We start from the raw sequence: 115,343 nt of genomic DNA, 5'->3' as shown, positions 1-115,343 counted from the left end.
TATCCGAATCAATTTTATTGGCATTTAACCCAGCCCGATGAATCACAGATTGTCGCTGATGGTAAAGATTTGTGGATCTACAATCCTTTCGCCGAAGAGGTGGTCATCATGGATTTTGCTGAAGCAATCAATGCATCACCCATCGCATTGCTCGTCCACCGCGACGATGCGACTTGGTCACAGTATTCAGTGTCCAAGAAACAAGATTGCTATGAGATCAAACCTAAGGCGATTGATTCGGGCATATTGTCCGTCAATGTGTGTTTCAAAAATGCCCAGTTAGTCAACTTTAATGTTGCCGATGATAAAGGTAATTTAAGCCTGTTTGATTTAAGCAATCAGCAAGCCATCACAAATAAAGACAAAGCCTTGTTCACCTTTGTGATCCCAGACAGCGTCGATGTTGATGATCAACGTCGTAAAGCAGCGCATTAGGCTATCGCGTGAGCAGTTTATCGTTTAATTTTGCGCCCGACTTTCGTCCCTTGGCCGCGCGCATGCGCCCAAGAACGATTGGCGAGTACATAGGTCAAGCCCATTTACTGGGTGATGGCCAACCACTACGCAAAGCATTGGAAGCAGGGCGCGCCCATTCCATGATGTTGTGGGGACCGCCGGGCACAGGTAAAACAACCTTAGCTGAATTAATCGCACATTATTCAAATGCTCACGTTGAACGCATTTCAGCGGTCACCTCTGGCGTTAAGGACATTCGCGCCGCGATTGAGCAAGCAAAAGCCGTTGCAGAATCCCGTGGCCAACGTACTCTATTGTTTGTCGATGAAGTCCACCGATTCAATAAGAGCCAGCAGGATGCCTTTCTGCCATTTATTGAAGATGGCACAGTGATCTTTATCGGCGCGACCACAGAAAATCCGTCTTTTGAAATCAACAATGCCTTACTCTCGCGGGCAAGAGTCTATCTTATCAAGCGCTTAAGCCATGATGAAATCGGCCATATAGTGACTCAAGCCTTAAACGATACCGAGCGCGGTTTAGGCCTACGACAATTTGTAATGCCAACCGATGTGCTCACCACATTGGCACAACTTTGTGATGGTGATGCCCGTAAAGCGTTAAATCTTATTGAGTTGATGAGTGATATGCTCATCGACGGTGGCACCTTTACCACTGAAATGTTAATTCAAGTGGCGGGGCACCAAGTTGCTGGTTTTGATAAGAACGGTGATCAGTTTTACGATTTAATCTCGGCTGTACATAAATCCATTCGCGGCTCAGCACCCGATGCCGCGTTGTATTGGTTTTGTCGAATATTAGAAGGCGGTGGCGATCCGCTTTACGTGGCAAGGCGCTTACTGGCGATTGCCTCTGAAGATGTGGGCAATGCCGATCCTGCGGCGATGACAATCGCACTGAATGCCTGGGATTGTTTTCACCGTGTTGGCCCCGCCGAAGGTGAGAGAGCAATAGCACAAGCCATTGTTTATCTTGCCAGTGCGCCGAAGAGCAACGCTGTGTATACCGCATTTAAGGCGGCGCGTGCGTTAGCTCGCGAAACAGGGCAAGTCGAAGTGCCGCACCATTTACGCAATGCACCGACTCAGTTAATGAAAGACATCGGCATGGGAGCTGGGTATCGATATGCCCACGATGAAGCCAATGCCTATGCCAGTGGTGAAAATTATTTCCCCGAATCCCTGCAAACAGCACAGTTTTATTTTCCGACTGAGCGAGGGTTCGAGAAACGGATCAAAGATAAATTGGCGCAATTAGTCCAGTTAGATCAAGCCAGTGAGAACAAAAGATATGACTAACATCTTATTAGTGGCTTTCGGCGGGTCAATTGGAGCAGTTTTACGCTATCTTATTTCAATATTCATGATCCAAGTATTTGGCAGCAGTTTTCCTTTTGGTACACTGTTGGTTAATGTTATAGGTTCATTTTTTATGGGCGTAATTTACGCTCTGGGGCAAATGAGTCATATCAGCCCTGAACTCAAAGCGCTTATAGGTATCGGTCTATTAGGTGCTTTGACAACGTTTTCGACTTTCTCTAATGAAACCTTGTTGCTGATGCAAGAAGGGGATTGGCTGAAGGCGATTTTGAATGTGGTGTTGAATCTAAGTCTATGTTTATTCATGGTGTACTTAGGTCAACAACTGGTTTTTTCTCGCATTTAACTATTAAGAATATATCACATGTTAGATCCTAAATTTTTGCGCAACGAATTAGAAGTTACCGCTGAGCGACTGGCTACCCGTGGCTTTATTTTAGACATAGCTCATCTCATTCAATTAGAAGAAAAGCGTAAGTCACTGCAAGTGGTTACCGAAGAATTACAAGCGTCGCGTAATGCCATCTCCAAATCCATTGGCCAAGCTAAAGCCCGTGGTGAAGATGTTGACGCGATTATGGCGCAAGTGGGCGATTTAGGTTCACAGTTGGATGCCAAAAAGATTGAACTGGCCGCCGTACTTGAAGAAGTCAATGCCATTGCCATGTCTATGCCTAACCTCCCTGATGAATCAGTACCAATGGGTGCCGATGAAACAGAGAACATTGAAGTGAGACGTTGGGGTACGCCACGCACTTTTGATTTCCCGATTAAAGATCATATCGATTTAGGCGAAGGCCTAAACGGCTTAGATTTTAAAAATGCCGTTAAAATTACTGGCTCACGTTTCATCGTGATGAAAGGCCAAGTCGCCCGCTTAAACCGCGCCATTGGTCAGTTCATGTTGGACTTACATACCACAGAGCACGGTTATACCGAAGCCTATGTGCCATTACTGGTAAACGAGGCAAGCTTACTCGGCACAGGCCAGCTACCTAAGTTTGGTGAAGACTTATTCCACACTAAACCTGCGACTGAAGAAGGCCAAGGCTTGAGCCTTATCCCAACCGCAGAAGTGCCATTAACTAACTTAGTTCGCGATAGCATTGTTGATGAAGACGAGCTGCCAATAAAGTTAACTGCGCATACTGCATGTTTCCGCAGCGAAGCGGGCTCATACGGCAAAGATACCCGTGGTCTGATCCGTCAGCACCAATTCGATAAAGTTGAAATGGTGCAAATTGTTAAGCCTGAAGATTCAATGGCGGCACTTGAAGCGCTGACAGGTCATGCTGAAACTGTATTGCAGCGCTTAGGTTTACCGTATCGAACAGTGATTTTATGTACTGGCGATATGGGCTTTGGCTCAAGCAAAACCTACGATATCGAAGTCTGGTTACCAGCACAAAATACCTATCGTGAGATTTCTTCTTGCTCAAACATGAAGGATTTCCAAGCCCGTCGTATGCAAGCGCGTTACCGTGTGAAAGCAGACAATAAGCCTGCGCTATTGCATACGTTAAACGGCTCAGGTTTAGCTGTAGGTCGTACTTTAGTGGCTATTTTAGAAAACTATCAAAATGCTGATGGCAGTATCACAGTCCCTGAAGTTCTGCGTCCTTACATGGGCGGTTTGACTCAAATAGGCTAATGGAACACAAAATAATACTATGGATAAAGGCCAGCGCTATCTCCGTTGGCTTTCCTATACCGCTGTGATTGCAGTATTTTTTGCTGTAATGCTCGCCACCGTAGGCAAAGCCATCTGGGTTGTGTTAGAAAACGTCAAATAACCCTATCAACTTTGTTCAAGTAAAAAGAAAGGCATGTTTCCCAAGGGAACATGCCTTTTTGTTTGTGTCATGTTTACGTGATGACTTAACCCTATGCCATTAAATACACTTAGCTGGTTTGGGCAGGCCCGCGATTTTCGTTGCTTGTTTCGCAGGTCCAATCGGGAATAGGGTATATAAGTATTTTGAATTGCCTTTGTCTGGTCCTAAGGCTTGGCCAATGGCTTTAACTAATACACGGATAGCAGGGCTCGTTTTATATTCGAGATAGAAATCTCGAACAAAGTTAATCACTTCCCAATGGGCTGGCGTAAGTACAATTTGCTCTTCTGCCGCTAACAACAGGGCCATATCGGGTTGCCAATCGTTAAGATTTTTTAAATAACCTTGATGGTCACGGGCGATTTCTGCGCCATTAAATTGCAATGGATTTACCACGTTATCACCTTGTCATGGAGTAATGATTGAGCCACAAACTCATTGTAATCGATAAGCATCACGTTCTTTAAACGTTCGGATAGGCCACGTGCGACAACATCGTCTTTTAAGACCATCAACTTGAAGGGCGATAATGCCATTGCCCACTGGCGCAGCAGTAACGCGTTAACGCCATCGCTCGATAATAAAATTGCATCTTCCTTACAGGCGTAACGTAAACAAAGTTTCAGCGCGCTATCTCGACTGGGAGATGTTTGAATATGATGTAAAATCATTAGAATACTAAGACCTCATCCACTTGGTTTAAATGGGCTGCGATGGCTTCATCGTTGACCACTGTCACTGGGATCGACAGTAAGCCATGGCTTAAGCCGTAATCGGCTAAGGATTGCTTACAGACAAATGCAGAGCCAATATCATACAGCGGCAGTGCTTTAAAGGTGGAGATGTAATCTTTAGCACCAATAAGCTCAGGCTGTTGATCTTTAATCAAATGCAACACACCTTCATCAACAAACACTAAACTCACTTCTTGTTCGAAGCTAGCGCTAAGCAGGGCAAGATCTAAACCTTCGCGGCCACGAACAGTACCATGTGGCGAGCAGCGAAATAGGATACACAATTTTTTCATAGTAGCCCTGAGAGTTAAAAACTGATCAAACGATCGGCCGATTCAATACCTGTGATTAGCTCACCTAAACCGCCCATGATAAATGACTCGCCCACATTCCAGTGGCTTAGGCCATTCTCGCTGGCATCTTGCTGACTCACAATGCCACGACGTAGCGCTGCAGAAACGCAATTGACTAACGGGACCTGATGGGATTGCGCCAGCTGTTTCCAGTCACTGATCACATCGTTTTCATCGGAGGCGGGTAAGCTTAAATCTGTGGAGTTATACACGCCATCTTGATAAAAAAACACACAGATAATCTGATGCCCAGCTAAAAGTGCAGCTTGGGAGAAGCGTAAGGCATTAACACTCGCCGACGTGCCATAAGCGGGCCCGTTCACTTGGATAATAAATTTGCTCATTTAAAATAAAAATGGCCCTAAAAGTAGGGCCATTCTAACGCAAGTTAAGCTAAAAATCGCTAACTAGGATTAGTCATCGTTGCCTATGCCCATCAGATGCAACAGCGCGATGAAGAGGTTTAAGAAGTCTAGGTATAACGAGATAGTCGCGCGAATGTAATTAGTTTCGCCGCCATTGACGATACGGCTAGTATCAAACAGGATAAAACCGGTCATCAGTAACGCCAAGCCCGCGTTAATTGCCATAAAGGCAACACTGTTACCCATAAAAATATTAATCACAGCGGCGGCGATCACCACAATCAAGCCGGCGAACAAGAATCCACGTAGGAAAGAGAAATCTTTCTTAGTGGTCACGGCATAGGCTGATAACGCAACGAAAATTACTGACGTTAACCCCAGTGCTTGCATGATCAGCTGTGGACCGTTTGCCATACCCGCGTAGTGATTGAGCATGTAGCCCAGTGAAGCACCTTCCATACCAGTAAAGGCAAACACCCAGAAGATACCCGCTGCAGACTCGGCTTTACGTAAAGTGACAAACAACAGTACTAGGCCACCAATCGATAAACCAATGGAGACTAACGGACTGATATTTAATGCCATTGCCAAACCCGCACACAGGGCAGAGAAGGCCAATGTCATCGATAACAGCATATAAGTGTTTTTAAGAAGTTTGTTCACTTCCAGTGTTGACGCACTCGTCGAATATAAGGTTTCTTGGGTCATGTTGATCTCCGTTGACACATTTCCAAACTGATCATTTTGATTTTTTACAGCACACTAAGTTCCCGTAAAATCCTAAAATGAACTTAACTGGTGCAATGATACCGTACATGAGATACGGGTGAAAGTCATAGAACCATGAATAACAAATTGTTAATCTTCAAAATTTTACTCAATTATTTATTTCAACTTTAACTGCAAAGCAAAAAAATAAGATTCTTGTATCTGCGTCTTCATCCACTATGAAGGTAAAAATTTAGTCTGTACATAAGCAGACGGTACACAATCACACTCAATGCTGATTTCAATGACTAGATCAGCATATTGAGTTTAAACCAAGCTTAAGCCAGCCACTCTTTGTGCAATTTTTCAGTATCGCCAAGATATTCCAGCACCCAAGCGAGTGCAGGCGACATCTTGTCAGCATTCCACGCCAAGCAACAAGGGCTTGTCTGCTTTGGATTTTCCAGTTGTTTTTCAACAAGCGCACCCGCCTTAATAAACACGCTCGCTAAATGCACTGGCATATAACCGACGCCTAAACCTTCGCGGAAACAGTTAATGGCACGGATCCAATCAGGTACGACTAACCTGCGTTGATTCTCTAGCAACCAAGTCATACGTTTTGGAATTTCCCGAGAAGTATCTTCTAAACAAATCGAGGGAAAAGGGCGCAGCTCATCGTCACTTAATGGGCGGTCAATACTGGCCAAGGGATGATTTTTACTAACAAGAAACGCCCACTCAATATCCCCCATGTCTTTATATTGGTAAACACCACCGACTGGAATTGCGGTTGTCGCACCAATAGCAATATCACTGCGACCCGTGGCGAGCGCTTCCCAAACCCCGTTAAAGACCTCAATGCGAATAATTAATTCAATATCATGGAAGTGTCGATAAAAGTCAGCAATTAATACGCTGATCCTGTCGGCACGGACGATATTATCAAGGGCTATGGACAAGGTGGGTTGCCAACCATTTGCCACGCGCTGAGTGCCACGTTTCATCTCGTCCATCTGCGTGAGCAAGGTTCTGGCTTGCTTCACAAAATGTTCACCCGCTGGTGTTAACGTTACGCTGCGATGATGCCGTTCAAAAAGAATGACGCCGAGTTCTTCTTCTATTTGCTTGACCGCGTAGCTCACGGCAGAGGGCACTTTATGTAGCCGATTCGCCGCCGCGGTGAAACTACCTACACGAGCCACAATATCAATGAGTTCTAGCGCTTGTTCTGAGAGCATAGCTGACGTCCGTTCCAATGAAAATAATTGATATCACAAGTCAAAAATAAACGTTTCCAATAAATTTAACAAGTCTTTAGACTGCACACTTTAGTCAATCCGACCCGATTATTTTATGAAAACGTCTAGTAACACCTTTGTAAACATAAAGTTCTTTATGTTTCTATTCTATTTAGCCATGTTGAGCATGCTTGGCTTTATTGCCACTGACATGTATTTGCCTGCTTTCAAAGCAATTGAAGGCTCATTTGACAGCACACCATCACAGGTGGCGATGTCACTGACCTGTTTCCTTGCGGGTCTTGCCTTAGGTCAGCTGCTTTACGGCCCGTTAGTCAATAAAATCGGCAAACGTTGGGCACTGATCTTTGGCCTTGTTTTATTTGCCATTGCTAGCGTGTTTATTGCCAACAGTGATTCTATATTAATGCTCAATACCGCGCGCTTCTTCCAAGCCATTGGCGCCTGTAGCGCAGGGGTTATTTGGCAAGCTATTGTGGTAGAACAATATGATGCCGATAAAGCCCAAGGTATTTTCAGCAACATTATGCCATTGGTTGCATTATCGCCTGCATTAGCACCGATCCTTGGCGCTTATATTCTGAACGAATTAGGCTGGCGTGCAATCTTTATCTCCTTGTGTGTTATCGCTTTTCTGCTGGTATTGATGACCTTGTACTTTGTTCCAGGCAAGAGTCAACATAAACACAGTGAACATGTTGCTGTATCTTATGGGCAAATTTTGAAAAACACCCGCTATTTAGGCAACGTCGTGATCTTCGGTGCCTGTTCCGGTGCTTTCTTTGCCTACTTAACTGTGTGGCCGATTGTGATGGAAATGCACGGTTATCAAGCGACTGAAATTGGGTTAAGTTTTATCCCGCAAACCATCATGTTTATTGTCGGTGGTTATGCGAGTAAGTTACTGATAAAACGCATTGGCGGGCATCAAACACTCAATATCTTGTTGTCAGTTTTCGCAGCCTGCGTTATTTCGATCATCATGTTCACGCTGATTTATCCCGCGAGCACGATTTTCCCACTGCTTATTTCGTTCTCGATTTTGGCCGCAGCTAATGGCGCTATTTACCCAATAGTCGTTAACAGTGCGCTACAGCAGTTTAGTCAGAATGCTGCTAAAGCCGCAGGATTACAGAACTTCTTACAGATCAGCATTGCCTTTGGTGCATCAAGTTTAGTCGCTATGTGGGCAAGTCTTGGTGAAGTGGCGATTGGTTGGGGTATCCTATGTTGCGCTATTTTAGTTGTGGTCGGCTATATACTTAAGAGTCAACAAGAGTGGGGCGACTTTGCCAAACATTTCACTAAGCCAGATCCCGCACGGGTAGGCATAATGTCCGATGTGAAGCAAAATCCAGCGGATTGAGTGTAATAGCAACAATCGGCGCATAATTGAGAGTTAGTGCTTTACAGTCAACAGACTTACTTATATTATGCGCCTCGTTCGGAGGGGTGGCAGAGTGGTTTAATGCACCGGTCTTGAAAACCGGCGTGGGTTTATAGCCCACCCAGGGTTCAAATCCCTGCTCCTCCGCCATATTTAGTCAAAAAGCCGCTAAGCAATTAGCGGCTTTTTGCATTTTAGCTATTTTAGCCTTGCGTTTCTGATCCGAAACGCAGTGTTTCAGCCATATTTCACAAGCAAAGCCATCAGCAATGATGACTTTGCTTGTATTATTAAACTCTAGATTTCCTTATTCAACATGATGCACTAACAATCTCAGCCATCATTACACTTTGGGGAGTTTGTGTTGGACCATGGCAAGAGCAAAGGAATGCCAATCTGCATTAGCATAGCTGCTCACCAGATCCTGGAGTGTTGTCGGTTCGCCAGTGTTATCCACTGGTTGCAAAATTATCTGCAAATTCAGCACATTGCAGTAATCCTGCCGCTCCACCACAAAAAACTGCTTCTTGTAGGGGAGTAGCAATGTGTCCTCAACTTGCGCATTAAAATCACGCGCGGCTAAATAGCCAGTAAACCAATGATTGAGTAATGTGTCGCATTGTTTAGTATGGAATAAACTTCCCCAATCATCCCCAAGTATGGCTTGACCCGACAGGACTCGCTGGCAATGATGAAAATCGATAAACCCTAGCTCACGTGTAATCACTTGTTGGCAATGCTTAAGCTGGAGATCTGAGTGTAAGATGCCCAACTTCGCCATTAAGGTCGCGACTCTTTGCTTGGCTGGCAGCTCATCCTGCTGACAAGCCTTGAGCAGCTTTTTAGCGCGTATTTTGGTTTCATTTAATGCGATGGCGCTTGAGTCTTTCATCTTGGCTAACTTCATTTTGCATTACCTCCATGACTGACTTGATTTGCTCGCGGCACGTGAATGAAAGGCCAAATACTGATGATCAATAAACTCAAGAGACAAGCTAAGATGTCCGCGATTGGAAAGGCCATCCACAACTCAATCAAAGCGTTTGACATGATATTAATGTTTAATGCGCCTGTGATAAATGAAATATCTGTAAAGGATAGTTGAGGTAACAGGACCAGCAGGGGCAGTAACAAACCATAGATTTTTATCCCAGATAATAGCAATGCAAGCTTAGGGCGATTTGTGCCTTGATACACAGCAATCGCAATAGCTGTGATCCCCGCCAAAGGTAAAGCGATAAATGTCACACTCGAAATCTTAATACAGGCGGCAATGAGTAAGGGATCATCGGTGAAAATACCAAAAACCGAGGTAGAAAACTCCATAAATATAATTGTCACTAAACTCAGATAACAGCAGGTCAAGACGATTCCCCATTTAGCACAAGCTAACACCCGAGAAGATGCCATCGCCCCATAGTTATACGCACTGATCGTTTGCGCTGCGCTGGTAAGTGCCATGAGCGGCAGGGCGATAAAGATATTAAAGCGTCCGATCAAACCATAAGCGCTGATCATGTACGCGACCTCATTCGCGGCTGGCGTATTGGGCGCTACATTGGCTAAATGACTGACTAAAATATGATTTACCGATGAGATCACACAGGCAATCCCAAGATATGATAATAATATTGGGCTACCCAAGCCAAGAATCGCTTTTATCTCAGTGAGGTTGAGCTTTATCTGCTCCATTCTAAAATAAATAGGCTGGGTAGCTTGCTTATGAAGCGCCTGTTTACTGGTAAAACGGTTATTGGGGACAAAATAGACGGCTGCAATAAATAGACTCACACATTGACCCGCCACCGTTGCCCACGCGGCTCCGCTAACGCCCATATCTAAAACGGCAATAAAGAGTGTATCGAACAAGATGTTCATGACCGCCGACAACAAGATAACCAGCAGCATAACCACGACTTTGCCTTGTGCTCTGAGTAAATCGCCGCTAAGAGATAACAAAAAAGTGAATAGACTAAAGCAGAGAATGGGTTGTAGATACTCTGTAGCAGCTAAGGCAAGTGTTGAGCTTATCCCAAGAAATGCCAATAAATTGTCAAGCTGGGCGAGCGACACGATAGTCACTATCAGGCCGCAAGCTAGGGCTAACGCAAAACCAGTGTTCGCGATTTGACTCGCCTTATCAAACTCGTTTGCCCCTAAAAATCGGCTTACTAAGGTCGCAGTACCATTTCCTATCATGCAGGCCAAAGCAAAAATCATCATTTGTAACGGGAAGGCAATCGTCACCCCAGCCAATGCATCGGCACCGATGTATTTCAAAATAAAATAAGAGTCAACTAAGTTGTAGCTGCCGCTGAGCATCATGGCCAATGCCATGGGTAACGCAAAGCGCAAATACAAAGTAGGGATAGCTAACGTACCTAAGGACTCAGTTGACTGAGATCCTGAGTGAGATTTCCCGTGGGAGGGCGTTTCGGTGGCTGCCAAGGGTACAATGTCAGAAGGTTCAACATTGATACCGGCGGGTTTGAAAGTGTTAGCGGTTGCATGTTTCACAAACAATTCTCCTAAGTTTATTGGCATTCCGCTAAGCCAAACTTATTTGATTGCTGTGGGTTCGATATGAAATCGATTCGCAACGCTGTTAATTTATCAGAGTGATATCATCTTTTGCGGACAGGCTTCTCTGCAGCCTGCCGCGTATTATTCTTACTCATCCGCCCGATGTCAATCATCAGCTTGTCGTATTTGACGGCGGCATTTAACCACTTCACATGTTAGTAGTAGATGAGCGATAAATGACGCCATCCAACAAGCCACTTAAACCACTTTCTGTACAGCAAGTTATCGAAGATTCATTGCCTAGCGATAATATAATAGTCCTTGTACAAACTTCCTTTTAGTTATGACACAAGCTGTCGCATCTCTGCGTATAATATTAAAAAATAACGAATTGAGGTGCACTATGGATGGTCTAGTTATTGAGTCAATCAGCCTACTTACCTTGCTTGAAGTGGGTTATGTTCCATATTCCGATCTGATGTTATGTTTCGCAAGCTGCCGTTTGCTGTAGTAAAAAACGTTATTGTTGATTTTACAGCTCGGGGCAGGGGGTTGGCTCGACCTTATTTAACCTGAGATCGGTTTAACTAGCCATAACTGCAATAGCATTAAACTCCCCGTTAGTGAGGTTCAGTTGTGGCTTATTGTCTTTTAATTGATAGGCGATGAGTCCCGTTATCATATTGAACATAAATCCATGCACGCTGCGGTGTCTGGAGTGCTCTACTTGGGATATATTTTTTGATGGTTTCTATGATGAAACGTCTCGACAGCATCGCTCTATCCCACAACGACATCGCTTTTGCTTTCATATTCTTACGCACGTTTGTCACCAGTGTGACGCCTTTCTCCAGCAAGTACTGAGTAGCTATCAGATTGCAGCACTGGCGATCCCTGCTCACATTGTGCCATTTGGGCACAACTGGTACTGGGTAACATCACAGAAAATAAGCCTTGACCTTCTCCCTGTAGCAAGGTGCAGAATTTTAGCTGCCCACTTAGTAAAGGAGATTTACGATGTTAACGTTAAAAATTACCGATATGACCTGCAACCACTGCTTTGGCTTGATCAACCGTGCAATAAAGGAACTGGACGCCGATGCAGTCGTAACAGCAGATCTTACCAGCCGTAGTATCAATGTACAAAGCAGCCAATCGCAAGACGAAATACTCGACGCTCTGGAGGAAATTGGATATCCGGCCAAACCTGAGTCAACCTGTTGCAGTGTAGATAGAAGCAGCAAGTCGCAAAATACCGCCAATTGACAGTGCACCTTAGTGGAGGCTTGAGCTGTGTGCAGTGAAAGTTGCATGTACGGTTCTTAGGAGAGCAGCACCTAGTAACAGAGGTGCTGCTTATCCGCCTATAACGAGTTATAAATGGATATAATTTAAGGACAGAGTAATTGAATTTGTTTCCAAAAATGTAATATCACCGCCAATATAATGGTCAGACTCTGTATACCACTGCACCTGCTCCGGTCTAATTTTATTTCAGCACTTAATTTTGAGACAGTATGGTCAATAAATTAATAGGTCTATATGAGTCTGAATAAATCACATAAGAGTTATCCGCAGGTGAAGCCGTTTAGATGGTGCTAGAGCAAGGTTATAGCGTTATTGATGCGGCAATGTCTCTAAGGGTTAGCACAAGTCTGCATTACAACTGGAAGGAAATATATTAAGCCTTGCAACAAGGTATCACCTTAGCAGAGTCTGAGCGTGACGAGTTGAAGTTATTGTGTAGATAAAACAAATAATTACGCATCATCAAACAGCAATCTAACCTATTACCTATAGCAGTGTTATGCCGAGTAATGAGTGTGAGTAGGTCAGGCTATTACTATGGGCATAAATGCCCAGCAAGCGTGATAAGTTTTGAAACACTGAAGAAATATCGCCTTGTTCGACAACTATTAAAGCAAAGTTGTGACAGCCTAGGAAATCGTGAAATGGTGAAAAAATTGCGTAAAGAAGGCTATCAGGTTGGTCGCTATCTCGTTCGTAAAATTATGCACCGCCTTCGACTCAAAGCAACCCAGCGACGAGATTACAAGATGATGACATAGCGAAAACACGCTGATGCTGTGGCTAATAACTTGTTAAATATTAACTTTAACACAAAATTCGCTAATTAGATTTGAGCAGGTGGCATGATCTATTTAAAGACAGATGAAGGCTGGATGTATTTGGCTGTGGTGATGGAATTTACATTCACGTCGGATTGTTGGGTAGCACATAGACAGACGCATTTCCACGGGTTTGATATCCAAGGCATTAATTGAAGCCTGCAACCTACGCTAACTGGCTAGAGGGCTGGTATTCCACCGTGACCGATGCTAACAAGTAATTCGGTAGGCTGCTATCGAGCTATGATATCCGAGCCAGTATGGGGGATGTAAATACGTGTTGAGGTAATGCCTTCGTTGAGCGTTTCTTTGGTAGCTTAAAACACGATTGGATTTTTAATATTACTCAATCAACAAGAGAGTTTTTGAAGCTAGATGTGACTGCTTAAATGAAATATTAGAACTTGGAGTGACGTCATTTTGCTAATGGTGAACTGTCACCTGTAGAGTTCGAAAATTCTCAATTAAAATTGTCTAGTATGGGTTGAACAGTACACTGAACGCTCACAAACAGAAGTAAATCTAATGCAATTAAGGCAATGGCACTCATGCGCTAGCCTTGATCAAACACCTGAGGGATCTCCACGAATTTAATCATAGTATCAGCTCTTCTTCATTTTGATTACTGCTCAGTCTGACACTTAAGGCCAGAACATCATTTCCTTATTTTAGCTTGTATCTGCTTAGTTCTAAGCTCTAAGTTTGCGAGCTTACATTCCTCATACCCAAGTAGTCGAACGGTAAAACTCGCCAGTGTTTAATGCTGTTGGCTTGGAACTGCAATCAGGCCATTTCTGCTGTCAGCCCTAACATGAATGCAACCAGTAGGCTAAAGCTGCCAGCAGTAACAAAACTTCCAATCGCTCTCATTTGTAAGTGCAGTGGTCGTAGCAGCCAAGGCCGTATGTCTGGCTTTTTTGTCGAGAAAGTTTTCTTCTATCTGCATGCCTTAACACTTGACGATTTTCGTCGCTGATAATGACTTTGAGCATGATTTTTTCGTCATCAGAGTAGAGTTCGCTGCGTCTCGCAAGGCCCCTTACTAATCAAAAAAACACTTGACCTTCTAAGCGTAGTAAGCCGGATAAATACAGTAGGAGCTACCTCGGCTCCGCAAAACTAACTGTCGACTGCTATCGAGAAAGGAAAAAATGATGAAGGTCAAACGCATAACCATAACCACTGTGGCGCTAAGCGTTGCACTCGCTATCGCAGGATGCAAGGAGGCTATTCCCTCTGTCAGTCCCGCAAAGCCACCAAGCGTCCCGGTGGCCGAAGTGATCGTTCGTCCGGTGACGCCATTTGTCGAACTCACAGGTTCGCTGACCGCGGTCAAGCGGGTTGAGCTGCGCCCGAGGGTTGCTGGCTATATTCAGAACGTAAGCCTGCCCGAGGGACGCTTCGTCGAAAAGGGCAGCGAGCTCTTTCTCATTGATCCTCGGGTGTTCCAAGCCGCGCTGAACGCCGCGACGGCGCACCTGCGCCAGGCTGAAGCGGCATCGATACTTGCCCAAACGGAATATGCACGAGCCGAACAGCTATTTGCCCAAAAGATCGTCGCTCGTGATCGCTTCGACATCGCAACCGCCTCTATGAATGCAAGCAAAGCACAGGTCGACGCCGCAAAGGCAGCGGTGGATACCGCACAATTGGATCTGAGTTTCGCACGTGTCACGGCGCCGATCAGTGGACGTGTCGGCCAAGCCCTCGTTACAGAAGGCAACTACGTCTTCAGCGGCGAGACGCCACTCACGACTATTGTTTCTATCGATCCCATCCACGTCTATTTCGATGTAGACGAACGCACTTATTTGCGATCGCTCGCCGCAGGCCGAGACCACACTACCATGCATGGTCCACAGGCGGAAAAGGTCATGGTGGCACTGCTCACCGACAAGACGTATTCGAGGCCAGGCCGTGTCGACTTTCTCTCCAACACCAGCGATCGTGGGACGGGAACAGTGCGTATCCGCGCTGTTGTCAACAACCCCGATGGGCATTTGACGCCCGGTCTTTTTGCCAAGGTTAAACTAGAGACCGGAGCGCCGCAAGCTAGGGTTCTGGTTTCCGATCATTCGATTGGTACCGATCAAGGTAGCCACTATGTGCTCGTTGTCGGCAAAGACGACAAGACGGAATACCGGCCCGTCGATCTGGGTCCTGTGGTCGAGGGGTTGCGCGTGATCGAACAAGGTCTACAGCCCGGCGAACACATCGTCGTCAAGGGGCTGGTAGGCCCTGGCATGCAGGTCACGCCACAGTCCGCTGCGATTGACGGTACACCTATTGCGGTGTCACAAACCTCGGGAGCCGTACAATGACATTCCCACGTTTTTTCATCGATCGCCCGATTTTTGCCATCGTCCTTTCAATTTTGATGGTGCTCGCTGGCATCGTTGCCTTCTTCCAATTGCCGCTCAGCGAGTATCCGACCGTGACGCCGCCGACGGTTCAGGTGACCGCTTCCTACCCGGGCGCCAATCCCAAGGTGATTGCAGAAACGGTAGCCGCGCCACTCGAGCAGGCGATCACTGGGGTCGAGGGCATGCTATACATGTCGTCGCAATCAGCCACTGACGGCCGAATGATCCTGACCGTCACGTTTGCGCAAGGGACGAATGCCGATATGGCACAGATCCAGGTACAAAACCGCGTCTCGCGCGCTCTGCCGCGTTTGCCGGAGGAGGTGCAGCGCCAAGGCGTCATCACGCAGAAGACCTCGCCGGACATCCTGATGGTGGTTCACCTGTTATCGCCAGACAAACGCTACGACCCTCTCTATATTTCGAACTACGCTTACCTCCAGGTGCGCGATGATCTGTCCCGTATCCCGGGAATCAGCGACGTTCTGGTTTGGGGAGCTGGTGAATATAGTATGCGGCTCTGGCTCGATCCGAGCCTGATCGCCGCACGAGGGCTGACAGCGGGCGATGTGATTGCCGCTGTGCGCGAGCAGAACGTACAGGTGGCGGCTGGCTCCGTCGGTCAGGCTCCCAATTCCAGTGCTGCGTTCCAAGTGACAGTGAACACGCTCGGGCGGTTAACCGATGAGGAGCAGTTCGGCGACATCATCATTCGTACGGGCGGCGACGGCCAGGTGACGCGCTTGCGCGATGTTGCCCGCATTGAGATGGGGGCCGATACCTACGCATTGCGCAGCCTGCTTGACGGTGAACCTGCCGTCGCGCTGCAAATCATCCAGAGTCCGGGCGCCAACGCACTCGACGTTGCGCAGGCGGTGCGTACAACCATGCAGCGGCTTGAAGGCAACTTTCCGGAAGGACTCAGCTCGCGCATCGCGTATGACCCGACGGTGTTTGTTCGTGCCTCGCTGGAGTCGGTGGTAACCACCTTGTTGGAGGCGATTCTTCTTGTCGTTATCGTGGTGGTGCTGTTCCTGCGCAACTGGCGTGCTTCGCTCATACCCCTTATAGCGGTGCCGGTGTCGCTGATCGGCACCTTTGCCGTCATGCATCTGATGGGCTTCTCACTGAACACGTTGTCGTTGTTTGGCCTGGTGCTTTCAATCGGGATCGTCGTCGATGACGCGATCGTAGTGGTCGAGAATGTCGAACGTCACATCGAAAATGGTGAGGAACCCATACAGGCCGCGCGGCTTGCCATGGACGAAGTCACCGGTCCTATTATCGCGATTACCTCGGTGCTCGCCGCCGTTTTCATTCCGACCGCTTTTCTAAGTGGCTTGCAGGGTGAGTTCTATCGACAGTTTGCGCTCACGATTGCGATTTCAACCATTCTGTCGGCAGTTAATTCACTCACGCTCAGCCCTGCGCTCGCAGGACTCTTGTTGCGCCCGCGCCAGGCGGCAATAGTGCGAGTTCCGCGCAGTTTGCGTGGCCGCGCCGATCAGTTGTTTCGGACACTAGGCCAGCCGTTCCAGCATGCACCTGACGCTTATGGCAACACGGTGCGCAAGGTCGTGCGGATTAGCGGCGTGGCGCTTCTGGTTTACGCCGGACTCCTTGCATTGACCTTCTTCGGATTCAAGGCCGTCCCGCCCGGCTTCGTGCCCATGCAGGACAAATATTATCTTGTCGCAATCGCCCAACTGCCAAACGCCTCGTCACTGGACCGCACCGACGCAGTCGTCAAACAGATGTCGAAGATCGCGCTGACCGAATCAGGTGTCGAAAGCGTCGTTGCGTTTCCCGGCCTTTCTATCAATGGTTTCGTCAACGTACCAAATGCCGCGGTCATATTCATCATGCTCGACCCGTTTAAAGATCGCACGACACCTGATCTCAGCGCGATGGCGATTGCGGGGCGCTTGCAAGCCCAATTTGCCAGCATCCCCGATGGTTTCCTCGGCGTGTTCCCGCCACCACCGGTGCCTGGCCTTGGTGCGACGGGCGGATTTAAGATGCAGGTCGAGGACCGCAGCGGTGCCGGGCTCGCAGCTCTGGTGCAGCAGACCCAGATCCTGATGACAAAAGCTACCGAGTCAGGTGAGGTGGCTGGGCTCATGACCAGTCTTGACATCAATGCGCCGCAGTTAGATGTCACCATCGATCGCACTCAGGTCATGAGCCAGGGGGTTCGTCTGGCGGATGTTTTCGAGTCGCTTCAGGTCTATCTCGGATCTCTATATATCAACGACTTCAACCGCTTCGGTCGAACCTATAAGGTGACGGCCCAAGCCGATGCAGACCACCGCATGCAAGCCGAATCTATCGGCCGACTGCAGGTGCGCAACGCGGCCGGAGATATGCTGCCGTTGTCCTCCTTTGTCACTGTGACGCCAAGTGCCGGCCCAGACCGCGTGATGCACTACAACGGTTACCCTACGGCCGACATCTCGGGCGGTGCGATGGCAGGCGTCAGCTCGGGGCAGGCTGTTGCGGTCATGGAACGATTAGCCAAGGAGGTTTTGCCTGAAGGCATGAGCTTCGAATGGACTGATCTTACCTACCAGCAAAAACTGGCTGGCGATTCTGCGCTGTTCATTTTCCCATTGTGCGTGCTGCTCGCTTATCTCATCCTCGCCGTGCAATACAACAGCTGGCTGCTGCCCCTTGCGGTTCTGCTGATCGTGCCGATGTGTCTTTTGAGCGCGATTACCGGTGTCTGGCTGGCTGGGGGCGACAACAACGTCTTTGTGCAGATTGGGCTTATCGTGCTCGTCGGTTTGGCGGCCAAAAACGCAATTTTGATCGTCGAGTTTGCACGCAGCCTCGAAGCTGCAGGAACAAGTGCACTGGAGGCGGTCGTTGAGGCTTGTCGATTGCGGTTGCGGCCTATTGTGATGACCTCATTGGCATTTATTGCTGGCGTCGTACCGTTGATATTGGCAAGCGGTGCTGGGGCCGAAATGCGTCAGGCTATGGGGATTGCGGTCTTCGCAGGTATGCTCGGCGTGACATTGTTCGGATTATTCCTGACGCCGGTTTTTTATGTAGTGATACGTGGCTTGGAGGCTCGCTTCGAGCGGCACAGTTCAAGTGCTAAGCCGCACATTGAGGAGAGCATGTCATGAGAAGTCCATACCAAGCAGTTCTGTTACCCCTGAGTGCGCTCATCTTGACTGGATGCGCGGCGGTGGGCCCAAACTACTCACTACCTTCATCGCAGTTTCCGGCCAGTTTCAGTGAGCCTCCCGCCGGTCTTGGAACAGGGGCCGTTGAGGTGAAGTGGTGGGGCACCTTCGACGATCCTGCTCTGAACATCATGATCCAGCGGGCGCTCGCGGCGAACCATGACATAGGTATCGCTGTCGTTCGGCTCGAAGAGGCAAAGGCCATGTTAGGTGAGAGCCGTCAGGGCTTCCTGCCGAGCGGTGGCGCTGAGCTTGGTTATGAGAACCGTCGCCGGAGTGAGGTCGAGACGCCCCATAGTCAGTCGCGTCAGATAGAAATCTATCGCGGCGCGGTCGACGCTTCCTGGGAAATCGATCTTTTTGGCCGTGTGCGGCGATCGGTGGAAGCCGCTCAGGCGCAAGCAGGCTCCCGCGAGGCTCTGCTGCGAGGTGTGCAGGCGGGGATCGCTGCTGCGGTGGCTGCCACTTGGTTCGAGCTACGCGGTATCGAGGCCGAACTAGCTGTAGCCGCCGACATCAGCCAAAGCCAGCGCGAAAGCCTGAGCTTGGTCGAACGTCTCGTGCACGCCGGTTCTGCCAGCGAATTCGACCAGCTCCGTGCCGAGGCCTTGTTGCACCATGTCGAGGTGGCCGTGCCCGAACTGGAGCGCCGCCGTGCGGCCTCCAGCAATGCACTGGCCATCCTTCTTGGCGAAACGCCCCAGACGTTTAGACCACCCGCTGTAACGCCTGCGCGTGAAGCGCTTGCTGTTCGAATAATCGCCGTGGGCGATCCCGCAGCACTCCTTTCACGGCGTGCTGATATTGCGGCGGCTGAACGGACTCTCGCTGCGGCGACCGCTCGGATTGGGGTCGAGACGGCTGGTTTCTACCCAGAGATCCAAGTGCATGGTTCAATCGGGCTTGTTGCTGGAAGTCTCGATGAAGTAAATGGCTCCGGAGTGCTGTCCAGCTTCCTCGGCCCGGTCATTCGCTGGTCTCTTTTCGATACTGGGCGCGTGCGTGCCCGCATCGCCGCCAGCGAGGCTCGTACCCAAGAGGCGTTGATCGTCTACGACCAGACCGTGTTGCGCGCACTGCAGGAAACCGAGGATGCCTTCAAAGCCTATGGTGCCGCGGGTAGCACGCTTGAGCTGCGTCTGCTTGAGTCAGTCGCAAATCGCGAGGCGGCTCGTCTTGCCCGTGTGCGGTTCTCAGCAGGTGAAGGCATCTACCTTGATGTGCTCGAAGCCGAACGGTCCGACTTTGCAAGCCGGCGTGCGCTGGCAATCGCTCGCACCCACCAACGGCTTGCCGTTGTCAGCATCTACAAGGCGCTGGGTGGCGGCTGGGAGATCTGCGCGCAGGCGGAGCAGGACTGCAGTGGCGCAGACGGCATTTCGAACGGACGCGTCGTGAAATAAATCACACATAGGACTTGACCTTCCCATAGCTGGAAGCATTAAGCTTTTTTTAACTCAACATTTAAGGAGTAGTTCAATGGCTTCTGTTTCCTTGCCACAAAACGCCAATCAATCCGTGTCCGCAGGCACTCGTCTGAGCCTGCCTGTCGAAGGCATGACGTGTGCATCATGTGTCGGCCGTGTCGAGCGAGCGTTGAAAGCGGTCCCCGGGGTGCAGACGGCCGTGGTCAATCTTGCCACCGAGCGCGCCGACATTACTTTCACCGGCGTAGCCAATCCGCAGGCGGCTGTCCACGCCATTCAGAGCGCTGGCTACACCATTCGCGAAGAGACCATCGAGTTGGCGATCGAGGACATGACCTGCGCATCGTGTGTGGGCCGGGTAGAGAAAGCGCTCGTAAAAATTCCGGGCGTGCTCGAAGCTACTGTAAATCTGGCGACCGAGCGCGCGAGGGTGCGCCATTTTGCAGGGAGCGTCTCCACGGCAGATCTTGAAGCCGCTGTCGAACAGGCGGGTTACAAGTCCCGTCGCTTGTCCGCCGAAACGGCGAATGCTGGCGATCAGGACACTGAGCGTCGTGAGAGCGAGGCGCGGGCACTGCGACGTTCTTTCATCACTGCAGCCATCCTCACCTTGCCCGTATTCATCCTTGAGATGGGCTCTCACCTTATTCCCGCCATGCATCATTGGGTGATGGGGGTTCTGGGGCAACAGACCAACTGGTATGTGCAGTTCGCGCTCGCCACCCTGGTCCTGTTCGGTCCGGGTCTGCGCTTCTTCCTAAAAGGGGTACCGGCGTTGCTGCGCGGTGCTCCTGACATGAACTCACTGGTCTCGGTCGGCACCGCGGCGGCTTATGGCTATTCGATCGTCGCAACCTTTGCCCCTGAAGCGCTGCCGCAAGGCACTGCCAACGTCTATTTTGAAGCTGCTGCGGTCATCGTTACCTTGATCCTGCTCGGACGCATGCTGGAGGCGCGCGCCAAGGGGCGAACCTCACAAGCGATCAAGCGGCTCGTCGGACTTCAGGCTAAGACCGCGCGCGTCCAGCGCAACGGCGAAACGTTTGAAATACCGCTCGATCAGGTGATGACTAGTGACATAGTGCTCGTTCGTCCGGGCGAGAAGATTCCGGTCGACGGCAAAGTCGTCGAAGGTGCCTCTTATGTTGACGAGAGCATGATCACCGGCGAGCCGGTGCCCGTATCTAAAGGGGTGGGAGCCGAAGTTGTCGGCGGCACTATCAACAAGACGGGCGCTTTCAGTTTTTGCGTCACCAAGGTCGGCGCGAATACGGTGCTCGCGCAGATCATTCGTCTGGTCGAGCAAGCGCAGGGGTCAAAGCTGCCGATCCAGGCGCTAGTCGACAAAGTGACCATGTGGTTCGTCCCAGCGGTGATGGCAGCTGCCACGCTGACCTTCCTAGTCTGGCTAATCTTCGGCCCGTCCCCAGCACTGACCTTTGCACTCGTTAATGCGGTCGCGGTTCTTATTATCGCTTGTCCGTGCGCTATGGGACTGGCAACGCCGACCTCAATCATGGTTGGCACCGGCCGTGCGGCCGAGCTCGGCGTACTCTTTCGTAAGGGCGAAGCCTTGCAGGCGTTGCGCGATGTGAGCGTTATCGCGCTCGACAAAACCGGCACGCTGACCAAAGGACGCCCCGAGCTGACCGATCTCGTGCCTGCCGAGGGATTTGAATACAACGAAGTTCTTGCTCTTGTTGCGGCCGTCGAGACCCGCTCCGAGCACCCGATTGCCGAATCGATCGTCACAACCGCAAAGCAGTTGAACCTCACCCTTGCACCTATCGAGAGCTTCGACGCAACACCGGGCTTCGGCGTGTCGGCCAAGGTCGCTGGTCGTAACGTCGCCGTCGGTGCGGATCGGTTTATGACGCAGCTCGGTCTGGATGTGTCGAGCTTGCAGTCCACCGCCCTGCGTCTTGGCGAGCAAGGCAAGAGCCCACTTTATGCCGCGATCGACGGCCGCTTGGCAGCGGTGATTGCAGTCGCAGATCCAATCAAAGAAACAACGCCCGAAGCAATCAAGGCGCTGCACGCGCTCGGACTGAAAGTAGCGATGATCACTGGCGACAATGCGGCGACCGCTGCGGCGATTGCCGAGCAGCTTGGCATCGATGAAGTCTTAGCCGAGGTTCTCCCTGATGGTAAAGTCGAGGCACTGAAGAAGTTCCGGAACAATGGCGCGCGAGTCGCCTTCGTGGGAGACGGTATCAACGACGCGCCAGCACTCGCCGAAGCTGATGTTGGGCTCGCTATCGGCACGGGAACCGATGTAGCGATAGAAGCTGCTGACGTGGTGCTAATGTCGGGCGACTTGCGTGGCGTGACGAATGCGATCGCGCTTAGTCAGGCCACGATCCGTAACATTAAGCAGAACCTTTTCTGGGCCTTCGCCTACAACGCCGTGTTGATCCCGGTTGCGGCGGGTGCGCTCTACCCGTTGAATGGCACCTTGCTTTCGCCAATTTTCGCAGCGGCCGCAATGGCACTTTCCAGTATATTTGTGCTCGGCAACGCGCTCCGACTCAAGCGCTTCAGGGCTCCGATGACGGTTTAAACCCACACCAAGCCACTGGCTTTTTTTGGGGGGGATCGCAAAAGTCACGCCTGGTAGACGAATATTGTTGAAGGAGTAACACAACATGTTTTCACCAAATACGCCCTTGGATCACCTCAAGGACGATTATAGCGACGCCCGAGAACATCTCTTTGCCATTGCAAGAGTCATCACACCTGAGGTGTTGCGGGACTACGACCATGATATCCATTTGACCACCACATTAGCTCTGAGCAATCTTCAGATGGAATATAGACAACATGAATGCAATCTGAATACCTGTATGCCGACGTGTTCTTTACGCCCAGAGAAATATCTGTGCGTAGGTAAACCTCAGTTTTTGGGCGTATTTGATTAATTTACTAGAAGGAGAGAATGATGAATATTGGTCAAGCAGCCAAGTTGTCCGGCATCTCGGCGAAGATGATTCGCTACTACGAACAGATTGGCTTGATACCCAAAGCTAATCGTTCTGATGCTGGCTACCGAAATTACAGCTCGGCAGACGCGCAAAGCTTTCGCTTCATCCGTCGCGCACGCGACCTTGGCTTTTCTGTCGAACAAATCTCGGAACTCCTGGTCTTGTGGTGCAACCGAGATCGCGCGAGCGCCGACGTTAAGGCGTTGGCGCTCTCCCATGCCGACGGACTGAAGGCGAAGATCGTTGAACTACAAGCTATGGTGCAAACGCTCGAGCAGCTAGCCGAAAATTGCCATGGCGATGGCCGCCCGGATTGCCCGATCCTTGCGGATTTGGCTGAGCCAACCGCCGCAGCGAAAGAACGTTCACAAGTTCCACATAGAACACCTCGATTTGGGAGTGACACACCCGCCTCGTCACGCCATCGTCCGCCACGGTGACTAACTCGTGAGCTTCTTCGATGGCGGCGTTTTCCAAGTTAGTTGTCACCATTGACTTACGCATCGAAGAAGCCCCAAAAGCACAATAATCAAGTTCTGTACAAGAACCAATACTAATCAAAACCAGCTCCAGAGGATGACCTATATGATGAATGTTCAATAAAATTACGCTAAGCACGATACTCATTTTTTGTTTTTCAGCCCAGGTATAAAGCCACCGCCAGCAATATAATTTGCATTAATTATGTGGCCTAATTGATATTCGCTTTTTAATCATAAAAAATATGAATAATCCGAACATCGCAGCCTTAGTAAATCGGAGAAAAGTGCACGCAAACGTAGGCACTATTTAGGCTTACTCCATTTCAGCGAAGGTCATTCTCGTACCGCTCTCGCAAGTATGCTGGTCAGTAGAATCAGTGTGAATCGATGGATATCAGTGTTATGGGAAACAGGTTAGATTGCTGTTTGATGAAACTAAATTTTACTTCATTTCTCTCGCAAAGAAGGCGCTGGCCTCGGTGTGCCCCTTGGGTATTTTTTAATTTATTTATCCATGCATAATCATTTGTTTTATATGAGAAATTACTTCAACTCATTACGTTCAGACTATTCTAAGGTAAGGCCTTGCTGCAAGGCTTCGTGTTTTTCCTTCCAGTTGTAAAGCAGACTAGTGCTAACTCCAAGAGGCTTTGTCGCATCGGCAACGCTATAACCTTGCTCCAGCACCATCAAGACGGCTTCATCCTTAAATGCCTGCGGATAACTCTTATGTGATTTGTTCTGACTCATATTGACCTCTTAATTTATTGACCATACTGTCTCAAAGTTAAGTGTCCGATGGGATTAGACCAGAACACGCTATCAGGGGCAGTGTTATGGACATCAATCCCATTTAAAGTCATTCGTATTAATAACTAACCGTAACTGTTCAACATTAAGCTACTCAGAAGTTATGGAGGTTAAGCCGCTTAAGCAGGCGTTATCCATAGAAATTTTAATTCTAAATTCACTAATTCGAGCTAAAAGTCTAACTTGAAAATGTCCAGAAATGAGCTGGGTGGGGTCGAGTTGAGATTGTCCGATTAATAGCTATTTAATCAACACTGTCAGTTCATATATGAGCTAGTACACATAATGATTTTTGTCCAAAAGTAGGTTAGGGCGCTTCACTCGATATCTATAAAAACTCCTGAAAATGCCATATTTATGTCCAGGTGGCTCAAAATCAGCAACATGTTAGTATTTTATTGTGACTTTTTGGACGAGCATAAGCGCGCTGCTAGGTGATTCTGGCTAGTTTGCGAGTCCAATATACCAAAGCATTCACGTAGCGACGATTAAATTGTTTAAGATACCGTCAGGTGAAACTGGTGATGTGTTCGAGCGACTCCGATGTTGATAAATCACGTCATCAACATTACAACAAATTAATAGGTAAGATTAAGCAGTGGAAATATAGCTACGAACCAATTTCAATTAAGCTTGGTAAACCGATGAATTATTGTAAGTAATCATTCTAATGGAGCGACATGATTTGATTGGGACATTGTTTCATAAAATTCATTTCTAACACGTCATCTATACTTCAAAAGAGTTCGCATAGCTGCGTGTGAGGTGCACTTTGTCAAAAAGCAGCAAACACAAAATTTAATGCGCTCTGGATGAACAGCTTTGCACCATAATAGAGCAAAGCTGTTGGCGGAGTGAATTATAGCCTTGATATATAATAACAAAATTCAGACTCACGAAATGACACAAAACTCATTTGGAATGACAAGCCACAAAAAAGAGCTGCGATGGGAACCGCATAGAGAGTATTTAACATAATATACATTGTGCGCAGCTTTGTATCTAATCACTCTATGCCTTTCAAATGGTCGATTGGTTTGTTGAATGCACTTTCATGACGTTCAATTTGGCTTGTGTGCAAATATTGCGATGTAGTGTCGATACTTTCGTGGCCAGCATCGGCTTGTACATGGGATAACGGTCTGCGGTTGATATTGATATCGTGCGTAATGCCAGTGTGGCGAATATTGTGGGCAGTTAGTTTGCGCATCTGCGCCGCATCTTGTGTAAAGCCATCGATTTCTATACGTTCTGCAGCCAAATTAATTATTTTTTGAATTTCGTCGCGAACATGACGAATGCCTAGATTGGCATTGAGGATACCAACATCTCGGCCGCGTCCAGCAGCTTTGTGCCGTACAAACAAAGGATGATTTTCGTTTGGTCCTGGATAATCCGTTAATCCTAAAAACTGACGATATTTGACTAACGCATCGAGCAAAGCTTTTGAAATCGCAACGCTGCGTCTTTTACCACCTTTACTCAACGGAATATGAAAACTCCAGATGCCCGTTTGCTGATTACGTTTAAACTGGTTCATCACCGGCGAATAACCCGCACGTGCAGACACATCTGAAATGCGTAAATAACAGCAATAAATCAATGTAACGAGGAATAAACTTCTTTGATGTAACTCAGGAAATTCTTCTGCAAGTTCAGTAATGGTCGTCATAATATATGACCACTGTAATTCAGTGAATGCGAGACTATTTTCATCTTCATGACTTTGACACTGATATTGCCTGTTTGCTGCAAATCGACTGTGATTAAGCCAGATTTGAGCAGGATTCCGCTCACAATATTCTTCACTTGTCAGATACGAATAAAACGAAGACAAAATGGCCATTTTTGTTTTTAACGCATTATCGCTTAACACATAAGGCTGGATTTGCCCGAGTTGTTTTTTGCCGACAAATGGTCGCCATTGCGAGTTTGGAACCCGTTCATCATGCAGTTTATCGTACTTAAACTGTGGCACATTAAAATAACCGATCAGTGCTATCGGCGGTGCTTGGCAATAATCAACGTAACGACTCATGTCTTTGCGCGTAACTTGAATGGGAGACATTGAAACCACATCAAAACACCAATGCAGAAACGTAGTGAGTTCACTGCGATAAGCTTTATAGTTGTTTTCGTTATGCTTTTGCTCAAATAGCCAATCACTGGCATGCTCGATGACTAAGCCCGCATCAACTACCTTTTTCATGCTAATTTGGGTGATATATTGGTTAACAATACTATTGCCAACTTGTATGAATTCAAATGAGTCAAATAACGGGATTACTGGAGGAAGTTGCATATTACATCTGAATTATAAGAGTTTCTTGTATGATAATACTTAAACGCAAATGCCGATAATGTTATTTATCGGCATCAAGATATGTCAGATTTTTAGTGCAACTTGAAAATGAACATTGCTGACAAGTAATACGCTTTTTGCAACAGATCAAGCATAGCTGCCACACTTGCTGTTTCGATTGGCTATCTAAGCACGTGAAGTCAGATGCGCAGATGTGTCCATCATGTATTAGCTGTGCCAATTTATGCGCTGAAATTGATAAGTTAATTCGATTAGTCATGCCCTTTCCCTCCCTATCATTGTTTGATAGTAACAGAATACACAAATGAGAATCGTTATCAACAATGTAATTTAAGGATTGCCACTCACCTCGCTATTTTATGCAAGATTTTGCACCGCTTTGAAATGTGTCTACTACACTGATTATGTGATCATTATTTTTACTTGAATGAGGTATCGGATGCTGATTGATCTTGCAAAGAAAAACCCTCTTTTTTCCGGTAAAAAGTCTACCGAGACAACAGAGTCTGGTATTCCTTGGAAGGTATTAGTGGTCGATGATGAACCTGATGTTCATACCGTCACTAAGCTTGCCCTCTCCCGCTTTAAACTTGATGGCCGTGCCCTCACCTTTATTAATGCTTATAGTGCCGAACAAGCAAAAGAATTACTCAATCAAGAACATGACATCGCCATTGCCTTTATTGATGTTGTCATGGAAAGTGACCATGCGGGGTTAGAACTAGTAAAGTGGATCCGTGAAGAATTATTGAATAAAACCACTCGATTGATCTTACGTACAGGCCAGCCAGGGCAAGCACCTGAAGAAGACGTTATCGTCAATTACGATATCAATGATTACAAAGCAAAAGCTGAACTGGATTCCCGTAAACTGATGACTAGCGTCTACTCAGCCCTTCGCTCTTATCGCGATATCATGGAAATCGAGCAAGCAAGGCGCACCCAAATAAATCATCGTAAGGGCTTAGAAAGAGTACTAGAAGCTACCTCAGGATTATTTGAACTGCGCACCCTGCATAAATTCGCCGATGGGCTACTGACTCAAGTGGCCACTCTACTTAATCTCGATTCAGAAACGCTACTGCTGACTTGTAATGCAATTGATGCGATTAGTGGTCATGTTGAACCTGTCAATATAGAAATCCTTGCAGGTACTGGTCAATTTGCTAATAAATCCCACATTACGCAACTACCTGAACATATTGATCGTCTACTGCGCAGTGCGCTCACCCAACAGCGGTGCCTTTATGAAGACAATTGTTTTATCGGTTACTTTCCCACCAAAGGCGGTTTAATCAATCTACTTTATATGGATGGTATTGATAGAATTGATGATCTTGATAAGAAACTCATTGATATTTTTGCCATCAACGTGGGCATAGCCTTTGAAAATTTGCTGCTCAATCAGGAGGTGGAAGATACACAATCAGAGCTTATTTTACGTTTAGGTGATGTTGTTGAAAGCCGCTCGAAAGAAGCTGCCAATCATGTGAAACGTATGGCGGAGTATTGTTCTCAATTAGCATTACTCGCCGGTTTAAGTGAATACGAAGCCGATTTACTGCGCCGTGCCTCACCAATGCATGACATAGGTAAAATTGCGATCCCCGATGCTGTCCTACTTAAACCCGGCAAATTAGATGACGAAGAATGGAAAGTTATGCGTCAACACCCTATGATTGGCCATCAAATTCTTGCAAATTCTGAGCGACCAATACTAAAGGCCGCATCAATTATTGCACTGCAACATCATGAAAAATATGATGGTTCTGGTTATCCTGCAAATCTAAAACAAGACGAAATTCACATTTTCTCGCGGATTGTGGCAATCGCAGATGTGTTTGATGCCCTTTCCCATGCCCGCTGCTATAAAACAGCTTGGCCTTTAGAAGAGGTTTTAGCTGAAATGCGTAAAGGGGCGGCAACACACTTTGATCCTCACTTATTACAGCTCTTTATTGAAAATGTAGATATTTTTGTCAAAGTAAAAGAAAACTGGAAGGATCACTAATCTGTATAGTTGATTGTCTTGATGTTTAGAAATCCATATCAAGCACTTTCAAAGATATATCTAACCATTGTCATCTGCGAGAAAATCAAAAACAGCCGTTTTAGTTTCACCATTAACGCTAAAACTCACAAAGCCACGCCAAACCATGTAGCCACTACTACAAGAACCGTAGACTAACTGACCGATATAAGTCATTTCATCAGTTTGCTTCACATTTACAGGAATAACGCCCATAAACATGTCTCTTCCTTCTAAGCGGATTTGCACATTAGAAATTGGCATGGAAGATAACAACTGTAATGTCAATGGCTTTTCGCTTGGTGCACTCCCTGGTGACAAGCGAAAAGTGAGCTCAACATCCCCAACTTTTTTAACACAATCCCCCTTAGAAAATTGGCAAAGTGAAGGATCAAGACTGCTTTTAAGTGTGACTTGCTTTGCATCTTCCTTACAAGCTGTGAGATTGAAGCTAAATAATGCAGTAAATAAATAGGGACTCAGACGAGTTAGCACAAAGATTAACCTTATGATGCAATATGTTAACATTCTATGGCGTAGGTTGATCTAGATCAACTTTCCACACCCCTTCTTTGGTATCTTTTTTGATATGGCTCAAGTATCATTGCGAAACCTCATATTTGAGCAAAAATATGCAGGGTAACGCATTGACATCACTCAGCAACCTTAATAGGGAGGCTGAGTTTTATGTCATTTATAACAGGTAAAGCTTGTCTTTACTAAAAGTAAAAGTAATAAGCAGTGGAAGCATTATGATGAACCATTCCCAGCCAACAGGCGCTGATTACAATTACGCCATTGTCCGCCAATTTGCCTTAACCACAGTTTTGTGGGGTATTGTTGGTATGTCAGTCGGCGTATTAATTGCGGCTCAGTTAATCTGGCCTCAGCTGAACTTTGACACTCCTTGGTTAACGTATAGTCGCTTGCGACCATTACACACCAATGCGGTGATCTTCGCGTTCGGTACATCAGCCCTTTTTGCAACATCCTATTATGTCGTACAACGCACCTGTCAAACCCGACTATTTGCACCTAAGTTAGCCGCATTTACGTTTTGGGGATGGCAAGCCATCATTCTGTCAGCAGCTATTTCTTTACCAATGGGTTTCACCCAAGGAAAAGAATACGCTGAATTAGAATGGCCTATCGATATCGCAATTACTATCGTTTGGGTGTCCTACGCTATCGTGTTCTTCGGTACTATTATCAAACGAACAACTTCGCATATTTATGTGGCGAACTGGTTCTTTGGTGCCTTTATTATTACCGTTGCCGTACTACACATAGTTAACTCTATGGCAGTACCAGTCAGTCTGTTCAAGTCATACTCTCTGTATAGCGGCGCTGTCGATGCTATGGTGCAGTGGTGGTATGGTCACAACGCTGTAGGTTTCTTATTAACCGCAGGCTTCTTGGGGATGATGTATTACTTCGTACCTAAGCAAGCAGGTCGTCCTGTGTACTCTTACCGTCTTTCTATTGTCCACTTCTGGGCACTGATCGCACTGTATATCTGGGCTGGTCCTCACCACTTACATTACACAGCTTTACCTGACTGGACTCAGTCTTTAGGTATGGTGATGTCACTGATCCTATTCGCACCTTCTTGGGGTGGTATGATTAACGGTATCATGACCTTGTCAGGTGCTTGGCATAAACTGCGTACTGACCCTGTGTTACGTTTCTTAGTTGTTTCTCTGTCTTTCTACGGTATGTCTACCTTCGAAGGCCCTATGATGGCAATTAAGACAGTTAACGCATTATCACACTATACAGATTGGACTATCGGTCACGTTCACTCCGGCGCGCTAGGCTGGGTTGCAATGGTGTCAATCGGTTCTCTGTATCACTTGATTCCTGTATTGTTCGGTCACGGCCGTATGTACAGCATCAAGTTAATTAACGTCCATTTCTGGTTAGCGACTATTGGTACTGTGCTTTACATCGTCTCTATGTGGATTTCAGGTGTAATGCAAGGTCTGATGTGGCGCGCAGTGAATGCTGACGGTACTTTGACTTATAGCTTTGTTGAAAGTCTGGAAGCTTCTTATCCTTTCTACTTTGTACGTTTCCTTGGCGGTTGTTTCTTCCTGACCGGTATGCTGATCATGGCATATAACGTGATCCGTACTGTGAAAGCCTCTAAAGATTCATTGCCAGCATTGGCTGAACCAACAGCGGCTTAAAGGAGCAAACTCGATGAAATTTAATCATGAGATAGTTGAAAAAAACATCGGTTTGTTAGCGATTTTTACCGTTATCGCTATCAGCTTCGGTAGTCTCGTTGAAATCACACCGTTGATTTTTCAAAAAGATACGACTGAGCCAGTTGAAGGTTTAAAGCCATACACTGCCCTGCAAATTGAAGGTCGTGACATTTATGTTCGTGAAGGTTGTTATAACTGTCACAGCCAGATGATCCGTCCTTTACGTGCAGAAACTGAACGTTATGGTCACTACTCTGTCGCGGGCGAATCAGTTTGGGATCATCCATTCCAATGGGGTTCTAAGCGTACGGGTCCTGATCTTGCACGTGTTGGCGGTCGTTATAGCGATAAATGGCATGAAGTTCACTTAATCGATCCTCGTGCTGTAGTTCCTCAATCGAATATGCCAGGGTTCCCATGGTTAGCCGAAAACAAGTTAGACGGCAAACTAACGGGTGACAAGATGACTATCCTACGTAACCTGCATAAAGGTGGTTACAAAGGTAATGATCTTTATACCGATGAAGAAATCGCAGGCGCACAGCAAGCTGTTGCAGGTAAGACAGAAATGGACGCCTTGATTGCATATCTTCAGTCTTTGGGTCACGCACTCAAATAAGGAGGCAATATATGGATTACGGCACATTACAAGGCATTTTGACCATCATTGTGATGCTGACCTTCGTCGGTATATTTGCTTGGGCATATAGCTCGCGTCGTCAAAAATCATTTGATGAAGCAGCTAACCTTGTGTTTTCCGATGAGGAAGTCAACAAGGTATCGAAGGACTCAGGAGAGAATAAGTGATGAGTAGCTTCTGGAGTGTTTGGATTACTGTACTCTCGTTAGTCGTGATCGCGGGTTGTTTTCTATTACTGCGTGTGTGTTCTAAGAACACCACTGACGTAAAAGAAGGCGAATCCATGGGTCACAGTTTCGACGGTATTGAAGAACTCAATAACCCACTGCCAAAATGGTGGAGTTATATGTTCTATATCACTATCGTGTTTGGTTTGATCTATTTGGCCCTATTTCCTGGTTTAGGTAACTATAAAGGCCTATTAGGCTGGACCAGTTCTAACCAGAGTATCGGCACAGAGCATGGCATTAAAGCCGATTCTGCCGCAGCGATTGAGCTAGCAGCAAAAGAAGGTCTTTATGTTCAGTATGATCAAGAAGTAAAACACGCTGATGAAAAATATGGCCCAATCTTCGCGGCTTACTTGGCAACACCACTAGAAGAATTAGTGAAAAACCAAGAAGCGTTGAAAGTGGGTGGCCGTTTGTTCCTGCAAAACTGTGCTCAGTGCCATGGTTCTGATGCACGTGGTAGCAAAGGCTTCCCTAATCTTACCGATGGTGACTGGTTATATGGTGGTGAATTAGCCACGATTAAGACCACTATCATGGCAGGTCGTCATGGCATGATGCCACCCAAAGGTGGTTTGCCAATCGAAGACAGCGAGATTGCTGGTTTAGCTGAATACGTTGTTAAATTGTCTGGTCGTGAGCATGACGAGAAACTCGCTGCCCAAGGTCAAGGGTCATTCATGAAAGGTTGTTTTGCGTGTCATGGTATGGACGCTAAAGGCAACAAGTTTATGGGTGCTCCTAACTTAACTGACGATGTTTGGTTATATGGCGGTAGCCGTGGCATGATCGAAGAGACCATTAAACATGGTCGCGCAGGTGTGATGCCAGCGTGGAAAGACGTTCTCGGTGAAGAGAAAGTTCACGTCATTACAGCTTATGTTTATAGCTTGTCAAACAAGTAATTAGGTATAAGTAACACTAAGGCCTCGAAGACTTCGAGGCCTTTTTTTTAAAGTGCTAAAACCGTCTTTTAACGGTAAAATGGCGCAAATTTTTTGAATGGGTATCTGACATGAGCGAACAACAAGCCTGGTATAAGCAGTTCTGGCCTTGGTTTTTAATTATTCTTCCTTTATGTGCCGTCGTCGCAAGTTTTACCACGCTAAAAATTGCCCTTACGAACTCGGACTCTTTAGTCGCCGAGGATTACTACAAAGATGGCAAAGCCATTAATATGGACTTAAGTAAAGTGAAGTATGCCAAACAAATAGGCATGAATTTTTCACTCGATCAAGCCAATAATGAGATTTTACTGACGCAGCAAGGGGGACCTGCATATCAAGCCGCCTTGAAAGTCGAGTTCTATCATCCAACCATTGCCGACAGAGATATGAAACTCACTGCGACGGCCGATGCCAGCAATGTGTATCGCATTAGCATCCCTACTACCCTAACCGGCCCTTGGGAAGTACGCCTCGAAAGTTACGACGGTAAATGGCGAATTCACCAACGCGTTGAATTAAAAGATCACGTCCAACTTTGGCTGAATTGATTGTGGTTAAATAAGTAGCGCTATGACGTATCCAAGTTGTTTTCACTGCCAAGAGCCCGTTCTGACGGGCCAGCAGTTTGTGACTCGCATTAATGACCGTGATGAACTGATGTGTTGCCCTGGCTGTCAGGCGGTTTCTCAAGCGATTGTCGATGCGGGATTACTCAGTTATTACAAGTTCCGCACTGAGCCTGGCAGTAAACAGAATGCCCTGGTCCCCGAAGCATTAACGCAATTTAGCGCCTATGACTTGCCCGAAGTGCAGCAAGACTTTGTGCATTCTGAGGACAATGTCGAATCAGTATCACTCTCCATCGATGGTATCACCTGTGCCGCCTGTGCTTGGTTAATTGAACACAAAGTCAAACAACTTGCGGGCGTGAGCCAAGTGCTAGTCAACTCAACCACCCAACGCGCCATGATCAGTTGGGATAAACGCAAGGTAAAACTTAGCGATATTCTCGGACAAATTAGTCGTATTGGCTATCAAGCCGCGCCCTACCAAGTTGACGAACAAGAGCTCAACAATAAACTCAATAGTCGCAAATTTTTACTGCGTTTAGGCTTAGCTGGCTTTGCGACTATGCAAGTTATGATGTTCGCCCTCGCCCTTTATACTGGCTACTTCACCGATTTAGACGTGCAATATCGGGACTATTTCCGCTGGGTTAGCATGATTTTTGCCACGCCTGTGGTGCTTTATTCGGCGCAGCCCTTCTATTTTAGTGCCATTCGTACCCTGCTCAGCGGCAAACTCAATATGGATGTGTCTGTTTCGATTGCCATTGGTGGTGCCTATACCGCAAGCTGTTTTGCCACAGTGAATGGCACAGGCGAAGTGTATTTTGAATCCGTATCCATGTTTACTTTCTTTTTGTTACTTGGGCGTTACTTCGAGCAAAAGGCAAGACAAAAGGCCTCGGTCAGCTCCAGTAATTTACATAAATTGGTGCCGCTCACTGCACACTTAGTCACCGAAAATGGTCAAGAAGAAATTCCGGCCAAAAAGTTACGCCTCAATGATGTGATCCTTGTGAAACCAGGGGAAATGGTTGCGGCCGATGGTGTGGTGATTGAAGGCCACACAAATATCAATGAAGCTATGCTCACAGGTGAGCAAATGCCCATTGAAAAACAGCAAGATCAGCAAGTGTACGCTGGTACTATCAACGTCGACCAACCGATAAAAGTTAAAGTTACCGCATTGGGGCAAGACCAACTCGTGGCTGAAATTATTCGACTGCAGGAACTGGCATCCAATACAAAACCTGCGATAGCCCTATTAGCCGATAAATTATCCCGCTATTTCTCGGGTACGATTCTAACAATCGCGACGATCACCTATTTGGTTTGGCAACAGATTTCCCCAGAGGATGCCTTTTGGGTAACGCTATCGGTTCTGGTCGCGACTTGTCCTTGTGCCTTAGCGCTAGCGACACCGACCGCCGTCACCTGTGCAACCGCCATTTTTACCCGTCTTGGGATCATTACCCGCAAAGCCGGCGTATTTGAAAAACTGCCGCAGATTAAGCATGTGGTCTTTGATAAAACTGGCACCCTTACCTGTGGTACGCTCTCTATCGGGCAAACGCAGTGCATGGCCGATTTAACAAAGACGCAGGCCTTAGCTATTGCCGCAGCGCTGGAAACGGGCTCTCGTCATCCGATTGCGGCTGCATTTGCCCTATTTGCCGATAATACCTTGGTCGCAGAACAAGTTCACCATGAAGTCGGCTTTGGTGTTCGAGGCCGTATCGAGGGGACTGATTATTTAATTGGTAATGCTGTATTTACTGGTGCACGTGTCGATACTCAGGACCCAACCCAAAAGATTTGGTTAGCACGCTCAGCCAATGAGCAGCTTGAAGTGCTTGCAAGTTTTGAGATCCAAGACAATATTCGTCAAGACAGTAAGGCCACGATTGAGATATTAAAGCAACAAGGTTGCCGCATTAGTATCGCCAGCGGCGATAGCTCCGGACATGTGCATCAATTGGCCAAAGAGCTGGGAATTGAAGATGTGCACAGCGGATTAACCCCCGCGGGTAAACTTGCCCTAGTAACGAAATTACAACAGCATACTCGCGTGGCGATGTTTGGCGATGGCATCAATGATGCGCCAGTACTTGCGGGGGCTGATTTGTCGGTCGCCATGGGCAGTGGCAGTGCGATTGCCAAAAACAGTGCCGATTTGATTTTACTGGGCGATCATCTATCCCGTTTCACCCAAGCTGTCGCGGTCGCTAAACTGACCACGCAAATTATTAAACAAAATTTAGCGTGGGCGCTGGGTTACAACGCCCTTATCTTGCCTTTAGCTGTCACTGGTCATGTGGCACCTTATATTGCCGCGATTGGCATGTCGGCGAGTTCTTTGATTGTGGTCGGTAATAGCCTGAGATTATTACGGGTAAAAGTGTGATCATAATAAAACGTTTAACCAGATACTAAGAGGTCATTATGGAAATTATTTATGTGCTTATCCCCATTGCCATGATCTTCGTCGCCATTGCGGTAATGGTATTTTTCTGGGCAGTGAAATCTGAGCAATTTGACGATCTTGACCGTCAAAGTGTTTCTATATTGTTTGATGAAAGTACTGATAAACCAGGCCATCTACCCACCCCCGCCATTCAGTCAACAGCAGAACATGATGATATCGCAGCGCAGCAAGCGATAAAAAATCAGCAAAAAGGCATGCCTTTGTGATTGAGTACAATGTCACCGGTGCCTTTCTCGTCGGCTTGATGGGAGCTGCACATTGTTTTGGTATGTGTGGCGGTTTAGTGGGCGCGTTTTCCGCCCAAATCCCTCATCCTAAAATAGGTAACCATCTGGCCCATCAGCTTAAATATTTACTGAGTTACAATTTAGGCCGTATTTTAAGTTACACCTTAGCGGGCGGCTTAGTGGGCGCATCGTCGGCAGGTCTTGGTCACTTATTTGAGCTGGATATTTATCTGATTGTCCTGCGCATGATTGCCGGACTAATGATGATCGCCACAGGACTTTACATCGCTAAAATTTGGGTTGGTATAGTGCAAATTGAGCGTGTAGGTCAATGGCTATGGCAATATTTAAAACCCATAGCGCAGCGCCTTGTTCCAATCAAGAATCCGAGCCAAGCAGTCATGGCGGGATTCATTTGGGGCTGGCTCCCCTGCGGCCTCGTCTATAGCACCTTAACTTGGTCGGTTGCATCTGGCTCTGCCAGCCAAGGCGCCTTAATTATGTTAGCCTTTGGCTTGGGTACTTTACCCGCCCTATTAAGTGCTGGCGTGGCGGCAAAACGCCTTGCTGCATGGGTACAAAAGAAAACCGTTAGACTATTGAGCGGCTTACTGTTAATTGCCTTTGGTGGTCAAACTTTATATATCGCACTCGCGCAGCTAAACTAGCCCAAGTGAGTGAATTGGTTTAACATGGTTGCAGTGGATAAACTTGAGAATCAACATGACAATTGAACAAAATAAGAATCGTCGTCCTGCCGCTAGCGGATGCACAATCCATTGTCACGATTGCAGTATGGGTACCCTTTGTATTCCTTTTACCCTCAATGCAAGTGAGCTAGATCAGCTCGATGATATTATTGAGCGTAAAAAGCCAATCCAGAAAGGCGAGCAAATTTTTAAGTCAGGTGATGCATTGAAATCCCTGTTTGCGATCCGCTCTGGCACCATCAAAAGTTACACTATTACCGAGCAAGGTGATGAGCAGATAACTGGCTTCCATCTTGCGGGTGATGTGATTGGTTTTGATGGTATTCACGCTCAGTTACATCAGAGTTTTGCACAGGCCCTCGAAACCTCTATGGTTTGTGAAATCCCCTTTAATATCCTCGATGAACTTTCGGGCACTATGCCTAAGTTACGTCAGCAGATCATGCGTCTAATGAGTAATGAGATCATGAGCGATCAAGAAATGATCCTGCTGCTCAGTAAGAAAAATGCCGAAGAACGTTTAGCAGCGTTTATCAGCAATTTAGCAAATCGTTTCGGCAGCCGTGGTTTCTCACCTAAAGAATTCCGTTTAACCATGACCCGCGGTGACATTGGCAATTATCTCGGTTTAACCGTTGAGACCATCAGCCGCTTACTTGGACGCTTCCAAAAGTCAGGCTTGATTGAAGTTAAGGGTAAGTACATCACTATCCTCGACTCGCAAGAGCTAAATCTGTTAGCGGGTAATTCTCGCATCGCGAGATAGTCAATCGCAAGAGCATTAACCGTGAGAGGTCAAGCCTAAATAATTGTCGCCAATAGCATAACAGTTTAATGGTAAAAGCTGTGCTTGCTAGACATGTCATGCAGATTAAGGCATGATTTTTAAGCGAGTTTTAATCAATTTCAAATGAGTTTGATCTAGAACAATACAGCTCACTGCCAAAGGCTCATGATGATATTGAGCCTATGACTAAAGGAACCAAACATGAAGGATTATCAAAAAATACTGGTTGTGGTTGACCCTACCACTGAAAATCAAGTTGCCCTTGCACGAGCGGTCGCCTTGGCCAGTAAATGCAACGCTCAAGTCACTGTGTTTCTTTCTATCTTCGACTTCTCTTACGAAATGACTTCGATTCTGTCGAATCAAGAACGCGAAGCCATGCGTCAAGGTGTCATAGATCAACGGCTCGCTTGGATCCAAGACTTACTCGCCGCTTATACTCATCTGCAACTCAATATCGATACTCAAGTCATTTGGCATAATCGCCCCTTTGAAAGCATTATTAATCATGCTATTTCAGGGCAATACGATTTGATTGTTAAAGGCACCCATGCCCACGACAAACTCAAGGCGGTGATCTTCACTCCAACTGATTGGCATTTAATGCGTAAAGCCCCTGTGCCAGTGTTGATGGTGAAAGCCCATGACTGGCCAGCCGCGGGCAAAATCCTCTGTGCTGTGAATGTGGCAACCGAAGATACCGATCATCAAATGCTTAACGGTAAAATTATTGAACATGCAAAAGATTTGGCGAAAAAGTTCTCTGCTGAAGTACATTTAGTCAATGGTTATCCCGGTACGCCAGTTAACCTAGCCATTGAGCTTCCTGACTTTGATGCCCAGTCATACAACGAAACCATTCGCATGCAGCATGAGCAGCGCGTGAGTTATCTTGCGGGCGCTTATGATATTAATCCAAGTCATTGCCATGTAAAAGAAGGTTTACCAGAGGATGTGATCCCTGAGCTGGCTGAAAAACTTGATGCTGAATTGGTGATCCTAGGGACTGTTGGTCGTACCGGATTTTCAGCAGCACTGATAGGCAATACCGCTGAACATGTTATCGATAGCATCAACTGCGATTTATTGGCTATAAAGCCCGACGGTTATAAATCACCGTTAGAAGAAGCCTAAGCAATACGCGGCTCTTTACCCCGCCAAAGATAGCTGGAATAATACGCGCCCTGAAACTGTGTTACTGGGCGCTTTTTTATGCTTGAAGCTATATCTGAAGTTACGGTAAATCCTATGCCGGAAGAATTATCAAAAAAACAAACTACCCGTCTGAATAAATTACAGAAGCGGCTTCGTCGTGAAGTGGGCAGCGCGATTGCCGATTACAATATGATTGAAGATGGCGATAAGATCATGTGCTGCCTCAGTGGCGGTAAAGACAGCTACGCCATGCTCGATATTTTGATGAATCTGCAGCAACGCGCGCCCATTCAGTTTGAAATCATTGCGGTTAATTTAGATCAGAAGCAACCGGGCTTCCCTGAACATGTATTGCCTGCCTATCTCGATAAGCTCAATGTGCCTTATCACATCCTCGAGAAAGATACTTACTCGATAGTGAAAGACAAAATCCCTGAAGGTAAAACCACCTGCTCCTTGTGCTCTCGCCTGCGCCGCGGCACGCTTTATGGCTTTGCTCAGCGTATCGGCGCCACTAAAATCGCCCTAGGCCATCACAGGGATGACATTATCGAGACCTTGTTCTTAAATATGTTCTTTGGCGGTAAGATGAAAGCAATGCCGCCAAAGCTGCTGTCGGATGATGGCGCTAATATCGTCATACGTCCCCTAGCCTATTGTCGCGAGAAAGATCTCGAAGAATATGCCAGCTTAAAAGAATTTCCAATCATTCCATGCAACTTGTGTGGCTCACAGGAAAACTTAAAGCGCGCCGCAATCAAAGACATGCTAAATCAATGGGATAAACAATACCCAGGACGCATTGAAACAATATTCACCGCCATGCAAAACACCGCACCATCACAGGGTGTTGACCGTGAGCAATTCGACTTTGTGTCTCTAACACGTGACCCTGATGCGCCTATGCGTGGTGATGTTGCTGAAGCCAATCTACCTGCATTCGATTTTCTTGATATAGCCAATAGCGGTCGTATCGATTTGGATGCAGCAAAACGCATTGATATTGTTAACACTTACGAAGTCTAACTTAGACTGAATTTAGCGCCTAATCAGTAAGAGAAGTTAACGCAACGAAAGTAAGCAAGATAAATTAGCACAACAAAATGCCCACTTAATGTGGGCATTTTTATGGTTACAGAATAAGTTTATCTTTGAGCCAGCGCTTGTGAATCGCTTATCTCAAGACGCCTATTCAAAAAATACAAAATGATTACTTCACCCAAGGACTCAAGACTAATGGCTGGGCACTGAAGCTTAGCGTGGTGATGCTTTCAAGCTCATTAGCGGCTAATTTATAACTGCCTTTTATCGCTTCTTCTCGACCATTAAGGCGTACATAGACTTCTTGTTCAGGTGAGAATTCAAAGTTTAAGCCAGTAATGGATTCCCTAAAATAACGCATCGGGAAGCCTTGCATAGCACCGAGCAGCGTGTCCATCTCAGTCATGATTTGTTGTAAGCGCGTTTTATCGTACTCGGCTAATGTCTGTTTTGCTCTAACTTGCATTGCAATACCACATCCCTCAGCGCTGCCAGCGAAATTCAGATTAACCAAGGCTCGCTGATCTTTTAAATCATCATCTAAGGGAATGAATAACCGCTGTGCATCAGTATACGTCAGTGGCGTTGAGGTTTTTTCACTGGAAATAGAACCACTTTGGATCAAACAATTCTTTTGCATTGGAACACTAAAAGCCACTTCCACGAGTTGATAACCGCCTTTATTGACTTGTTTTAACCTATCATAAAAGCCTTTATATTCAAGGGATACAGTTTCTGCGGCGGCGCTAGTTGCCAACAAAAACAGGCTACTAAACAACAGTTTTTTATACATCGACATTCACCAAATATTTTTCATTATGACGTAACATATCAAGCAGCTCATCAATATAAGCTTCTTGTCTTTCAGAATAATTCACTAAACCGTAAATCAATTGATCCGCTGTTGGCTCTAGCTCCTGTGAACGTAAATCAGCTCGAATAGAGCGAAATAACGCATAGGCAGTATTAGAATTTAAATTACGCATATAGGATGAAACCGATTCATCGACCGATGAAAACACTTTCACCTCATGACTTTTACCCGAACCACGTGAGGACGGCACTATGCCGCAGCCAGAAGTAAAACACCATTCACCAAAAAAGTTAAAACCTTCTCTGGCAAAACGTGAACTCCCCCAACCCGATTCATTCGCGGCTTGAATTAACACCATAGATTCCGGCACGATATCGACACGTTTAAGTAAGCTTGCTAATGACTTAGCATCTACGTTACGCGCCGCATATTGGTATTTATCAAATAACGCATTGATCTGCGCTAATTCAGTATCAGATAAACTCTTACCATTATCGACTAAGGCAAGCATCTCATTGATAAAGCCACGCTCCATCAAGATAATGGCATTCTGTTGCTGAACAATCGGCCGCAGGAAATCAAAAAAAGCTTTCTTCTTTTCGGTAATGTCGCTGATCGCTGAAAAGTCAGGGACTTGCGTAACAGGATCGACATCGCTGACGAATTGGGGCGCAATAGCGGATGAGTCATTCGAGTGAGGAATGATCCAAACTCGTAATGCAAAAATCGCCACTATGACCATGGCTAATGCCAATGTAAACGAACCGATTCTACCCGTTTTCAATCATTCACCTTAGGTGTAACGCCCTTATTGGGCAAATAAAGGCCGGATTATAAGCTATTTGTCAGATTTCACGAAATTTGCCCATCATCATGTTCACGAACTCAGGTACAATATTACGCCTGAGGCACCATTATCGAGTCGAGCTTGCTATTACGCCGTCGTTTATAGATGCAAGCATTTGACTGAGTATTTATACTAAGGTTCCTTAGCGTTATCACCATTGCACAACGGTTCATGAGTCATCCCGCTTATAGCGACAATGGATGGCTATGACATTAAATTTTCGGGTATTCAGGAAGGAAAAACCCAGATGCAGCATTTGATGTTAAATCAATTTGAACGTGTCGTCGCCATCGGCGGAGGCCATGGTTTAGGCCGAGTATTATCCTCGCTCGATTTTTTAGGCAACCGCCTTACAGGGATTGTCGCCACCACTGATAATGGTGGTTCTACTGGTCGACTGAGAGCCGAGCAAGACTGTATTGCTTGGGGAGATTTACGTAACTGCTTATCCCATTTAGCTAATCGTCCTTCCGTTGGCTCGCAATTGTTCGAATATCGTTTCCAAGGTGCCACTGAACTCAGTGGCCATAATTTAGGTAATTTAATTTTACTGGCTCTTGATCAACTCTGCGTTCGTCCATTAGAAGCGGTTAATCTCATCCGTAACTTACTTAAGATAGAAACCCAACTTATTCCCATGTCAGAGCAGCCCACTCACTTAGTGGCCCTGCAAGCCTGTGGCAGTAAAGTCTTTGGGGAGATCAATGTCGACAGTATGGATGAAGCGCCTATCGCGCTCTGCCTTGAGCCACAGGTCGATGCCACCTTTGAAGCCTGTGAGGCCGTGAGGCACGCAGATTTAGTTATCCTAGGCCCTGGGAGTTTCTTAACCAGTATCATGCCGCCGCTGCTGTTACCTAAGTTCGCGAAAAGCCTCGCCGCTACTAAAGCACAGGTGATCTTTATCGATAACCTTGCCGAAGAGGCCTCACCCGCAGGTCGGTTTAGCATTGAGCAACGTATCGCTTGGTGTCACCAAGTGATTGGCAAACCCATTATTCACAAAGTACTTCGCCACGGTGAACAAACGCGTTTAGGGCCACTGATCAACTATTTTCCGTTGAAGAACCGCCATAATCCCAATCTACATGATCAAGCTAATTTATTAGATGCATTAAGCGCCCTGCTGCGGATCAATGATCTCACTCAACAACCGCTTGCCTGCTAGCTCTGACCTGTTAATCATTCAATCGAAATAATAAAGGACAGCAAATGCTGTCCTTTATATTGTAAAGCTAAAAGGAATGTCCCTTTAGTCTGTCTATAGGGCTGCTATAACCATTACAACACTTGTGCTATGGCTTTACAGATAACAGGCATATTCGTCTTAGTCATGCCTGCAACGCTAATGCGTCCAGAGCCGACAATATAGACACCAAACTCGTCTTTCAAACGTGCCACTTGGGCTTTGTTTAAACCTGAGAAACTGAACATGCCATTTTGGCGAGAAATAAAACTGAAGTCCTGAGTCACGCCCTCAGCCTTTAAGCTATCAACAAACAGAGTACGCATTTCGGCGATACGTTCACGCATCTCTTTGACTTCCTGCACCCACATGGCTTTCAGAGCTGCATCATTTAATATCGTGCTGACGATCAGTGCGCCGTGGGCTGGCGGATTAGAATAATTGGCGCGTATGGTACGTTTCACTTGGCTAAAAGCACGTACGGCAGCATCAGCATCTTCAGCCACCACAGTCACGGCGCCAATACGCTCGTTGTATAGACCAAAGTTTTTAGAGAAAGAGTTAGCGACCAGCAACTCAGACACTTTAGACGCGACTAAACGCAGACCTGCCGCATCTTCTTCAATGCCAGCACCAAAACCCTGATAAGCAAAGTCAAACAGTGGCACGAGTTTCTTATCAGCACACAATTGAGCAACAAGTTCCCATTGCGCCAACGTTAAATCGATACCCGTTGGGTTATGGCAGCAACCGTGTAGCAGCACGACATCGTCCGCATTGGCGTGAGACAAGTCAGTCATCATGGTATCGAAATCGATGTCATGGGCTTCTGCTTTGTAATAACCGTACTCTTTAACCGTTAAACCCGCCGTTTCAAAAATATTTTGATGGTTGGCCCACGTTGGATTGCTCACCCAAATAGTGTGCGAATCGGTATTACGCAGTAAAAACTCAGCAGCAATACGCAGTGCTCCTGTACCACCAGGTGCTTGCGCTGTGGCAGCACGGCCAGAAGAAATTAATGCACTGCCTTCGCCAAACAACAATGTTTGTACTACACGGTTATAAGCTTGAACGCCTTCAATGCCTAAGTAGTTTTTGGTCTTCTCTTGCTCAAGTAAAATGGCCTCGGCTTTTTTCACTGAAGCCAGAACGGGAGTCTGTCCTGCCTCATCCTTATAAATGCCAACACCAAGATTAACTTTATCCTGACGCGGATCAGCTTTAAAGGTATCGGTTAAACCAAGAATTGGATCAGCGGGTGCGAGTAATACTTGAGAGAAAATCATGACTACGTATCCTAATATGCGCGTGTAGGGGAAATTTCGGCTTATTTATACCACTGTCTTTAAGGGGGTAATAGCGACTTAAGTCCCTTCTTAGGGAAATTATTACACTATTGTCGATTCAATAATAAAAAGTACATTTTATTACGCAATTATTAGCCAAATAGTGAAATTACTTAAATAAAGCGATTTACAACATCTAGATCACAAAATCACTCAGTTTTATATTGTAGAAAAGAAACAGGTCAGAAGTCGCAATACTGAATGAATAAAATAGTGGGCTTGGGCCTAACCAATCTATAGCTGTAGTGATACTAGATTAAGAATCATGAAATGTGGGTGTAGAAGTTATAAAGCAAAAAAGCCCTGACATCAGTCAGGGCTTTTCTGTTTTTTGGTACCCGAGGCCAGACTTGAACTGGCACGCTGTTACCAGCGAGGGATTTTAAATCCCTTGTGTCTACCGATTCCACCACTCGGGCAAACTCTTTATATTAACGACGGGAATCGTGTCATTAATACTTTAATCTATGGAGGCGCGACCCGGAGTCGAACCGAGATCGACGGATTTGCAATCCGCAGCATAGCCATTCTGCCATCGCGCCCAAACTGCCAAATTTATTAAAATTTGGAGCGACATATCGGGTTCGAACCGATGACCTATACCTTGGCAAGGTATCGCTCTACCAACTGAGCTAATGTCGCCTATCATTGCGCTTAATCATTTGAACTCATGCTCGGCATGCTTTCCCCTGACTGCGGATTGGCATTCTACCGATTTAGACCTCAGAGTCAATCAACAATTTTTAAAAAATGATCTAAGCCGTATCGTTTGCCCAATAAACCGCCACACCTCAGTAAAGTTGATGTTTCATTCATCAATTTAGGCTTTGTACCGATACTGATGCCGATGCTACCGCTAATTAAACGCGGCAGATAAACAAGGGATCATGGTGAGCTATGGAGTCGAGTCCAATAAAATTGTAGAAGTATAGAAAAACAAAAGCGCCCCGAAAGAGTATATAGTAAAAACAGTGTCTATTCGCGTGTGAGTGAGTGACAGGGCTTTACATATAACGTCAGCGGCTTTCATTTCAAACGTACATACTGTGTATAATGGTATGTACGTTTTTTATTTGCGCCGAGTCCTTCGGCGGTAACCATTCATCCATGAATTTTTGTTCAGTGTTTAATTGCACCTTGTGAGTGCGACTTGTTCCAACAAGTCGGGAGAGATAGGAGTTACGTCATTGGTTTAGCAGGACGGGGATAGTTATTTGCGGCAAGTACAGAGTTGTCGCCGCATCCATGCGGCTTTGACAGTTCAGTTGTTCACTCATTGATTCACCTTCTTGATTAATTGCACTTAATTTACCACCACATTGCAACCGCTCCTTACCACGTGTTGCAAATTAATCGCACCACAACTTTCACGGAAAGTACCACTTCGTCGGATCTCGGCTTTGTGCCAGAAGCGGATATTACAATGTGCAGGTATTAAAGTCCGCTATTAGTCGTTAGCAGAACGTTAGTGTAAGGGCGATGAGCAGCGCAGCGGGTTATGGTCCCAGTATTCTGTGTAAATTATCTTGGCCGGTTTCAATATTATGCTGTAAAAATCATGGTAACAACAGAGTTTAAAATTAATCACTCATAGATAGTAATTTTTTGGTAATAGGTTTGCCAGACCTCACGCTAGTACAACCGAATAGGTATTACGACCACGTTGTTTACTTAAATACAGCTGCTGGTCTGCCAGTTCTATAATATTACTATCGTAGCCTTTCGCTTCATCGGCGACGGCAATGCCAACACTGATGCTCAGTTTGGTGGCGGGAGTTTGGGGGTGTGCGATATCTAATTCCAATACATGATGCAGCATCTTTTTTGCCACGGTTACTGCGCCATTTATATCGGTATCGGCTAGCAACACTACAAATTCTTCACCTCCATAGCGGGCGACCGTGTCAGCCTGTCGCCCGTTATGCTTTAGGGCACTGGCCACTTTACGTAAAGCATCATCTCCTGCTAAGTGGCCAAACGTATCGTTATATTTCTTAAAGTAGTCGATATCAATCATCAATACTGCAAGAGGACTCAGTTTACGTCTATGTTGGGCAAGTTGGATTGATAAAACGTTATCAAAATAGCGGCGGTTATAAATACCGGTTAACCCATCCAGATAAGCGAGAGAACGCAGTAAGTCAGCTTGTCTTTTCAGGGCTAAGTGAGCCTTTACCCGGTTACGTAATGTATTTGTATTAAATGGCTTTTGAATAAAATCGACGCCACCTGCATCCCAGCAGGCATCTTCATCCGTTTCATGCTGCAAGCCTGTGACGAATATGACCGGGATATCTGCCAGTTGTTTATCGGCTTTTAATTGCCTGCATGTTTCTAATCCATCCTGCTCAGGCATTACTACATCTAACAAAATGAGATCAGGCCGACTGTCGTGGCAAACTTTTATTGCCTGTTTGCCGCTTGTGGCCATCAGAATATTGTACTCGTTGCCTAAAACCTGAAAGACAATCTGAATATTAATAGGTTGATCATCGACAACTAAAATGGTTGCAGGGAATTGGCTGATAGCTACATTTGGTATAGTGTCAGCTGACATATAAACTACTCTTTGAATTGACTTAACATTTTATCAACTATCACGACTGCTTGCTCAAAAGTCAAGTTGACTAGAGCCTCTTCAAGCTCTTTATTTAGTTCAGGTGTTTGAGCCTGCAGTGACGGTGCCAATTGCTGATAAAGTGGCAACGCTGCCATGTTGGCAAGATTGAGATGTTGCTTTAGCGTCATTAACTGAGCTGCCTGTTCCGTCCGGCTAACAGGGGCTTGTGCGGTAGCTATTTGCTGTTCCACTTGTAATAATTTCACCAAGTCTGTAGCGGTGTTAAGAGTTAACTTCAGTATATCCAGAACGTTGTTATCTACCTGATAACCGTCATCACTGTGCTCACGCAGCTCATCTTCCAAGCGGGCAGTAAGCTTTGCCAGATTGCTAAAGCCAAGTGTGCCTGCAGCACCTTTTAAACTATGAAACAACAATCGTGCATTACGACGGGTAAGTGTTTTATCCTCTAGTTGTTGTAATGCTTGCCTAAGGTCCTGCTCAAATTGCTTTAATACATTGACATAAATCGTCAGGGAATAACCAAGGCGCTGAACAGCAGCTTCGAGTTCAATATGATGCTGCTGGCAGAACGCTAACGCTGCCTGATCAAAATTCAGGTTTGATTTATTAACTTGTTTGACGTGAGGTGCTTTTTCTGCTTTATGATGGCTGAGAATTTTGGTCGTCAACTCGTTAAGATCAAAAGGTTTTGCGATGTGGTCTTGCATACCTGCTGCCAGGCAAGCGGCTATATCATCAGACATGGCGTGCGCTGTAATAGCAATAATCGGCAGCAACTGATGTCTAGGTAGCTTTCTAATCTCACGAGTGGTTTGATAGCCATCCATTCCCGGCATTTGTATGTCCATCAGTACCATATCAAAGTGCTCTGCCGTACTTTCCAGCATCTCTAACGCTTCCTCACCGCTGCTAGCAATTTTGATGGTCGCCCCTAGTTGCTGCAGTAACTCACTGGCAACCAGCTGGTTCGTCAAATTATCTTCTACCAGCAGTAAGGATATTCCCTGCAATGGCAGCTCGTGCGGGAGGGGGGAGGTCGGGAGCGACAGGTCGAGATCGCCAAAAACAACACTCTTTACTGCCTGTAACATCATATTTTTTGTAACAGGTTTAATTAAAAATCCATCCAGATAGCGCTCATAATCGTTATTTTGCTCATCGAGCAGTTCTTTTCCATGAGCGGTAATCATTACAATCAGTGAAACCACGCTACTATGCAATTCCCGTAGCTCGCGAGCGAAGGTTAGGCCATCTTTACCCGGCATACGCCAGTCTACGAAAACGACATCATAGCGAGTACTATCGCGGTGGGCTTGCTTGACTAATAGTGACGCCTCTTGCGCATCGGACGCAATCTTTGCCTGCCATCCCAACGAGACCGCAATACCTTGTAAAATTATTCGCGCACTGTCGTTGTCATCGACAATCAACACGCTCAACTTTTCATTACTACGAGTAAACGTTTGAGAGTTTTGGATCGCCCTCTTCTCCGCATTGCGTACGACGACGTTAAAGCTAAAGGTACTTCCACAACCAAATTCACTCTCTACGCCGATTTCACCACCCATCAAATTCACCAAGCGCTTACTGATGGCTAAACCTAAACCTGTCCCGCCATAGCGACGACTTATTGAAGAATCTGCTTGTTGAAAACCGGAAAAAAGAGCGTTCTGTTGCTCCAGCGTGATACCGATCCCAGTATCTTTAATACTGAAAGACAAGTTAATCTCGCCCTCTGGCAGTGATTGAGACCTAATTGAGATGAGTATTTCACCCTTATCAGTAAATTTTATGGCATTGCCGACCAGATTTATCAGGACTTGTTTAATACGGAAACTATCACCTAACAAATGCTCAGGCACATCCGCTGTGACATCGTATAGCACTTCCAATCCTTTTTGCTCTGCACTAGATGAAAAAACAAGGCCGATATCCTGCAGCAAATCCGTCAAACTAAATGGATGCGGGTCTAGCTCCAACTTACCGGCTTCAATTTTTGAGAAATCCAGAATATCATTTAACAAGGTAAGCAAAGACTTAGCTGCACTATAGGCTTTTTCTATATAGTCGGCCTGGCGTTGATCCAGCGTGCTGTTGGCTACCAATTGTAATAATCCCAGAACTCCATTCATCGGCGTGCGGATCTCGTGGCTCATATTTGCCAAAAACTCAGATTTTGCTTTATTAGCAGACTCAGCTTGTTCTTTTGCTTGTGCCAGTTCCGCTTCGTATTTAAGTTGTTTAGTTAAATCAAACGCGATACCAAGAAAGCCTGCTAGCTGACCTTGCTCATCTTTTAGTGCACTGAGATTTAGTTTTACTTGCACCTGTTCACCGGTTTTTGTCAGGTAGGTCCAGCGCACATTATCCGTTTGCCCCAGACGCGCTTTCGCTACAAGGGTTTCAAAACCGACCGCGATGTTGCTACCGAGCTCAGTGGTCAGCTTAGCGGCATGGTGCTCCACTTCTGCGGGCAGATGAAAAATAGACGGGGTTTGTTGGAAAAGGACCTCCTCTGCGCGATAGCCTAAGAGTTTTTCTGCTGCTGGATTAAAGGCCGTAATAATGCCTTCTTCATCGGTAGCGATAATGGCGTAGCCCGCGCTGCTAAGAATACTGCGCTGCAAGATATTAACACGTGAAATCTCCGCCGTTCGCAGTGCGACCTGCTGTTCAAGCTCAGCATTCGCTTTTAGTAAAGTTTGCTCTGCAATACTTGCCAGCTCCTGCTTATGACGGATTAACTGACTTCTGCGCATTAACATAAGTTGCAGTAGATACACGCCAAAGGCCAGGATGGTACTGACTGCCATTACTTCAAAAAATAAGCTGGTGCCAGAGCGCAGTTGCAGTTCATTAATAAAGCGATTGGTTGGCGTAAGCGACAGCTGCCATTGGCGGCCAAATACAGAGAGATTTAATTTATGTTGTAGAGCAGCGTCGTAAGTGTCTTTCACTTCTTGGCTGAAGAACTCGATTGGCGTTTGTTCGGTAATGTCACTGATTTGCAGAAAGACATCGTTTTCCAGACCAGCAACTGAATTAAGGACGTCGTTAATCAGGATTGGGGCGTAACTCCAGCCAAATAAATGTTCAAGCCGTTGCCGACTATCTTGTGGCACGGTTGTTGTTTTATATACCGGCATTAACATTAAAAAACCCTGTTGAGCTCGCTCATTTGCTTGTACTAAGGTAATGGGCGCTGTTAACCTCACATCGTTATTGAACGCCGCATCTAATGCTGCCTTGCGGCGCATTGCTTCGGAACCAATATCAACCCCCACGGCCTCTCGGTTGTTTTGCTCAGGTTCAATATAGGTGATCACAAAAAGGCTATCTTGGTGTGGCGTAAGCTGCCTGATTTGGAAGTTGTAGCTTGGTCGCTCGGCAGCCATCCGGTCTAGAAATGCCGCAGTTTGGTTTGGTTCAACTTTGATGATTAAACCAAAACCATGAGCCCCTGGAAACTCCCTTTTATAGTCTCGCACTTGCGTATAGACCTGCATATCGTTGTAATCAAAATGCTCAGGGGATAGCGACATTACTGCACCACGGGTGCCGCGCAAACCATATTGATACAGCGTGACCTTTTCCTGAACCCCTTCTGCAATTAGATTTAACCTGACAGTAACCGCATCACTAATTCGCTTTGCTTGGGTTTGTTGTTGCTGATCTACCATGGATGTTGCCACAAAGTAGCCAATAACTAATAACCCTAACGGTAGCCATAATGACATTAACCAACTGCGTAATGAAAATTTGGGAACAGAGATAAGTGACTTCATTTAATGCTCAGGAGGCTCCGATTGATATAAAAAGGGTAGGGCCGATAATTTAGATGGAAAACCAAAATCAAATTCAGAAACAATCCAGCAACTGATTTGCCTGTAGGACTCGCTCATTATGAAACAGTCGCACCAGCGCGCCGTGTTTTTAAAACAAGTTGAGCCAACCAGTAAATTAGAAACTTATTAAAAATATCAATCTAAGCTCAAAAAGCAAAACTTTCAAGTTGCATTGAGCTTATGTCGATATGAATAGTCATATTTAATCTACAGAGCAAGGACAAATTAGCGCCCCCTAACATTGTCAATCCAACTTAATTGCGTGATCTACGGAAATCAATAGAAGCAGATCGCTTTGAAGATGATTGTTGTAGTAAAAAGTTAGCTTGCCTTACTGAGAAGCACGATCCGAGTGACAATCAACTCGACGAATGGATGCTGGACACTGTGGTTGAGACACATGCCATTTTGCGGTTAAAAGTCCGTCCAACTTCAGGCGTTAATGTCCGCTCTATCAAGCAAAGCATACTTTCGCATGAGTACTATGATGCGGAGAGAAATTTCTGCTTTTCGCTCTTAGCTGACGATCAATTAACTGTATGACTGCTGAAGCTGGTGGTTACATGAAAGTGCAACGGGTTGTAAGCCGCGATTGATCGTGGTGATAAATTTGGGTGATGTTTTGCAGCTTTGCTAATTTGCTAATTTTGGTGTAGTAGTTCACTCAAGTAGCTATTTCGCTTATGTGAGTTACTGTGGGCATCTGTAATACCCCTTAGTTCATCCGAGCTACCAACTATATGGATCTCAACCTCGGCTCTGGTAATCGCGGTATACAGCCACGCTCTATCAACGATTTTGCCTTTCTGTAGTGCAATAATGATTCTAGGAAACTGCGATCCTTGAGCTTTATGTAGGGTTATTGCATAACCCAACTCCATGCAATCGAGCACGGATTGTGTGACCTCAACTTTATCCCCCGTATCCAGCGTTACTACACCATAACTTTCACCTGATGAGTCAATGCTGGTAAGCGTACCAAGAGAGCCGTTTTGAATGCCTTTATCATAGTGGTTTTGCGTAAATAGAATCGCATCATTCAATCTGAGGTTTTGAAAGAATCTCTCACCGTGCATTTCAAACTCAAGCCTTCTACCGCTTGGGTTAACAGCCTCTTGGGTCAGTTTATTAATTTCAGCAACGAGTGCCTTGGTCGGTGCCATGACGCGACTATTTTCAGGTGATTGCTGATACAACTCACAACAGGCTTGAGCAATGTCGCTCTTTGCCGTTTCGTGGAAGTGAATAGCCCCCGTACTTAGTTTTTCAGGCACGATACCTTGATTAATGAGCTTGGAGTATTCAGGAATACCCGTTGAGCCTTTCTGACGCTTAACGATATCTAGCATAGTATTAGCAATGGCTTTTGATAGAACGATATCAGCCAAAACCTTGCCGCACCCTATAGGTGGTAACTGGTCAGGGTCGCCAGTAAAGATAATACGAACCGATGGGTGAATATGGTTGACCAGGCGATACATGGTTGGCAAGTCAATCATACTGGCTTCATCTATTACCAGTAAATGCTTTGGCTGGTCTGAACTTGGCTCAATAGGTTCTCTACGTAATAACTTAGCGATAGTTGAGGTGATAAAGCCAATTGACTCATGCAAGCGCATAGCAGCTCGGCCACTCAGTGCTACTGCATGTATTTCAAATCCCATTTGATGGTAGGCTCGAAGTGCGGTTCTAAGGACTGTGGTTTTACCTGTGCCAGCTCCGCCCGTAATACAGCTCACGGCGTTATCCAAACACGTTGTCACTGCTTCAATCTGTTTCTTGGTTAGCTCGTATGGTAATTCATCAACCGAAGAGCAATATGCAGAATTTGCAACTTCGTCATAAAGGTTGTTTTGATTAGCTAGTGCTTTAAGTCGTTTGGCAACGACATTTTCCATCAACAACTGGGCGGTTGGATGATAAGAGCCAGTGTCAGGGTTTAGGATGTATTGCGCTTTGTTGTGACCTGCTTTAAACGCTTCCGTCACCAGTTCCTTATCTTTGAGCAATTTGGTTAGGTATGGGCGTAAACACGCTTGAGTTGTATAGGTGTGGCCTTTCTCAATCTCTTTTCGAATCGCGGTTTCAAGTGCGGCACTTAGTCTGCGGTGATCACAAACTGTGATCTTAAACTGGTCAAAATTAACCAGTTTATCGACATCCGTAAACGACATTCCAAACCCAATAAGGACATACGGATTTTGTTTAATAGCCTCAATGGACTCTTCTCCATGATGCTTCAATAAGCGCTGCTGAATACTTGCTGGTATCTTGTGTTCGGTCATCCAGTTGCAGTAGGCCAGATTCTTATATTTGGCGTAACCCTCAAATAACGCATTGATAGAATCTTCACTCAGGACACTTCTAAGGCGCTCTCTTGATTCATGAGTGTCTTTTCTAACCGTTGGGTGAAAATCCTTTCCTAACAGTTCCCAAAGTGCTCTAGCTTTACTTTCACCGATACCTTTGAAATCACTTTCTCTGGCAATAAAGCGAATAAGCTGTTCACCCGTTTCTGGCAGGCTGCATTCGATGTGCTCTGGTGATTCATAGGTATGCTGCTGCATCACGAAATCACCTGTTTCTACTTCCTCTACCAAACGAGTTCCCTTCACTGACCAGTGCTGGCCGAGGGCTGGTTGAACGGGGATGGCATCTGGATCAGCTTTGATGGTGACGTAATACTTGCCGCTATTGGTTTTGTGTGAGTTTTTTTTCAGTGGCACGCCACTGAATATCACCATTTTGGTAGAGCTGTACGGAATGCTCGTGACACGCATTTGGTCTTGATGGAGTGTAAATTTCATCGTGGCATAAACCCCATTTCTGACAAGGTTTCATTCAGTTCGCCAAACCGCTCCAGTTTACCTTCCAGCTCTTTAACTTTGGCTTTTAGCTCAATGTTTTCAGCTTCTAAGGTCGATACTCGTTTTGAGTCGAGCAGCTTGCGATTAGCCGTGTTGTCGTATTGCTTTGGTTTGTCGGTATTGTTCCTTGCAGATTCGGTCAGTGGCGGGAGTATACCTTTATCACGCAGTTTGTCTTCTAATGCCTTGAGCGCTTTTCTAAGCGTAGGATTTTGGTTAAGGGCAGACTTACCGCAACCAACCCCTTTTGCTACTTCGATGCGGTTGAGCTTGCCTTTAAAGGCGATTTGCTTAAAGTCATCATCAGTTTGAGTGGCTTGCCATACTTCAAATGCTTCGAGGTTTTGCTGCGCTCTTTGCTGACCGTTCGCCATTAATCATCTACCTCACCTAACAACTTGCGTAGACCTGTCGCAAAGCCTCTAGGGAATATTTCTGTGTTGTATTCCATGTCTTTTACTTGGCCTGCTTGTGTGGTTTGCCAGTTATGTTTTTCCATACATTCGTCAGAGATAGCGTAGGCTAAGGCGTTCTTCTCAGATTCGGTCAAGATGCCAGATAGTGAAGGCAAGACTTCAACACTCGGCTCTGCGCTTGCATCAAACTGACGTACAGGACGCTTATCAATGGTAATATTCGCGTGCTGTTTTAGCAGATTAACCTCTTTGCGATAACGGTTGCGCTCGGCAATAATCTGACCAAACAAAGCCCGTACCGCAGGGTCTGGAATACGCTCAAGTAGCTTGTTATCCTGTGGAACAGACTTAGAGCGTGAGGTTGGCGATAACGGCTTTTTGGTGGTTGTTTTGCACTTTGCTGCCCATGCTTCAATCAAGGTGCGGTAGTGCTTGTTTTTGGTTGCTCGTAACGCTTCGTAACCTGGGCCACCCTCTGCTGCTGATACTCGCCCCATTTGTGCAATGGAGAAATCACGCTGCCCCGATCCTGCATAGGCTTTCAGGATGTCGTTAAGCTTATCTAGGTTTTTTTGGGTTCTTGGCACTTTGTCGTCTTTTAAGTCAGCCAAGATGATATCAATATTAATGTCCATTAACCCTCCAATAGCGCAGGTTGGGTGAGATTTTCTAAGCGTAAGGCTTTATCCGACAGTGCATTCATGCCAGCGTTAAATAGCTTGTGATTAGACAGGTATTCACCCGCTTCGATGTAATTAGCCACTTTACGGTAGCCTTCCATTTTATCGTCAGGGTCGGCTATCTTTGCCATTTGGCGTAGCATGGCATTACCAGCGATTAGCTGCTGTTTTTCATCCATTTCCATAAAGATAGGCTCAAAGCCTTTCTTCATCAGAGCACGACTAAGTTGGCGGGAGCGCTTTTCAATAGCAGGCGTCTTACGCAATTCATCCTGCAAGTCAGGGAAGAATTCGGCATCGTCACATAGAAGGGATAAGTGCAGTAACTCAGACTCTGTTTCAACGAATTTCAAGGCATGGCTAATATCTTGTTCATTCCCTACTGCAATCAATTTATCTTTGGTGTCGTCATCGTTTCGGGCTTCCTCGACGTGAATGATTTTGCTGATTAGCTCGAAGCACGCTATCCAGTCTTTGGTGTATTCATCGGCTTCTACTTGTTGCTTTTCATAGCGGCGCTGTAGAACCTGCATGTCATTATGTTTGGTAAAAGGCGCACCTTGCTCTTCACAGAAGAACTGCTCGTCTTTGAGTGCTTCTAGCTCACCCTCGATTTCAACCGATAGGTTAGCCGCTTGGTGCGCCTTGTAACTAAGTTGATTAAACTGAACGTTAAGCGCTGGCAGGTATCGCGCCTCAGTAATAAACCAACGGCAACGAATGCAGTTTTCAGGGCCATGCGGTACGCTGCCATAGATGCGATTAACGGCAGCACTTGCATCTCTAATCAACTCACCACCGTTCCAGCACCCGCCCAGCGTACTGACTTCATCGGATTTTACGGTGTTGCCTCCGACCAAACATAAGCCAGCTGAACGCTCCTCCCAGCCGATGGGATTACGGTTAACTAATGCCGCCTGAATGCTATCTTCTTTGTGATAGACCATTTTGCATTGAATTTGCGCTAGTGAGGCATCTTTGAGGAAGTTGCGCACTGATTGCTTGGCTTTACCCTCAAGCTCCCCCTCGGCTTCACTCATTTTTTCCGCCATCACGGACGGGGTAATTTTGTTGTAGTAGATGGTCATTAGGATACGTGAGTGCCCTGCCAGTAGTTTGGATATGACCGGTAGTGGCAATTGGGTATCCATCGTGTAGGCAGTTATCAGCGATACACGCAAGCTGTGCAGGGGGAAATTTGTGGCAACCTTAGCGTTTTCTGGAGTGTCTTCTGGGTAATCCACAACCAGTTTAAGTCGCTCTCCATTATCAAGCGTATTACCTTGCTCAGCGAGCTGGTTTTCCAATTCCAGTAACAATTGATACCAGAAAGGTGCTATATTCGCAGCCCCACAAATTGGTTTGTATTTATCTTCTCCTTTCGCTGACGCATCCCGAAACAGAAAGGCGATTTCACCCATGCTTTCTAACTGGGTTTGTGACTTATGTTTGCCAATATGTTTAGTTAACAGCGTGGTGCAGTCTGTCGGTTTCACTATAGGGTTGTATTTTTCCTGCCAGTTACGCAGTTTTTCCAGCCAATATAATACTTCCTCATTCTGCCAAGGGATGATGTAGCCCCGCTCAAGTTCGTCTTTATTTTGGTCAGCGGTTTTGTTGGTGTTGATATATAAACCTGTGGAATACTGGCCTGTCATGGTGTCATGGATACGGCGAATGATGCCTTTACCAAAAGGGCGTTTTTCGCTACCGAGCGCAAAGTCATGCTTGTCATTGAGCTTCCAACGACCGCTTTCATAACGCCACGTATCCGCTTCACCACTGTCTAACATACGCACTTGATAGGTGCGCAGTGGCAGATGCAGCTTCATAAATATAACCATCGCTTTGACAGGTGACCAGATTTGGTGGAGGGTGATTCTTTTATTATCTCTAGTCACCTCTTTGGTACGCCACACACAATCGGGGTCAGATTTGTCAATCAAGTCAGGCTCAACTTCAAACCAATCGCCACCTGATTTCCTTTGCCCTGCCTGCTCTTGTGCCCATGTCCAATGCTTGAAATGTCGGTAGTGATAGCTAGGCAGTAACGACTCGCCTTGTGGTAGGTTTTGCTCAATCACCGTCAGTTCCGCTTTATCTGGCAATGGACACAGAATTTGGCGCAGGTCTTGGATGTAACGATACGGAAGTGGGTTACGCACGGTTTCAGTGTGTGATTGTTGCCTCTTAATTTTGCTCAGCGGATTGCGAACCAGTGGCATTAAGTTGCCGCTATCATCTTCTTCAGATAGATGATGCTCAATGACGTAATTAATGAAGTCACCGAGGTGGTTGATAGATTTTGATACTTTGACGGGGTCGTTAATAGTTTTTCTCACAGTAGCTTCTAGCTCTTCAGTGGAGCAGATATGGCCATTGTAGCCCTTGAAAAACAGACCAATATCAGTTGCATAGGGAGCGCACTCCAACAGGTAGGACTCAAAAAAACGGCTCAACGCGGAAAGCTTGTGGTCAACCCCCACATGCTGTGTCGCCATCCACTCAGCGGCTAATTCCTGCCATTGCTCCCACTCAGGGCCAAGGGTGGTGAGCATCCATTTAAACGTTAAGTCCGATGTACGCCCGTCATGTTTCTTGACTTTTTTTGCCATTATTTACCTCGTAATTTCGGATGCTTGCCTGTGAAATAGCCTTGCGGGTCAATATCGTCAAAACCGTGCTCGACCAACTCTTTCCAATCTAGCGATTTTACTTTGGACTCAGGATTTGCCAGTTGTAGCGTGGCCTTGTTGAGTTCATCGGAAATTTCCTGCTGCCCTTTACCTGTGTAGGGAACTTGAGACTCCAGTGATTTATGGTGCATACATCGTCGTATCACCAACGGGTTAAGTCCTGAACGCTCTAAGCGTCTGCCATAACTATGACGATGACCGTGCGGGTCGAACCCTTCCGATTTGTTTGGCTCTAAGCCAATGCGCCTTAATCCCGCCGCATAGCTTTGGTGAAACGCATTCAAAGTGTATGGGTTTCCAAGGGCGCTGTGATGGAATGAAATGAACGCATAGGTGTGATGGCAGTCAATACTGGCTCGATATTTTTGGTATCTCTTCCACAGTGACATAAAAACCTTGCCATAATCCGTTGGAAACCACTGAACTTGTATGTAGTTATCTCGATGGTCTACAACTCTTGTTTTCCAGCCAACGTATGCCGTGCCTTTCATTCGTTTGCGTGGTATACGAGCGTATTTTTCTTGTAAATAGGCTTCTCTGGTTTTTGTCCCTGAGCGACTACGCCAACCTTCGGGTGCTTTACCATCGACTTCGTTGTAAATTCGAACTATCGCTTTTTCAGGGTCATACGGATCTTCAAGTACATCAGTCACCCACAGCATAATAGCTTCGCTTTCACGCAAACCGCCACCGTGCATCAAGAGCAGCATAAGCTTATCTCTCAACGCAACTCGTGGATCTTTTGCTCCGCCAATACCATCTTTATAGAATGATTCCCAATGCTTATCTGGGAATGCTAAAGCATCGTCTTCGGCTTTCGTCAATGGAGTACGTCCTTTCATTGTGCGAGCTTTACGGATGGTTTTGTTAACGGTTTTATCTTCAATATGTCCAAGGAAGTCATTTTGGTTTTTTCGATACCAAGCAGCGTAATTAAGGCGTTGCTCATGAGGTGTGGCATCTCGCAAAGGGTTCATTGGCTCTGCGCCATGCTTGTTAGCCAGCCAATCAGTAAATGCCGTTAATCGATGAATATGTTTATTGACGTTATCAGTTGAGCTTGGCACCCAGTACAAGCCAGAGGGATCTAAACCATCTTCACCGATGGTGCCTGTGTAAAGACGCTTAGCAAAGGTTTGGAATAGCATTTTAGGATCTTCAAATAATCCTTTGTTGGCTTCCATGTAATCCAAGAGCAAAGAAGTGGCTTGTATAAAACCATTCATTAAAGCATTACTAGCACCATCAGCTTCCATCTTTAGCAAGTAATCGGTAACTGAACCAACTTCACCTTGTTCGGTGATCAAGATGGGGAGCTGACTTTTAATGCCAGTATTATCTTCTACGATAGTTGCTTTGACTTTAACCGATGACAAGGTTCATTCCTTTATACACGTTAAACATACAATACACTATAATTCTAAAGAGTTTATTGTCAAATAAAAAGGCAGATTTCTCTGCCTTAATACACAATATACATAGTTCAAGGTACTATATATAACTATTGGGCGCTTTATTCAAAGGTTAAGCAAAGTCATTAATCACTCGAGCAAAACCTACGTGGGCAATTTACGCAGGTAGAGATAGCGTCGTTAAACCTAACATCGTTTGCATTACGCCAACCACTTGGCAACTGTAACCAAATTCGTTGTCATACCATACATAAAGAATGGCACGCTTGCCTTCTGCAATAGTCGCTTGTGAATCAACCACACCCGCGTAGCGAGAACCGACTAAATCGCTCGATACAATCTCAGTAGAGTCTGTGTAGTCAATTTGATTTTGCAGTGGTGATTGTAGCGCCGTATCTTTCAGATACTCGTTAAGCTCATCTTTACTGGTCTCAGCATTCAGGTTCATGCTGATGATCGCCATAGAGACGTTAGGCGTCGGCACACGAATCGCGTTACCAGTTAACTTACCAGCTAATGCAGGTAAAGCTTTAGCAACCGCTTTTGCTGCACCCGTTTCAGTGATCACCATGTTTAATGGTGCACTACGGCCACGACGGTCAGCGGTATGATAGTTATCAATCAGGTTTTGATCGTTGGTATAAGAATGAATCGTTTCAACGTGACCATTCTCGATACCATATTTATCATTCACAGCTTTCAGTACTGGCGTAATAGCATTGGTGGTACAACTCGCCGCTGAAACGATAATGTCTTCAGGGGTAATATCGCCTTCGTTCACACCGTAAACAATGTTCTTAATCGCGCCTTTTGCAGGAGCCGTCAGTAATACTTTGCTGGCACCTGGGCTCTTAAGGTGTAAACCAAGACCCGCTTCATCTTTCCAAATACCTGTATTATCAACAATCAATGCATCATTGATGTCGTATTTAGTGTAATCCACTTCGTCGGGTGAATTAGCATAGATCACTTGGATATAAGTGCCGTTGGCTATGATGGCGTTGTTCTCTTCGTCAACTTCAACAGAGCCATTGAAAGGGCCATGGACTGAGTCACGACGCAGTAAACTCGCGCGTTTTTCTAAATCGCCTTTCTTACCGCCACGTAAAACGATAGCGCGTAACCTTAACTTATTGCTGCGACCTGTGCGTTCAATCAGCAAGCGTGCCAATAAGCGACCGATACGGCCAAAACCATAAAGCACGACGTCACGCGGTGCGACATCATCGGCATGGTCGATAGCATCGGCCAATTCTTTTGCCATATAGCTTTCAATTTCGCTGACATCAGTATGGTCGCGCCAGTAATTGACAGCGAGTTTACCAATATCCACTTTACATTGTTTAACTGCGAGTTTGCTCAAAGCTTGAACGAAGGGGAAACTCTCGCGTAAACGCAATTTTTCACCGACATGACGACGAACTAAACGGTGCGCTTTAATGATTTCAATCGTAGAAGCATTGAGTAACGGCTTGCCGTAGACCACGACTTCAACGCCTTGGTTACGGTACAACTTGCCTAACAAAGGCTGCATCGCCTCTGCCATTTCAAAACGTTCTTGCCAACTTTGTAGGTGTTTATCAGCGCTCATTTACAGATCCTTTATCTCACTTTTCAATAAAATGTACTGAAAGGTTTGAGTAACATGACGAAAAGACCAATAATCTAATGCGGGTTTTAGGGAAAACCCTGTTTTGGTCGGCGCCATTGTAATGAAAGTCGCGCTTTGTTGCCAGTAAGATATTTTCTGTAAATCTGTAATTTTATTAGAAAAATTATCGTTTGGAGAGTGTTTTGAGACAAAATCTAGTAATAATTACATCATTTACCTTAGGGATGAGCTTTTTCGGTCTTTTCGGTTGTGATAATGACCGAAATATCTCAGTAATTTGTAAAAATAATCCTGAAATTTGTGCCGATTTGCATAAGGACAGCTGGTGTTTGACTGAAAAGACCAAACTTATCCAAAACCGCTACAAGTTAAAAGACAACGAAAACCTCACAGGTAAGCAGCTCTACTCACAATTAACCTACCTTGAGGATTACAGCCGTTGTATTGAACTCGCCTCTGGCGTTCAGCATATCATCCACACCAATCGCACAGCAGATAGAGCCAGAGCCTTTAGACTAAGCACTCAAAATTTAAGTTTACTACAAGATCAAACCCGTGAACGGCAAGACCCTTTTATGTCCTATTACCAATGGACTCGCTTTGGCGATACCGCAGCGTTAAATAGATTATTAGAACAGGAAAACGCCGGCGAAGTGACTGACCCCTTTCTACTTGCCCAAGTCGCAACCTATTACAGCAATCGAAATGCCATCAAAGCGCAACAACTCTATCTTAAAGTCTTTGCGGAGATCCATTACGATGATTTCGACGTTAACTGGTTACTTGGGCTCGCATCTGCCTATCGCCAGCAACAAGTTTTAGATAAATCCTATATGCTGACGAAAGCAAATTTACTACTTACGCAGCAGAAGTATTCTGAGGAAAAAATGCTAGCCTTGCTCGGTGGCAATAAAACGCTGGCGACTGAACTCGATCTAAAAGCCCAAGCCCTTATCGATGTGCTAAAAAAGGGCACTTATTCTATGAGTCCAGTAAGACAATGGCTTGATCCTCAAGCGGTTGCCCAAGCGCCAACTGCAACTGAGGTGGTGCCGCCTGCGCCTGTCGAAAAAGTAAACTAAGCAACTGATGGCAAAATGTTTGCCATCTTGTAATTTTTTACCCAATTAACGCGTGAAAAATGGCGATTTCGCGACCGATGTAAAAAAAATACCTAATTTGTTAATCAAGACAGCGGTAAAATGCCGATTTAACTTGACGATAGCTGTCAGTTTGGTAATTTTACTACCAGTTGAATTTTATAATCACCAGAGGGATATGAGATGACTATCCGTGTAGCAATAAATGGCTATGGCCGTATCGGTAGAAACGTATTACGCGCCTTGTACGAAAGCGAAAAAGCTTATCCAATCAAGATTGTCGCTATTAATGATTTAGGCGACGCTTCAATCAACGCTCACCTGACAAAATACGATTCTGTTCATGGTCGTTTCAATGCGAAAGTTGACCATGATGCCGAAGCTATTTATGTGAATGGCGATAAGATCCTCACTTTCCAAGAACGTGATCCTGCAAAACTACCATGGGCTGAGTTGCAAGTAGACGTGGTGTTCGAATGTACCGGTATCTTCACTTCTAAAGAAACCGTTCAACCACATTTAACCGCTGGCGCGAAGAAAGTGATTATTTCTGCTCCAGGTAAAAATGTGGATGCCACAGTTGTTTACGGTGTGAACAACAACGTGCTGACCTCAGACATGACAGTGATTTCAAATGCTTCTTGTACAACAAACTGTTTAGCCCCTTTTGCTAAGCCGTTAAATGACGAGATTGGTATCGAATCAGGCCTGATGACCACCATTCACGCTTATACCAACGATCAACGTTTATCTGACGTGTACCACACAGATTTACGTCGTGCCCGTGCTGCGGCACTGTCAATGATCCCAACTAAAACTGGCGCAGCAGCTGCTGTAGGTTTGGTTGTACCTGAATTACAAGGTAAATTCGACGGTTTAGCGGTTCGTGTACCTACAGTTAACGTATCACTCGTGGATTTATCTTTCATCGCTGCCCGTGATACGACAGTTGAAGAAGTGAATGCCATTATCGAACGCGCTGCCAGCGTTGCGCCATTGAGCGAAGTGTTAGCGGTAAACAAAGAGCCATTGGTGTCTATCGACTTTAACCACAATGCGTTTTCTTCAAACTTTGACGCAACTCAAACCCGTGTAAACGGTCGTTTAGTGAAAGTGATGTCTTGGTATGATAACGAGTGGGGATTCAGTAACCGTATGTTAGATAACGCGGTTGCACTGATGAACGCCAAGTAAGCGTAAAGTAATCTAGTCATTAGATCCCGCGTTACTCAATCAAGCCTCGCATTTGCGAGGCTTTTTATTGCCTTAGTTTTAATAAAAACAACAGACATAAAAAATCCCCACGCTATGGTAGGGATTTTTATTAGGCTGAAGAAAAGCTAAATAACGCGCTTAGGCATTACCCTTCACTTTCATATTCAGTGTCTTGGCAAAATCCAGCATACGCGTCAGCGGAATAAGCGCCTTAACTCTTAAGTCTTCATCTACAAAAATCTCATGGGTGGTTTTATCGCTGTCGGCGAGTGACGCTTCAATTGCCTGCAAACCGTTCATCGCCATCCAAGGACAGTGGGCACAGCTCTTACAGGTTGCGCCATTTCCGCCCGTTGGCGCTTCAATTAAAATTTTACCTGGCGCCGCCTGCTGCATTTTATAAAAAATGCCGCGATCGGTTGCCACGATAAAACGCTCATTCGGCATGGTCTGCGCCGCTTTAATCAGCTGACTGGTCGAGCCAACAGCATTGGCCATCGCCACCACACTGGCTGGCGACTCAGGATGCACAAGAATAGCTGCATCTGGGTAAACGCTTTTCATATCGCGCAGCGCATTAGATTTAAACTCGTCATGAACAATACAATCGCCCTGCCACATCAACATGTCGGCGCCCGTCTGTTTGGCAATATAGCTGCCTAAATGACGATCGGGTCCCCAAATGATCTTTTTACCTTCACTGTCTAAGTGCTCAACGATTTCGAGAGCAATACTTGAGGTCACCACCCAATCGGCACGCGCTTTAACCGCAGCCGAGGTATTGGCGTAAACCACCACAGTATGATCTGGGTGCGCGTCGCAGAAAGCGCTGAACTTATCGATTGGACAACCTAAGTCCAATGAACAGGTCGCTTCAAGGGTCGGCATTAAAATGGTTTTTTCTGGGCTTAAAATCTTGGCGGTTTCGCCCATAAACTTGACCCCAGCAACGATTAAGGTTTTTGCTGGGTGATCGCGGCCAAAGCGCGCCATTTCTAAGGAGTCTGAAACGCAGCCGCCAGTCTCTTCGGCGAGGGCTTGGATTTCAGGATCGGTATAATAGTGGGCAACCAGAACGGCATCTTTTTCAATGAGCAGTTGTTTGATCCGCGCCTTATAATCGGCTTTTTGCGCATCGGACAAAGGCACTGGTTTAGGCGGAAACGGGTAATCAATGGTTTCTATTGTTGGAGCAAATGGGCTGGGGGCTAACTGACTCATAACACATCCATCAGGATAACTACGTTCGGGAATTATACGTAATCGGGATCAAAAGATTAACCCATTTGTGCAAAGCAAATAAAAAAGGACGCTTTTAGCGTCCTTTTAGTGTCAGTTATTCGTGCCAGCGGCTTAGCGCATCGCTAATAACATCTCTTGTGGCTGCTCAAGATACTGTTTCCACAGATTACAGAAGCGAGCAATGGTGCCGCCATCGATCACTCTATGGTCACCTGACCAGCTCACTTGCATGATTTGGCGAGCTTCGACTTCCCCTTTCGCGTTAAAGCGCGGTAGGGTTTGCAACTTACCTAAGGCCACAATCGCCACCTCAGGTTTGTTGATAATAGGCGTCGCCACTGTGCCACCTAAAGCGCCAATGTTAGAAATAGATATAGTGCCGTCTTTCAGATCCGCTGGCGCCACGCGGCCGCTACGGGCTGCTTGGGTCAGGCGGGTGATTTCTGCGGCCACTTCTAAAATGCTCTTGTCCTGCACATCTTTGATGTTGGGCACCAAGAGACCGACTTTAGAATCCACCGCCATGCCGATATTGTGACGCGCCTTATAAGTCAGTTCAGTGCAATCCGCATTCACTTGACTGTTCATCACAGGGAACTGACTTAACGCGAGCGACATTGACTTCATGAAGAAAGGCATCATGGTCAGCTTCACTTCATCAGACGAATACTTCACTTTCATGCTTTCACGCAGTGCAACTAAGTCTGTTAAATCAAACTCTTCACAATAGGTAAAGTGCGGAATGCTCGACACAGATTCCACCATCATGCGTGCCATCACAGCTTTTACGCCGCGGATAGGCTCAACCGTGTCAGCGCGTTGAGTCACTGTAGATGTTGGGACTTGGGTTTGAGATGCTTGAGTCGCTTGAACTGACGCCTCTTTTACCTGAGCCACACTTGGAGCAGAAACATTGCTCGCGCCTTGTTGGAAGCGAGTGATGTCTTCCTTATACACACGGCCGTGCTTTCCTGTGCCAGGTACTTGGCTCAAATCGATATCTAACGACCGCGCCATACGGCGAACTGCGGGGCTGGCTAAGGCTTTACCTTGACGAGCAGGCTCTGCACTCACAGCCTGCGCTGCAGGTGCCGCATTATCTGTATTTGTTGTCGCTGCAGGTGCAGAAGCCGCCTGTTCAACTTCAATGGCAAATAAAGGCGCATGCACTTTGGCAAGCTGACCTTTGCGATAATGCAGTTTGGCTATTTTACCCGCTTTAATGGCAGGAATTTGCACCAGCGCTTTATCTGTCATCACGTCGGCAATCGGTTGATCTTCCTCAACCCAATCACCTTCACTCACCAACCATTCGACTAGCTCACATTCAACTATGCCTTCGCCGATATCTGGTAGCAAGAATTCTTCAATGCTGACAGACGAACTGGATGACGTGGTCGCGTTTGTGACTGCCACTGGCTCAGCAGCTTTTGCGATTGTCGCAGCTGCAGCCGCAACAGATTCTTCGCCCGCGATTTCAACGGCACCTTCAATTTGTACGGCATAAAGCGGCGCATGCACTTTCGCAATATCGCCCTTGGCGTAATACAGCTTAGTGACTACGCCAGCAAAAGGCGCAGGGATTTGCACTAAGGCTTTGTCTGTCATGACATCGGCAATCGGCTGATCTTCAACGACTGTGTCGCCTTCTTTGACCAACCATTCAACCAACTCACACTCCACAACACCTTCGCCAATATCCGGCAAAATAAAATCTTTAATCATACCGGACTCCTAGAAGGTCACTGATGCTTTGATGGCTTCAAACGTTTTGAATGCATCTGGCATGTATTCTTTTTCATGAATGAGTGGGTACGGGGTATCTAAACCACAAACGCGGCTGATGGGTGACTCTAAATACAAGAAGCATTCTTGCTGAATCGTCGCCGCTATCTCACCAGCAAAACCACCGGTTAATGGCGCTTCATGGTTAACCAGTAAACGTCCGGTCTTTTTGACTGAATCGGCAACGGTATCGATATCCCAGGGTGACAAGGTGCGTAAATCGATAACTTCACAGGAGATCCCTTCTTTAGCGGCCATGTCGGCGGCTTTTTCAAGGATTTCCATTTGCGCGCCCCACGCTACTAAGGTGATGTCTTTACCTTCGCGAACCACTTCAGCCTTACCCAGTTCAATTTCATAATCGCCCGCTGGCACTTCGCCAACCGATGCACGATATAAACGCTTAGGCTCAAAGAAGATCACCGGATTTTTGTCACGGATTGACGCCAACAGCAGACCTTTGGCTTGCTCAGGGTTACGTGGCACCACCACTTTTAATCCCGGTGTCTGGGTAAAATAAGCTTCGGGTGATTGAGAGTGATAATGGCCGCCCGCGATACCGCCGCCATAGGGCGTACGGAACACTAATCCACCGACATCGAACTCATTACCGCTACGGTAACGGAACTTAGCCGACTCGTTAACGATTTGATCAAACGCCGGAAAGATATAATCGGCGAATTGAATTTCAGCCACGGCGGTCATGCCATTTGAGGCTAAACCATTGGCAAAACCGGCAATACCTTGCTCTGTCAGCGGCGTATTAAAGCAGCGAGCGCGACCGAATTTTTCTTGAAGACCGGAGGTGGCGCGAAATACCCCGCCAAAGTGGCCCACATCTTCACCAAAAACCACCATGCGTTCATCGGCTTGCATGGCAATCGACAAGGCCTCATTGACGGCCTGTAACATATTCATTTCAGCCACGGCTTATAGTCTCCCTGCACTTTTTGGATAGGCTTGCGGATATTTCTTGATATGTTCTTTAAGCTCGGCGAGTTGCTTTTTCAGCACTGGCGTCGGCTTGTCGTACACATCTTCAATAATTTCATCCAGCATAGGCACAGGAATTTTTTCAGCCACTTTTACCGCAGCCAATACTTCTTCACGATATTTTTCATGCAGTTTCACATCATCCGCTTCAGCCAACCAACCTTTGTTGATAAGCCATAATTTGAAGCGTTTAACCGGATCGTGTTGCTGCCACTTGGCTTCTTCATCTTTCGAGCGATAACCAGAGGGGTCGTCTGAAGAAGAGTGCGCGCCGAGACGATAAGTCATGGCTTCAATCAGCACAGGCGCATTATGCTCAATCGCATAGGCGCGGGCTTGCTGAGTTGCGGCTAACACGGCCAACATGTCATTACCATCAACACGAATGGTGTGCATGCCATAACCGACACCACGGCTGGCAATACCGTTACCGGCAAACTGCTCTTCAGTGGGGGTAGAAATCGCGTAGCCATTGTTACGACAGAAGAAAATCACTGGGCATTTCAGTACCGCGGCCATGTTTAGGCCAGCATGAAAATCCCCTTCCGATGCAGCGCCTTCGCCAAAATAACAAACCGCGACTTTGCGCTTACCTTGCATTTTTAAGCTGTAGCCCACACCAGTCGCCTGCGGGATTTGCGTGGCTAACGGTGAAGAAATCGTTTGATAATGCAATGCCGCACTACCGTAATGGATTGGCATTTGTCGACCTTTACCAAGATCTTTCTCGTTACTGAACATCTGATTCATAAACTGTTCAGTGGTAAAGCCGCGATAACGCAGCGCCGCATGCTCGCGATATTGCGCGAGGATCACATCTTCTTGATCGAGTGCGGCCACACTGCCGACAATCGCCGCTTCTTCACCCGTACAGGTCATGTAGAAGCTGATGCGCCCTTGACGCTGGGCGCCAAGCATACGTTCATCAAGTACCCGAGTGAATACACAGGTATCGTAAATTTTAGTGGCTAAGGTTTCATCTATCACAGGCAAAACCGCGGTTTCATAAGTGGTGCCGTCGGCTTGTAGAATTCGAAGGATAGGAATGTGTAGCGATGCCTTATCCAAGAAGCCGACACGGTGCACTGTATCAGTGTTGAGTGTTGCTTTGCTCATATTGTGCTCTTGTTATCTCATTACGCATCAAAGCGTTTTGATGCGTCTGTTTATACGAATATGCCCGACGAACATTACGTTAACGTAAACTACCTATCAACCATTGGCATAGCTCAAACCACAAGTTATCCCTGCCACGCATGTATATATTGCTTTACAAGCCTAACGCACGTCCGCATTCACCGCAGGGATCAGGCAAATCACAGTGCGATTGCCAATAGGCACTTTGGCATTAGGGAACACGACAGACTCAAACTCGTGCTCCACTTTAATTTCTTGCCCACCTTCCCGCGCTAAAACAAAGCCCTTCGGGAAAGATCTGAAGTTTTCGACATCTGTTGCGAAGGTAAATTCAAAATCATCGAAATGTTTATTGATGACGCGGCACACTTGGTACAAGTTAACCTTATCGGCATCAAATGCATCCAGCGCCAACGGCTTAGCGGTGATCAAGCGCATGAACATTTCATGGGTGGCGATAAAACGCGTCATGTCGTTCTGCCCCATGGGATACACTTTGCCAAGCTCAATGGTAAAGGCATCGGCACCGTAGCGTTCAGAGGAAAAATAGCTGAAGGTCGTGGTCGGTTCGTGGTGGAAAAGTACTGTATCGACGCCGCTTGCGGCTAAAAACATAATTTGCTCGCCGCTAAAGGCGCGCCCAGGACGATAGGGATAGATAGCGAACTTTTCATGCTTCGAGGCGCGCATCGCCGTGTGCAGATCATAATGGATGCGCTGACGTCCATCGGCAACCGCAGTATAAAAACGATCGACATAGGCTTCGAGTTTTTTGGCGCGTACTCGCTCAGGGTTCACTAACCCTAGTGGATTGGAATGCTCACCACTAAAAAGACGATTCATGTTTTCGTCAATAATCCGCGTGCCGTTATTAATCGCTAATGGGTTACCAATGAGAAATAAAGTGCGCTGCTTTGCGATGATCTTTTGCTGTAAAAGTTGTTTAATTAAGCTATTGCAGAGTTCAATGGGCGCGGTCTCGTTACCGTGAACACCGCAGGAAAGCACAATATCTTTTCCTTCATTCTGTATTGGTTCGAAAACAATAACACCGGTATCCCACACTTCCACTTGAGTATGATCGCCTAAGTTAAATGAAAATTCGCCATCGAACTGTTCAGGATGGGCTAAGGTGAGCGCTAAAAAATCCTTTGAATCTAACAGAGCTTGTAACACAGAATTCTCCTTATAATGATGTGTAACAGTATTGGCGCAATAGCATAAGTACAGGCAGTAATAACCACTTAAGCATTTATCTCACCGCGGTTAGTCTCACTCGCACCTAAAAAACGGCTTCAATACTAACACATGTTTTTAGTGCTGTTCTCAGACATTTATTGCCGTAGGACCCAGTTTTAAGCGGAATGACATTCAACTAAGCTGATTGTTAAATTCTTAGGACATTCCCTAAGAATTTCCCATGATAAATATTCCAGCTTGAGGCTTGCTTTTGCACTCAAGTTTTATCACAATCCTTAGCCATCTAGACTTCTATTGGATTTAATTATGGCGTTAGCAACCTTTGGTGCCGGCTGTTTCTGGGGCGTAGAGTATTTTTTTAGACAAGTGAACGGCGTATCGAATGCCACCTGCGGCTATATGGGCGGCAATAATGCGGCAACAACCTATGAAGAAGTCAAAAAAGGCAAAACGGGCCATGCCGAAGTGGTACAAGTGGAATTCGATCCCGCCCTTGTTAGTTATGAAGACTTGCTCGATGTATTTTGGAAAAACCACAATCCAACGAGTCTGAACATGCAAGGCGGAGATATTGGCACTCAATATCGCAGCACCATTTTCTTCCACGACCGTGAGCAAAAAGTGGCCGCAGAAGCCTCAAAGTTAGCTTTTGCCCGCTCGGGGCGTTGGGGATTACGCCATATCGTCACAGAAATAGTGCCACTGCAACAGTTCCATGTGGCTGAGGAATATCACCAAAATTACATCGATAAGAATAACTTACCGAGTTGTCATATCGAGTACTAAATACAGTCAAATCAGTATTAGATCAACTACTCATAACTGACATTAGACACAAACAAAAACGCACTCAGATCTGAGTGCGTTTGTTTTTTGATACTTTATAAACCTACTGCAGCATTAAGCGTTTAGCGCCTTATCAATTAATGCCTGCGCATCTTTGATGATCTCAGCCAAATGCTGCTCACTGATAAAACTTTCGCCGTAGATTTTAAATAACGCTTCAGTGCCCGATGGACGTGCCGCAAACCACCCATTAGCTGTGGTAACTTTGATGCCGCCAATCGCCGCATTATTGCCTGGCGCATGGGTTAACACGTTTTCGATTGTCTCACCTGCAAGCACAGTGGCATTTAAGGTATCCGCATTGAGCAAAGCAAACTTGGCTTTGTTTTCAAGACTGATTGGGCTATCGATACGCTTATAGAAACTTTGGCCAAATTGTTTTACTAACTCTTGGTGACGCTGACCTGGGGTTTTACCTGTCACCGCAAGAATTTCTGCGGCAAGTAATCCTAAAATGAAGCCGTCTTTATCTGTGCACCATGTGCTGCCATCACGGCGTAAAAATGCCGCGCCAGCACTCTCTTCACCGCCAAAGGCGATTGTGGCTTCAGCTAAACCGTCGACAAACCACTTAAAGCCCACTGGCACTTCGAGTAACTTTTTGCCGTGGAAAGCACAGATTTTATCGATAAGCGCACTCGATACTAAGGTTTTACCTATGGCTAAGGTATCGCTCCAATCTGGTCTGTGTGTCAGTAAATAATCGATAGCGACCGCAAGATAATGATTCGGATCCATCAAACCCGTACCAGGGCAAACGATGCCGTGACGGTCATAATCGGGATCATTACCAAGGCATAAATCAAAGGATTCTTTATGGGCGAGTAAACCTGCCATCGCATAGGGAGACGAGCAATCCATGCGGATTTTGCCGTCTTTATCCAGCGGCATAAAACTAAAGCTTGGGTCAACTTTATCATTAACTAACGTGATATCGAGCCCATAACGCGTAGCAATCGGTGCCCAGTAGAAAATACCCGAACCACCGAGTGGATCAACACCGATACGCAGCTTAGCCTTAGCAATCGCCTGCATGTCGATAACATTTTCTAAATCAGCCACATAGGGTGTGATCAAATCAATGGCGTTGACATAGCCTGATGCCAGCGCTTCGGCATACGCTAATTTTTGCACGCCAGCTAACGCTTGGCGCAAGTAATCATTGGCCCGCGATTCAATCCAAGCCGTGATATTACCTTCGGCTGGTCCACCATGGGGTGGATTGTACTTGATGCCACCGTCCTGAGGAGGATTGTGGGAAGGCGTAATGATCAAACCATCGGACAATGCCGCACCCGTAATATTGGCTTCGCGATTGGCGCAAATCACCCCATGGGAAACCACTGGCGTTGGCGTAAATCCGTCGTTCTGTTGGATTTTCACTGTAACTTTATTTGCCGCCAGCACTTCAATGGCCGACAAATAGGCCGCATAGGATAACGCATGGGTGTCAATCCCAAGGATCAGCGGCCCATCGATATTTGCCGATTGACGGTAGTCCACTACAGCTTGGGTAATCGCCCAAATGTGTTGTTGGTTAAAACTGCCATTGAAGGCGCAGCCTCTGTGCCCAGAAGTGCCAAAGGTGACGCGTTGTTGTACGTCATCCATATTTGGCGTGATGCTGTAATAATGGCTCATCAGTTTTGGAATATTGACCAGATCCGTCTGATTAGCGATTTGTCCTGCCCTTTGATGTATTGCCACCTATGGCTCTCCTGCACTCAATTACAATTAGAAAAAGTAGAAAAATGTCGTACTAACTTGGCTCACCCGCGGATTAAACGCGCTCGGCGATGCCCGCTGCGACTGTCGCATCACAACCAAATTGCACTAAAACTTCCGATAAAATAGTGCGTTTCTTGGCGGTATTGTTGTTACTCGTTACCCAGAAACCACTTGCACCAATTTCTTTTGGGTTAGCCGAAGCACTCGCTTCGAGCAGTTGTTCCTTAGAGCGAGCAAAATACAAACGATCGCGCCCTTGGATCTGCAGAATTTGTGAGAATTGCTCTGGGGCTAATTGATACAAACTTTCGAGCAAAAAGAGGAAACGCCCTACTGCGCCTTTTTGCTGCGATAACTGATGTTCATCGACTAAGCGACTAAAATCATTCACAGCTGGCACTGTTTGCGCCGCGACGGGCTGAATAGGTTCAGCTTCAAGGCTCGGTTGGCTAATCGCCAAAGGCTGAGGTTGTTCGACCGCATCGACGGACAGGCCGAATAATCGACGAAGAATGTCAGAGGCGCTCTCACCAATACGTTCTGTTTTGCTGGCAATATGACGATAGAGCTCTTCATCTACTTCGATATATTTCATAACCTTAATTATCCTTTGTTATTCGACAGGCTTAACCGAAAAAAGTGTACCACAGCGATCGGGGCAGATCATTGCGATCTGTTACCAGTGTATCTATCTCTATCAATCTGATAAAGCGCCATTATTCTAAAAGTGCGGGAAATAGCACAGCAAACTAGCAGTTAATCGACAATTGCCGAAAAAGCACACAAGTTACTGGCCGCACCCACCATAGAAATGGCAACTGACTTGTCAAGCCAACGGCATTAAGGGCACAATTCGCGTCACGCTAAGCTAAAAATCTCCAACAGGAATCTCCATGAACTTTGTTTCCACAGGCCAAGGACCCGCAGTGCTCTTGATCCACGGCTTGTTCGGTAATCTAGATAACCTCAAAGGTCTAGGGCAAGTATTAGAAAATCAGTATCAAGTTATTCGTGTCGATGTGCCCAATCATGGTTTAAGTGAGCATTGGGATCAAATGGACTACCCTCGCCTCGCCACTGCAATGATCAGTTTGCTCGACGAACTGGCTATTGAACGCGCCCATATTGTGGGTCACTCCATGGGGGGTAAAATCGCCATGGTGACGGCGTTAGCCTTTCCAGAGCGCATTATCAGTATGGTGGCAGCCGATATCGCCCCCGTCGCCTATGAGCCAAGACACGACACAGTGTTTGCGGCATTAGAAAGTCTGCCCTTAGAAGGTCATACCGACAGACGCTTTGCCCTTAACCACTTAATAGACAAAGGTATCGACGAAGCCACCGCGCAGTTTTTACTCAAAAACCTGCAACGCACTGATACTGGCTTTCGTTGGAAAATGAACTTAAGTGGCCTAAAGGCTTGTTATCCTAATATTATTGGCTGGCAAAATCAGACGCCAAATCCAGTACAAAGCTATGCTGGACCAAGTCTGTTTATTCGCGGCGGCGACTCAAATTATGTCACTAGCGAGCACAGAAGCGCTATCATGGCGCAATTCCCCGCGGCACAGGCAAAAACACTTGAAGGATGTGGTCATTGGTTGCATGCGCAAAAACCCGTCATTTTTAACCGGATCGTGTCTGAATTTATTGACAAACATTCAATGTAAATCAGCAGCAAACTCGACCGAAAGCATATGGCAGCCGCCATCTTGTTGTGATATATTCGCGCCTCTTTTGGCCTTAGAACACTCTCAAGGACTAAGAAAGTATGTTATCTCAGTACATGGAACAAATTGAAACCATCGGCCTGAACCTGTTTTTTGCCTCGATATTTTTCTTTATCGGCATGGCCATCCACGATGTGCTTAAACAAGGTAACGTGCCAAAATTTGGTCGATTTATTGTTTGGTTAGTGTTATTTCTCGGCTGCGCCGGGTTTATTGTAAAAGGTATTATCCAGATCACTTGGGAAGGCTCAGGGATCGGTTAACAATAAGAACATGGCAAAAGAAGCGACAGACAGAACCACCATTGACCTTTTTGCCAATGAAAAGCGCCGGGGCCGCCCAAGAAGTAATCCTTTGTCCCGTAGCCAACAGCTTAAGGTCAACAAACGCAATCAAATCCAGCGCGATAAAGCCAACGGATTAAAGCGAATAGAGTTAAAGGTGTCACAAGATTTGTATGACGCCTTGAATGAGCAGGCATTGGCCAGTAACATCAGCCGTAGCCAGTTAATCGAATTAATTCTTCAGCAACAAGTTGAGTGCTGAACGAGTACCAGCAAGATTAACCTAATAAGTGAACTAGACATTAAAGGATAGACAATGGCAACTGTAGGTCTTTTTTTCGGTAGCGACACAGGTAACACCGAAGCTGTAGCCAAGATGATCCAGAAAAAACTGGGTAAAAAAATGGTTGAGGTGAAAGATATCGCCAAAAGTACCAAAGAACAGATTGCAGAGTATGACTTGCTGCTGTTCGGCATCCCGACCTGGTATTACGGTGAAGCGCAATGTGACTGGGATGATTTCTTCCCTGAATTAGAGCAAATTGATTTTACTGACAAACTTGTCGCTATTTTTGGTTGTGGTGATCAAGAAGACTACGCTGAGTACTTCCTTGATGCCATGGGCATGGTTGGTGATATTGTTCAGGCCCGTGGTGGTATCATCATCGGCCATTGGCCAACTGCAAGCTACAATTTTGAAGCCTCTAAAGGTCAAGTCGATGACGACCACTTTATTGGTTTAGGTATCGATGAAGATCGCCAGCCAGAGCTGACTGAAGAACGTGTTGATGCTTGGGTTAAGCAAATTTACGAAGAAATGTGTTTAGCTGAATTAGAAGATTAATTCTGTTAACCATTTGATTAAAGCGGCTTAACGCCGCTTTTTTTATGCATATATTTCTGACTTGTTGCGACTATCTACTTGTTGTAACTAAGAATAACGACATACCACACTCATGACCAACACACCCCGCTCCACTCATTGGGATATTTTTTGCACCGTCGTCGATAACTATGGCGATATTGGCGTCACTTGGCGTTTAGCCAAACAAATGGCTAATGAGTACCACATTCCCGTTAATTTGTGGGTCGATGACCTCGCAAGCTTCTCGCATATCTTACCGACACTCGATCCACTAAAAGCCACTCAAACCTTCAATGGTGTGAATATTATTCATTGGAAAGAGCCTTTGCCTATAAAGTTTGTTGCAGGAGCTGTGCTCATCGAAGCCTTTGCCTGTGAATTACCCGAACAGGTAAAAGCGCAGCTGGTTTATTTACATCAGAACGCCCCAAAATCTGTACCTGTCTGGCTGAATTTAGAGTATTTAAGCGCTGAGGATTGGGTTGAAGGCTGCCATGGTTTGCCATCGTTACAAGCCAATGGTTTGAAGAAGTATTTCTACTTTCCCGGTTTTAGCGCCAAAACGGGTGGACTCATTTGCGAGCAAAATTTGTTTGCAGAGCGTGATGCTTGGCAAGCTGATACTGCCAATAAATTGCAGCTTTTTACTGCTCTAGGTCTTAAGGACATTCAGGCACAAGACACTGTTATTAGCGTTTTTAGCTATGAGACCGAGGCGTTACCCGCATTATGTGAGTTATGGCAGCAATCGGTAGAAAAAATCCATGCGCTGATCCCAAAGGGCCGTAGCTTAAACCGTCTGACGCATTTACTGCCCTGTGAAATTGCCGCTCTAGTGCCGGGTCAACAGATAAATCATGGCAATTTAACCCTGCACATTTTACCTATGACAGACCAACAGGGGTTTGATCGCCTGCTCTGGAGCAGTGATTTTAATATCGTGCGCGGTGAAGATTCCTTTTTACGTGCCCAATGGGCCGCAAAACCCTTCATTTGGCACATTTATCCCCAAGAAGATGATTATCACCTCGTAAAATTAGAAGCTTTTCTCAAACTTTACTGCGATAATCTGCCACCTAAAATTGCTTGTTATTGGTCTGAATTGAATCTCGCGTTCAACCAAGCACAGCAATCAGCCGTGAGCCTTCACTGGCAAAACCTTAATCCTGTTAATTTGCCCTTGTTGCATCACCATGCTAAACAATGGCCAATTAATGCATTAAATGCTGCAGATCTCGCTACTCGACTAGTTCAGTTCGTTAAAAACAGCTAAGATACTGCGCGAAAACAGAAAAATCTAAATATAGGAAATAGTGTAATGAAAACTGCTCATGAAATCCGTCCTGGTAACGTGATCATGTTAGATGGCAGCCCATGGGTTGTGCAGAAAACTGAAACAACTCGTTCTGGCCGTAACGCTGCTATCGTTAAGTTAAAGTTGAAAAACTTACTGCTTAACTCTGGTACTGAAACGACTTTCAAAGGTGAAGATAAGTTAGAAGACATCATCCTAGATCGTCTTGACTGCACATATTCTTACTTTGCAGATCCTATGTTTGTATTCATGGATGCAGAATACAACCAATACGACGTAGAAGCTGAAAACCTAGGTGATGCAGCGGCTTATATCGTTGACGGTATGGAAGAAACTTGCCAAGTGACTTTCTATGATGGCAAAGCTATCTCTGTTGAAATGCCAACCACTATCGTCCGTGAAGTGATCTACACTGAGCCTTCAGCTCGTGGCGATACTTCAGGTAAAGTGATGAAGCCAGCGACTATCACTGGCGGTGGCACAGTGAGTGTTGCTGACTTCGTGAAAGTAGGCGACAAAATTGAAATCGACACTCGTACTGGTGAATTCAAGAAGCGCGTTTAATCGCCCTTCTCGTTTCCAGACGAAGAAAAGCCAGTGCTTGCACTGGCTTTTTTGTTGCTGTTTTTTTAGTGATGTGTCGAGTCACTCAAGGGAATAGGCATTAGCATTGCGGCCCTAAGAAACGTCGCTCCCAAGCCCCTATCTCACTCAAATAACTTTGGAATTCAATTTCCTTCACCGATACAAAGCCAGTGACAAAATCGTCCCCGAGTAAGCGTCGTGCCGAATCACTTTGGCGCATTTGCGTTAACGCAGCTAAAAATGTCTGCGCGAGGTCATGGCTGCTATCGTAGGCGCTCCCAGTTTCTGGTGCACTTGGCGATAATTTCTCTTCCAATCCGGCAAGGCCCGCAGCCAAAGATGCGGCAATCATCAAATACGGATTGGCATCGGCGCCCGCAATACGATTCTCTACCCGTCTCGCCATCGGAGCACTCAATGGCACACGTAAACCAGTGGTGCGATTATCAACGCCCCAACTTAAATTAATCGGCGCTTGACTGCCGGAAATGTAACGTCTAAATGAATTGATATTGGGTGCGAATAACAACATTAAATCAGGTAGATACTTTTGTAATCCGCCGATGTAGTGGTGAAAACGGTCAGTGTCACTACCATCAGCATGGCTGAAAATATTATTACCTTTATCATCGACGACACTTTGATGTAAATGCATAGAACTGCCGGGTTGACCCGCTATGGGTTTCGCCATAAAAATCGCATTCAAGCCATGTTTTATGGCGATTTCTTTCGCGGCATATTTGAACATAAAGGCTTGATCCGCTAAGGCCAGCGGATCGCCATGCACTAAGTTAATTTCATATTGCGATAGCCCCATTTCATGGATCCAAGTATCACCTTTAATCCCTATCGCATCGATGGCGGCATTAAACTCATCCCAAAATGGTGCGAGTTCATTGAGCATATTCATGCTAAACGCGGATTGACCATTTTCAGCTCGGCCACTTTTTGAAATGGGTGCCTGATAAGGCACACTCGGATCGGTATTGGCTTCAGTCAGATAAAACTCAATCTCAGGGGCCACCACGGGCGTTAACCCCAAGGCTTGGTAACGGGCCAACACATTTTTTAACATAGAGCGCGGCGCAAATGGACATAAATTGCCATCTAGTAATACGCAGTCATGGATGGCAAATGCGCGCGGCACTGTGCTCCATGGGATCATCTTGAGAGTGCTGTAATCGGGGACGAGTAAAAGATCAGGATCAGCATCAGGGAAAACAGGATCGTAGGAATACTCACCGGTAATCGCTTGCATCGAAATCGCTTGGGCAATACGTAATTCAGCACCCTGAGCAAAACTTCGGGCTGGCATAAGCTTTCCCCTTGGATAGCCTGAAATATCAGGGAATAAACATTCGACATCACGTATTGTGCCGTGCTCGAAAAACGCAGTAAGAAGAGTTGAGTCCATTTGATTCGTTTGCCACTAATGTTGAAAATAATACCTTGAAGGATGCAAAGTATAATCAGGCTTTGATTTGAAAAGCTACATGGCGACGATGAAATATGTAAAATATAAATGACAATTCCGTAAAATATAATTTGACATCAGTTGGAAATCTTCATTTAGCAGTGTAATCGTGTTTATTCTAGTTCAAGCCTCATCACTCTTTACTCACCCTAGCCGCCTAACCCCATTACGGCAGACATAAAAAAACCAGCCGTAGCTGGTTTCTTATATTAATCATGACAGAAGTTATGCAATCACAATAAAGCCGATAAATGCTATTACTGCTGCGATAAGTGCATAAGGTAACTGAGTCACAGCATGGCTCACTAAGTTACAACCTGAGCCTTGGGCGGCCAATACGGTTGAATCTGAGTAGAAGCACGCTTGGCTACCAAATGATGATGCAGACAATAAGGCCCCAATGACTAATGGGATGTCCGCCCCAACCGCTTGCGCTAATGGCATCACGATAGGAATCGTCACGGCAAATATACCCCAGCTCGAACCTGTGGCAAACGCGAGTATAGCCATAGATAAAAACACTACCGCAGGCAGCAATTTAGGTGTCATAAATGGGCTTAATGACTCAATGACATACTGCGGCAGTAACAACTGATCGCACACATCCTTAAACACAAACGCCGCAATCACAGTGCTAATGGCCGGTAGCATGCTTTTAAAGCCATCGATCATTTGGTCCATCATCTCTGAAAATGGCATCAAACGCTGCACTGCATAATAAGGAATCGTGATAACTAAGGTCGCCAGCAAGCCTTTCCACACGTCGATATCAAAGTACACGGTAAAGGCAACTAACAAACCAATAGGCACTAAAAAGTTATGCAGTTTGCCCTGATTATCGGCGTGCTTAAATTCCTCTTCTATGGCTTTAACCGCATATTCATCCGAAGTTTGCACTTGGTCGAAATCCACCTGCGCTTCAGCGGGTTCACCTTGGGCAGCGCGCAGCTGCGCAGTCTTCATTGGACCAATAGCGGGCACAATACCTAATGCGACAAGTAGTACCATAGCCACAGCTAACCAAGCATAAAGCATGTAAGGAATGGCTTGCATATAAACTGCAATGCCTTGACCTTCGGCTGCCACACCGTTATCCACCAGTAATCCACCAAAAAATACCGCCCAAGTCGATAATGGCACTAACACGCACACGGGCGCGGCGGTGGAGTCCACGACATAGGCGAGCATTTCACGGGACACTTTAAATTTATCCGTTACACGCTTCATGGTTTCACCCACAGTCAACGCATTGAGATAGTCATCGATAAAAATCACGATCCCAAGGATAAATGTCATTAATAGGGAAGATTTAGGTCCTTTCGCCAATTTAAGTGCATTGCGGCCAAACGCTAATGCGCCGCCAGTTCGTACTAAAAGTGCGATGAGCGCACCAAAACCACCACACACCAGAATCAACCAACCTATGGTTTCATCGGCCATAACCTTTAATGACACACTAGCAAAATTGTTTAAGACTTGACTGGGATCGAGTAACAGGAAACCGGTTACCGCACCTATGATCAAAGATAAAATAGGACGGCGTAACCAAATAGCTAACACCAATACCACCATAGGTGGAATGAGACTTAACGCTGTCGGTTCAGACATGCACTTAGGTCCTCTAAATAAATCGCCTAAAAGGCAAATGGTTTTAGAATAACGTCTGAAATCAACACGATTCAGAACGTCAACACAGCTGCTTCATGATGACTACCCCTGAAGATAAAACCCGCGAATTGCTTGCTATCTAAGGTGCCTTGCCAAAAACATCGCGCAGAAAATAAAGCGCATCGAATATTGAGTCAACTATAAATTTAACTTGATAGAAAATAAATTTATTTCCCGTGAGACAATTTTACATAACCATATAATTTAGAAGACTTTTAACGACATTGTAACTTAAACATTTATGATCTTCTTAGCTTAATAAGCATTCAATAAATATGCCTAATTATCACAAGATAAAATGCCGCTAGCATAAGTTTACCTTATCAAAAATCTATGATTAAAAATCAACCATTAAGTATCAGCTAAAATACATTTTCTTCTGTCACGATTAATATGGCTAATATAGAGAAATTAAATATGGGTCAGCTAATGAAAACGCATTTTCATCTTTCGAAATGAAAAAACATAAACAAGATTCCCCCACCAACCCAATAGATAAACAATCTTAAAATCATGCAAATGTCAGAGCATAAAACTTGTGCAGATTTCTTTAATCGCCTGTTAAAGCATATTTAACTGAGGGATATTTATAAAAAAAGCGCAATTCTGTGCTTATCCCCCCTTTCATCTACAATGAAATTTCGTTATGGTGCGCTAACTTAAGCCAAAACTTTATGCATGTTCCGAGGTGTAAATGCGCCCTATCATCAAATCCAACAAGCTGGATACCGTTTGCTATGACATCCGCGGCCCAGTGCACAAGGAAGCCAGACGTTTAGAAGACGAGGGGCATCGAATCCTCAAACTCAACATTGGTAATCCGGCCCCCTTCGGTTTCGAAGCGCCTGAAGAAATTGTGCGCGATGTGATCCTCAATTTACCCAGTGCCCAAGGCTACTGTGAGTCAAAAGGATTATTCTCTGCCCGTAAGGCCATAGTGCAGCATTATCAAGCCCAAGGGATTTTTGGTGTCGATATCGAAGATATCTATATAGGTAACGGCGTTTCAGAACTTATTATGATGGCAATGCAAGGCCTGCTGAATACCGATGATGAGATCTTAATCCCCTCACCAGACTATCCCCTGTGGACAGCAGCGGCGAATCTCGCGGGCGGCAAGGCTGTGCATTATCGCTGTGATGAAGAAGCGGACTGGTTCCCCGATCTCAACGACATTAAAAGTAAAATTTCATCACGTACTCGCGGCATAGTGCTGATTAACCCGAACAACCCAACCGGAGCGGTATACAGCAGAGAATTACTGCTGCAAGTAGTTGAACTGTGTCGTCAACATGATCTGATCCTTTTTGCCGATGAAATTTACGATAAAATTTTATACGACGAAGCCAAGCATATTCCTGCTGCGGGTCTATCAGATGATATTTTAACTGTTACTTTTAACGGTTTATCAAAGGCTTATCGTGCAGCAGGATTTCGTGTTGGTTGGATGATGTTATCTGGCAATCTTAAGGCTGCTAAAAGTTACATCGAAGGCTTAGAGATGCTGTCCTCGATGCGCCTCTGTGCAAACGTGCCCAATCAACATGCAATTCAAACCGCGCTCGGCGGTTATCAGAGTATTAACGAGCTTATTTTGCCTAATGGCCGCCTCACAGTCCAAAGGGATGCCTGTTACGAATTGCTTAACCAAATTCCAGGCGTGAGCGTTAAAAAACCCAAGGGCGCACTCTATGCCTTCCCGAAACTGGATATGAAAAAATTCAATCTGCGGGATGATGAGCGTTTAGTGCTGGATTTGCTCAGAGAAAAGAAAATTCTGTTAGTGCACGGCACGGCCTTTAACTGGCCTGAGCCCGACCATTTACGAGTGGTTTTCTTGCCCTATAAAGAAGATCTGAAGAAAGCATTTACCGAGTTTGGTGCCTTCCTCGAAAACTATCGACAATAGAATATCCCTTTAACGGTTTGAGACATAAAGCGATCCTAGTGGTCGCTTTATTTTTAGCTATTTATTTAAATCCTCTACGCTCATGCTCACGTGTCATCCAAGGCTGTGATAATCTAAGACTTCACTAGCGTCAATACTGCCTATTCACTTGTTTCATGTCTTCCATTGCAGCTTGCCGCCTTCCGATTTCACTCTTTAGCAGGAAAACTATGAGTCATTTATTTGCCCATTTAGCTCGCATGAAACTTATCCAACGCTGGCCTTTGATGTACAACGTTCGCACTGAAAATGTTCAAGAACACTCGCTGCAAGTTGCCATGGTGGCCCATGCACTGGTGATCATCAGCAATAAAAAGTTCGGCACAACGCTCGATCCCCATCAAGCCACCAGTTTGGCGATTTTCCACGATGCCAGTGAAATTCTCACCGGTGACTTACCGACGCCAGTGAAATACTTCAATAAAGAAATCGAAGCCGAGTATAAAAAGATTGAGGCGATTGCCGAGCAGCGCATGTTAGATATGGTACCTGAGGAATTTAAAGAAGATTATCGCAATCTGTTCATCAGTGATTACGCCGATCCCGTTTACAAGACCATAGTTAAATCCGCCGATACTCTGTGTGCCTATCTTAAATGCCTTGAGGAAAACCGCGCTGGCAACAGTGAATTCAATACTGCCCGTAAGCGTCTCGAAGACATGCTGGCGACAAATCCAGATCCCGCAGTACAGTATTTTATGAGCTGCTTTGTGCCCAGTTTCACCTTGAATTTAGACGAAATTAACAAGATGCTTTGATTTTCCACTCTCGCTAGGAATGCATATGACTTCAAGTGTTTGGCAAGAACGCCGTCATGGTGAAGATAAACAACGGCGCTTTGATCACCGCAGCCCCTACCAAAGAGACAGGGCGCGTATTCTCCACTCGGCCGCCTTTCGCCGCCTTCAGGCCAAGACCCAAGTGCTCGGCGTTGGCATGAATGACTTCTATCGCACCCGATTAACCCACTCACTCGAAGTCTCGCAAATTGGCACTGGCATAGCCGCGCAGCTCAGACGCAAATATCCACAACATAAACAACTGCTTTGCTCTATGAGCTTATTAGAGTCCCTGTGCTTGGCCCACGATATTGGTCATCCTCCCTTCGGCCACGGTGGCGAAGTGGCATTAAATTACATGATGCGCGACCACGGCGGTTTCGAAGGCAATGGCCAAACTTTTCGTATTTTATCGAAACTTGAGCCCTATACCTTAGATTTTGGCATGAACTTATGCCGCCGAACTATGCTCGGGATTTTGAAATACCCTGCGCCGCACTCGAAGCTATTTGTCGCGGGTGAACATAATGAAATCACCAACCACAGACAGTTAAAACCGTCACAATGGCCGCCGGTTAAGGGCATTTTCGACGATGATAACGACATCTTCGCTTGGGTGCTTGAGCCTTTGTCTGAGGCGGATAGCCGTCGTTTTACATCGACTCAGCAAGGTTCACACCCCGCCCTGCACCACTATCCACATCTGCGAACCCAGTTTAAATCCTTCGATTGCTCGATTATGGAACTGGCAGATGACATCGCTTATGCGGTGCACGATCTCGAAGATGCGATTGTGATGGGCATAGTCACAGCGTCCCAGTGGCATCAAGATGTGGCGCCGACACTGACGAACAGCAGTGATGCTTGGATAAAACAAGAGCTGGCAGATATTGGCAACAAGCTGTTTTCACATGAGCATCACCTACGTAAAGATGCCATAGGCACACTCGTTAATGGCTTTGTCACCGCTATTGTTATCTCAGAAGATGACGTGTTCGAAGAGCCATTATTGCGCTTTAATGCGACGTTAGAGCCAGAATTTGCCATTGCGCTCAATGTGCTCAAGCAACTGGTTTATAAATACGTGATCCGTAAACCTGAGATCCAAATGCTCGAATATAAAGGCCAGCAAATTGTGATGGGATTATTTGAAGCCTTCGCTTCCGATCCCGAGCGTTTACTGCCACTGAACACCCAAGAGCGCTGGCGCGAAAGTGAGCAACAAGGCTTAAACAGTCACAGAGTGTTGGCGGACTATATTTCGGGGATGACCGATGAATTTGCAGGCAGACTATATCAGCAGTTGTTTAGCCCAAAAGCCGGCTCAAATGTGGAACTGAGCAAGGAAATGTAGGTAAGCAGACATTGGCGGCCCGACTTGCTATAAAGCCAGACCGTTTGTAAATGCTCGTGTTACTGTAAAAACCCGACTTTCTACAGAGTCAGCTATCACAGCCGTTCTTTATCAAAATGTGAAAGATAAAAGACAAAAAACCACCTCGCGGTGGTTTTTTATTTTGTCACTATTTCAAACTCGATTTATAAAGCGCCAATGGCATCTTTACAAAGTTGAGTGATACGATCCCAATCGCCGTGTTCCATTGCATCCGTTGGCGCAATCCAACTACCACCAATACAATCGACGTTTTTCAGCGCTAAATAATCTTTATAGCTGCTTGGCGTAATACCACCTGTTGGGCAGAAGCGAATATCCGCTAGCGGACCCGAGAAGGCTTTAAGAGCATCGACACCACCCGAGGCTTCGGCTGGGAAGAATTTAAAGTGGGTGTAACCGAGCGCCATCCCCGTCATCACTTCTGAAATGCTCGCAACCCCTGGAATTAAAGGGATTGGACCATGCATACCCGCTTTGAGTAGTTCAACCGTTGCACCTGGGGTAATAATAAACTGCGCACCTGCGGCAATCGCAAGATCAAGCTGAGCTTCGTTTAAGATAGTCCCTGCGCCGACTAAGGCCTCAGGCACTTCTTTGGCGATTTTAGTGATAGCTTCGAGTGCACAAGGCGTACGCAAAGTCACTTCTAATACGCTAATGCCGCCGGCAACCAGTGCTCGCGCTAATGGCACCGCATGTTCAATCTTGTTAATCACCATAACAGGAACAATAGGGCTGCGTTTAAAAATATCTTGTGGCTGTAGTGACCAGTTATTCTCAAGCATTGCGTTATTCTTCCTTTGTATTAATAAAGTTCATCGATGGCATTAGTACAACGCGCACCAGTTTCTGGACTACTTAGATTTGAACGTAGCGCACTAAATAACTCGCGGCCCATGCCATAACGTGAGCGATGTAAATCCACTATTCCCGCGGCTCTGGTGGCAAGTTCAGCTTCAGATACAAGCAGGCTCAGTTCGCCTGTTAACGCATCGACACGGATCAAGTCGCCATCTTGGACTTTGGCAATTAAACCACCATCTAAGGCTTCTGGCGTCAAGTGAATGGCCGCAGGGACTTTACCCGACGCACCAGACATGCGACCGTCGGTCAGCAGCGCGACTTTAAAGCCTTTGTCCTGAAGCGTTCCCAATAATGGGGTTAACTTGTGCAGTTCTGGCATACCGTTAGCTTTCGGGCCTTGACCTTTAACCACGACAACACAATCTCTATCCAAAGCACCGGCTTGGAACAAGGCATCGAGTTTGTTTTGATCGTCAATCACCACCGCGGGCGCTTCAACGACACGATGTTGTTCTTGTACTGCTGACACTTTGATCACAGCGCGGCCTAAGTTACCTTTGAGTAATTTTAAGCCACCGTTGCCTTGGAAAGGTGATGCGACTGACGTTAACACTTCAGTATCTAAGCTAGTCGTTGGACCATCGACCCAGCGCAGTTCACCGTCGAGCAGCCTTGGCTCTTGGGCATAACGGCGTAAACCAAAGCCCGCAACGGTATTCACATCTTCATGCAATAGACCCGCATCGAGCAATTCTTTGATTAAGTACGCCATGCCACCGGCTGCATGGAAGTGATTAATATCGGCATGACCGTTTGGATACACGCGCGCCACTAGTGGTACAGCATCGGATAATTCAGAAAAATCATCCCAGTTCACAATAATACCGGCAGCACGAGCCGCGGCGACTATGTGCATCGTCAAGTTAGTTGAACCGCCTGTCGCTAATAGCGCGACTATGCCGTTAACCACAGATTTTTCGCTGACCACTTCACCGATTGGGGTATATTGGGTGCCCATTTCGGTTAAACGACACACTTGCTTAGCTGCCATCTTATTTAATGCTTCGCGCAGTGGATCATCAGGATTCACAAATGACGAGCCAGGTAACTGCAGGCCCATCACTTCAAGCATCAACTGATTCGAGTTTGCCGTGCCGTAGAAAGTACAGGTTCCCGCACTGTGGTAAGACTGGGCTTCAGCTTCTAACAGTTGCGCGCGATCCACTTTACCTTGGGCAAATTGCTGACGAATACGGGCTTTTTCTTTGTTCGGGATACCTGATTTCATCGGCCCAGCAGGCACGAATAACATAGGCAAGTGACCAAAGCTTAAGGCGCCGATAAGCAAACCTGGAACGATTTTATCGCAAATGCCGAGCAGTAAAGCGCCATCGAACATGTTGTGAGACAAGCCCACAGCCGTTGCCATCGCAATCACTTCACGACTCAGTAAGCTCAATTCCATACCGGGTTGACCTTGAGTCACACCGTCACACATGGCCGGAACACCGCCCGCCACTTGTGCAACACTGCCGACTTCCTGACAAGCTTTTTTAAGCAATTCAGGATAGCTTTCATAGGGTTGGTGCGCAGATAACATATCGTTAAATGCCGTCACTATGCCGATGTTCGCCTTATTCAATTGACGCAATGCATTTTTGTCGTCTGGATTACAGGCGGCAAAACCATGGGCTAAGTTGCCACAGCTCAATGAGCTACGGTGTACACCATGGTTACGGGCATCATTCAATGCGGCGAGATAACCTTCACGTGACGCTTTGCTACGGGCAATAATTCTGTCGGTAACAGCTTGAACTACTGAGTGTATTTCTACTGAGTGCATAGTGACTCCTTAAGCGCTCCAGAACACATCAACGGGCGTTTTACGCTGCGCTAATACGGCTCTGATAGGCATAGCATGGACATCATCACTTTCTAACGCTTGACGATATACGGATAATTTCTGTTCCCCGACCAAGTGCAGATAAATTTGTCTGCTGTTCAGAATCGCACTCTTAGAGAGCGTGATCCTGCCGTGGGGCGCTGTGGTGGGGTTCGTCGCCACACACAAGGCTTGGGTTGTGAGCGCATTTTCAAGCTCAGCACTGCAGGGAAACCAAGAGCAGGTATGACCATCGTTACCCATGCCTAACACCACCACATCAAAAGGACGTGGGAAGTTAGACAAGGACTCTGCGGCCATATCGGCGCCCGCTTCTGCGGTCGAAAACATGTTTTTTAAACCGCGGAATTTGGCATTTGCCGCACGGTTTTGTAATAAATGTTCACGCACGAGGCGCTCATTAGAAGCATCAGCGTCGGCTTCAACCCAGCGCTCATCGGCAAGCGTGATATAAACATCACTCCAATCGATGGATTTCATGCTCAATAGTTGAAATAACTTAAGCGGCGTCGAACCACCGGAAACCACTAAGCTCGCTTTTCCGCGGGCATCGACGGCTTCCTGCAACTGGCTCGCAATTCTATTCGCAAGCTGTTGTTCTAACGCACTTGGCGTATCGAAAGATTTGAATACGGTTTCTTTAATCATCAAAGTCTCCTACTCGTCCCACGAACGGCCATCTTTGGTGATCAAAGCAACTGACGCAACTGGACCCCAAGTACCCGCAGGATAAGGTTTTGGTTTTTCGTTGCTTTGTTCCCACGATTGGATAATGCCATCCACCCAAGTCCATGCCTGTTCGACTTCGTCACGGCGCACGAACAGCGCTTGATTACCGAGCATAGCTTCGAGTAATAGACGCTCGTAGGCATCGGCGATACGTTCATTTTTGAAGGTATCGGAGAAGCTCAAATCGAGTTTAGTGGTTTGTAGACGTTGTTTTTGCTCCAAACCTGGCACTTTGTTCATCATCTGGATTTCAACCCCTTCATGGGGTTGCAGACGAATAGTCAGCTTGTTGGGTGGCAGATTACGGTAGCTTGAGCGATACAAGTTATGCGGTGGGTTTTTGAAATACACCACAATTTCAGAGCTCTTAAACGGCATACGTTTACCGCTACGTAAATAGAAAGGCACGCCCGCCCAACGCCAGTTGTCGATATCCACACGAATAGCCACGAAGGTTTCTGTGTGTGATTGAAGGTTGGCGCCTTCTTCTTCTAAATAACCCGGTACTGGGCTGCCCTTTAAGAAGCCCGCACTGTACTGACCGCGTACGGTATTTTCATACACATTGTCAGAATTAATCGGACGCAGTGATTTGAGCACTTTGACTTTTTCATCACGGATGCTGTCAGCGTCTAAGTTGACCGGTGGATCCATAGCAACGAGCGTTAACACTTGCAGCAAATGGTTCTGGATCATGTCACGCATTTGACCCGCTTTGTCGAAGTAACCCCAACGGCCTTCGATGCCCACTTCTTCTGCGACTGTGATCTGGACGTGGTCAATCGTACGGTTGTCCCACTTAGAGGCAAATAAAGAGTTAGCAAAACGCAGTGCAATCAAGTTCTGTACGGTTTCTTTACCTAAGTAATGGTCGATACGGTAAACCTGACGTTCTTTGAAGTAAGCGGAAACTTGGTCATTGATAACGCGAGAAGAGTCTAAATCTGAGCCGATGGGCTTTTCGAGCACCACGCGTGAATCTGGGTGGATAAGATCTTGTTCATGCAAACAACGGCAAATGTCGCCGAATATTGCAGGTGGCGTAGCAAAGTAACTGACCATAACGCGCTCTTCTGGTTTGAGCAGATCATGGAAGGCACTGTAGCCCGCTGAATCGGTAAAGTTAGTGCCTATATAGTGGCAGCGGGACAGGAAACGTTGGAGAGTCTCTTCGCACAAAGGCTCTTTCACGAAGGTGTTTAATGCAAGCGTGACTAATTCGATAAACTCATCTTGAGTAAACTCGTCTTTCGCGACACCGATCACTTTCGTATCTTTATCGAGAAGTTCAGCTTTATCTAGCTGGTATAAAGAAGGTAACAACTTGCGTCGTGCCAAATCGCCTTTAGTACCAAAGAGTACGAAGTCACAAGCTTTGGCGCCTGATGTTGTTTTGCCCATTGCGTTACGATCTCCTTTGTATGTCGTGTCCCTTCATGTCGATGAAGAAATCCACACTTTTGTTGTAATATAACAACAGAATTTGTTAAATGCATCTATTTTTATAAATATTAACATTCTAGCTAACTAGTCACTTGCTGTATAAATCTGATATGCTTTTTGTGCTTAAATTACTGAAGGTAGTAAAGTCTTATTTCAAAATTGTACTGAAAAGTTACTACATAGAGTCTATTAGTGGGCCGCCAGTCTTGATCTGCTCCCACGAAATAAAAATAAATAAAATTACATTCTCAATTTAGCGGACATACGCGTATGAATACCCTAGAAAAGGTTCAAAAAAGCCTCACCCATTTTAGTAAATCAGAACGCAAAGTTGCAGAGGTGATCTTAGCATCACCACAGACAGCTATACATTCTAGCATCGCCACACTGGCTAAGATGGCAGATGTCAGTGAACCTACTGTGAATCGTTTCTGCCGCCGCTTAGATACTAAAGGTTTCCCTGATTTTAAGTTACATCTAGCGCAAAGTCTTGCGAACGGTACACCTTATGTGAGCCGCCACGTTGAAGAAGATGATTCAACTGAGTCTTACACGACAAAAATATTCGAATCTTCAATGGCTTCGCTCGATACCGCACGTCAAAGCCTAGACATTTCAGCCATTAATAAAGCCGTTGATATTCTCACTCAAGCTAAGACTATTTCCTTTTTTGGCCTAGGCGCATCCGCTTCAGTTGCCCATGACGCGCAAAATAAATTCTTCCGCTTTAATGTGCCTGTCATCTGTTTTGACGATGTTCTAATGCAACGCATGAGCTGTATTAACAGTAATGAGGGCGATGTTGTGGTATTGATTTCCCACACTGGCCGCACTAAGTCATTGATTGAAATAGCGCGTTTAGCGAGAGAAAATGGTGCAGCTGTGATTGGTATTACCGCCCGCAACTCGCCTTTGTCAATGGAATGTACACTGCCCGTGACAATGGAAGTGCCAGAAGATACTGACATGTATTTACCTATGGCCTCGCGTTTAGCCCAATTAGTCACTATAGATGTATTGGCAACGGGTTTTACCTTACGTAGAGGCCCACGTTTCCGCGATAATTTGAAACGAGTGAAAGAAGTGTTAAAAGAGTCTCGCATCAATAAAGATCCGATACTGTAACTCACTTCCTTTTCTAAAAATGGCTAGTGTTGATCCTTAACCTAGCCATTTATCGTGCAAATATCAGCGATACCTCACAATTTTCATACATAACTTTAGATCAATTTGATTGTAACTTTACTACAAAATTTGGAATTGCATGGTAATATAGTCCCAAGATTTTTTTTAACTTTAACGGAGTATCCTTATGTTCCGCAGAACCAAAATCGTCACCACTCTAGGTCCCGCTACCGATCGTGATGATAATCTACGCCGCATCATCGCGGCAGGTGCAAACGTTGTACGTCTTAATTTCTCCCACGGTTCCCCAGAAGATCACTTAAAACGAGCAACTCAAGCGCGCGAAATCGCTAAAGAGTTAGGCGTTCATGTGGCCATTCTTGGTGACTTACAAGGCCCTAAAATCCGCGTTTCTACTTTCAAAGACAATAAGAAAGTACAACTCGTATTAGGTCAAGCCTATGTACTTGATGCCGAGTTAGCCAAAGGTGAAGGCGACGAGACCCAAGTGGGTATCGATTACAAGCAATTGCCAGACGATGTGACTGTTGGTGATATCCTGATGTTAGATGATGGCCGTGTTCAATTACGCGTTGAGCGTGTTGAAGGCCGTAAAGTGCATACCACAGTGACTGTGGCAGGCCCTTTATCTAACAACAAAGGTATTAACAAACAAGGCGGCGGACTTTCTGCTGCTGCGCTGACCGAAAAAGACAAGGCTGACATTCTCACTGCAGCAATGATCCAAGTGGATTATTTAGCAGTGTCTTTCCCGCGCAGTGGTGCTGACTTGGACTATGCTCGCGATCTTGCCCGTCAAGCAGGTTGTAATGCGTTGATCGTTGCTAAAGTTGAACGTGCTGAAGCGGTTGCGACCGATGCCGCTATGGATGATGTTATCTTAGCGTCTGACGTTGTTATGGTTGCCCGTGGTGACTTAGGTGTTGAAATTGGTGATGCTGCACTCGTTGCCGTGCAGAAAAAGTTAATCGCCCGTTCACGCCAACTGAATAAAGTCGTCATCACTGCCACCCAGATGATGGAATCGATGATTTCAAGCCCAATGCCAACCCGCGCCGAAGTGATGGACGTGGCGAACGCTGTGCTTGATGGTACCGATGCTGTGATGTTATCTGCTGAAACTGCTGCCGGTGACTTCCCAGAAGAAACCGTTAAGGCAATGGCAAACGTGTGTGTTGGCGCTGAATCTCACCCAAGTGTGATTGTGTCTAAGCATAGATTAGATGTGCGTTTCACTTCAGTTGAAGAGACCATTGCGCTATCAACTATGTATGCAGCAAACCACCTAGAAGGCGTTAAGGCGATTATCGCTCTGACTGAATCGGGTGCAACACCACAGTTGATGTCTCGTATCAGTTCTTCACTGCCAATCTTAGGTTTATCACGTCACGCAACAACCCTAGCCAAAATGGCTTTGTACCGCGGCGTGTTGCCAATCTACTTCGATTCAACTATCCACCCAGCCGATGAGCTAGCGCAAAAAGCGTTAGAAGCATTAACAGCGGCTGGTTATTTGAATAGCGGTGATATGGTGCTGATGACCAAAGGCGATGCAATGGAAACCATCGGCGGCACTAACACCTGTAAAGTGTTGATCGTAGCTTAGGTTGCTTAAGCTTCCTCTAACAACTCAAGCTCGTTAGAAAACAGCCAATAAAAAACCACCTCATGAAGGTGGTTTTTTTATATTGACTGTTTTCTGTAAGTGCAGATTTCTGTTGGTGCTGATTTATCGGTCTATCATTGCTGGGGGAAATCTAAGCGGCCCAAGCGTAGTAGCCATCGAACTTAACACCGCTTAGACCAAACTGCACTAACATCAAACACTAACAATCACTATAACGCTTCGAAATCATTCACATTAATTGCCGCTAAGCGCAGCTTATCAGCATGCTGTAACTTTTGATCTTCGTCGGCAGTAATAACGCCAGTCTCGAGTGCTTTTGCAAACAAGACTAGATTCGGCACTTTTGCTGGCAACTCACCGGCACGCTGCGCTTTCTTCAGTTTTTTATAGATATCTTTACAGGCATATTGCGCGATAAATGCTTGCTCAACTTCAGCAATACCGCCCTTATCCCCTTCAAATTCAGGACATAAGAAAGTAATACGTTCGCGAGCAGGGCCAGGCTTCAACATGCCGCTAACTAAATCGGTCGCCATTTTGTCGCTCGGTGCAGTGAAGTGATTACCCAGCGGGAAAATTAAGCCGCGCAGTAACCAGGCCACAGGACGGCTCGGGAAGTTACGAATCGTGTCTTCCAACGCTTTAGCCGCCAAGTGCAAACGATTGGCCATTACATAACGTACCGCAGGCAAATCGTCCTGTTGACGGCCATTATCTTCAAATAACTTCAAGGTCGCTGAGCCTAAATACAACTGGCTGAGCACATCACCCATACGTGCAGACAGCATTTCTTTGCGTTTTAAATCGCCGCCCATGATCAGCATAGATAAATCTGTCATTAAGGCTAATGCAGACGAAATACGCGACATATCTTTATAGTACTGCTTAGTTTCACCGCTCACTGGCGCACTGCCAAAACGGCTACCGCTTAACGCGCTAAACAAAGCACTGAAAGCATTACGCGTGGCATAACCCATATGACCCATTAATAACGCATCAAAACGCTCTAAGGCTTCATGTTGGTTTTCCATCGCTGCGGCTTCCATTTCGGCAAGTACGTAAGGATGGCAGCGAGTCGCACCTTGACCAAAAATCATCAATGAGCGGGTTAGAATATTCGCGCCTTCCACAGTGATCGAAATTGGATTCGACATATAAGGGTGGCCTAAATAGTTTTTAGGTCCTAATTGAATGCCCTTACCCGATTGAATATCCATGGCATCGTTCATCACAGAACGGCCTAATTCAGTCATGTGGTACTTAGCTATCGCGGTCACGACCGAAGGTTTGACTTTAAGATCGATACCCGTGGTTGTTAAACGGCGTGCGGCTTCTAACTGATAAGTGTTGGCAATAATACGCGCCAGCGCTTCTTGCACCCCTTCAAACTGACCAATTGCCATTCCAAACTGGTGACGCACATAGCTGTAAGCCGTTGTCGTCTTAGTCGCCATGTGACCAGAAGCCGTTGCCAATGCTGGCAATGAAATACCGCGGCCCGCTGACAAACACTCAACCAGCATACGCCAGCCTTTACCGGCAAACTCAGGGCCACCGATAATCCAATCGAGCGGAATAAACACTTCTTTACCTTGAGTAGTACCGTTCATAAACGCCATGCCCAGCGGATTATGACGACGACCAATAACCACACCAGGATGATCCGTTGGGATCAGCGCACAGGTAATACCTAAGTTTTTCTTATCGCCAAGCAGACCTTCAGGATCGCGCATTTGGAACGCTAACCCCAGAACCGTTGCTACAGGCGCCAGCGTGATATAACGTTTATCCCAAGTGAGTTTTAGCCCGAGCATTTCTTCGCCATTGAAGGTATCACGGCACACAATACCCACATCCGGGATAGCGCCAGCATCACTGCCCGCTTCTGGACCAGTTAATGCAAAACAAGGAATTTCATCGCCTTTAGCTAAAGCAGGTAACCAACGTTCTTTCTGCTCGCTCGTACCATAGTGGGTCAGCAACTCACCAGGGCCTAAAGAGTTCGGCACCATTACGGTCACGGCGGCACTTACGCTACGGCTGGCTAATTTGCTGACAATGGTAGAGTTGGCATAAGCAGAGAAAGCTTTACCACCGAATTTTTTCGGAATGATCAGTGCGAAGAAACCTTCTTTCTTAAAGTATTCCCACAGCTCTGGCGGTAAATCCTTGCGGTTATGAACTATGTCGAAATCATCGATCATCGTCAGTGCTGTCATCACTTGATTATCAATAAAGTCTTTTTCTTCTGCAGTTAGCGTGGGTTTGCCATAGCTATGCAAGGTATTCCAGTTAGGATTTCCGCGAAATAACTCCCCTTCCCACCAGACATCACCCGCTTCCATCGCTTCACGCTCTGTATCGGAAAGTGGCGGCAAAACCTTCTTGAAAAAACTAAAAACTGGGCGGGTAATAAACTGCATCCGGATATTTTTCACCGCAAACAACACGACAATGGCTATCAGGGCAAGAATTATAATCGTCAACATTATCAAGACCTTTTAATTAAGAAGAAACGGGGACTGATACGCCAGCCGCCATGTAGGGGATCACTTTACGGATCACGGCTTCGATGTCGTTATGCTCACCAAACTCAGCAGCAGCAATGTCATTTAGGGCATCAGCGGACGCCATAGTGAACACGATAGTGCCTAAGGTAAAGTGTAAGCGCCAAAACATTTCAGCGGGTGGAATATGTGGTGCACTGGCCGAAACGGCTTTAACAAAAGCATCCAGATGCTGGCCGTAATGGGTAGTGATAAACCAACGTAAATGCCCTTGGCTTTCGATATAGCCACGGCCTAAAAGCTGCAGAAAGATCGTGGTGCCTTCGGTACGTAGCGCGTTTAAATCCAATAAAGGATCGACCAAAGAAGACAGGATCTCTTCGAGTGTTGCTTGTGCTGGAGCGGCATTTAAACGATGAATTTGGCTTGAAGCGGCAGGCATAAACACGTCTAAATAGCGGGCTAACACTGCACGGATAAGCTCTTTTTTAGAACCAAAGTGATAATTGACCGATGCTAAATTCACCTCAGCTTTGCTGGTAATGAGTCGCAAGGAGGTCTCAGAAAAGCCCCGTTCGGCGAACAGTTTTTCTGCGGCATCAAGTATTCTAGTTTTTGTATCGGATCGACTTGCCATTCCGTGACCTTGAATTAATTTAAAACACTCGTTTAAATTAAACATTGGCACCACGGATGTCAAACTAAAATTGGACAAATTCACCGCTTTCTAGTCTGTGATACAAGCGGTATGTCGTACATGTCCGAATAAGTGTTAAAAACAAGTCAACTAACCCTTGTGCAATAACCCTGTGGTTTAGGTAAACTGTGTAACACAAAAACAACAAGGAAAACTAGACATGATTATTTCATTGAATCGTCGCAGTAAAATTGCGCTCACAGTGGCACTCGCGCTGGGATTAACGGCCTGTAATGATGCTCAAAGTAAAACAGACAAGACAGCTACTACAGAAGCAGCTGTCATCAATACCGCCCCAGATAAAGCACAAGCCATTGCTTTTATTAATGATGCTGAAGCCAAGATGGCCGAATTATCGATTGAATCTAATCGCGCCGAGTGGATTTACAGCAACTTTATTACTGATGATACCGCGGCCCTGTCTGCCGCAGTCGGCGAAAAGGTCAGTGCAGCGTCGGTAAAATTTGCAACCGAGGCGGCTAAGTATGCCAATGTGCAACTCGATCCCGTAAATGCCCGCAAGCTCAATATCCTGCGCAGTGCGTTAGTATTACCCGCGCCGCTCGATCCTGCGAAGAATACCGAGCTGGCACAAATTAGTTCAGAATTAAATGGCTTGTACGGCAAAGGAAAATACTGTTTTGCCGACGGCAAGTGTATGACTCAGCCTGAGCTATCGAGCTTAATGGCCGAATCACGTGATCCCGTAAAATTACTGGAAGCATGGAAAGGCTGGCGTGAAATAGCTAAACCCATGCGCCCCTTGTTTCAACGCGAAGTTGAACTGGCCAATGAAGGCGCAAAGGATCTCGGTTATGCCAACCTGTCGGAACTATGGCGCAGTCAATACGATATGAAGCCCGATGACTTTTCACAGGAACTCGACCGTCTTTGGGGCCAAGTGAAGCCACTTTATGAGTCCTTGCACTGCTACGTGCGGGGAGAATTGAATAAAGAGTACGGCGATACCGTCGCGCCGACCACAGGCCCCATCCCGGCACACTTACTTGGCAACATGTGGGCCCAGCAATGGGGTAATGTGTATGATCTCGTCGCCCCAGACAATGCCGATCCGGGTTACGATGTCACTGAGTTACTCGCAAAGAAAGGCTATGACGAGCATAAAATGGTGAAACAAGCCGAAGGCTTCTTCACATCATTAGGGTTCGCACCATTGCCAGAAAGTTTTTGGGCACGTTCTCTATTCGTTCAGCCAAAGGACCGTGATGTGGTTTGTCACGCTTCGGCGTGGGATCTCGATAATCTCGACGATATCCGCATTAAAATGTGTATCCAAAAAACTGCCGAAGATTTTAGCGTTATCCACCACGAACTTGGGCATAACTTCTATCAACGCGCTTATAAGCAACAACCATTCCTGTTTAAAAACAGCGCCAACGACGGTTTCCATGAAGCCATTGGTGACACGATTGCACTGTCGATTACGCCAAGCTATTTAAAGCAAATCGGCTTATTAGAAGAAGTACCTGATACATCTAAGGATATCGGCCTTTTACTAAAACAAGCCTTAGACAAAATTGCTTTCTTGCCCTTTGGCCTGATGATAGATCAGTGGCGCTGGAAAGTGTTTAGCGGCGAAATCACGCCTGCCCAATATAACCAAGCTTGGTGGGATCTGAGGGAAAAATACCAAGGCGTCAAAGCACCGACTGAACGTAGTGAAGCAGATTTTGATCCGGGTGCTAAATACCATGTACCAGGCAATGTACCCTACACCCGTTACTTCCTAGCGCATATTTTGCAATTCCAATTCCATCAAGCGCTGTGTGAAACTGCAGGCGATAAAGGTCCGGTACACAGATGCAGTATTTATAGCAATCAAGCCGCGGGAGAGAAACTCAATAAGATGCTCGAGTTAGGCTTAAGTAAACCTTGGCCAGAAGCATTGAAAGAAGTCACCGGCAAAGAAACGATGGATGCAAAAGCGGTGCTCGATTACTTCGCCCCACTTAAAACATGGTTAGATGAGCAAAATACCACCGCAAACCGCCAGTGTGGTTGGTAAGGGTTCATTAAATCATCACCCAATAACATAAAACAAAATGCCCAATAAAATTGGGCATTTTTATTCAATACTTATCTGTTTAAATCTAACGCCATCCCATGCCTTTACGATTGGCTTCACGGTTTTCAAGCTTGAGCTGTTCTGACTTAGTTAACATCACATAAAGTGCCCCAGCACCGCCCTGCTCGGTTTTCGCCGAATGATAGGCAAGCACCATCTCGAGTTGTGATAACCAATAGCACACAGCGGATTTGAGCAATCCTGCAAAGGGTTGACTCTGATAGCCTTTACCGTGGATCAACATGACACAGCGTTCACCATGTGCCTGCGCTGCCAGTAAATAGTTAAGGACGGCATCACGAGCTTGGTTTAACCGATAAGCATGCACATCAAGCTCCATCTTGATGCTGTATTGCCCCATTCGGAGTCGTTTAAAAACGCCGCCTTGTACCCCCTCACGCTTAAAGCTCACAATGTCATCTGGCGCTTGCTGTGGAAACGCTTTTAAATCCAGTGGCATACACGCTAGGAAGGCTTCCCGTTGTAAAGCATCGCGTCTGTGTATTTGCTCAACCGTCAACGCTTTCGGTGCTAAATTTACCACTGGCATATCGCCTTTTAGTGGTACGACTCCAGCCATTTCCTCAAAAAACAGTGCTGATTCATCATCCAGCATGGCAAGCTCCTTTACTTCACACTCTTGTACAGAAACACACTTTGTAAACATTCAAGGCTTTAGTTCAGCGGGCGCCTCCATTATAGTGACGCCATGATTGCCAGATTAGAATAAAGTAATGAAATTTTTGCCGCTAGTCCTGATGTGCTTATTGTCACTACCAAGCTTAGCCAATCCAGCTAAAACTCATACAAAATCCACTGATGATCAATTGATCAACGCTAATTACCCTTTGTTTATTAGCGCTTTTAATCAATTGTCCCCTGAGGTGACCCGTGAGATTTACGCTGATGACGCTAGCTACTTATCTGAGAGTCAAAGTAAAGAAATTTACTATGGACGAGACAATATTGTCGCCATTTACAAGAAGTTTTTCGATAAAATCCGCGCCAAAAAAGCCACGATTGACGTGGATTTCCGCATTACTAAACGCAAAATTATCGGTAATGGTGCAATAGATACAGGCTATTATTTGGTTCGATTTTACCCAGCACAAGAAACTGGCGAACCTGTGAGTGAATTTGCGGGCAAATTTGCTATTGGTACAGAAAAAGTCTCATCCACCCAATGGAAAGTGAGCTTAGATACCAATAACCGCGCAGAACCTAGCTATTATCTGAATGCGAAACCGGTACCTAACTTATATTATGGTCGCCAATTTCCACCTTTACCTGCGGGTAAAAAATTACCCTAATGTTAATACCGATTACGTTTAAATGGACTATCTCACATTTAACTCATTTAGATAGAAATCGAATAAATTTAAACAAATACAATTAAATTAAAGATTTAGCTAACATGACTACAACTAAGCAAACCTGTCCCTGTGGCAGTGGGCTAAGCTATCAAGATTGCTGTGGTCCACTGCATACGCATGTAGACTCTGGGCAAGAGATTGCCCACACACCTGAACAACTTATGCGCTCACGCTACTGCGCATTTGTATTGAAAAATTTTGATTACATTTTAAAAACACATCATCCAGACTATCTAAATGGCCTTACTCTCACGAGCCTCAATGCTGGTCCTCACCCACATTGGTTAGGATTAGATGTACAGAGCAGCACAGAAACACCAAGCCACAATGCTCAAGCGGCGATAGCTGAACAACGACATGGCACTGTTACTTTTAAAGCTTGGTATAAGCTCGATGGTGAAATTGATGCTATCTATGAGCGATCCGAATTCATCTATCAAGCAAGTCGCTGGTATTACAGCCAAGGCCAGCAAATGACGGCTAAATTACCCGGTAGAAATGATCTCTGTATTTGCCATAGTGGCAAAAAATTCAAACAATGCTGTTTAAAATCTCAATAGGTATACAGTGCTGAACTGCACTGGAGAATTACGGTGAAGGTTTATAGTGCTGATTGAACAAGCACAGAGATGAATAATAAAGGCAACCTAGATTACAAACCTAGGTTGCCTTTATTTTATCGTGAGCAGCACATTTGAAATAATTGTGACTTAGTGGGTTATGTGTAACTTTAGTGGGTTATGACTGAAGCGCTTTTCGCCGACAAGATAAATTGTGCAAACTCAGGCTCCCGTAATGCAGGGCTATAGAGATAACCCTGTGCCTGATGGCAAAAACTTTTCGCTAAAAACGCTTCTTGCTCAAGGGTTTCAACCCCTTCTGCCGTTAAAGATATATTTAATGCATTCGCCATGGCGATAATGGCTGACACAATTTCACGACTTTCACGGCTGACGGTAAGATCTGAAATAAACGAACGATCAATCTTAAGTTTACTGATCGGAAACTGCTTCAAATAACGCATAGAGCAGTAACCCGTCCCAAAATCGTCAATCGCGAGCCCTACGCCTAATTCCGCTAATTCTTGGCATAACAAGGTCGCGTGGCGAATATCACCCATCAATTCAGTCTCAGTGATCTCTAAGATTAACGTCTTAGGTTTCAAGCGATAACGCGTCAACAACTGCCACACTTGCTCGAATAAATTACCACTGAAGAACTGGCGGGCCGATACATTCACATGCATTGTCATATCTGCATTATGATGCTGCCATAGGTTCAACTGTCGACAAGCGGCCTCTAAAACCCAACTGCCGATAGAATTAATCATCCCCGACTGCTCAGCAATATCAATAAAGGAAGCTGGAAATAACACGCCTCTTTTAGGGTGATGCCAACGGATTAAGGCTTCGGCGCCAATATAGGTATTCTGCTCAAGATCCCTCAGTGGCTGATAATAAAGCTCAAACTGACGACCACGGATCGCACTGTGTAAATCACGTTCTATCTGCGCATCCTCTTTAAATGCACTCAATAACGTGCTGTTAAATACTTGGATTGCAGTGCCTTTTTTCTTTTTAGCATACTGCACCGCAATATCGGCACAGGTTAATGGGGCAAACAAACTCGCCACAGAGGCAATATCAACCACAGCTAAAGCAGGCTTTGGTTCGACTTGCTCACGGCCGATTAAAATAGGCATAGCAAGATGTTGATACAGGCGCGTACTAAAATAATCGAGATCGTAAACCGCATTATCATCGGTCAATAGCACGGCAAATTCATCGCTGCCGACGCGGGCAATTTCGGTGGCCTTATTAATCTCAGAAAAATGTTTCAAACGGCGGGCAATTTCTATCAACAAACTATCGCCATTTTCATGACCATAGGTATCGTTAAAACGCTTAAATCCCACTAAATCAACTAATAACAACAGTCCCTTCGTGGTACGTTCAAGGACTCGATTAAAATGAGTACGGTTATGGAGTCCCGTTAATCCACAACGCCAAGCAAGCCGTTCAAGCTCTGACTTATAGTTATGCTCGTCGGTATTTTCTTCACACGAGACCAAGGCATAATGATTGCCGCGATCGGTAATGAATTGACTCAGCACGTATGTCAGCCAATAACGACTGCCATCGGCACGACTAAACTGCACTTCGCCTTTGGCAATTTCGCCCCTAAAGATTTGCGCTAGGGTTTGCTCGGCTAACTGGGCATGCTGCTTGAAAAAAGCCAACTCACGAATATTCGCGCCGATAATCTGCTCACGGGGCATGCCGGTGATTTCACTGTGCGCCTGATTCACATACTCGACTTTTTCAGTATGCAGATTAATTAACATACTGATTTGTCGCGATTGTTCAGTGGCACAGCGAAATAAACTCAAGCTTTCTTCTTTATCGTAGCTGTGTTTTGTCGCTAAGGTCAGGGCTAATTGGTCAGCCATCTGGCACGCGAGGTGAATTTCACTGTCATGCCAGTGGGGAGTCAATTGTGCCCGCTCGATGCAGAGCACACCTTCGAGATGGCCATTGATGCGAATGGCGATGTCGAGACTCGAGTTGATTTGCCGCGGGATAAAATAGCACTCAGCCAATTCACTTAAACGTGGATCGGTCAGGGCATTGCCTGCATCGATATGGCGCAGAGTTTTGAGCTCGTGTACATACCGGGGACAATCTTGTAATAACTTAGGCCTATGAATGTCTTGCAACATCATAGAACCAAATTGTGCGACGAGTGATTGGGTTTGTTGATCAGATGAAAAAGTCCACACTGATACCAAAGAAACCGCTAAATTCTGGCACAACAACTCTGTGGTTAACTCTGCCGTCTTTGTGAAATCGCCCTGCTGTTTTGCAGTTGACTGTACCAAAGACTCCAATAAATGCTGATGCTGACGTCGCTTCACGCTGGTTCCCTACAAAACTTCGTGTTGGGCTAAAGGTCTTTGCTGTTAGCAAACTTACCTCAAAATGTGGAATTAAGCTGATTGAATTATTCTTATTTGGAGGCAGATTACACTAACTGTTGTAAGCACAGCAACATGTGGCACAATTTATTACAATTTGGTTAACAATAGCAGCATTTTTAGGCAATTAGCGCGATTTCCGTGACATCTATGACCGACTAAAAACTAAAGTGCTGCTTTAAAAATTACAGGCCGTTTTCCAATTGAAAAATCATTTTTTCCGCGCTGACATTGAAGGTCAGCAGTAAGTCGACGCCTTCAGTCTTAGTCACAAATTCAGTTTGCACTTCAGCAAATCGAGTTTGAGCGCGTGTTGCCATGCTTTCGGCATCCGCTTGAGCGCTATCGCCAACAAAATTTAACGTCAATAACGTATCGTGTTCATCAATAACGGCGCCGATATCGACAAAGCTGCCGCAATCGGTGCAAGTGTCATTCACTGTCGGGCTCTGTGCTTCTATTATGCCTTTCATCTGTATTCCTTAATGTATAGAGCGACTGATTAACGGCATCACTAAAATATGCTCGTTAAATTTTTAACGCGGTAAATTTTAACTCGATAGGTTAATACGAATTATAGGTAATTAAGCTTCAAGATAACTGGCTTTAGCTCACGCTTATTTATCGAAATGGATCAGATTGACTTGATGGGTATTGAAGACCACTTGCGGGAAGACGGCCTTAGGCTGAGGCGAGCAAAGGCACAAGATTACGTTGGATTGCCAATTGATCAGCAAAGTGCATGATCTCGACTTTGGGTGCGGTTAATTGGCCCCTTTGCCTCAGCTGAGTCACATGGTCACAGTTACTTAACGCTTCTGCCATTGCGACTGACTCGCCGCCACGGATGACTAAGGCTTCCGGTCGCAATGCTTGTTGTAATTGAAACGCACGTGGACCTTGAGCCATAAAAATACTGCTGTTATCAACCACTGGTTCAGCAGACGATAAATCCGCCATTAAACTTTGCTGCGGTGGCAATTCGAACTGACGCTGTAATTTTTGCGCCATATCAAGTTCATTTTGCCATTGGAATTGCGCCATGTCCCGAGCGTCAACCGACAGTAACGACAGCAACAGGGCGAATTCGCCCCGTCTGTCGTTTTCTATCGCCGCGTTTAAGCGGGTGCCAATTTGGGCTTCGTTGACTAAAGGAACATCAATTTGCATAAAAAAACATCGTCAAAACAATTCGTTGTTAGTTAATCGACCATTTGATACATAACTTTAGGAATATTTTTAAATTGGGTATTTACATGGAAAAGGTTTCTGACTACTATGGCGGCCGCAATTGAGGAGGGGTTCCCGAGTGGCCAAAGGGATCAGACTGTAAATCTGACGGCTCAGCCTTCGAAGGTTCGAATCCTTCTCCCTCCACCATTTGCACTGCAAGTTTTATGTGTTGTTCGAAAATGATGTAGAGTTTTACAAAAGCGTTAAAGGTATTCGTGGAGGGGTTCCCGAGTGGCCAAAGGGATCAGACTGTAAATCTGACGGCTCAGCCTTCGAAGGTTCGAATCCTTCTCCCTCCACCATCTTTATCTCTAACGCAGAGAATCATTTTCAAAAACTAAACATGGCCAATGTTTAGTTTTGTCTTGATAAACAAGTCCGTTATTGATGATGTTTTGAAAGACAATTTTTAAAGTTAGTTGTAAAGCTAAAAAGAAAGTTTGTGGAGGGGTTCCCGAGTGGCCAAAGGGATCAGACTGTAAATCTGACGGCTCAGCCTTCGAAGGTTCGAATCCTTCTCCCTCCACCATTTCTTTCACTCTCGCATATCCTTCTTGTTCCACTTCCGCTTAGTCTGTTCCAACTTAATCTGACTGTTCCAGCTTAATCTAATTAAATTCTTGGCATTTCTATATTAAGTAAACCTCTTGGTTAACGACATTTTTTGATTTCAATTACGTCGTGCTCTACTTTAAGCGAATGACTTCAAGCTCATCCAATAAAACCGCTTTGCCCGTCCCTGTGATATGCTCTGAAAATGATCCCTTTCGATGTGACTACTATGATTTCTAACACGATTCAACCACCAGTGAATTCTCACAGCGCTCACAGACTCTGCCCAACATGGGAAGCCCACGCGATAGGCAAGATTGAAGCGGATTTTCAGCGCAGCGCCGATACCCACTTGATTAAGCTTGAATTACCTATGCTCGATGGCATAGATATTTATCTTAAAGATGAAAGTACCCACCCGACAGGGAGTTTGAAGCATCGCCTCGCCCGCTCACTCTTCCTCTATGCCCTGTGTAACGGCTGGATTAAGCAAGGCACGCCAATTATCGAATCCTCATCGGGCAGTACGGCGATTTCTGAAGCCTACTTTGCCCGCTTACTCGGTTTACCTTTTATTGCCGTAATGCCCAAAAGCACAGCTAAAAAGAAGATTGAGCAGATCACTTTCTATGGCGGTCAATGTCATTTTGTCGACCATTCCAGTGAGATTTACGCCGAATCGGCGCGCCTTGCCGCAGAGCTAGGCGGCCATTATATGGATCAATTCACCTACGCCGAGCGTGCAACCGACTGGCGCGGTAATAACAATATCGCTAACTCGATTTTCAATCAGATGGAGCGCGAGCCACACACTATCCCGCGGTGGATAGTGATGAGCCCAGGCACTGGCGGCACATCGGCGACCATAGGCCGCTACATTCGCTATCAGAGGTTGGCAACACAACTTTGCGTGGTCGACCCGCAAAACTCCGTTTTTTTTGATTTCTATCAGAGCGGCGATGCCAGCTTAACCTGTTGCAATGGCAGTAAGATTGAAGGCATAGGTCGACCGAGAGTCGAGCCATCGTTTATTCCTGGAGTTGTCGATACTATGCTGCAAATTCCCGACGCCGCATCAGTGGCGACGATTCATTGGTTAGAACAATTGATTGGCCGTAAAACCGGCGCATCCACAGGAACCAACCTGTACGGCGCATTGCAACTTGCAGTACAAATGCAAGCGCGTGGAGAGCAAGGCTCAATAGTGACCCTCATTTGTGACTCAGGTGAGCGTTACCTTGATACTTATTACGATACAGATTGGATTACAGCTAACATCGGCGATATTGCGCCCTATCAGCGCCAACTTGCAGCATTTAATCATTTCGGCCAGTTAAGTGAGCTTGATTAAGCAACTGTATTAAGTCGTTAGGTTTAGAATCCACAAAACATCCACCATAAAAAACGCCCCACAACTGTGAGGCGTTTTTTATGCTTTGCAGATTAGCATTAATCAATATTCAAATACTTATGGGTCTGGATCGATAAGCGCCAATTACGGGCGATACACACTTTCATCGCCAGTTCTGTCGCTCTAGGCTTTTGACTAATCGGCTGCAGGCAAATCGTTTTCGCTGAAATATCGATGTCTTGCAGTAACTCATCAAGTTCATCGATGTGATTTTCAGTGGCGATAGGATGCTTAATCTCATTGGCACGGTTCAGCGCCTGTGCTAATACCTGATAGCCCCCTTTCATGTTCACCTTGGGTGATACTGTCACCCAAGTGTCATCAGCACAGTTGATTTCGAAGGTGCCACTGGTTTCGATTTGAGTCGCAAAGCCTTGACTGTGCAAGGTCTCGGTTAATTCGCGTAAATCGTACATACAAGGCTCACCGCCGGTGATCACGATATGCCGCGCAGTAAAACCTTTAGCGTGAAAGGCAGCGATAAGACTTTGCGCCGAATGATCAGCCCAGCGACCAATGGTGCCGTCTACGGTAATCACTTGCTCTGGCGACACCTTATTGGCTTCAAGCACATCCCATGTCTGTTTCGTATCGCACCAAGCACATCCCACGGGACAACCTTGTAGGCGGACAAATATGGCGGGCACTCCGGTAAAGACACCTTCACCTTGAATGGTTTCAAATACTTCGTTGACAGGGTAATTCATACTGACGTTCCACTTTTCTGGGGCGGCATTTATAGTGGATTTTAGCTTGAGCTGCAAGTCTTTGCGCCGAGAAAGCCTATTTCGGCCCTATAGTCAGAGTTTGCAAGCCCTATGGCCTGAGTTACACTAACGCCCTATTTATACCTGTTCTACGGTGAAGTGAAATCCTTTATGTCAACGAGCTTAGTGTCAAAAACAGTCGCGTCCAAAGCAGTGGTGGTATTCAGTGGCGGACAAGACTCAACAACTTGCCTTATTCAAGCCCTAACCCAGTACGATGAAGTACATGGGATCACTTTTGACTACGGTCAACGCCACCGCGAAGAAATTGAAGTTGCCAAATCCTTAGCAAAACGCTTGAAGATCACCAGTCATAAAGTCATGGATGTCACCTTACTCAATGAGTTAGCTATTTCAGCCCTCACCCGTGATGCGATACCCGTTTCACACGAGTTGATGGAAAATGGCTTACCCAATACCTTCGTGCCCGGCCGTAATATTTTATTTTTAACGCTTGCAGGTATTTATGCCTATCAATTAGGGGCGCAGGCGATTATCACAGGCGTGTGTGAAACCGATTTTTCAGGCTACCCTGATTGTCGTAACGATTTTGTCAAAGCGATGGAATCCGCCTTAGTTCAAGGCATGGATAAGCAACTAAAAATCATCACGCCTTTAATGTGGCTCAATAAGGCACAAACCTGGGCACTGGCGGATAAATATCGGCAACTTGATCTGGTTCGCCACCATACTCTCACCTGTTATAACGGCGTGATTGGCGATGGCTGTGGTGATTGCCCTGCCTGTCATCTTCGCAAACGTGGATTAGATGACTATCTACAGAATAAAGCAGCGGTCATGGCTGAGCTTGACGCCAGCGAGCCTAAAGCATGACACGCAGTCCCTATTGGGTCGCGCTGATGGTGAGTCTGATCTGTGCGGGTTTGTATGCCGCAGGCTTAGCAAGCCCCGATGTCGATAACTTACTCGCCTATCGCCGCAGTGCAATTAGTGAGGGTGAATGGTGGCGATTAATCACAGGAAATTTACTGCACACGAATCAATGGCATCTATTGATGAACCTTGCAGGGCTGTGGGTGGTGCTATTTTTGCATCATTTTCATTATCATCTCAAAGGCTTAAGTGCACTATTTTTCGTGTTATGTTTACTTGAAGGTATAGGCTTGTATTTAGGCTATCCGCAATTGCTTGGTTATGTCGGCTTAAGTGGTATGTTGCATGGCTTGTTCGCCTACGGCGCAGTGCAGGATATTGTCCGTAAGCTGCACTCAGGCTATCTGCTGCTCGTTGGCGTTATCATCAAGGTCGGTTACGAACAGCTTTATGGTGCCAGCAGTGATGTCACCGCCATGATAGGTGCGCGCGTAGCAACCGAGGCGCATTTGGTTGGCTTAATCAGCGGGCTTATTTGCGCTTTAGCGGTGTTTATCAAGCTAAAAATGAGCCAATTAAAAGTCCCTGCACCCAAGTCAAGATATTAAAAAGCCGTCGTAGCATGATTGCTGGACGGCTTTTTTAATACTGAGCGTAAGAATAAATCTAGGCTTTGATCAACAGGTCCCGCAGGTGCTTGACTTCATCACGCATTGCCGCCGCTTGTTCAAACTCTAAGTTGCGCGCATGTTCATGCATCTTCTTCTCAAGCTGATCGATTTGATGGCTTAACTCTGCCGCATCGGCTTTATGGTAATGGGACTTAGGCTCAGCTACTTTGCCATACACAGCTTTACTGTCGCGGCCATCATCCACATCCATCACATCGGTGATCCGTTTAACGACGCCCTTAGGCGTGATACCGTGTTTTAAGTTGTGCGCCCGCTGACGTTCACGACGTCGGTCAGTTTCACCTATCGCTTTCTCCATCGAATTGGTGATGCGATCGGCATAGAGGATCACTTTACCATTGACGTTACGCGCCGCGCGGCCAATCGTTTGGATGAGCGAGCGTTCAGAGCGCAAGAAGCCCTCTTTATCGGCATCTAAAATACACACCAATGACATTTCAGGCATATCTAAGCCTTCGCGCAATAAGTTGATCCCAACCAACACATCAAACTTACCTAAACGCAGATCGCGTATGATCTCAACCCGTTCGACTGTGTCTATGTCCGAATGCAGATAACGCACTTTTACGCCATGTTCGTCGAGGTATTCAGTCAAATCCTCCGACATACGCTTAGTCAGCGTCGTCACTAACACCCGCTCATTGACGGCCACTCGCTTGGCGATTTCAGACAATAAATCGTCCACTTGGGTCCCAACGGGGCGCACTTCTAATTCAGGATCGAGCAATCCCGTTGGCCGTACGACCTGCTCAGCAATCTCACCTTCGCTCTTTTCCAGCTCGTAGGCACTCGGTGTTGCCGACACATAGATAGTTTGCGGCATCAATTGCTCAAACTCTTCAAACTTGAGCGGCCGGTTATCCAAGGCGGACGGTAAGCGGAAACCGTATTCCACAAGTGTGGTTTTACGGGAACGGTCACCTTTGTACATAGCGCCGATTTGCGGCACAGTCACATGGGATTCATCGATAATTAATAAGCCGTCGGCAGGCAAATAGTCGAGCAAGGTTGGTGGCCCTTCCCCCGGTGCGCGGCCAGACAAATAGCGCGAGTAGTTTTCGATGCCAGAGCAGTAACCCAACTCCACCATCATTTCCACATCGTATTGCACCCGCTCATGGATACGCTGGGCTTCAATTAACTTGTTGTTATCGAGTAGATATTGTTTACGCTCACGCAATTCTTCTTTAATAAACTCAGTGGCAGCGATGATTTTTTCCCGCGGCGTGACATAGTGTGTTTTAGGATAAACCGTCGTACGGGCGATACGTTTAATAATATGGCCCGTTAACGGGTCAAACTCACTTAAGCGTTCAATCTCATCGTCGAACAACTCGACTCGAATGGCATTACGCTCAGAATCGGCGGGGAAAATATCAATCACTTCACCGCGCACACGATAAGTACCACGTTGTAGCTCAATATCATTGCGCTTGTACTGCAATTCACTGAGACGAATTAAGATGTCACGCTGCCCCATCACATCGCCTTGGCGTAGATGCAGCAACATTTTTAAATAAGAATCGGGATCGCCCAAGCCATAAATGGCCGACACCGAAGCAATCAGCACCACATCTTTACGCTCTAACAGCGCCTTAGTGGCGGATAAGCGCATCTGCTCAATGTGAGCATTAACCGAAGCGTCCTTTTCGATAAAGGTATTTGATGCAGGTACATAGGCTTCGGGCTGATAGTAATCGTAGTAAGAAACGAAATACTCGACCGCATTATGGGGAAAGAACTCTTTCATCTCGCCATAAAGCTGCGCCGCCAAGGTTTTATTAGGAGCCATGATAATCGTGGGCCGACCTAACTTTTGGATCACATTGGCAATCGTGAAGGTTTTACCTGAGCCCGTCACCCCGAGTAAGGTTTGGCAGGCCAGACCCGCTTCGAGTCCATCGACTAATTTGGCAATCGCTGTAGGTTGGTCGCCTGCGGGGGCGAATTGCGATTCAAGCTGAAAAACAGATTCTGACACGCGCACATATCCTTTTAGTGAGTCGCCCCATTCTAATCAAGTCACCGACTAAGCTCCACAGTTATCCTTCCTGTCGTCATATCAATACGATCTAAAACCGCAAGATGACAATTTAAAGGAAGAAACATGAAACTTTTAAACTAAGGCGTTTTCAGCGTTTTTTGCTCACAAAACACCCGCAAACTAAGCAAAAATGCCAATTTAATACACAAGAAATCAATTTCGTTCGATTACAAAATTGCAACCTTGTTTTCACCCTCAACAAAAACCACTTGCTTTTAGTATGCATTTGATAATACTTAAATTTATTTTTGAACCCCAAAATAGTGCATTTTAAGTCCGCCGCCCATACCCCAAGGCTTTGGCGGCCATTTTTCAGGACAACTCACAGGGTTATCCACAGATTTTGTTGATAAGTCGAAATAACCTAGAAACCACGCGGGATTGGAGGCTGTCATGTGTCTTAACAACCGTCTGGCAGCATTTAGTAATTTAATTACATTTGATAAATGTTGCTACTTGTATCAATTTCACTAACTGTAATTAACGCGAGTTGTAGTAGCGCATCTGGTGCCACAACTAATACTGAAGTGCATCACTTAATTTGAAAAACAGCTCACGCTAATTCGATAAAGCCTCAATTAACACCTCCATCAACAATAGCAAACTTGTTAAAACAGAAAAACGGACTTTAACGGCAAAAAGATAACCCACGTTTTCTATCGGTATAAAGAACTGAGTAAATTCACATTACCCACCTGAGATCCTTTTTTGAGCGGTTTGAGTCTTAAGTACTCGACCAAGTACCGAAAACGGTGTCGATTATTTAGCGAATGATTTCAATTCCATAGAATCACCGCTTAAAAACGATGGACTCAATTATGGCTATATTGCGAATTGTTAAGTGGTTTTTCACGAAAAATGTCGAATTCTGCACCACGATGCACATTAGATGAGCACTTAACAGCATAATTACACTTTTTTTAGTAACTCGAGTTGACTCATCCAACAGAGCGTTTTACTATGCGCTCCGTTCTCAACGAGTCGCTACGATTGTGTGAAACGATTCCCCTGTAGTTCAGTCGGTAGAACGGCGGACTGTTAATCCGTATGTCACTGGTTCAAGTCCAGTCAGGGGAGCCACTTTAAGCACATGATAAAAATGAGTTAGAACAAGCAGTAAGATAAGTTGTAAACAATTCCCCTGTAGTTCAGTCGGTAGAACGGCGGACTGTTAATCCGTATGTCACTGGTTCAAGTCCAGTCAGGGGAGCCAATTACATTATCAAGCTGAAGCATTAAAATGATTCCCCTGTAGTTCAGTCGGTAGAACGGCGGACTGTTAATCCGTATGTCACTGGTTCAAGTCCAGTCAGGGGAGCCAATTTAAGCAAGCTAAAAAGTCGATAGTAATATCGCACCTCGATTCCCCTGTAGTTCAGTCGGTAGAACGGCGGACTGTTAATCCGTATGTCACTGGTTCAAGTCCAGTCAGGGGAGCCATTTAAAAAGTGTTATTTCTGTAAAGTCGATAGCAATATCGCACCCTCTACTCCCCTGTAGTTCAGTCGGTAGAACGGCGGACTGTTAATCCGTATGTCACTGGTTCAAGTCCAGTCAGGGGAGCCAATTTATTCTTCGTTTTGTTCTCGTGCCTTTGCCTCTTCCGGCTTCTAGTTACCCTATTCTTTTCCGTTTTGTTTTTAAGCAAATGCAGTTACACTGTTATCAGCTTATTAATAAAAATTTATGAGTGTCATCACACAGATAGCTGCAGTTAAGTATTCTTGACTTAAACTTATCCTGTTTGAGCTCACCCAAAAAAAATAGAGCGGATTTTTATGGCCATGTCAAAATCATATCCAATTTTTTTACTGCTTATTTTCTTAGGTCTTTTTGCTTGGGTATATCAAAGCGAAAATAGCCAATTACAAATCCAACAACAGCAAGAACTGGATAGCTTTAAAACCAGTTTAACCCGCTACCAACAATGGCAAGGTGATGGCGCCGAACTCTTCAAAAAGCTTTCTGAAAATTACCCATTCCAATTTTTCCAATATATTGATGATACCGATGGCCAACGGAGTCATACAGAAGGTCGTTTAGACAGCCAACATCCTCATCCTTTAGCCCGTTTATTTTCTATCGAACTCAGTCATACACAAAAATTGGCAACCGGTCGTTTACAAGTCAAACTCAGTGCAAACCAAGCGATTGAAACTTCGATTAGTCATACTCAAAAGCTCGGTGTCATGTTACTGGTGGCTTACCTTATCTTGCAGTTAGTGTTTATTCTGTTAATGTCAAAACATAGGGCGGCGATACGTTATGCTGCTGATTATATTTCAAAAATACCTGAGTTAGGGTTTTCTGCTGTCGCATCATCAAAACTCACAGGTGAGCTCAACCCCATTGGAATATCCCTTGAAGAGTGTCGTCTTCAACTTAAAGCCCAAATCGATAAACTCAATCAAGAGAATGAAAAGCTGCATAAAGCGGCCTATCAAGACACAGTGACGGGTTTTGGTAGTCGCCAGCGCTTTACCCAAAAATTAGAAACCATAAGCAATCCCGATATTCCTCAATTGGGGCTGATGGCAATGGTTAAGGCCACAGAGCTTGCGCAAATCAATCAAAAACAAGGGCGAACTGCGGGGGATGATTATCTTTCAAGGGTGGCAAATTGTATCCGCAAAGCCTGTAGTAAGTATTCAGATGCAGAATGTTTCAGGGTATCGAGCGCTGATTTTGCCATCTTTATTCCTGATGTCATGCTGAAGGATGCGCCAAAATTTTTAGATCAATTAAAAATTTATCTCGATGAATATTTGCAGATGACAAAAGCGGAATCTGTTGCCCATATCGGTTTAGTTCCCTATCACCAAGGTACCGATGCGGTTAATTTGCTGACGATTGCGGATACCGCAGTCAGCATAGCGCAGACCCTTGGACCTAATAGTTATCATATCCAAGAAAAACTCAATGGTGACGAGCAGTTTGGTGATGATCGCTGGAAAATGGCGATCAATGATTTAGTCACTCGCCAAGCATTAAAATTCTACCAACAGCCAATTCAGCCCTGCCGAACTGATGTAGAGGTTTACCGTGAGTTGTTGGCGCGCTTTTACAATAGCGAAGGTAAGTTTTTACCGACCACCACAGTGATCGCTATGGCCGAACGTCACGGTATGAGTTCTGAATTAGATAAACTGGTGGTGATCAGTGCATTAAGAATGCTTAAGGAAAACCCGACCATTTCGGGTAATTTCGGCATCAATATCAGCGCATTTTCTGCGCATCAGGATATGTTTGTCGCTTGGCTAAAGGACATTTTAGGCAAGCAAAAATACATCGCCTCGCGCTTAGTATTTGAGATCAATGAGTCAGGTATGCAGTCTAACTTAGGGGCAAGCTATAAGTTCGTTCGCGAAATACATAGCGTTGGATCTCGAGTGTCGATAGAGCGTTTTGGCATGAGCTTTACGTCCTTCAAATTCTTCAGCGAAGTGCGCCCAGACTACATAAAGCTTGATGGCAGCTACACATCGAACATCGATGAAGACAGGAATAATAAGTTCTTTGTCCGTATGATGGTGGATGTTGCAAGACGGATAGGCATTCGGGTTATTGCGACCAGCGTCGAACGCCAAGAAGAAAAACTCACCCTCGAAAAACTCTTAGTTGATGGATTGCAAGGCTATTACATAGCACAGCCCCAAGCCATGGCGATTACAGATCAAATTTAATACTTTAACGGGTTAATTCGTCGCCAAAATTTACAGTAAAGATGGTTAACCCTGCATTCTATATGTTGTTTATGCAAACGGAAAAGTCGATAATACGGCCAAGATCCGTTTAGAAAAGTATTGAGATGACTGAATATCTCCTCTTGTTGATCAGTACAGTACTGGTCAACAATTTCGTTTTAGTGAAATTCTTAGGCTTGTGTCCTTTCATGGGGGTCTCCAGTAAACTGGAGTCCGCTATTGGCATGTCTATGGCGACCACTTTTGTGCTGACGTTAGCCTCGATTCTCAGTTACCTCGTCAACCAGTATCTATTATTACCCTTTGATCTGAGCTACCTGCGAACCATGAGCTTCATTTTAGTGATTGCGGTTGTGGTGCAATTTACTGAAATGGTGGTGCAAAAAACCAGTGCTGCACTGCATCGCGCTTTAGGCATTTACCTGCCGCTGATCACAACTAACTGTGCTGTGTTGGGTGTTGCCCTATTGAACGTTAACGAGAAGCACGATTTTATCCAATCGGCTATCTATGGCTTTGGTGCTGCGTTAGGCTTCTCATTAGTGTTAATTCTCTTCTCGGCGATGCGCGAACGTTTAGCTGCCGCAGATGTCCCCTTACCTTTCAAAGGCGGCGCCATAGCGATGATCACCGCAGGTCTTATGTCCCTCGCCTTTATGGGATTCACAGGATTGGTTAAGTAAGATGTCCGGAATTTTAATTGCAGTCATATTGTTGACCCTATTGGCATTAGTCTTTGGACTATTACTCGGTTTTGCCGCCGTTAAATTTAAGGTTGAAGGCAATCCGATTGTCGATGAACTCGAAGCGATTCTGCCACAAACCCAATGTGGTCAATGTGGTTACCCTGGCTGTCGCCCTTACGCTGAAGCGATTGCCAACGGTGATAAAGTCAACAAATGCCCTCCCGGCGGCACAGCCACCATGGAAAAACTGGCGACCCTGATGGGCGTCGAGCCCGAGCCGCTGAATGCCGAAGCACAATCTCAAGTGAAAAAGGTCGCCTACATACGTGAAGACGAATGTATTGGTTGCACTAAGTGTATTCAAGCCTGCCCCGTGGATGCGATTATCGGTGCAGGTAAGCTTATGCATACTGTGCTGACAACCGATTGCACGGGTTGCGATCTCTGTGTTGAGCCTTGTCCCGTCGATTGTATTGATATGATCCCAGTCACCCAGAATCTTAAAAATTGGAACTGGCGTTTAAATGCCATCCCAGTGACTCTCATCCAAGACACTCTCATCAAAGAGATTCAGAACCAAGACCCACAGTTAGAAGAGGAAAAGCGGTGTTAACTTTATTAGATCAATTAGATAAAGGAACCCTTTGGCGCTCACCCGGTGGTATACATCCACCCGAAGTCAAATTCCTCTCGAACGCGACGCCGATTAGCCAACTCCCCTTAGCCGCTACGTACTTAGTGCCCATTCCTCAAGTCGGTGAAAACTGCACACTTGCGGTAAACATCGGCGATAGCGTATTAAAAGGCACGCCGTTAACGCAAGGCACCTCCATTTGGCATTTACCTGTGCATGCACCGACATCAGGCACTATCGTTGCCATTGAGCCAAGGGCAAGTAACCACGCCTCAGCATTGCCGGTTAATACCTGCGTTATTCAGGCCGATGGCAAAGACACTTGGTGTGAGCTGGTGCAAAATGAGCTTGATGACTTAAACCATCAACAGATGATCGATAAGATCCGTGCTGCTGGCATTGCAGGCATGGGCGGCGCGGCGTTTCCAACTCATATTAAGCTTAATCCGGTCAGTGAAATTGATTTAGTCATCATCAACGGCGTCGAGTGCGAACCTTATATCAGCGCAGATGACAGATTAATGCGCGAATACAGCCAAGATATCCTCGCCGGCATTGGCATTATTCATCGGCTATTAACGCCAAAACGCATTGTTATCGCCATTGAAGATAATAAGCCAGAAGCGGCCAAAGCCATGCAAGCTGCAGTCGTCCAATGTGGGCTCCCAGCCGACAGCATTCGGGTAACCGTCATTCCGACAAAATATCCTTCTGGTGGTGAAAAGCAGTTAATTCAAATCATTACTGGCCGCGAAGTGCCCTCAGGCGCTATTCCCGCCAAACTTGGTATCGTCGTGCATAACGTCGGCACTGCCTTTGCGATTCATCAAGCGATTACCCAAGGTAAACCGCTGATTGAGCGTGTTGTGACTGTGACAGGCAAAAATGTCGGTAAACCGGGGAACTACTGGTTACCGATAGGCACACCTGTTGAGCATGTGCTAAGTGCGACTGAGTTCATGCCAGAGCCTGAACAAAAGGTGATTATTGGCGGGCCTATGATGGGCCATGCGTTGGCGAATATCCAAGTGCCTATTTTAAAAGGTACTAACTGTATTCTGGTACCAAGCAGCCAAGAAATAGGAACTACGCCAGAAGAAAAAGCCTGTATCCGCTGCGCCGAATGCGCCAATGCCTGCCCTGCACTCTTATTGCCACAGCAACTCTTTTGGCACGCCAAGGCCGAAGAATATGACAAAGCTGCCAGCTACAATCTAAAGGATTGTATTGAATGCGGTTGTTGTAGTTACGTCTGCCCGAGTGATATTCCCTTAGTCGAGTATTACCGCATTGCCAAATCTGCACTCAAACAAGCCGCCGATGAGAAGCAGCAAGCGGAGCGCGCTAAACAGCGTTTCGATGCCCGTTTAGCGCGTCTTGAAGAAGAAAAGCTTGCCCGTGAAGCTAAGGCCAAAGAAGCCGCAGAGCGCCGACAAGCGACTATGACTGGCACGGATAAAAATGCCGTCGCCGAAGCCATGGCACGGATCGCCGCGAAAAAAGCCGCAGCGGCACAATCAGTCACTGGCGAATCAATTACCGAAGAGTCAAGCGCCACAACAACTGACACCACGGAAGTGCCAAAAGGTAAGGCCGCCGTTGCCGCCGCCATCGCCCGTGCTAAGGCGAAAAAATCTGCACAAGCAAATGCCGATGGCACTGACACCAATGGTGCTGAAACTGACAGTGCCAAAACAGACAATGCGGTGAATGTTGACGCAAACGACTCCATCTCAGCAACAGATGCAATCGCGCAAGAAGCGCCGTTATCTCAGAAGGACAAAGTCGCCGCGGCCATTGCTCGCGCCAAAGCTAAAAAGGCCGCTCAGCAAGCCGAACCCGCGCCGCTTGAAACGGCTGACAGCACACCAGAAGCCAGCGCTGCCGATGATAAAAAGGCCAAAGTGGCTGCCGCAGTCGCGCGGGCAAAAGCCAAGAAAGCGGCGCTGCAAGCAGAAACCGCCGCTAGCGATATTGAAGTTAGCAATACTGACGTTAGCGTTAGTGATGTTAGCGTTAGTGACGTTAATGATTCAGAAGCGATTAAGAAAGCCAAAGTAGCCGCCGCGGTTGCCCGTGCTAAAGCGAAAAAAGCCGCGCAGCAAGTTGAGACAAATGCTGACAATGATTTAACTCAGACCGTGGCTCCCGCAGTTGATTCCGCAGCTAGCGTTCAAGCAGATGTGAATGATGATACAGAAGC

General features: G+C 46.0%; 94 protein-coding genes, 12 tRNA genes and 4 pseudogenes (2 of these 110 cut by a window edge). 61 read left to right on the top strand and 49 right to left on the bottom strand.

Translation table 11 applies throughout. The annotated features are described in order from the left end of the window. The 5 genes in view from lolA to L5M40_RS01005 are tightly spaced (at most 19 nt apart) and all read left to right on the top strand, a layout consistent with a single transcriptional unit that may run on beyond the window. On the top strand, positions 1–435 hold the 3' portion of the coding sequence (gene lolA / locus L5M40_RS01025) for an outer membrane lipoprotein chaperone LolA (protein ID WP_028759940.1). 192 nt of this gene lie to the left of the window's left edge; the window shows 435 of its 627 coding nt (coding positions 193–627); the start codon falls outside the window, past its left edge; its stop codon occupies positions 433–435. 8 nt (positions 436–443) lie between these two features. Next, positions 444–1,775 carry a replication-associated recombination protein A gene (locus tag L5M40_RS01020; protein ID WP_263177170.1) on the top strand — a complete coding sequence of 444 codons (1,332 nt, stop codon included), beginning with the start codon at positions 444–446 and terminating at the stop codon, positions 1,773–1,775. Further along, positions 1,768–2,142, top strand: coding sequence for a fluoride efflux transporter CrcB (gene crcB / locus L5M40_RS01015; protein WP_028759942.1), 375 nt, complete (start codon positions 1,768–1,770; stop codon positions 2,140–2,142). The genes L5M40_RS01020 and crcB overlap by 8 nt, the downstream gene beginning before the upstream one ends. Positions 2,143–2,160: 18 nt before the next feature. Further along, the gene (serS, locus tag L5M40_RS01010) at positions 2,161–3,447 is read left to right on the top strand and encodes a serine--tRNA ligase (RefSeq protein ID WP_263177171.1); all 1,287 of its coding nucleotides are present in this window, start codon (positions 2,161–2,163) and stop codon (positions 3,445–3,447) included. Positions 3,448–3,466: 19 nt separating this feature from the next. Then, entirely contained in the window at positions 3,467–3,589 is a 123-nt protein-coding gene (locus L5M40_RS01005) for a hypothetical protein (RefSeq protein ID WP_028759944.1), read from the top strand. 99 nt (positions 3,590–3,688) lie between these two features. Here the strand turns inward: L5M40_RS01005 and L5M40_RS01000 are convergent, their stop codons facing one another. The 6 genes from L5M40_RS01000 to punR form a co-directional block, all read right to left on the bottom strand. After that, positions 3,689–4,027 (bottom strand): TusE/DsrC/DsvC family sulfur relay protein, encoded by a 339-nt coding sequence (locus L5M40_RS01000; RefSeq protein WP_105252498.1) that lies wholly within the window; start codon positions 4,025–4,027, stop codon positions 3,689–3,691. Continuing rightward, entirely contained in the window at positions 4,021–4,302 is a 282-nt protein-coding gene (gene tusB / locus L5M40_RS00995; protein ID WP_105252497.1) for a sulfurtransferase complex subunit TusB, read from the bottom strand. The genes L5M40_RS01000 and tusB overlap by 7 nt, the downstream gene beginning before the upstream one ends. Continuing rightward, the gene (tusC, locus tag L5M40_RS00990) at positions 4,302–4,658 is read right to left on the bottom strand and encodes a sulfurtransferase complex subunit TusC (RefSeq protein ID WP_263177173.1); all 357 of its coding nucleotides are present in this window, start codon (positions 4,656–4,658) and stop codon (positions 4,302–4,304) included. The genes tusB and tusC overlap by 1 nt, the downstream gene beginning before the upstream one ends. A gap of 14 nt (positions 4,659–4,672) precedes the next feature. After that, positions 4,673–5,062 carry a sulfurtransferase complex subunit TusD gene (gene tusD / locus L5M40_RS00985; protein ID WP_028759948.1) on the bottom strand — a complete coding sequence of 130 codons (390 nt, stop codon included), beginning with the start codon at positions 5,060–5,062 and terminating at the stop codon, positions 4,673–4,675. Positions 5,063–5,131: 69 nt separating this feature from the next. Continuing rightward, entirely contained in the window at positions 5,132–5,791 is a 660-nt protein-coding gene (locus L5M40_RS00980) for a Bax inhibitor-1/YccA family protein (RefSeq protein ID WP_028759949.1), read from the bottom strand. A gap of 338 nt (positions 5,792–6,129) precedes the next feature. Then, positions 6,130–7,032: a DNA-binding transcriptional activator PunR gene (gene punR / locus L5M40_RS00975; protein ID WP_028759950.1), complete on the bottom strand. Its 903-nt coding sequence runs from the start codon at positions 7,030–7,032 to the stop codon at positions 6,130–6,132. Positions 7,033–7,147: 115 nt separating this feature from the next. Between punR and punC the strand changes: the two genes are divergently transcribed. Together punC and L5M40_RS00965 are read left to right on the top strand one after the other, a co-directional pair. Beyond that, entirely contained in the window at positions 7,148–8,419 is a 1,272-nt protein-coding gene (gene punC / locus L5M40_RS00970; RefSeq protein WP_219250788.1) for a purine nucleoside transporter PunC, read from the top strand. Between the two features lie 80 nt (positions 8,420–8,499). Next, a tRNA-Ser gene (locus tag L5M40_RS00965) sits at positions 8,500–8,590 on the top strand. A gap of 193 nt (positions 8,591–8,783) precedes the next feature. On the opposite strand, the gene L5M40_RS00960 is transcribed toward L5M40_RS00965, so the two are convergent. The 3 genes and pseudogenes from L5M40_RS00960 to L5M40_RS00950 form a co-directional block, all read right to left on the bottom strand. Then, positions 8,784–9,347 carry a hypothetical protein gene (locus L5M40_RS00960; RefSeq protein ID WP_263177175.1) on the bottom strand — a complete coding sequence of 188 codons (564 nt, stop codon included), beginning with the start codon at positions 9,345–9,347 and terminating at the stop codon, positions 8,784–8,786. After that, the gene (locus tag L5M40_RS00955) at positions 9,344–10,957 is read right to left on the bottom strand and encodes an MATE family efflux transporter (protein WP_263177176.1); all 1,614 of its coding nucleotides are present in this window, start codon (positions 10,955–10,957) and stop codon (positions 9,344–9,346) included. Before L5M40_RS00955 ends, L5M40_RS00960 begins: the two co-directional genes overlap by 4 nt. Positions 10,958–11,546: 589 nt before the next feature. Continuing rightward, positions 11,547–11,820: pseudogene (locus L5M40_RS00950) on the bottom strand (transposase); the annotation flags it as partial. 160 nt (positions 11,821–11,980) lie between these two features. Here L5M40_RS00950 and L5M40_RS00945 point away from each other — a divergent pair. The 9 genes and pseudogenes from L5M40_RS00945 to L5M40_RS00905 form a co-directional block, all read left to right on the top strand. Beyond that, entirely contained in the window at positions 11,981–12,229 is a 249-nt protein-coding gene (locus tag L5M40_RS00945; RefSeq protein ID WP_105252492.1) for a heavy-metal-associated domain-containing protein, read from the top strand. Positions 12,230–12,505: 276 nt separating this feature from the next. Beyond that, positions 12,506–13,580 (top strand): annotated as a pseudogene (locus tag L5M40_RS00940) (IS3 family transposase). Positions 13,581–14,243: 663 nt separating this feature from the next. Then, complete coding sequence (locus tag L5M40_RS00935; RefSeq protein ID WP_317629659.1) at positions 14,244–15,413, top strand: efflux RND transporter periplasmic adaptor subunit; 1,170 nt, start codon at positions 14,244–14,246, stop codon at positions 15,411–15,413. After that, positions 15,410–18,586 carry an efflux RND transporter permease subunit gene (locus L5M40_RS00930; RefSeq protein WP_263177177.1) on the top strand — a complete coding sequence of 1,059 codons (3,177 nt, stop codon included), beginning with the start codon at positions 15,410–15,412 and terminating at the stop codon, positions 18,584–18,586. Before L5M40_RS00935 ends, L5M40_RS00930 begins: the two co-directional genes overlap by 4 nt. Beyond that, a complete protein-coding gene (locus L5M40_RS00925; RefSeq protein WP_263256178.1) occupies positions 18,583–20,049 on the top strand; it encodes an efflux transporter outer membrane subunit in 1,467 nt (488 codons plus the stop codon). The genes L5M40_RS00930 and L5M40_RS00925 overlap by 4 nt, the downstream gene beginning before the upstream one ends. 76 nt (positions 20,050–20,125) lie before the next feature. Continuing rightward, entirely contained in the window at positions 20,126–22,633 is a 2,508-nt protein-coding gene (locus L5M40_RS00920) for a heavy metal translocating P-type ATPase (protein ID WP_263177179.1), read from the top strand. A gap of 85 nt (positions 22,634–22,718) precedes the next feature. Beyond that, a complete protein-coding gene (locus L5M40_RS00915; protein WP_263177180.1) occupies positions 22,719–22,991 on the top strand; it encodes a hypothetical protein in 273 nt (90 codons plus the stop codon). Positions 22,992–23,011: 20 nt separating this feature from the next. Next, on the top strand, positions 23,012–23,494 hold the full coding sequence (gene cueR, locus L5M40_RS00910; protein WP_173248699.1) for a Cu(I)-responsive transcriptional regulator: 483 nt from the start codon (positions 23,012–23,014) through the stop codon (positions 23,492–23,494). A gap of 284 nt (positions 23,495–23,778) precedes the next feature. Next, a pseudogene (locus tag L5M40_RS00905) lies at positions 23,779–23,933 on the top strand (IS630 family transposase); the annotation flags it as partial. Between the two features lie 173 nt (positions 23,934–24,106). Here the strand turns inward: L5M40_RS00905 and L5M40_RS22605 are convergent. From L5M40_RS22605 to L5M40_RS00890, 3 genes and pseudogenes are all read right to left on the bottom strand, one after another. Then, a pseudogene (locus L5M40_RS22605) lies at positions 24,107–24,286 on the bottom strand (transposase); the annotation flags it as partial. 1,066 nt (positions 24,287–25,352) lie between these two features. Continuing rightward, positions 25,353–26,648 carry a tyrosine-type recombinase/integrase gene (locus tag L5M40_RS00895; protein WP_263171527.1) on the bottom strand — a complete coding sequence of 432 codons (1,296 nt, stop codon included), beginning with the start codon at positions 26,646–26,648 and terminating at the stop codon, positions 25,353–25,355. A gap of 61 nt (positions 26,649–26,709) precedes the next feature. Continuing rightward, positions 26,710–26,928 carry a hypothetical protein gene (locus L5M40_RS00890; protein ID WP_081729032.1) on the bottom strand — a complete coding sequence of 73 codons (219 nt, stop codon included), beginning with the start codon at positions 26,926–26,928 and terminating at the stop codon, positions 26,710–26,712. Between the two features lie 180 nt (positions 26,929–27,108). On the opposite strand from L5M40_RS00890, the gene L5M40_RS00885 reads away from it, so the two are divergent. Next, a complete protein-coding gene (locus L5M40_RS00885) occupies positions 27,109–28,680 on the top strand; it encodes a DUF3369 domain-containing protein (RefSeq protein ID WP_113940482.1) in 1,572 nt (523 codons plus the stop codon). 60 nt (positions 28,681–28,740) lie between these two features. Here the strand turns inward: L5M40_RS00885 and L5M40_RS00880 are convergent, their stop codons facing one another. Further along, the gene (locus tag L5M40_RS00880) at positions 28,741–29,226 is read right to left on the bottom strand and encodes a hypothetical protein (RefSeq protein WP_411568997.1); all 486 of its coding nucleotides are present in this window, start codon (positions 29,224–29,226) and stop codon (positions 28,741–28,743) included. A 224-nt stretch (positions 29,227–29,450) separates the two neighbouring features. Between L5M40_RS00880 and ccoN the strand changes: the two genes are divergently transcribed. The 11 genes from ccoN to ttcA all read left to right on the top strand — a co-directional run bounded on the left by ccoN (position 29,451) and on the right by ttcA (position 39,681). Beyond that, on the top strand, positions 29,451–30,887 hold the full coding sequence (gene ccoN / locus L5M40_RS00875) for a cytochrome-c oxidase, cbb3-type subunit I (protein ID WP_028759964.1): 1,437 nt from the start codon (positions 29,451–29,453) through the stop codon (positions 30,885–30,887). A 13-nt stretch (positions 30,888–30,900) separates the two neighbouring features. Next, entirely contained in the window at positions 30,901–31,527 is a 627-nt protein-coding gene (ccoO, locus tag L5M40_RS00870) for a cytochrome-c oxidase, cbb3-type subunit II (RefSeq protein WP_028759965.1), read from the top strand. A gap of 11 nt (positions 31,528–31,538) precedes the next feature. Further along, positions 31,539–31,715, top strand: a complete 177-nt coding sequence (locus tag L5M40_RS00865; RefSeq protein ID WP_028759966.1) for a CcoQ/FixQ family Cbb3-type cytochrome c oxidase assembly chaperone — start codon at positions 31,539–31,541, stop codon at positions 31,713–31,715. Then, positions 31,715–32,683, top strand: a complete 969-nt coding sequence (ccoP, locus tag L5M40_RS00860) for a cytochrome-c oxidase, cbb3-type subunit III (RefSeq protein ID WP_028759967.1) — start codon at positions 31,715–31,717, stop codon at positions 32,681–32,683. Before L5M40_RS00865 ends, ccoP begins: the two co-directional genes overlap by 1 nt. 110 nt (positions 32,684–32,793) lie before the next feature. Beyond that, on the top strand, positions 32,794–33,273 hold the full coding sequence (locus tag L5M40_RS00855; RefSeq protein WP_105252481.1) for a FixH family protein: 480 nt from the start codon (positions 32,794–32,796) through the stop codon (positions 33,271–33,273). 22 nt (positions 33,274–33,295) lie between these two features. Further along, entirely contained in the window at positions 33,296–35,695 is a 2,400-nt protein-coding gene (locus tag L5M40_RS00850; protein ID WP_173244906.1) for a heavy metal translocating P-type ATPase, read from the top strand. Between the two features lie 38 nt (positions 35,696–35,733). Then, positions 35,734–35,982 (top strand): cbb3-type cytochrome oxidase assembly protein CcoS, encoded by a 249-nt coding sequence (ccoS, locus tag L5M40_RS00845; RefSeq protein WP_263175492.1) that lies wholly within the window; start codon positions 35,734–35,736, stop codon positions 35,980–35,982. Beyond that, positions 35,979–36,671, top strand: coding sequence for a sulfite exporter TauE/SafE family protein (locus L5M40_RS00840; RefSeq protein WP_173244912.1), 693 nt, complete (start codon positions 35,979–35,981; stop codon positions 36,669–36,671). Before ccoS ends, L5M40_RS00840 begins: the two co-directional genes overlap by 4 nt. Before the next feature lie 55 nt (positions 36,672–36,726). Continuing rightward, positions 36,727–37,479, top strand: a complete 753-nt coding sequence (gene etrA, locus L5M40_RS00835) for an electron transport transcriptional regulator EtrA (RefSeq protein ID WP_006081599.1) — start codon at positions 36,727–36,729, stop codon at positions 37,477–37,479. 222 nt (positions 37,480–37,701) lie between these two features. Beyond that, the gene (gene uspE, locus L5M40_RS00830; RefSeq protein ID WP_105252478.1) at positions 37,702–38,634 is read left to right on the top strand and encodes a universal stress protein UspE; all 933 of its coding nucleotides are present in this window, start codon (positions 37,702–37,704) and stop codon (positions 38,632–38,634) included. 78 nt (positions 38,635–38,712) lie between these two features. After that, a complete protein-coding gene (ttcA, locus tag L5M40_RS00825; protein ID WP_263175490.1) occupies positions 38,713–39,681 on the top strand; it encodes a tRNA 2-thiocytidine(32) synthetase TtcA in 969 nt (322 codons plus the stop codon). A 184-nt stretch (positions 39,682–39,865) separates the two neighbouring features. Here the strand turns inward: ttcA and L5M40_RS00820 are convergent, their stop codons facing one another. Together L5M40_RS00820 and L5M40_RS00815 are read right to left on the bottom strand one after the other, a co-directional pair. Beyond that, positions 39,866–40,489 (bottom strand): DUF2987 domain-containing protein, encoded by a 624-nt coding sequence (locus tag L5M40_RS00820; RefSeq protein WP_263149188.1) that lies wholly within the window; start codon positions 40,487–40,489, stop codon positions 39,866–39,868. Next, the gene (locus L5M40_RS00815; RefSeq protein ID WP_028759975.1) at positions 40,482–41,294 is read right to left on the bottom strand and encodes a glucosaminidase domain-containing protein; all 813 of its coding nucleotides are present in this window, start codon (positions 41,292–41,294) and stop codon (positions 40,482–40,484) included. The genes L5M40_RS00820 and L5M40_RS00815 overlap by 8 nt, the downstream gene beginning before the upstream one ends. A 310-nt stretch (positions 41,295–41,604) precedes the next feature. Between L5M40_RS00815 and L5M40_RS00810 the strand changes: the two genes are divergently transcribed. Next, on the top strand, positions 41,605–42,525 hold the full coding sequence (locus L5M40_RS00810; protein ID WP_263143457.1) for a YvcK family protein: 921 nt from the start codon (positions 41,605–41,607) through the stop codon (positions 42,523–42,525). A 113-nt stretch (positions 42,526–42,638) separates the two neighbouring features. On the opposite strand, the gene L5M40_RS00805 is transcribed toward L5M40_RS00810, so the two are convergent. From L5M40_RS00805 to L5M40_RS00750, 12 genes are all read right to left on the bottom strand, one after another. After that, positions 42,639–43,832 (bottom strand): amino acid aminotransferase, encoded by a 1,194-nt coding sequence (locus L5M40_RS00805; RefSeq protein WP_263161140.1) that lies wholly within the window; start codon positions 43,830–43,832, stop codon positions 42,639–42,641. 392 nt (positions 43,833–44,224) lie between these two features. After that, positions 44,225–44,311: transfer RNA gene (locus L5M40_RS00800), tRNA-Leu, on the bottom strand. Between the two features lie 49 nt (positions 44,312–44,360). Continuing rightward, positions 44,361–44,434 (bottom strand) — tRNA-Cys (locus tag L5M40_RS00795). Between the two features lie 24 nt (positions 44,435–44,458). After that, positions 44,459–44,534 (bottom strand) — tRNA-Gly (locus L5M40_RS00790). A gap of 985 nt (positions 44,535–45,519) precedes the next feature. Next, complete coding sequence (locus tag L5M40_RS00785) at positions 45,520–46,449, bottom strand: diguanylate cyclase (RefSeq protein ID WP_218678307.1); 930 nt, start codon at positions 46,447–46,449, stop codon at positions 45,520–45,522. Between the two features lie 5 nt (positions 46,450–46,454). Beyond that, positions 46,455–50,261 (bottom strand): CHASE domain-containing protein, encoded by a 3,807-nt coding sequence (locus L5M40_RS00780; protein ID WP_218678306.1) that lies wholly within the window; start codon positions 50,259–50,261, stop codon positions 46,455–46,457. Between the two features lie 701 nt (positions 50,262–50,962). Further along, on the bottom strand, positions 50,963–53,128 hold the full coding sequence (locus tag L5M40_RS00775) for an ATP-dependent RecD-like DNA helicase (protein ID WP_263256176.1): 2,166 nt from the start codon (positions 53,126–53,128) through the stop codon (positions 50,963–50,965). Beyond that, the gene (locus L5M40_RS00770; protein ID WP_016807539.1) at positions 53,125–53,562 is read right to left on the bottom strand and encodes a VPA1267 family protein; all 438 of its coding nucleotides are present in this window, start codon (positions 53,560–53,562) and stop codon (positions 53,125–53,127) included. The genes L5M40_RS00775 and L5M40_RS00770 overlap by 4 nt, the downstream gene beginning before the upstream one ends. Next, positions 53,562–54,239: a gamma-mobile-trio protein GmtX gene (gmtX, locus tag L5M40_RS00765; RefSeq protein ID WP_016807538.1), complete on the bottom strand. Its 678-nt coding sequence runs from the start codon at positions 54,237–54,239 to the stop codon at positions 53,562–53,564. Before gmtX ends, L5M40_RS00770 begins: the two co-directional genes overlap by 1 nt. After that, positions 54,239–56,899 carry an integrase family protein gene (locus L5M40_RS00760; RefSeq protein ID WP_263256174.1) on the bottom strand — a complete coding sequence of 887 codons (2,661 nt, stop codon included), beginning with the start codon at positions 56,897–56,899 and terminating at the stop codon, positions 54,239–54,241. Before L5M40_RS00760 ends, gmtX begins: the two co-directional genes overlap by 1 nt. Continuing rightward, positions 56,899–58,356: a gamma-mobile-trio recombinase GmtY gene (gene gmtY / locus L5M40_RS00755; RefSeq protein WP_016807536.1), complete on the bottom strand. Its 1,458-nt coding sequence runs from the start codon at positions 58,354–58,356 to the stop codon at positions 56,899–56,901. The genes L5M40_RS00760 and gmtY overlap by 1 nt, the downstream gene beginning before the upstream one ends. Before the next feature lie 193 nt (positions 58,357–58,549). Further along, a complete protein-coding gene (locus tag L5M40_RS00750; RefSeq protein ID WP_028759978.1) occupies positions 58,550–59,983 on the bottom strand; it encodes a glyceraldehyde-3-phosphate dehydrogenase in 1,434 nt (477 codons plus the stop codon). A 203-nt stretch (positions 59,984–60,186) separates the two neighbouring features. Between L5M40_RS00750 and L5M40_RS00745 the strand changes: the two genes are divergently transcribed. Then, positions 60,187–61,086 (top strand): DUF2989 domain-containing protein, encoded by a 900-nt coding sequence (locus L5M40_RS00745; RefSeq protein WP_263161137.1) that lies wholly within the window; start codon positions 60,187–60,189, stop codon positions 61,084–61,086. A gap of 201 nt (positions 61,087–61,287) precedes the next feature. Then, complete coding sequence (gene gap, locus L5M40_RS00740; RefSeq protein ID WP_006081590.1) at positions 61,288–62,298, top strand: type I glyceraldehyde-3-phosphate dehydrogenase; 1,011 nt, start codon at positions 61,288–61,290, stop codon at positions 62,296–62,298. Positions 62,299–62,457: 159 nt separating this feature from the next. On the opposite strand, the gene nadA is transcribed toward gap, so the two are convergent. From nadA to astE, 5 genes are all read right to left on the bottom strand, one after another. Next, complete coding sequence (nadA, locus tag L5M40_RS00735) at positions 62,458–63,540, bottom strand: quinolinate synthase NadA (protein WP_173244924.1); 1,083 nt, start codon at positions 63,538–63,540, stop codon at positions 62,458–62,460. A gap of 132 nt (positions 63,541–63,672) precedes the next feature. Further along, positions 63,673–65,286: a dihydrolipoyllysine-residue acetyltransferase gene (locus L5M40_RS00730; RefSeq protein WP_173244927.1), complete on the bottom strand. Its 1,614-nt coding sequence runs from the start codon at positions 65,284–65,286 to the stop codon at positions 63,673–63,675. A gap of 9 nt (positions 65,287–65,295) precedes the next feature. Further along, positions 65,296–66,273 (bottom strand): alpha-ketoacid dehydrogenase subunit beta, encoded by a 978-nt coding sequence (locus L5M40_RS00725; RefSeq protein WP_028759982.1) that lies wholly within the window; start codon positions 66,271–66,273, stop codon positions 65,296–65,298. Positions 66,274–66,276: 3 nt separating this feature from the next. Further along, complete coding sequence (locus L5M40_RS00720) at positions 66,277–67,455, bottom strand: thiamine pyrophosphate-dependent dehydrogenase E1 component subunit alpha (RefSeq protein WP_113939702.1); 1,179 nt, start codon at positions 67,453–67,455, stop codon at positions 66,277–66,279. A 162-nt stretch (positions 67,456–67,617) separates the two neighbouring features. Beyond that, positions 67,618–68,652 carry a succinylglutamate desuccinylase gene (gene astE, locus L5M40_RS00715; RefSeq protein ID WP_263256173.1) on the bottom strand — a complete coding sequence of 345 codons (1,035 nt, stop codon included), beginning with the start codon at positions 68,650–68,652 and terminating at the stop codon, positions 67,618–67,620. Between the two features lie 330 nt (positions 68,653–68,982). On the opposite strand from astE, the gene msrA reads away from it, so the two are divergent. After that, positions 68,983–69,462 carry a peptide-methionine (S)-S-oxide reductase MsrA gene (gene msrA / locus L5M40_RS00710; protein WP_263256172.1) on the top strand — a complete coding sequence of 160 codons (480 nt, stop codon included), beginning with the start codon at positions 68,983–68,985 and terminating at the stop codon, positions 69,460–69,462. A gap of 114 nt (positions 69,463–69,576) precedes the next feature. Here msrA and pgm read toward each other — a convergent pair whose 3' ends face one another. Then, on the bottom strand, positions 69,577–71,229 hold the full coding sequence (gene pgm / locus L5M40_RS00705; protein WP_263175483.1) for a phosphoglucomutase (alpha-D-glucose-1,6-bisphosphate-dependent): 1,653 nt from the start codon (positions 71,227–71,229) through the stop codon (positions 69,577–69,579). 73 nt (positions 71,230–71,302) lie between these two features. Then, positions 71,303–71,845 carry a replication initiation negative regulator SeqA gene (gene seqA, locus L5M40_RS00700; protein WP_263175482.1) on the bottom strand — a complete coding sequence of 181 codons (543 nt, stop codon included), beginning with the start codon at positions 71,843–71,845 and terminating at the stop codon, positions 71,303–71,305. 298 nt (positions 71,846–72,143) lie between these two features. On the opposite strand from seqA, the gene L5M40_RS00695 reads away from it, so the two are divergent. The 6 genes from L5M40_RS00695 to efp all read left to right on the top strand — a co-directional run bounded on the left by L5M40_RS00695 (position 72,144) and on the right by efp (position 76,008). Beyond that, the gene (locus L5M40_RS00695; RefSeq protein ID WP_263256171.1) at positions 72,144–72,920 is read left to right on the top strand and encodes an alpha/beta fold hydrolase; all 777 of its coding nucleotides are present in this window, start codon (positions 72,144–72,146) and stop codon (positions 72,918–72,920) included. A gap of 101 nt (positions 72,921–73,021) precedes the next feature. After that, complete coding sequence (locus L5M40_RS00690; RefSeq protein ID WP_006081578.1) at positions 73,022–73,243, top strand: DUF2788 domain-containing protein; 222 nt, start codon at positions 73,022–73,024, stop codon at positions 73,241–73,243. 10 nt (positions 73,244–73,253) lie between these two features. Next, positions 73,254–73,526 carry a LexA regulated protein gene (gene ybfE, locus L5M40_RS00685; protein WP_006081577.1) on the top strand — a complete coding sequence of 91 codons (273 nt, stop codon included), beginning with the start codon at positions 73,254–73,256 and terminating at the stop codon, positions 73,524–73,526. A 54-nt stretch (positions 73,527–73,580) separates the two neighbouring features. After that, positions 73,581–74,108, top strand: a complete 528-nt coding sequence (gene fldA, locus L5M40_RS00680) for a flavodoxin FldA (RefSeq protein ID WP_006081576.1) — start codon at positions 73,581–73,583, stop codon at positions 74,106–74,108. Positions 74,109–74,220: 112 nt separating this feature from the next. Continuing rightward, on the top strand, positions 74,221–75,402 hold the full coding sequence (gene earP, locus L5M40_RS00675) for an elongation factor P maturation arginine rhamnosyltransferase EarP (RefSeq protein WP_263175479.1): 1,182 nt from the start codon (positions 74,221–74,223) through the stop codon (positions 75,400–75,402). A gap of 45 nt (positions 75,403–75,447) precedes the next feature. Next, positions 75,448–76,008, top strand: a complete 561-nt coding sequence (gene efp / locus L5M40_RS00670) for an elongation factor P (RefSeq protein ID WP_105252465.1) — start codon at positions 75,448–75,450, stop codon at positions 76,006–76,008. Positions 76,009–76,108: 100 nt separating this feature from the next. Here efp and L5M40_RS00665 read toward each other — a convergent pair whose 3' ends face one another. Both L5M40_RS00665 and L5M40_RS00660 read right to left on the bottom strand, forming a co-directional pair. After that, positions 76,109–77,443: a glutamine synthetase family protein gene (locus tag L5M40_RS00665; protein ID WP_263175478.1), complete on the bottom strand. Its 1,335-nt coding sequence runs from the start codon at positions 77,441–77,443 to the stop codon at positions 76,109–76,111. Positions 77,444–77,728: 285 nt separating this feature from the next. Then, positions 77,729–79,111 (bottom strand): Na+/H+ antiporter NhaC family protein, encoded by a 1,383-nt coding sequence (locus L5M40_RS00660; RefSeq protein WP_263175477.1) that lies wholly within the window; start codon positions 79,109–79,111, stop codon positions 77,729–77,731. 754 nt (positions 79,112–79,865) lie between these two features. On the opposite strand from L5M40_RS00660, the gene L5M40_RS00655 reads away from it, so the two are divergent. The 3 genes from L5M40_RS00655 to L5M40_RS00645 all read left to right on the top strand — a co-directional run bounded on the left by L5M40_RS00655 (position 79,866) and on the right by L5M40_RS00645 (position 83,252). After that, positions 79,866–81,080, top strand: a complete 1,215-nt coding sequence (locus tag L5M40_RS00655) for a pyridoxal phosphate-dependent aminotransferase (protein WP_105252462.1) — start codon at positions 79,866–79,868, stop codon at positions 81,078–81,080. A gap of 209 nt (positions 81,081–81,289) precedes the next feature. Further along, positions 81,290–81,877 (top strand): 5'-deoxynucleotidase, encoded by a 588-nt coding sequence (gene yfbR / locus L5M40_RS00650; protein WP_263141958.1) that lies wholly within the window; start codon positions 81,290–81,292, stop codon positions 81,875–81,877. 25 nt (positions 81,878–81,902) lie between these two features. Further along, on the top strand, positions 81,903–83,252 hold the full coding sequence (locus L5M40_RS00645; protein ID WP_173244953.1) for an anti-phage deoxyguanosine triphosphatase: 1,350 nt from the start codon (positions 81,903–81,905) through the stop codon (positions 83,250–83,252). A 185-nt stretch (positions 83,253–83,437) separates the two neighbouring features. On the opposite strand, the gene L5M40_RS00640 is transcribed toward L5M40_RS00645, so the two are convergent. From L5M40_RS00640 to zwf, 4 genes are read right to left on the bottom strand one after another with little or no spacing between them, the layout of a single operon-like run. Then, on the bottom strand, positions 83,438–84,079 hold the full coding sequence (locus L5M40_RS00640) for a bifunctional 4-hydroxy-2-oxoglutarate aldolase/2-dehydro-3-deoxy-phosphogluconate aldolase (protein ID WP_028759995.1): 642 nt from the start codon (positions 84,077–84,079) through the stop codon (positions 83,438–83,440). 20 nt (positions 84,080–84,099) lie between these two features. Next, positions 84,100–85,926, bottom strand: coding sequence for a phosphogluconate dehydratase (gene edd, locus L5M40_RS00635; RefSeq protein WP_263175496.1), 1,827 nt, complete (start codon positions 85,924–85,926; stop codon positions 84,100–84,102). 24 nt (positions 85,927–85,950) lie between these two features. Beyond that, positions 85,951–86,649: a 6-phosphogluconolactonase gene (gene pgl, locus L5M40_RS00630; protein WP_105252460.1), complete on the bottom strand. Its 699-nt coding sequence runs from the start codon at positions 86,647–86,649 to the stop codon at positions 85,951–85,953. Positions 86,650–86,658: 9 nt separating this feature from the next. After that, entirely contained in the window at positions 86,659–88,131 is a 1,473-nt protein-coding gene (gene zwf / locus L5M40_RS00625) for a glucose-6-phosphate dehydrogenase (RefSeq protein WP_028759998.1), read from the bottom strand. A gap of 312 nt (positions 88,132–88,443) precedes the next feature. Here zwf and L5M40_RS00620 point away from each other — a divergent pair, with 312 nt between their 5' ends. Both L5M40_RS00620 and pyk read left to right on the top strand, forming a co-directional pair. Then, positions 88,444–89,298, top strand: a complete 855-nt coding sequence (locus L5M40_RS00620) for a MurR/RpiR family transcriptional regulator (RefSeq protein ID WP_006081563.1) — start codon at positions 88,444–88,446, stop codon at positions 89,296–89,298. A 187-nt stretch (positions 89,299–89,485) separates the two neighbouring features. Further along, positions 89,486–90,925, top strand: coding sequence for a pyruvate kinase (pyk, locus tag L5M40_RS00615; protein WP_105252459.1), 1,440 nt, complete (start codon positions 89,486–89,488; stop codon positions 90,923–90,925). Positions 90,926–91,155: 230 nt separating this feature from the next. On the opposite strand, the gene L5M40_RS00610 is transcribed toward pyk, so the two are convergent. Both L5M40_RS00610 and L5M40_RS00605 read right to left on the bottom strand, forming a co-directional pair. Then, positions 91,156–93,435: an acyl-CoA dehydrogenase gene (locus tag L5M40_RS00610; protein WP_263175473.1), complete on the bottom strand. Its 2,280-nt coding sequence runs from the start codon at positions 93,433–93,435 to the stop codon at positions 91,156–91,158. Positions 93,436–93,451: 16 nt separating this feature from the next. Continuing rightward, positions 93,452–94,090: a TetR/AcrR family transcriptional regulator gene (locus tag L5M40_RS00605; protein WP_028760001.1), complete on the bottom strand. Its 639-nt coding sequence runs from the start codon at positions 94,088–94,090 to the stop codon at positions 93,452–93,454. Between the two features lie 220 nt (positions 94,091–94,310). On the opposite strand from L5M40_RS00605, the gene L5M40_RS00600 reads away from it, so the two are divergent. Next, positions 94,311–96,176 carry a M2 family metallopeptidase gene (locus L5M40_RS00600; RefSeq protein WP_263256168.1) on the top strand — a complete coding sequence of 622 codons (1,866 nt, stop codon included), beginning with the start codon at positions 94,311–94,313 and terminating at the stop codon, positions 96,174–96,176. 85 nt (positions 96,177–96,261) lie between these two features. Here L5M40_RS00600 and smrA read toward each other — a convergent pair whose 3' ends face one another. After that, positions 96,262–96,852 carry a DNA endonuclease SmrA gene (smrA, locus tag L5M40_RS00595; protein ID WP_263175471.1) on the bottom strand — a complete coding sequence of 197 codons (591 nt, stop codon included), beginning with the start codon at positions 96,850–96,852 and terminating at the stop codon, positions 96,262–96,264. Between the two features lie 118 nt (positions 96,853–96,970). On the opposite strand from smrA, the gene L5M40_RS00590 reads away from it, so the two are divergent. Both L5M40_RS00590 and L5M40_RS00585 read left to right on the top strand, forming a co-directional pair. Next, complete coding sequence (locus tag L5M40_RS00590; RefSeq protein WP_028760004.1) at positions 96,971–97,546, top strand: DUF4440 domain-containing protein; 576 nt, start codon at positions 96,971–96,973, stop codon at positions 97,544–97,546. 104 nt (positions 97,547–97,650) lie between these two features. Then, positions 97,651–98,169 carry a YchJ family protein gene (locus L5M40_RS00585; protein WP_263175470.1) on the top strand — a complete coding sequence of 173 codons (519 nt, stop codon included), beginning with the start codon at positions 97,651–97,653 and terminating at the stop codon, positions 98,167–98,169. A 170-nt stretch (positions 98,170–98,339) separates the two neighbouring features. Here the strand turns inward: L5M40_RS00585 and L5M40_RS00580 are convergent, their stop codons facing one another. The 3 genes from L5M40_RS00580 to L5M40_RS00570 form a co-directional block, all read right to left on the bottom strand. Continuing rightward, positions 98,340–100,523: a putative bifunctional diguanylate cyclase/phosphodiesterase gene (locus tag L5M40_RS00580; RefSeq protein ID WP_198573477.1), complete on the bottom strand. Its 2,184-nt coding sequence runs from the start codon at positions 100,521–100,523 to the stop codon at positions 98,340–98,342. 245 nt (positions 100,524–100,768) lie between these two features. Next, a complete protein-coding gene (locus tag L5M40_RS00575; RefSeq protein WP_113939682.1) occupies positions 100,769–101,056 on the bottom strand; it encodes a DUF406 family protein in 288 nt (95 codons plus the stop codon). 208 nt (positions 101,057–101,264) lie between these two features. Further along, positions 101,265–101,753, bottom strand: coding sequence for a VC2046/SO_2500 family protein (locus L5M40_RS00570; RefSeq protein ID WP_131524165.1), 489 nt, complete (start codon positions 101,751–101,753; stop codon positions 101,265–101,267). A 125-nt stretch (positions 101,754–101,878) separates the two neighbouring features. Between L5M40_RS00570 and L5M40_RS00565 the strand changes: the two genes are divergently transcribed. The 4 genes from L5M40_RS00565 to L5M40_RS00550 all read left to right on the top strand — a co-directional run bounded on the left by L5M40_RS00565 (position 101,879) and on the right by L5M40_RS00550 (position 103,719). After that, positions 101,879–101,963 (top strand) — tRNA-Tyr (locus L5M40_RS00565). 70 nt (positions 101,964–102,033) lie between these two features. Next, positions 102,034–102,118 (top strand) — tRNA-Tyr (locus tag L5M40_RS00560). A 142-nt stretch (positions 102,119–102,260) separates the two neighbouring features. Continuing rightward, positions 102,261–102,345: transfer RNA gene (locus tag L5M40_RS00555), tRNA-Tyr, on the top strand. Positions 102,346–102,573: 228 nt separating this feature from the next. Then, a complete protein-coding gene (locus L5M40_RS00550) occupies positions 102,574–103,719 on the top strand; it encodes a PLP-dependent cysteine synthase family protein (RefSeq protein ID WP_263175466.1) in 1,146 nt (381 codons plus the stop codon). Between the two features lie 98 nt (positions 103,720–103,817). Here the strand turns inward: L5M40_RS00550 and queE are convergent, their stop codons facing one another. Continuing rightward, entirely contained in the window at positions 103,818–104,486 is a 669-nt protein-coding gene (gene queE / locus L5M40_RS00545; RefSeq protein WP_028760010.1) for a 7-carboxy-7-deazaguanine synthase QueE, read from the bottom strand. 171 nt (positions 104,487–104,657) lie between these two features. On the opposite strand from queE, the gene queC reads away from it, so the two are divergent. Then, complete coding sequence (gene queC, locus L5M40_RS00540) at positions 104,658–105,380, top strand: 7-cyano-7-deazaguanine synthase QueC (RefSeq protein ID WP_263175465.1); 723 nt, start codon at positions 104,658–104,660, stop codon at positions 105,378–105,380. After that, positions 105,377–105,988: a rhombosortase gene (gene rrtA / locus L5M40_RS00535; RefSeq protein ID WP_263175464.1), complete on the top strand. Its 612-nt coding sequence runs from the start codon at positions 105,377–105,379 to the stop codon at positions 105,986–105,988. The genes queC and rrtA overlap by 4 nt, the downstream gene beginning before the upstream one ends. 58 nt (positions 105,989–106,046) lie before the next feature. Here rrtA and uvrB read toward each other — a convergent pair whose 3' ends face one another. Continuing rightward, positions 106,047–108,053: an excinuclease ABC subunit UvrB gene (gene uvrB / locus L5M40_RS00530; protein ID WP_263256167.1), complete on the bottom strand. Its 2,007-nt coding sequence runs from the start codon at positions 108,051–108,053 to the stop codon at positions 106,047–106,049. Positions 108,054–108,358: 305 nt separating this feature from the next. Further along, on the bottom strand, positions 108,359–108,511 hold the full coding sequence (locus L5M40_RS00525; RefSeq protein ID WP_158497640.1) for a hypothetical protein: 153 nt from the start codon (positions 108,509–108,511) through the stop codon (positions 108,359–108,361). A gap of 609 nt (positions 108,512–109,120) precedes the next feature. Here L5M40_RS00525 and L5M40_RS00520 point away from each other — a divergent pair. The 9 genes from L5M40_RS00520 to rsxC form a co-directional block, all read left to right on the top strand. Next, a tRNA-Asn gene (locus L5M40_RS00520) sits at positions 109,121–109,196 on the top strand. Positions 109,197–109,253: 57 nt separating this feature from the next. Further along, positions 109,254–109,329 (top strand) — tRNA-Asn (locus L5M40_RS00515). A 32-nt stretch (positions 109,330–109,361) separates the two neighbouring features. Continuing rightward, positions 109,362–109,437 (top strand) — tRNA-Asn (locus tag L5M40_RS00510). A gap of 43 nt (positions 109,438–109,480) precedes the next feature. Next, positions 109,481–109,556, top strand: a tRNA-Asn gene (locus tag L5M40_RS00505). A 50-nt stretch (positions 109,557–109,606) separates the two neighbouring features. After that, positions 109,607–109,682 (top strand) — tRNA-Asn (locus L5M40_RS00500). A gap of 212 nt (positions 109,683–109,894) precedes the next feature. After that, positions 109,895–111,799, top strand: coding sequence for a GGDEF domain-containing protein (locus L5M40_RS00495; RefSeq protein WP_263175463.1), 1,905 nt, complete (start codon positions 109,895–109,897; stop codon positions 111,797–111,799). Positions 111,800–111,924: 125 nt separating this feature from the next. Then, on the top strand, positions 111,925–112,503 hold the full coding sequence (gene rsxA / locus L5M40_RS00490; RefSeq protein WP_006081543.1) for an electron transport complex subunit RsxA: 579 nt from the start codon (positions 111,925–111,927) through the stop codon (positions 112,501–112,503). Position 112,504: 1 nt separating this feature from the next. Beyond that, positions 112,505–113,119 (top strand): electron transport complex subunit RsxB, encoded by a 615-nt coding sequence (gene rsxB, locus L5M40_RS00485; protein WP_028760015.1) that lies wholly within the window; start codon positions 112,505–112,507, stop codon positions 113,117–113,119. Next, positions 113,113–115,343, top strand: partial view of an electron transport complex subunit RsxC gene (gene rsxC / locus L5M40_RS00480; protein ID WP_263175462.1) — the 5' portion only. 346 nt of this gene lie beyond the right edge of the window; 2,231 of the gene's 2,577 nt are visible here — the first part of the coding sequence; the start codon lies at positions 113,113–113,115; its stop codon lies beyond the right edge, outside the window. The genes rsxB and rsxC overlap by 7 nt, the downstream gene beginning before the upstream one ends.

The organism is Shewanella sp. SM68, assembly GCF_025653925.1.
Taxonomy (GTDB): Bacteria; Pseudomonadota; Gammaproteobacteria; order Enterobacterales; family Shewanellaceae; genus Shewanella; species Shewanella oncorhynchi.
The sequence above is the reverse complement of the archived record's forward strand: the minus strand, read 5'-3'. Positions and strand labels throughout refer to the sequence as shown.

Excerpts from the sequence above, each read along its gene's own strand:
- zwf (WP_028759998.1), bottom strand. The coding sequence starts at position 88,131 with ATGGGCAAAACAACATCAGGCGCCAAAGCTTGTGACTTCGTACTCTTT.
- cueR (WP_173248699.1), top strand. The coding sequence starts at position 23,012 with ATGAATATTGGTCAAGCAGCCAAGTTGTCCGGCATCTCGGCGAAGATG.
- yfbR (WP_263141958.1), top strand. The coding sequence starts at position 81,290 with ATGAGTCATTTATTTGCCCATTTAGCTCGCATGAAACTTATCCAACGC.
- L5M40_RS00590 (WP_028760004.1), top strand. The coding sequence starts at position 96,971 with ATGAAATTTTTGCCGCTAGTCCTGATGTGCTTATTGTCACTACCAAGC.
- L5M40_RS00720 (WP_113939702.1), bottom strand. The coding sequence starts at position 67,455 with ATGAGCAAAGCAACACTCAACACTGATACAGTGCACCGTGTCGGCTTC.
- L5M40_RS00935 (WP_317629659.1), top strand. The coding sequence starts at position 14,244 with ATGATGAAGGTCAAACGCATAACCATAACCACTGTGGCGCTAAGCGTT.
- rrtA (WP_263175464.1), top strand. The coding sequence starts at position 105,377 with ATGACACGCAGTCCCTATTGGGTCGCGCTGATGGTGAGTCTGATCTGT.
- L5M40_RS00925 (WP_263256178.1), top strand. The coding sequence starts at position 18,583 with ATGAGAAGTCCATACCAAGCAGTTCTGTTACCCCTGAGTGCGCTCATC.
- L5M40_RS00895 (WP_263171527.1), bottom strand. The coding sequence starts at position 26,648 with ATGCAACTTCCTCCAGTAATCCCGTTATTTGACTCATTTGAATTCATA.
- smrA (WP_263175471.1), bottom strand. The coding sequence starts at position 96,852 with ATGCTGGATGATGAATCAGCACTGTTTTTTGAGGAAATGGCTGGAGTC.
- L5M40_RS00770 (WP_016807539.1), bottom strand. The coding sequence starts at position 53,562 with ATGGCGAACGGTCAGCAAAGAGCGCAGCAAAACCTCGAAGCATTTGAA.
- L5M40_RS00495 (WP_263175463.1), top strand. The coding sequence starts at position 109,895 with ATGGCCATGTCAAAATCATATCCAATTTTTTTACTGCTTATTTTCTTA.
- queE (WP_028760010.1), bottom strand. The coding sequence starts at position 104,486 with ATGAATTACCCTGTCAACGAAGTATTTGAAACCATTCAAGGTGAAGGT.
- L5M40_RS00585 (WP_263175470.1), top strand. The coding sequence starts at position 97,651 with ATGACTACAACTAAGCAAACCTGTCCCTGTGGCAGTGGGCTAAGCTAT.
- etrA (WP_006081599.1), top strand. The coding sequence starts at position 36,727 with ATGACAATTGAACAAAATAAGAATCGTCGTCCTGCCGCTAGCGGATGC.
- ybfE (WP_006081577.1), top strand. The coding sequence starts at position 73,254 with ATGGCAAAAGAAGCGACAGACAGAACCACCATTGACCTTTTTGCCAAT.
- tusC (WP_263177173.1), bottom strand. The coding sequence starts at position 4,658 with ATGAAAAAATTGTGTATCCTATTTCGCTGCTCGCCACATGGTACTGTT.
- L5M40_RS00865 (WP_028759966.1), top strand. The coding sequence starts at position 31,539 with ATGGATTACGGCACATTACAAGGCATTTTGACCATCATTGTGATGCTG.
- pgl (WP_105252460.1), bottom strand. The coding sequence starts at position 86,649 with ATGATTAAAGAAACCGTATTCAAATCTTTCGATACGCCAAGTGCGTTA.
- L5M40_RS00760 (WP_263256174.1), bottom strand. The coding sequence starts at position 56,899 with ATGGCAAAAAAAGTCAAGAAACATGACGGGCGTACATCGGACTTAACG.
- L5M40_RS00570 (WP_131524165.1), bottom strand. The coding sequence starts at position 101,753 with ATGCAAATTGATGTTCCTTTAGTCAACGAAGCCCAAATTGGCACCCGC.
- L5M40_RS00750 (WP_028759978.1), bottom strand. The coding sequence starts at position 59,983 with ATGAGCGCTGATAAACACCTACAAAGTTGGCAAGAACGTTTTGAAATG.
- L5M40_RS00690 (WP_006081578.1), top strand. The coding sequence starts at position 73,022 with ATGTTATCTCAGTACATGGAACAAATTGAAACCATCGGCCTGAACCTG.
- fldA (WP_006081576.1), top strand. The coding sequence starts at position 73,581 with ATGGCAACTGTAGGTCTTTTTTTCGGTAGCGACACAGGTAACACCGAA.
- rsxB (WP_028760015.1), top strand. The coding sequence starts at position 112,505 with ATGTCCGGAATTTTAATTGCAGTCATATTGTTGACCCTATTGGCATTA.
- L5M40_RS00945 (WP_105252492.1), top strand. The coding sequence starts at position 11,981 with ATGTTAACGTTAAAAATTACCGATATGACCTGCAACCACTGCTTTGGC.
- L5M40_RS00525 (WP_158497640.1), bottom strand. The coding sequence starts at position 108,511 with ATGACAGCCTCCAATCCCGCGTGGTTTCTAGGTTATTTCGACTTATCA.
- L5M40_RS00920 (WP_263177179.1), top strand. The coding sequence starts at position 20,126 with ATGGCTTCTGTTTCCTTGCCACAAAACGCCAATCAATCCGTGTCCGCA.
- L5M40_RS00550 (WP_263175466.1), top strand. The coding sequence starts at position 102,574 with ATGATCCCTTTCGATGTGACTACTATGATTTCTAACACGATTCAACCA.
- L5M40_RS00605 (WP_028760001.1), bottom strand. The coding sequence starts at position 94,090 with ATGGCAAGTCGATCCGATACAAAAACTAGAATACTTGATGCCGCAGAA.
- L5M40_RS00820 (WP_263149188.1), bottom strand. The coding sequence starts at position 40,489 with ATGTATAAAAAACTGTTGTTTAGTAGCCTGTTTTTGTTGGCAACTAGC.
- L5M40_RS00855 (WP_105252481.1), top strand. The coding sequence starts at position 32,794 with ATGAGCGAACAACAAGCCTGGTATAAGCAGTTCTGGCCTTGGTTTTTA.
- L5M40_RS00880 (WP_411568997.1), bottom strand. The coding sequence starts at position 29,226 with ATGTTAACATATTGCATCATAAGGTTAATCTTTGTGCTAACTCGTCTG.
- serS (WP_263177171.1), top strand. The coding sequence starts at position 2,161 with ATGTTAGATCCTAAATTTTTGCGCAACGAATTAGAAGTTACCGCTGAG.
- ccoS (WP_263175492.1), top strand. The coding sequence starts at position 35,734 with ATGGAAATTATTTATGTGCTTATCCCCATTGCCATGATCTTCGTCGCC.
- L5M40_RS01005 (WP_028759944.1), top strand. The coding sequence starts at position 3,467 with ATGGATAAAGGCCAGCGCTATCTCCGTTGGCTTTCCTATACCGCTGTG.
- L5M40_RS00575 (WP_113939682.1), bottom strand. The coding sequence starts at position 101,056 with ATGAAAGGCATAATAGAAGCACAGAGCCCGACAGTGAATGACACTTGC.
- nadA (WP_173244924.1), bottom strand. The coding sequence starts at position 63,540 with ATGAGTCAGTTAGCCCCCAGCCCATTTGCTCCAACAATAGAAACCATT.
- tusB (WP_105252497.1), bottom strand. The coding sequence starts at position 4,302 with ATGATTTTACATCATATTCAAACATCTCCCAGTCGAGATAGCGCGCTG.
- msrA (WP_263256172.1), top strand. The coding sequence starts at position 68,983 with ATGGCGTTAGCAACCTTTGGTGCCGGCTGTTTCTGGGGCGTAGAGTAT.
- tusD (WP_028759948.1), bottom strand. The coding sequence starts at position 5,062 with ATGAGCAAATTTATTATCCAAGTGAACGGGCCCGCTTATGGCACGTCG.
- efp (WP_105252465.1), top strand. The coding sequence starts at position 75,448 with ATGAAAACTGCTCATGAAATCCGTCCTGGTAACGTGATCATGTTAGAT.
- L5M40_RS00850 (WP_173244906.1), top strand. The coding sequence starts at position 33,296 with ATGACGTATCCAAGTTGTTTTCACTGCCAAGAGCCCGTTCTGACGGGC.
- L5M40_RS00620 (WP_006081563.1), top strand. The coding sequence starts at position 88,444 with ATGAATACCCTAGAAAAGGTTCAAAAAAGCCTCACCCATTTTAGTAAA.
- L5M40_RS00915 (WP_263177180.1), top strand. The coding sequence starts at position 22,719 with ATGTTTTCACCAAATACGCCCTTGGATCACCTCAAGGACGATTATAGC.
- earP (WP_263175479.1), top strand. The coding sequence starts at position 74,221 with ATGACCAACACACCCCGCTCCACTCATTGGGATATTTTTTGCACCGTC.
- uspE (WP_105252478.1), top strand. The coding sequence starts at position 37,702 with ATGAAGGATTATCAAAAAATACTGGTTGTGGTTGACCCTACCACTGAA.
- L5M40_RS00655 (WP_105252462.1), top strand. The coding sequence starts at position 79,866 with ATGCGCCCTATCATCAAATCCAACAAGCTGGATACCGTTTGCTATGAC.
- L5M40_RS00665 (WP_263175478.1), bottom strand. The coding sequence starts at position 77,443 with ATGGACTCAACTCTTCTTACTGCGTTTTTCGAGCACGGCACAATACGT.
- L5M40_RS00730 (WP_173244927.1), bottom strand. The coding sequence starts at position 65,286 with ATGATTAAAGATTTTATTTTGCCGGATATTGGCGAAGGTGTTGTGGAG.
- ccoP (WP_028759967.1), top strand. The coding sequence starts at position 31,715 with ATGAGTAGCTTCTGGAGTGTTTGGATTACTGTACTCTCGTTAGTCGTG.
- L5M40_RS00610 (WP_263175473.1), bottom strand. The coding sequence starts at position 93,435 with ATGTTGACGATTATAATTCTTGCCCTGATAGCCATTGTCGTGTTGTTT.
- L5M40_RS00810 (WP_263143457.1), top strand. The coding sequence starts at position 41,605 with ATGCAGCATTTGATGTTAAATCAATTTGAACGTGTCGTCGCCATCGGC.
- seqA (WP_263175482.1), bottom strand. The coding sequence starts at position 71,845 with ATGAAATATATCGAAGTAGATGAAGAGCTCTATCGTCATATTGCCAGC.
- pyk (WP_105252459.1), top strand. The coding sequence starts at position 89,486 with ATGTTCCGCAGAACCAAAATCGTCACCACTCTAGGTCCCGCTACCGAT.
- L5M40_RS00885 (WP_113940482.1), top strand. The coding sequence starts at position 27,109 with ATGCTGATTGATCTTGCAAAGAAAAACCCTCTTTTTTCCGGTAAAAAG.
- L5M40_RS00805 (WP_263161140.1), bottom strand. The coding sequence starts at position 43,832 with ATGATTTTCTCTCAAGTATTACTCGCACCCGCTGATCCAATTCTTGGT.
- L5M40_RS00775 (WP_263256176.1), bottom strand. The coding sequence starts at position 53,128 with ATGAAATTTACACTCCATCAAGACCAAATGCGTGTCACGAGCATTCCG.
- punR (WP_028759950.1), bottom strand. The coding sequence starts at position 7,032 with ATGCTCTCAGAACAAGCGCTAGAACTCATTGATATTGTGGCTCGTGTA.
- L5M40_RS00960 (WP_263177175.1), bottom strand. The coding sequence starts at position 9,347 with ATGAAGTTAGCCAAGATGAAAGACTCAAGCGCCATCGCATTAAATGAA.
- ttcA (WP_263175490.1), top strand. The coding sequence starts at position 38,713 with ATGCTTGAAGCTATATCTGAAGTTACGGTAAATCCTATGCCGGAAGAA.
- L5M40_RS00645 (WP_173244953.1), top strand. The coding sequence starts at position 81,903 with ATGACTTCAAGTGTTTGGCAAGAACGCCGTCATGGTGAAGATAAACAA.
- L5M40_RS00890 (WP_081729032.1), bottom strand. The coding sequence starts at position 26,928 with ATGACTAATCGAATTAACTTATCAATTTCAGCGCATAAATTGGCACAG.
- L5M40_RS00980 (WP_028759949.1), bottom strand. The coding sequence starts at position 5,791 with ATGACCCAAGAAACCTTATATTCGACGAGTGCGTCAACACTGGAAGTG.
- gmtX (WP_016807538.1), bottom strand. The coding sequence starts at position 54,239 with ATGGACATTAATATTGATATCATCTTGGCTGACTTAAAAGACGACAAA.
- L5M40_RS00780 (WP_218678306.1), bottom strand. The coding sequence starts at position 50,261 with ATGAAGTCACTTATCTCTGTTCCCAAATTTTCATTACGCAGTTGGTTA.
- ccoN (WP_028759964.1), top strand. The coding sequence starts at position 29,451 with ATGATGAACCATTCCCAGCCAACAGGCGCTGATTACAATTACGCCATT.
- punC (WP_219250788.1), top strand. The coding sequence starts at position 7,148 with ATGAAAACGTCTAGTAACACCTTTGTAAACATAAAGTTCTTTATGTTT.
- L5M40_RS00930 (WP_263177177.1), top strand. The coding sequence starts at position 15,410 with ATGACATTCCCACGTTTTTTCATCGATCGCCCGATTTTTGCCATCGTC.
- L5M40_RS00695 (WP_263256171.1), top strand. The coding sequence starts at position 72,144 with ATGAACTTTGTTTCCACAGGCCAAGGACCCGCAGTGCTCTTGATCCAC.
- gap (WP_006081590.1), top strand. The coding sequence starts at position 61,288 with ATGACTATCCGTGTAGCAATAAATGGCTATGGCCGTATCGGTAGAAAC.
- queC (WP_263175465.1), top strand. The coding sequence starts at position 104,658 with ATGTCAACGAGCTTAGTGTCAAAAACAGTCGCGTCCAAAGCAGTGGTG.
- L5M40_RS00640 (WP_028759995.1), bottom strand. The coding sequence starts at position 84,079 with ATGCTTGAGAATAACTGGTCACTACAGCCACAAGATATTTTTAAACGC.
- L5M40_RS00660 (WP_263175477.1), bottom strand. The coding sequence starts at position 79,111 with ATGTCTGAACCGACAGCGTTAAGTCTCATTCCACCTATGGTGGTATTG.
- crcB (WP_028759942.1), top strand. The coding sequence starts at position 1,768 with ATGACTAACATCTTATTAGTGGCTTTCGGCGGGTCAATTGGAGCAGTT.
- L5M40_RS00600 (WP_263256168.1), top strand. The coding sequence starts at position 94,311 with ATGATTATTTCATTGAATCGTCGCAGTAAAATTGCGCTCACAGTGGCA.
- rsxA (WP_006081543.1), top strand. The coding sequence starts at position 111,925 with ATGACTGAATATCTCCTCTTGTTGATCAGTACAGTACTGGTCAACAAT.
- ccoO (WP_028759965.1), top strand. The coding sequence starts at position 30,901 with ATGAAATTTAATCATGAGATAGTTGAAAAAAACATCGGTTTGTTAGCG.
- L5M40_RS00785 (WP_218678307.1), bottom strand. The coding sequence starts at position 46,449 with ATGTCAGCTGACACTATACCAAATGTAGCTATCAGCCAATTCCCTGCA.